Annotated in this window: 99 protein-coding genes, 1 tRNA gene, 2 pseudogenes and 1 riboswitch (1 of these 103 running past the window's edge); of the genes and pseudogenes, 47 read left to right on the forward strand and 55 right to left on the reverse strand. The window is 69.0% G+C overall.

The window, feature by feature from the left end; translation table 11 throughout:
* From ispH to murJ, 5 genes are all read right to left on the reverse strand, one after another.
* Positions 1–755, reverse strand: partial view of a 4-hydroxy-3-methylbut-2-enyl diphosphate reductase gene (gene ispH, locus ACE3TE_RS02155; RefSeq protein WP_374601752.1) — the 5' portion only. Its footprint begins 196 nt before the window's first position; only the first 755 of its 951 coding nucleotides appear in the window; the start codon lies at positions 753–755; the stop codon falls past the left edge of the window.
* A 7-nt stretch (positions 756–762) separates the two neighbouring features.
* Complete coding sequence (gene lspA, locus ACE3TE_RS02160; RefSeq protein WP_374601923.1) at positions 763–1,266, reverse strand: signal peptidase II; 504 nt, start codon at positions 1,264–1,266, stop codon at positions 763–765.
* Positions 1,263–4,028: an isoleucine--tRNA ligase gene (gene ileS, locus ACE3TE_RS02165; protein ID WP_374601925.1), complete on the reverse strand. Its 2,766-nt coding sequence runs from the start codon at positions 4,026–4,028 to the stop codon at positions 1,263–1,265. The genes lspA and ileS overlap by 4 nt, the downstream gene beginning before the upstream one ends.
* Positions 4,029–4,096: 68 nt before the next feature.
* Complete coding sequence (locus ACE3TE_RS02170) at positions 4,097–5,053, reverse strand: bifunctional riboflavin kinase/FAD synthetase (RefSeq protein WP_374601754.1); 957 nt, start codon at positions 5,051–5,053, stop codon at positions 4,097–4,099.
* A 23-nt stretch (positions 5,054–5,076) separates the two neighbouring features.
* Complete coding sequence (gene murJ / locus ACE3TE_RS02175; protein WP_374601756.1) at positions 5,077–6,657, reverse strand: murein biosynthesis integral membrane protein MurJ; 1,581 nt, start codon at positions 6,655–6,657, stop codon at positions 5,077–5,079.
* A 125-nt stretch (positions 6,658–6,782) separates the two neighbouring features.
* Between murJ and rpsT the strand changes: the two genes are divergently transcribed.
* Positions 6,783–7,052 (forward strand): 30S ribosomal protein S20, encoded by a 270-nt coding sequence (gene rpsT, locus ACE3TE_RS02180; protein ID WP_034225985.1) that lies wholly within the window; start codon positions 6,783–6,785, stop codon positions 7,050–7,052.
* Between the two features lie 124 nt (positions 7,053–7,176).
* Here rpsT and cgtA read toward each other — a convergent pair whose 3' ends face one another.
* The 3 genes from cgtA to rplU all read right to left on the reverse strand — a co-directional run bounded on the left by cgtA (position 7,177) and on the right by rplU (position 9,011).
* On the reverse strand, positions 7,177–8,250 hold the full coding sequence (gene cgtA, locus ACE3TE_RS02185; RefSeq protein WP_374601758.1) for an Obg family GTPase CgtA: 1,074 nt from the start codon (positions 8,248–8,250) through the stop codon (positions 7,177–7,179).
* 170 nt (positions 8,251–8,420) lie between these two features.
* Complete coding sequence (gene rpmA / locus ACE3TE_RS02190) at positions 8,421–8,681, reverse strand: 50S ribosomal protein L27 (protein WP_034225980.1); 261 nt, start codon at positions 8,679–8,681, stop codon at positions 8,421–8,423.
* A gap of 18 nt (positions 8,682–8,699) precedes the next feature.
* Positions 8,700–9,011: a 50S ribosomal protein L21 gene (rplU, locus tag ACE3TE_RS02195; protein ID WP_188661280.1), complete on the reverse strand. Its 312-nt coding sequence runs from the start codon at positions 9,009–9,011 to the stop codon at positions 8,700–8,702.
* Positions 9,012–9,215: 204 nt separating this feature from the next.
* Between rplU and uvrA the strand changes: the two are divergent.
* Positions 9,216–12,047 (forward strand): annotated as a pseudogene (uvrA, locus tag ACE3TE_RS02200) (excinuclease ABC subunit UvrA); the annotation flags it as partial.
* A 26-nt stretch (positions 12,048–12,073) separates the two neighbouring features.
* Entirely contained in the window at positions 12,074–12,472 is a 399-nt protein-coding gene (locus tag ACE3TE_RS02205; RefSeq protein ID WP_374601761.1) for an acyl-CoA thioesterase, read from the forward strand.
* 8 nt (positions 12,473–12,480) lie between these two features.
* Here the strand turns inward: ACE3TE_RS02205 and ACE3TE_RS02210 are convergent, their stop codons facing one another.
* The gene (locus ACE3TE_RS02210) at positions 12,481–12,942 is read right to left on the reverse strand and encodes a copper chaperone PCu(A)C (protein ID WP_374601763.1); all 462 of its coding nucleotides are present in this window, start codon (positions 12,940–12,942) and stop codon (positions 12,481–12,483) included.
* 38 nt (positions 12,943–12,980) lie between these two features.
* Between ACE3TE_RS02210 and ACE3TE_RS02215 the strand changes: the two genes are divergently transcribed.
* Both ACE3TE_RS02215 and ACE3TE_RS02220 read left to right on the forward strand, forming a co-directional pair.
* Positions 12,981–14,450 (forward strand): DUF4139 domain-containing protein, encoded by a 1,470-nt coding sequence (locus ACE3TE_RS02215; protein WP_374601765.1) that lies wholly within the window; start codon positions 12,981–12,983, stop codon positions 14,448–14,450.
* Between the two features lie 8 nt (positions 14,451–14,458).
* Positions 14,459–15,208, forward strand: coding sequence for an enoyl-CoA hydratase/isomerase family protein (locus ACE3TE_RS02220; RefSeq protein WP_374601767.1), 750 nt, complete (start codon positions 14,459–14,461; stop codon positions 15,206–15,208).
* Between the two features lie 45 nt (positions 15,209–15,253).
* On the opposite strand, the gene ACE3TE_RS02225 is transcribed toward ACE3TE_RS02220, so the two are convergent.
* The 3 genes and pseudogenes from ACE3TE_RS02225 to ACE3TE_RS02235 all read right to left on the reverse strand — a co-directional run bounded on the left by ACE3TE_RS02225 (position 15,254) and on the right by ACE3TE_RS02235 (position 17,692).
* The gene (locus ACE3TE_RS02225) at positions 15,254–16,114 is read right to left on the reverse strand and encodes a sulfurtransferase (protein ID WP_374601768.1); all 861 of its coding nucleotides are present in this window, start codon (positions 16,112–16,114) and stop codon (positions 15,254–15,256) included.
* Positions 16,114–16,913, reverse strand: a pseudogene (locus ACE3TE_RS02230) (CoA pyrophosphatase). Before ACE3TE_RS02230 ends, ACE3TE_RS02225 begins: the two are co-directional and overlap by 1 nt.
* A 62-nt stretch (positions 16,914–16,975) precedes the next feature.
* Complete coding sequence (locus tag ACE3TE_RS02235) at positions 16,976–17,692, reverse strand: FKBP-type peptidyl-prolyl cis-trans isomerase N-terminal domain-containing protein (RefSeq protein ID WP_374601770.1); 717 nt, start codon at positions 17,690–17,692, stop codon at positions 16,976–16,978.
* Between the two features lie 156 nt (positions 17,693–17,848).
* On the opposite strand from ACE3TE_RS02235, the gene ACE3TE_RS02240 reads away from it, so the two are divergent.
* The 6 genes from ACE3TE_RS02240 to nth are packed head-to-tail and all read left to right on the forward strand — an operon-like array spanning position 17,849 to position 23,153.
* Entirely contained in the window at positions 17,849–18,631 is a 783-nt protein-coding gene (locus ACE3TE_RS02240; protein ID WP_374601771.1) for an enoyl-CoA hydratase/isomerase family protein, read from the forward strand.
* Positions 18,632–18,648: 17 nt separating this feature from the next.
* On the forward strand, positions 18,649–20,148 hold the full coding sequence (gene rsxC, locus ACE3TE_RS02245) for an electron transport complex subunit RsxC (protein ID WP_374601773.1): 1,500 nt from the start codon (positions 18,649–18,651) through the stop codon (positions 20,146–20,148).
* Positions 20,145–21,209 (forward strand): RnfABCDGE type electron transport complex subunit D, encoded by a 1,065-nt coding sequence (locus tag ACE3TE_RS02250; RefSeq protein ID WP_374601775.1) that lies wholly within the window; start codon positions 20,145–20,147, stop codon positions 21,207–21,209. Before rsxC ends, ACE3TE_RS02250 begins: the two co-directional genes overlap by 4 nt.
* On the forward strand, positions 21,206–21,880 hold the full coding sequence (gene rsxG / locus ACE3TE_RS02255; protein ID WP_374601777.1) for an electron transport complex subunit RsxG: 675 nt from the start codon (positions 21,206–21,208) through the stop codon (positions 21,878–21,880). The genes ACE3TE_RS02250 and rsxG overlap by 4 nt, the downstream gene beginning before the upstream one ends.
* The gene (rsxE, locus tag ACE3TE_RS02260; RefSeq protein WP_374601779.1) at positions 21,877–22,521 is read left to right on the forward strand and encodes an electron transport complex subunit RsxE; all 645 of its coding nucleotides are present in this window, start codon (positions 21,877–21,879) and stop codon (positions 22,519–22,521) included. Before rsxG ends, rsxE begins: the two co-directional genes overlap by 4 nt.
* Positions 22,518–23,153: an endonuclease III gene (gene nth / locus ACE3TE_RS02265; protein ID WP_374601780.1), complete on the forward strand. Its 636-nt coding sequence runs from the start codon at positions 22,518–22,520 to the stop codon at positions 23,151–23,153. The genes rsxE and nth overlap by 4 nt, the downstream gene beginning before the upstream one ends.
* On the opposite strand, the gene ACE3TE_RS02270 is transcribed toward nth, so the two are convergent.
* Entirely contained in the window at positions 23,150–24,001 is an 852-nt protein-coding gene (locus ACE3TE_RS02270; protein WP_374601782.1) for a 2OG-Fe(II) oxygenase, read from the reverse strand. The two genes, nth and ACE3TE_RS02270, sit on opposite strands and share 4 nt — an antisense overlap.
* Positions 24,002–24,145: 144 nt before the next feature.
* Positions 24,146–25,450, reverse strand: coding sequence for an OprO/OprP family phosphate-selective porin (locus tag ACE3TE_RS02275; protein ID WP_374601784.1), 1,305 nt, complete (start codon positions 25,448–25,450; stop codon positions 24,146–24,148).
* 296 nt (positions 25,451–25,746) lie between these two features.
* On the opposite strand from ACE3TE_RS02275, the gene pstS reads away from it, so the two are divergent.
* From pstS to gcvP, 7 genes are all read left to right on the forward strand, one after another.
* Positions 25,747–26,724, forward strand: coding sequence for a phosphate ABC transporter substrate-binding protein PstS (gene pstS, locus ACE3TE_RS02280; RefSeq protein WP_374601927.1), 978 nt, complete (start codon positions 25,747–25,749; stop codon positions 26,722–26,724).
* An 84-nt stretch (positions 26,725–26,808) separates the two neighbouring features.
* On the forward strand, positions 26,809–27,777 hold the full coding sequence (gene pstC / locus ACE3TE_RS02285) for a phosphate ABC transporter permease subunit PstC (RefSeq protein ID WP_374601785.1): 969 nt from the start codon (positions 26,809–26,811) through the stop codon (positions 27,775–27,777).
* Entirely contained in the window at positions 27,777–28,640 is an 864-nt protein-coding gene (gene pstA, locus ACE3TE_RS02290; RefSeq protein ID WP_374601787.1) for a phosphate ABC transporter permease PstA, read from the forward strand. The genes pstC and pstA overlap by 1 nt, the downstream gene beginning before the upstream one ends.
* Complete coding sequence (gene pstB, locus ACE3TE_RS02295; protein WP_374601789.1) at positions 28,633–29,451, forward strand: phosphate ABC transporter ATP-binding protein PstB; 819 nt, start codon at positions 28,633–28,635, stop codon at positions 29,449–29,451. The genes pstA and pstB overlap by 8 nt, the downstream gene beginning before the upstream one ends.
* A 10-nt stretch (positions 29,452–29,461) precedes the next feature.
* Complete coding sequence (phoU, locus tag ACE3TE_RS02300) at positions 29,462–30,172, forward strand: phosphate signaling complex protein PhoU (protein ID WP_374601791.1); 711 nt, start codon at positions 29,462–29,464, stop codon at positions 30,170–30,172.
* 112 nt (positions 30,173–30,284) lie between these two features.
* Positions 30,285–31,184 carry a YihY/virulence factor BrkB family protein gene (locus ACE3TE_RS02305; protein ID WP_374601793.1) on the forward strand — a complete coding sequence of 300 codons (900 nt, stop codon included), beginning with the start codon at positions 30,285–30,287 and terminating at the stop codon, positions 31,182–31,184.
* A 234-nt stretch (positions 31,185–31,418) separates the two neighbouring features.
* Positions 31,419–31,519: riboswitch (glycine riboswitch) on the forward strand.
* A 40-nt stretch (positions 31,520–31,559) separates the two neighbouring features.
* On the forward strand, positions 31,560–34,421 hold the full coding sequence (gene gcvP, locus ACE3TE_RS02310; protein WP_374601794.1) for an aminomethyl-transferring glycine dehydrogenase: 2,862 nt from the start codon (positions 31,560–31,562) through the stop codon (positions 34,419–34,421).
* 46 nt (positions 34,422–34,467) lie between these two features.
* On the opposite strand, the gene chrA is transcribed toward gcvP, so the two are convergent.
* The 3 genes from chrA to arsB form a co-directional block, all read right to left on the reverse strand.
* Complete coding sequence (chrA, locus tag ACE3TE_RS02315; RefSeq protein WP_374601796.1) at positions 34,468–35,652, reverse strand: chromate efflux transporter; 1,185 nt, start codon at positions 35,650–35,652, stop codon at positions 34,468–34,470.
* Between the two features lie 103 nt (positions 35,653–35,755).
* Positions 35,756–36,643, reverse strand: coding sequence for a cation diffusion facilitator family transporter (locus ACE3TE_RS02320; RefSeq protein ID WP_374601798.1), 888 nt, complete (start codon positions 36,641–36,643; stop codon positions 35,756–35,758).
* A 32-nt stretch (positions 36,644–36,675) separates the two neighbouring features.
* Positions 36,676–37,740, reverse strand: a complete 1,065-nt coding sequence (arsB, locus tag ACE3TE_RS02325; RefSeq protein WP_374601800.1) for an ACR3 family arsenite efflux transporter — start codon at positions 37,738–37,740, stop codon at positions 36,676–36,678.
* Positions 37,741–37,812: 72 nt separating this feature from the next.
* On the opposite strand from arsB, the gene ACE3TE_RS02330 reads away from it, so the two are divergent.
* The 12 genes from ACE3TE_RS02330 (at position 37,813) to cysK (ending at position 46,135) form a co-directional block, all read left to right on the forward strand.
* On the forward strand, positions 37,813–38,190 hold the full coding sequence (locus ACE3TE_RS02330; RefSeq protein WP_374601802.1) for a metalloregulator ArsR/SmtB family transcription factor: 378 nt from the start codon (positions 37,813–37,815) through the stop codon (positions 38,188–38,190).
* Complete coding sequence (locus tag ACE3TE_RS02335) at positions 38,187–38,672, forward strand: arsenate reductase ArsC (protein ID WP_374601804.1); 486 nt, start codon at positions 38,187–38,189, stop codon at positions 38,670–38,672. The genes ACE3TE_RS02330 and ACE3TE_RS02335 overlap by 4 nt, the downstream gene beginning before the upstream one ends.
* Positions 38,673–38,685: 13 nt before the next feature.
* The gene (locus ACE3TE_RS02340) at positions 38,686–39,105 is read left to right on the forward strand and encodes an OsmC family protein (protein WP_374601806.1); all 420 of its coding nucleotides are present in this window, start codon (positions 38,686–38,688) and stop codon (positions 39,103–39,105) included.
* 59 nt (positions 39,106–39,164) lie between these two features.
* Entirely contained in the window at positions 39,165–39,491 is a 327-nt protein-coding gene (locus tag ACE3TE_RS02345; RefSeq protein WP_374601808.1) for an ArsR/SmtB family transcription factor, read from the forward strand.
* On the forward strand, positions 39,488–40,492 hold the full coding sequence (locus tag ACE3TE_RS02350) for an ArsJ-associated glyceraldehyde-3-phosphate dehydrogenase (RefSeq protein WP_374601810.1): 1,005 nt from the start codon (positions 39,488–39,490) through the stop codon (positions 40,490–40,492). The genes ACE3TE_RS02345 and ACE3TE_RS02350 overlap by 4 nt, the downstream gene beginning before the upstream one ends.
* Positions 40,489–41,709 carry an organoarsenical effux MFS transporter ArsJ gene (gene arsJ, locus ACE3TE_RS02355; protein ID WP_374601812.1) on the forward strand — a complete coding sequence of 407 codons (1,221 nt, stop codon included), beginning with the start codon at positions 40,489–40,491 and terminating at the stop codon, positions 41,707–41,709. Before ACE3TE_RS02350 ends, arsJ begins: the two co-directional genes overlap by 4 nt.
* Positions 41,710–41,829: 120 nt before the next feature.
* The gene (locus ACE3TE_RS02360) at positions 41,830–42,237 is read left to right on the forward strand and encodes a hypothetical protein (RefSeq protein WP_374601814.1); all 408 of its coding nucleotides are present in this window, start codon (positions 41,830–41,832) and stop codon (positions 42,235–42,237) included.
* 10 nt (positions 42,238–42,247) lie between these two features.
* On the forward strand, positions 42,248–43,102 hold the full coding sequence (locus ACE3TE_RS02365) for a DUF692 domain-containing protein (protein WP_374601815.1): 855 nt from the start codon (positions 42,248–42,250) through the stop codon (positions 43,100–43,102).
* Positions 43,089–43,868, forward strand: coding sequence for a DUF2063 domain-containing protein (locus tag ACE3TE_RS02370; protein ID WP_374601817.1), 780 nt, complete (start codon positions 43,089–43,091; stop codon positions 43,866–43,868). Before ACE3TE_RS02365 ends, ACE3TE_RS02370 begins: the two co-directional genes overlap by 14 nt.
* Positions 43,868–44,521 carry a DoxX family protein gene (locus tag ACE3TE_RS02375; protein ID WP_374601818.1) on the forward strand — a complete coding sequence of 218 codons (654 nt, stop codon included), beginning with the start codon at positions 43,868–43,870 and terminating at the stop codon, positions 44,519–44,521. Before ACE3TE_RS02370 ends, ACE3TE_RS02375 begins: the two co-directional genes overlap by 1 nt.
* Before the next feature lie 31 nt (positions 44,522–44,552).
* Entirely contained in the window at positions 44,553–45,185 is a 633-nt protein-coding gene (gene rnt, locus ACE3TE_RS02380) for a ribonuclease T (RefSeq protein ID WP_374601820.1), read from the forward strand.
* Positions 45,182–46,135 (forward strand): cysteine synthase A, encoded by a 954-nt coding sequence (cysK, locus tag ACE3TE_RS02385; protein WP_374601821.1) that lies wholly within the window; start codon positions 45,182–45,184, stop codon positions 46,133–46,135. Before rnt ends, cysK begins: the two co-directional genes overlap by 4 nt.
* Here cysK and ACE3TE_RS02390 read toward each other — a convergent pair.
* Genes ACE3TE_RS02390 through rnr form a run of 3 tightly spaced genes read right to left on the reverse strand, consistent with a single transcriptional unit; the run spans position 46,132 to position 49,644 of the window.
* Positions 46,132–46,425 (reverse strand): hypothetical protein, encoded by a 294-nt coding sequence (locus ACE3TE_RS02390; protein WP_374601823.1) that lies wholly within the window; start codon positions 46,423–46,425, stop codon positions 46,132–46,134. The genes cysK and ACE3TE_RS02390 overlap by 4 nt on opposite strands.
* Positions 46,422–47,177, reverse strand: coding sequence for a 23S rRNA (guanosine(2251)-2'-O)-methyltransferase RlmB (rlmB, locus tag ACE3TE_RS02395; RefSeq protein ID WP_374601825.1), 756 nt, complete (start codon positions 47,175–47,177; stop codon positions 46,422–46,424). Before rlmB ends, ACE3TE_RS02390 begins: the two co-directional genes overlap by 4 nt.
* A gap of 22 nt (positions 47,178–47,199) precedes the next feature.
* Positions 47,200–49,644: a ribonuclease R gene (rnr, locus tag ACE3TE_RS02400; protein ID WP_374601929.1), complete on the reverse strand. Its 2,445-nt coding sequence runs from the start codon at positions 49,642–49,644 to the stop codon at positions 47,200–47,202.
* Between the two features lie 197 nt (positions 49,645–49,841).
* On the opposite strand from rnr, the gene ACE3TE_RS02405 reads away from it, so the two are divergent.
* From ACE3TE_RS02405 to ACE3TE_RS02420, 4 genes are all read left to right on the forward strand, one after another.
* Positions 49,842–49,926, forward strand: a tRNA-Leu gene (locus ACE3TE_RS02405).
* Between the two features lie 95 nt (positions 49,927–50,021).
* A complete protein-coding gene (locus tag ACE3TE_RS02410) occupies positions 50,022–50,516 on the forward strand; it encodes a hypothetical protein (RefSeq protein ID WP_374601827.1) in 495 nt (164 codons plus the stop codon).
* Between the two features lie 67 nt (positions 50,517–50,583).
* Positions 50,584–51,705: a hypothetical protein gene (locus tag ACE3TE_RS02415; RefSeq protein WP_374601829.1), complete on the forward strand. Its 1,122-nt coding sequence runs from the start codon at positions 50,584–50,586 to the stop codon at positions 51,703–51,705.
* Between the two features lie 32 nt (positions 51,706–51,737).
* On the forward strand, positions 51,738–53,726 hold the full coding sequence (locus ACE3TE_RS02420; RefSeq protein WP_374601830.1) for a BCCT family transporter: 1,989 nt from the start codon (positions 51,738–51,740) through the stop codon (positions 53,724–53,726).
* On the opposite strand, the gene ACE3TE_RS02425 is transcribed toward ACE3TE_RS02420, so the two are convergent.
* The 9 genes from ACE3TE_RS02425 to putP all read right to left on the reverse strand — a co-directional run bounded on the left by ACE3TE_RS02425 (position 53,727) and on the right by putP (position 62,393).
* Positions 53,727–54,584: a PA4780 family RIO1-like protein kinase gene (locus ACE3TE_RS02425; RefSeq protein ID WP_374601832.1), complete on the reverse strand. Its 858-nt coding sequence runs from the start codon at positions 54,582–54,584 to the stop codon at positions 53,727–53,729.
* 25 nt (positions 54,585–54,609) lie between these two features.
* A complete protein-coding gene (locus ACE3TE_RS02430; RefSeq protein WP_374601834.1) occupies positions 54,610–55,905 on the reverse strand; it encodes an adenylosuccinate synthase in 1,296 nt (431 codons plus the stop codon).
* Between the two features lie 162 nt (positions 55,906–56,067).
* A complete protein-coding gene (locus tag ACE3TE_RS02435; RefSeq protein WP_339828600.1) occupies positions 56,068–56,253 on the reverse strand; it encodes a DUF2065 family protein in 186 nt (61 codons plus the stop codon).
* 2 nt (positions 56,254–56,255) lie between these two features.
* A complete protein-coding gene (gene hflC, locus ACE3TE_RS02440) occupies positions 56,256–57,128 on the reverse strand; it encodes a protease modulator HflC (protein ID WP_374601836.1) in 873 nt (290 codons plus the stop codon).
* Position 57,129: 1 nt separating this feature from the next.
* Complete coding sequence (gene hflK, locus ACE3TE_RS02445) at positions 57,130–58,242, reverse strand: FtsH protease activity modulator HflK (protein WP_374601930.1); 1,113 nt, start codon at positions 58,240–58,242, stop codon at positions 57,130–57,132.
* A gap of 14 nt (positions 58,243–58,256) precedes the next feature.
* Complete coding sequence (hflX, locus tag ACE3TE_RS02450) at positions 58,257–59,573, reverse strand: ribosome rescue GTPase HflX (RefSeq protein WP_374601838.1); 1,317 nt, start codon at positions 59,571–59,573, stop codon at positions 58,257–58,259.
* 15 nt (positions 59,574–59,588) lie between these two features.
* Positions 59,589–59,864: an RNA chaperone Hfq gene (gene hfq, locus ACE3TE_RS02455; RefSeq protein WP_374601840.1), complete on the reverse strand. Its 276-nt coding sequence runs from the start codon at positions 59,862–59,864 to the stop codon at positions 59,589–59,591.
* A 91-nt stretch (positions 59,865–59,955) separates the two neighbouring features.
* Positions 59,956–60,903, reverse strand: a complete 948-nt coding sequence (gene miaA, locus ACE3TE_RS02460) for a tRNA (adenosine(37)-N6)-dimethylallyltransferase MiaA (RefSeq protein ID WP_374601842.1) — start codon at positions 60,901–60,903, stop codon at positions 59,956–59,958.
* Between the two features lie 2 nt (positions 60,904–60,905).
* Positions 60,906–62,393, reverse strand: coding sequence for a sodium/proline symporter PutP (gene putP, locus ACE3TE_RS02465; RefSeq protein WP_374601844.1), 1,488 nt, complete (start codon positions 62,391–62,393; stop codon positions 60,906–60,908).
* 102 nt (positions 62,394–62,495) lie between these two features.
* Here putP and ACE3TE_RS02470 point away from each other — a divergent pair, with 102 nt between their 5' ends.
* Positions 62,496–63,593 (forward strand): alkane 1-monooxygenase, encoded by a 1,098-nt coding sequence (locus tag ACE3TE_RS02470; RefSeq protein WP_374601846.1) that lies wholly within the window; start codon positions 62,496–62,498, stop codon positions 63,591–63,593.
* Between the two features lie 111 nt (positions 63,594–63,704).
* On the opposite strand, the gene folP is transcribed toward ACE3TE_RS02470, so the two are convergent.
* The 3 genes from folP to rlmE all read right to left on the reverse strand — a co-directional run bounded on the left by folP (position 63,705) and on the right by rlmE (position 67,252).
* Positions 63,705–64,604 carry a dihydropteroate synthase gene (gene folP / locus ACE3TE_RS02475; RefSeq protein ID WP_374601848.1) on the reverse strand — a complete coding sequence of 300 codons (900 nt, stop codon included), beginning with the start codon at positions 64,602–64,604 and terminating at the stop codon, positions 63,705–63,707.
* 111 nt (positions 64,605–64,715) lie between these two features.
* Positions 64,716–66,623: an ATP-dependent zinc metalloprotease FtsH gene (gene ftsH, locus ACE3TE_RS02480; protein ID WP_374601850.1), complete on the reverse strand. Its 1,908-nt coding sequence runs from the start codon at positions 66,621–66,623 to the stop codon at positions 64,716–64,718.
* On the reverse strand, positions 66,623–67,252 hold the full coding sequence (gene rlmE, locus ACE3TE_RS02485) for a 23S rRNA (uridine(2552)-2'-O)-methyltransferase RlmE (RefSeq protein WP_374601852.1): 630 nt from the start codon (positions 67,250–67,252) through the stop codon (positions 66,623–66,625). The genes ftsH and rlmE overlap by 1 nt, the downstream gene beginning before the upstream one ends.
* Positions 67,253–67,318: 66 nt before the next feature.
* Between rlmE and yhbY the strand changes: the two genes are divergently transcribed.
* Together yhbY and ACE3TE_RS02495 are read left to right on the forward strand one after the other, a co-directional pair.
* Positions 67,319–67,624 carry a ribosome assembly RNA-binding protein YhbY gene (yhbY, locus tag ACE3TE_RS02490; protein ID WP_374601853.1) on the forward strand — a complete coding sequence of 102 codons (306 nt, stop codon included), beginning with the start codon at positions 67,319–67,321 and terminating at the stop codon, positions 67,622–67,624.
* 16 nt (positions 67,625–67,640) lie between these two features.
* Positions 67,641–68,015 carry an Mth938-like domain-containing protein gene (locus ACE3TE_RS02495; protein WP_374601855.1) on the forward strand — a complete coding sequence of 125 codons (375 nt, stop codon included), beginning with the start codon at positions 67,641–67,643 and terminating at the stop codon, positions 68,013–68,015.
* A 94-nt stretch (positions 68,016–68,109) separates the two neighbouring features.
* Here the strand turns inward: ACE3TE_RS02495 and ACE3TE_RS02500 are convergent, their stop codons facing one another.
* Genes ACE3TE_RS02500 through surE form a run of 4 tightly spaced genes read right to left on the reverse strand, consistent with a single transcriptional unit; the run spans position 68,110 to position 71,002 of the window.
* A complete protein-coding gene (locus ACE3TE_RS02500) occupies positions 68,110–68,967 on the reverse strand; it encodes a peptidoglycan DD-metalloendopeptidase family protein (RefSeq protein ID WP_374601857.1) in 858 nt (285 codons plus the stop codon).
* On the reverse strand, positions 68,964–69,548 hold the full coding sequence (locus ACE3TE_RS02505; RefSeq protein WP_374601859.1) for a YqaA family protein: 585 nt from the start codon (positions 69,546–69,548) through the stop codon (positions 68,964–68,966). The genes ACE3TE_RS02500 and ACE3TE_RS02505 overlap by 4 nt, the downstream gene beginning before the upstream one ends.
* Positions 69,549–70,226: a protein-L-isoaspartate(D-aspartate) O-methyltransferase gene (locus ACE3TE_RS02510; protein ID WP_374601861.1), complete on the reverse strand. Its 678-nt coding sequence runs from the start codon at positions 70,224–70,226 to the stop codon at positions 69,549–69,551. It abuts the gene before it with no gap.
* On the reverse strand, positions 70,223–71,002 hold the full coding sequence (gene surE, locus ACE3TE_RS02515) for a 5'/3'-nucleotidase SurE (RefSeq protein WP_374601863.1): 780 nt from the start codon (positions 71,000–71,002) through the stop codon (positions 70,223–70,225). The genes ACE3TE_RS02510 and surE overlap by 4 nt, the downstream gene beginning before the upstream one ends.
* A gap of 85 nt (positions 71,003–71,087) precedes the next feature.
* On the opposite strand from surE, the gene ACE3TE_RS02520 reads away from it, so the two are divergent.
* Positions 71,088–71,669: a Smr/MutS family protein gene (locus ACE3TE_RS02520; RefSeq protein WP_374601865.1), complete on the forward strand. Its 582-nt coding sequence runs from the start codon at positions 71,088–71,090 to the stop codon at positions 71,667–71,669.
* Here the strand turns inward: ACE3TE_RS02520 and ACE3TE_RS02525 are convergent, their stop codons facing one another.
* The 9 genes from ACE3TE_RS02525 to ACE3TE_RS02565 all read right to left on the reverse strand — a co-directional run bounded on the left by ACE3TE_RS02525 (position 71,670) and on the right by ACE3TE_RS02565 (position 78,713).
* Complete coding sequence (locus tag ACE3TE_RS02525; RefSeq protein ID WP_374601866.1) at positions 71,670–71,882, reverse strand: lipoprotein; 213 nt, start codon at positions 71,880–71,882, stop codon at positions 71,670–71,672.
* A 72-nt stretch (positions 71,883–71,954) separates the two neighbouring features.
* Positions 71,955–72,983 (reverse strand): tRNA pseudouridine(13) synthase TruD, encoded by a 1,029-nt coding sequence (gene truD, locus ACE3TE_RS02530; protein WP_374601868.1) that lies wholly within the window; start codon positions 72,981–72,983, stop codon positions 71,955–71,957.
* Positions 72,980–73,462 carry a 2-C-methyl-D-erythritol 2,4-cyclodiphosphate synthase gene (gene ispF / locus ACE3TE_RS02535; protein ID WP_374601869.1) on the reverse strand — a complete coding sequence of 161 codons (483 nt, stop codon included), beginning with the start codon at positions 73,460–73,462 and terminating at the stop codon, positions 72,980–72,982. Before ispF ends, truD begins: the two co-directional genes overlap by 4 nt.
* Positions 73,459–74,148 (reverse strand): 2-C-methyl-D-erythritol 4-phosphate cytidylyltransferase, encoded by a 690-nt coding sequence (ispD, locus tag ACE3TE_RS02540; RefSeq protein WP_374601871.1) that lies wholly within the window; start codon positions 74,146–74,148, stop codon positions 73,459–73,461. Before ispD ends, ispF begins: the two co-directional genes overlap by 4 nt.
* Positions 74,145–74,468, reverse strand: a complete 324-nt coding sequence (gene ftsB, locus ACE3TE_RS02545; RefSeq protein WP_374601872.1) for a cell division protein FtsB — start codon at positions 74,466–74,468, stop codon at positions 74,145–74,147. The genes ispD and ftsB overlap by 4 nt, the downstream gene beginning before the upstream one ends.
* Before the next feature lie 9 nt (positions 74,469–74,477).
* Complete coding sequence (eno, locus tag ACE3TE_RS02550; protein ID WP_374601874.1) at positions 74,478–75,764, reverse strand: phosphopyruvate hydratase; 1,287 nt, start codon at positions 75,762–75,764, stop codon at positions 74,478–74,480.
* A 35-nt stretch (positions 75,765–75,799) separates the two neighbouring features.
* Positions 75,800–76,150, reverse strand: coding sequence for a hypothetical protein (locus ACE3TE_RS02555; RefSeq protein ID WP_374601876.1), 351 nt, complete (start codon positions 76,148–76,150; stop codon positions 75,800–75,802).
* Positions 76,147–76,980, reverse strand: coding sequence for a 3-deoxy-8-phosphooctulonate synthase (gene kdsA, locus ACE3TE_RS02560; protein ID WP_374601878.1), 834 nt, complete (start codon positions 76,978–76,980; stop codon positions 76,147–76,149). The genes ACE3TE_RS02555 and kdsA overlap by 4 nt, the downstream gene beginning before the upstream one ends.
* Positions 76,980–78,713 carry a CTP synthase gene (locus ACE3TE_RS02565; protein ID WP_374601880.1) on the reverse strand — a complete coding sequence of 578 codons (1,734 nt, stop codon included), beginning with the start codon at positions 78,711–78,713 and terminating at the stop codon, positions 76,980–76,982. Before ACE3TE_RS02565 ends, kdsA begins: the two co-directional genes overlap by 1 nt.
* A gap of 175 nt (positions 78,714–78,888) precedes the next feature.
* Between ACE3TE_RS02565 and parE the strand changes: the two genes are divergently transcribed.
* The 6 genes from parE (at position 78,889) to ACE3TE_RS02595 (ending at position 85,638) form a co-directional block, all read left to right on the forward strand.
* On the forward strand, positions 78,889–80,778 hold the full coding sequence (gene parE / locus ACE3TE_RS02570) for a DNA topoisomerase IV subunit B (RefSeq protein ID WP_374601882.1): 1,890 nt from the start codon (positions 78,889–78,891) through the stop codon (positions 80,776–80,778).
* A 350-nt stretch (positions 80,779–81,128) separates the two neighbouring features.
* On the forward strand, positions 81,129–81,683 hold the full coding sequence (locus ACE3TE_RS02575; protein WP_374601884.1) for a hypothetical protein: 555 nt from the start codon (positions 81,129–81,131) through the stop codon (positions 81,681–81,683).
* A gap of 61 nt (positions 81,684–81,744) precedes the next feature.
* Positions 81,745–82,413 (forward strand): hypothetical protein, encoded by a 669-nt coding sequence (locus tag ACE3TE_RS02580; RefSeq protein WP_374601886.1) that lies wholly within the window; start codon positions 81,745–81,747, stop codon positions 82,411–82,413.
* Positions 82,414–82,490: 77 nt separating this feature from the next.
* Positions 82,491–82,880 (forward strand): hypothetical protein, encoded by a 390-nt coding sequence (locus ACE3TE_RS02585; protein WP_374601887.1) that lies wholly within the window; start codon positions 82,491–82,493, stop codon positions 82,878–82,880.
* Positions 82,877–83,671, forward strand: coding sequence for a hypothetical protein (locus ACE3TE_RS02590; protein WP_374601889.1), 795 nt, complete (start codon positions 82,877–82,879; stop codon positions 83,669–83,671). Before ACE3TE_RS02585 ends, ACE3TE_RS02590 begins: the two co-directional genes overlap by 4 nt.
* A complete protein-coding gene (locus ACE3TE_RS02595; RefSeq protein ID WP_374601890.1) occupies positions 83,668–85,638 on the forward strand; it encodes a carboxypeptidase-like regulatory domain-containing protein in 1,971 nt (656 codons plus the stop codon). The genes ACE3TE_RS02590 and ACE3TE_RS02595 overlap by 4 nt, the downstream gene beginning before the upstream one ends.
* A gap of 211 nt (positions 85,639–85,849) precedes the next feature.
* On the opposite strand, the gene hutG is transcribed toward ACE3TE_RS02595, so the two are convergent.
* The 4 genes from hutG to ACE3TE_RS02615 are packed head-to-tail and all read right to left on the reverse strand — an operon-like array spanning position 85,850 to position 89,678.
* Entirely contained in the window at positions 85,850–86,629 is a 780-nt protein-coding gene (hutG, locus tag ACE3TE_RS02600; RefSeq protein ID WP_374601892.1) for an N-formylglutamate deformylase, read from the reverse strand.
* 10 nt (positions 86,630–86,639) lie between these two features.
* Positions 86,640–87,893 (reverse strand): NAD(P)/FAD-dependent oxidoreductase, encoded by a 1,254-nt coding sequence (locus ACE3TE_RS02605; RefSeq protein ID WP_374601894.1) that lies wholly within the window; start codon positions 87,891–87,893, stop codon positions 86,640–86,642.
* A 10-nt stretch (positions 87,894–87,903) separates the two neighbouring features.
* Entirely contained in the window at positions 87,904–89,157 is a 1,254-nt protein-coding gene (locus ACE3TE_RS02610; protein WP_374601896.1) for a DUF418 domain-containing protein, read from the reverse strand.
* A 41-nt stretch (positions 89,158–89,198) separates the two neighbouring features.
* Entirely contained in the window at positions 89,199–89,678 is a 480-nt protein-coding gene (locus ACE3TE_RS02615) for a peptidylprolyl isomerase (protein WP_374601898.1), read from the reverse strand.
* A 39-nt stretch (positions 89,679–89,717) separates the two neighbouring features.
* On the opposite strand from ACE3TE_RS02615, the gene ACE3TE_RS02620 reads away from it, so the two are divergent.
* Positions 89,718–90,290, forward strand: coding sequence for a C40 family peptidase (locus tag ACE3TE_RS02620; RefSeq protein WP_374601899.1), 573 nt, complete (start codon positions 89,718–89,720; stop codon positions 90,288–90,290).
* A gap of 10 nt (positions 90,291–90,300) precedes the next feature.
* Here the strand turns inward: ACE3TE_RS02620 and ACE3TE_RS02625 are convergent, their stop codons facing one another.
* Genes ACE3TE_RS02625 through ACE3TE_RS02635 form a run of 3 tightly spaced genes read right to left on the reverse strand, consistent with a single transcriptional unit; the run spans position 90,301 to position 91,750 of the window.
* Positions 90,301–90,705 carry a YbaN family protein gene (locus tag ACE3TE_RS02625; RefSeq protein ID WP_374601901.1) on the reverse strand — a complete coding sequence of 135 codons (405 nt, stop codon included), beginning with the start codon at positions 90,703–90,705 and terminating at the stop codon, positions 90,301–90,303.
* Positions 90,702–91,184, reverse strand: coding sequence for an acyl-CoA thioesterase (locus ACE3TE_RS02630; RefSeq protein WP_374601903.1), 483 nt, complete (start codon positions 91,182–91,184; stop codon positions 90,702–90,704). Before ACE3TE_RS02630 ends, ACE3TE_RS02625 begins: the two co-directional genes overlap by 4 nt.
* A complete protein-coding gene (locus ACE3TE_RS02635; protein ID WP_374601905.1) occupies positions 91,181–91,750 on the reverse strand; it encodes a YkvA family protein in 570 nt (189 codons plus the stop codon). The genes ACE3TE_RS02630 and ACE3TE_RS02635 overlap by 4 nt, the downstream gene beginning before the upstream one ends.
* A gap of 291 nt (positions 91,751–92,041) precedes the next feature.
* Between ACE3TE_RS02635 and ACE3TE_RS02640 the strand changes: the two genes are divergently transcribed.
* Complete coding sequence (locus ACE3TE_RS02640; RefSeq protein ID WP_374601906.1) at positions 92,042–93,376, forward strand: DEAD/DEAH box helicase; 1,335 nt, start codon at positions 92,042–92,044, stop codon at positions 93,374–93,376.
* 128 nt (positions 93,377–93,504) lie between these two features.
* On the opposite strand, the gene ACE3TE_RS02645 is transcribed toward ACE3TE_RS02640, so the two are convergent.
* The 3 genes from ACE3TE_RS02645 to ACE3TE_RS02655 all read right to left on the reverse strand — a co-directional run bounded on the left by ACE3TE_RS02645 (position 93,505) and on the right by ACE3TE_RS02655 (position 97,662).
* Positions 93,505–94,917: a M16 family metallopeptidase gene (locus tag ACE3TE_RS02645; protein ID WP_374601908.1), complete on the reverse strand. Its 1,413-nt coding sequence runs from the start codon at positions 94,915–94,917 to the stop codon at positions 93,505–93,507.
* Between the two features lie 4 nt (positions 94,918–94,921).
* Positions 94,922–96,304, reverse strand: a complete 1,383-nt coding sequence (locus ACE3TE_RS02650) for a M16 family metallopeptidase (protein WP_374601910.1) — start codon at positions 96,302–96,304, stop codon at positions 94,922–94,924.
* An 83-nt stretch (positions 96,305–96,387) separates the two neighbouring features.
* The gene (locus tag ACE3TE_RS02655; protein ID WP_374601911.1) at positions 96,388–97,662 is read right to left on the reverse strand and encodes a dicarboxylate/amino acid:cation symporter; all 1,275 of its coding nucleotides are present in this window, start codon (positions 97,660–97,662) and stop codon (positions 96,388–96,390) included.
* Between the two features lie 122 nt (positions 97,663–97,784).
* On the opposite strand from ACE3TE_RS02655, the gene ACE3TE_RS02660 reads away from it, so the two are divergent.
* Entirely contained in the window at positions 97,785–98,858 is a 1,074-nt protein-coding gene (locus ACE3TE_RS02660) for a calcium/sodium antiporter (RefSeq protein ID WP_374601912.1), read from the forward strand.
* Positions 98,859–98,932 lie beyond the last annotated feature (74 nt).

Raw genomic sequence — 98,932 nt, forward strand, 5'->3', positions numbered from 1 at the left:
TCGGAGGCGCCGTCGATCAGATAGGCGCGGGCGCCCTGCTTCTCGGCCAGCTCGCGCAGGCGGTTGGAGTTGGAGCTGTTGATCGAACCCACCACCAGCACCACCTCGGCCTGCCCGGCCAGCACGCGCACGGCGTCCTGGCGGTTCTGGGTGGCGTAGCAGATGTCGTCGTGCTTCGGGCCCTGGATGGCCGGGAAGCGCGCCTGCAGGGCCGCGATGATCTCGCGGGTGTCGTCCACCGACAGCGTGGTCTGGGTGGTGTAGGCCAGGTTGTCCGGCTGGGTGGGCTGCAGCGTGGCGACGCCGGCGACGTCCTCGACCAGGTGGATGTGGTTCTCGCCGTGTTCGCGGCGCCACTGGCCCATGGTGCCCTCGACCTCCGGGTGCCCGGCGTGGCCGATCAGCACCACGTCGCGGCCGGCGCGGCAGTGGCGGGCCACTTCGATATGCACCTTGGTCACCAGCGGGCAGGTGGCATCGAAGACCTTCAGGCCGCGGCGCTCGGCTTCGGCGCGCACCGCCTGGGAGACGCCGTGGGCGCTGAAGATCACGGTGGCGCCGGCCGGCACTTCGTCCAGTTCCTCGACGAACACCGCGCCGCGCTGGCGCAGGTCCTCGACCACGAAGCGGTTGTGCACCACTTCATGGCGTACGTAGATGGGCGCGCCGAGGGAATCGATGGCGCGCTTGACGATTTCGATGGCGCGGTCGACGCCGGCGCAGAAACCGCGGGGGTTGGCGAGAATGACGTCCATGGCGCGATTATCCGCCCTTTCCGGTCGTGTCCGGTGACTTGAAGCTCAACACCACCAGCAGCGCGGCGCCCACGACGATGGCCGAGTCGGCCACGTTGAAGGCCGGCCAGTGCCAGGTGCCGACGTACCAGTCCACGAAATCGACCACGTAGCCATAGCGGATGCGGTCGATCACGTTGCCGATGGCCCCCGCGATGATCAGCGCGAACGGCAGCGCCGAGCGCCAGTCGCTGCGCGGCGTGCGCGCCAGCCAGACCACCAGGCCGGTGCTGATGACGATCGCCAGCGCGGTGAAGAACCAGCGCTGCCAGCCGCCGGCGCTGGACAGGAAGCTGAAGGCGGCGCCGTAGTTGTGCACCAGGGTCCAGTTCCAGAAGCCGTCGATGAAAGGCACCGGATTGCCGTACTCCAGCCGGGAGACCGCCAGCCACTTGCTCCACTGGTCCACCGCCACCAGCACGGCCGACAGGCCGAGCCAGGACAGCGCGTTCGGGCGCGGGCCGGCCATCAGAACCACCGCCGGGATTCACCGGCGCCGTTGACGTTTTCGACGCAGCGGCCGCAGATCTGCGGGTCCGCGGCATCGGCGCCGACGTCGGCGCGGTAGTGCCAGCAGCGCACGCACTTGGCATGTTCGCTGGCCTTGGCGTCCACCGAAGTCGCGGCGGAGCCCGGTTTGAGATCAAGCCGCGAAGTGATGAAGAAAAAGCGCAGCTCGTCGGCCACGGGCGCCAGCTTCGACGCCAGGGCCGGATCCACCGACAGCTCCACCTCGGCTTCGAGCGACGCACCGATGGCGCCACCGGCGCGCATCGGCTCGAGCACCTTGCTCACTTCTTCGCGCAGTCCCAGCAGGCGGTCGAAGTCGGCGGCCGACAGCGCGGCCTCCGCCGGCATCGGGGCCAGGCCCTCGTACCACGTCGCGAACAGCACGTGCTCCTCGCGCTTCCCGGGCAGGTAGCCCCAGGCTTCGGCAGCGGTGAAGCTGAGCACCGGCGCGATCCAGCGCACGAAGGCTTCGGCGATATGGAACATGGCCGTCTGCGCCGAACGCCGGCCCAGGCTGTCCACCGGCATCGTGTAAAGCCGGTCCTTGGTGACGTCCAGGTACACCGCGCCCAGGTCGTTGGTGCAGAAATTCTGCACCTTGGCGACGACGGCCGCGAAGTCGTAGCGGGCGTAGGCGGCGGTGATCTCGGCCTGCAGCGCGTGGGCGCGGTGCACAGCCCACTGGTCGAGCAACAGCAGCTTGTCGTGGGCCACGGCGTTGGCCGCCGGGTCGAAGCCGTGCAGGTTGCCCAGCAGGAAGCGCAGCGTATTGCGGATGCGGCGGTAGCCGTCGGCGGTGCGCTTGAGGATGTCGTCGGACACCGACATTTCATTGCGGTAGTCGGCCGAGGCCACCCACAGGCGCAGCACGTCGGCGCCCAGCGCGTCGTTGACCTTCTGCGGCTCGACCACGTTGCCGACCGACTTGGACATCTTGCGACCCTGGGCATCGACGGTGAAGCCGTGGGTCAGCACTTCCCGGTAGGGCGCGGCGCCGTCCATCGCGATGCCGGTCAGCAGCGAGCTCTGGAACCATCCGCGATGCTGGTCGCTGCCTTCAAGGTACAGGTCGGCGGGCTTGCGCAGGCCGTCTTCCGGGCGCGCGGCCAGCACGGCCTCGTGGGTGACGCCGGAGTCGAACCAGACGTCGAGGATGTCGTTGACCTTCTCGTAGTCACCGGCCTCGTCGCCCAGCAGTTCGGCCGGGTCCAGCGAATACCAGGCGTCGGTGCCCTGCTCCGCGACGCGGTCGGCGACCGCACGCATAAGTTCCACCGAACGCGGATGCGGTTCGCCGCTGACCTTGTGGATGAACAGCGCGATCGGCACGCCCCAGGTGCGCTGGCGGCTGATGCACCAGTCCGGGCGGCCTTCGACCATGCCGGCGATGCGCGCCTGGCCCCAGTCCGGCACCCAGCCCACCTGGCCGATCGCCGCGAGGGCGTCACGGCGCAGGTTCGCCTGGCTCATCGAGATGAACCACTGCGGCGTGGCGCGGAAGGCCACCGGCGTCTTGTGCCGCCAGCAGTGCGGGTAGCTGTGTTCCATCTTTCCGGACGCCAGCAGCACGCCGCGCTCGGCCAGCAGCGCGGTGATCGTGTCGTTGGCCTTCCAGATGAACTGGCCCTCGAAGATCGGCGTGCCCGGCAGGTAAACGCCGTTGCCACCGATCGGGTTGAGCTGGGGCTGCTTGTACTTCTCAAGCAGGCCGTATTTCACGCCGACCTGGTAGTCCTCCTGGCCGTGGCCGGGCGCGGTGTGCACGGCGCCGGTACCGGCTTCGGTGGTGACGTGGTCGCCCAGGATCAGCGGGATGTCGCGCTCGTAGAACGGATGCGACAGCACCAGGCCTTCGAGGTCGGCGCCGACGGCGCGGCCAAGCACCTGCGGCGATTCGATGCCGTAACGCTTGAGCGCGGCCTCGTGCAGCGCTTCGGCCAGCACCAGCAGCACGCGCTTGCCATTGCGCGCCGGGCCTTCGACCAGCACGTAGTCGATTTCCGCGCCCAGGGTGACCGCCAGCGAGGCCGGCAGGGTCCAGGGCGTGGTGGTCCAGATCGGCACCGCGACGATGGCGTCGCCGCTGTCGGCGCCGAACTTCGCCGCCAGCGCGGCCGGTTCATGGGCGTCGTAAGCGACATCGACTTCCGGCGACACCTTGTCGGCGTACTCGATCTCGGCTTCGGCCAGCGCCGAACCGCAGTCGAAGCACCAGTGCACCGGCTTGACGCCGCGCGTCAGGTGCCCGCGCTCGACGATCTTCGCCAGCGAACGCAGCATGTCGGCCTCGAAGCGGAAGTCCATGCTGCGGTAGGGCTTGTCCCACTGGCCCAGCACGCCCAGGCGCTGGAAATCCTTCGACTGCCCTTCGATCTGCTCGGCGGCGTACTCGCGGCACTTGGCGCGGAAGTCGGCGGCGTCGAGCCTGGTGCCGACCTTGCCGTGCTTCTTTTCGACCACCAGCTCGATCGGCAGGCCGTGGCAGTCCCAGCCCGGCACGTAGGGCGCGTCGAAACCCGACAGCAGCTTCGACTTCACCACCAGATCCTTGAGGATCTTGTTCACCGCGTGGCCGATATGGATCGAGCCGTTGGCATACGGCGGGCCGTCGTGCAGCACGAACAGCGGCCGCCCCTTCGCGTTTTCGCGCACGCGCTGGTACAGGCCCATCTGCTGCCACGCCGCCAGCATGCCCGGCTCGCGCTTGGGCAGGTCGCCGCGCATCGGGAATGCGGTCTCGGGCAGGCTGATGGTGTGCTTGTAGTCCTTGCCGCCAGTGTCGGTCACTTCGCTCACGCACTCACTCCGGGTGTTTCCTTGTCGTGGCGCAGGGCGCGCCGGGCCTGCCGGGAATCCTCGTCCATCTGGCGGACCAGGGACGGCAGGTCGTCGAATTTTTCCTCGTCGCGCAGCTTGGCGACGAACTCCACTTCGAGGCGGCTTCCGTAGAGGTCGCCGTCGAAGTCGAACACATGCGCCTCGAGCAGGGGCTCGACACCCTGCACCGTCGGCCGCGTGCCCAGGCTGGCCACGCCGGCGCGCGGTTCGGGGCCGATGCCGTGAACCCAGACCGCAAAGATGCCGCCCAGCGGCGCCCGCTTGCCGGCCAGGCGGATGTTGGCCGTAGGGTAGCCGAGCTGGCGGCCCAGCTGCTTGCCGCGCACCACCGTGCCGGCGATGGCGTAGCGCCGGCCCAGGGCGCGGGCGGCCGCGTCCAGGTCGCCGTCGGCGAGCTGGGCACGGATGGCGCTGGCCGACACGCGTTCGCCGTCTTCGGCGACCACCGGCACCTCGAATGCCTCGAAGCCATGTTCCCGGCCCAGCGCCTGCAGGGTCGCCAGGTCACCGGCGCGCCGGTGCCCGAAGCGAAAGCCCGGCCCGACCCAGACTTCGCGCGCGGCCAGGCGCTGCACCAGCACCCTTTCCACGAAGGCTTCCGGCGACATCGCCGCCATCGCCGCGTTGAAGCGCAGCAGGCCGACCGCGTCGATGCCCAGCGCGCACAGGCCCTCGAACCGGGCCCGCGGCAGCAGCAGGCGCGCCGGCGGGTCGTCGGGGGAAAAATATTCGCGCGGCAGGGGCTCGAAGCTCAGCGCCACGGCCTTCAGGCCCAGGGCGCGCGCACGCGCCCGCACGTGGCCGACCAGGGCCTGGTGCCCCCGGTGGAGGCCGTCGAAGGCGCCGATGCAAACCACGCTGCCCTGCGGGGCGATGCAGTCGCCCTCGACGTCCCGGAACAGCTTGTCCATCGGCGAATTATAGCCGGGCCAGGTCACGGCCCGCGCAGTTCGCGCGGCCGCCAGCCCGTGGCCAGCAGGCCCAGGCCGTAGGCACCGGCGCCGGCGCCGACCACGGCCAGCAGCAGGCCCCAGCGGGCGATGCCGGCCCAGGCGCGCCAGTCGCCGATGAAATGCATGCAGGCCAGCACCGCCACCGCCAGCGCCGCGCTGCCCACGCCCACGCGCAGCAGGTGCCGGCCCCAGCCTGGCGAAAGCACGAACGTGCCCTCGCGGCGAAGCGCCCGCCACAGCAGCCAGGCATTCGCCAGCCCGGCCAGGCCGGTGGCCAGGGCGATGCCGGCATGGGCGCCGGGCACGTCGAGCAACCACAGCGGCGTGGTGATCGCCGCCGTCAGCGCCACGTTGATGAACACCGTGCGCACCGCGGCACGCATCGGGGTGCGGGTGTCCTGGCGCGAATAGAAGGCCGACAGCAGCACCTTGGTCGCCATGAAACCCGGGATGCCGATGCACATCGCCATCAGGCTCAGCGAGGTCATGCGGGCGTCGCCGGCGCTGAAGGCGCCGCGCTCGAAGATGGTCAGCACCAGCGGTTCGGCCAGCAGCACCAGGCCCAGCGCCGCCGGTACCGCCAGCAGCAGCACGCTGCGCAGGCCCCAGTCCAGGGCGCTGGCGTAGCCGGCGGTGTCGGTGTCGGCGTGGCGGCGCGCCAGGTGCGGCAGGATCACCGTGCCCAGGGCGACGCCGAACATCCCCAGCGGGAATTCGACCAGGCGGTCGGAGTAGTACAGCCAGCTCTGGCTGCCGTCCATCAGCAGCGAGGCGAACACGGTGCCGACGATCAGGTTCAGCTGCGCCACCGACGAGGAAAACAGCGTCGGCAGCATCAGCGCCCCGACCCGGCGCACGCCGGGATGCCTGAAATTCAGCCGCAGCCGGGGCCGCAGGCCCAGCCGCCCCATCGCCGGCCACAGCAGCACCAGCTGCAGGAAGCCGGCCGCCAGTACGCCCCAGGCCAGGGCGTGGATCGGCACGGCCAGCATCGGCGCCAGCAGCAGCATGGCGGCGATCACCGACAGGTTGTGCAGCACCGGGGTGACCGCCGGCAGCGCGAATCGCTGGAAGCTGTTGAGCACCGCACCCGCCAGGGCCGTCATCGACACCAGCGCCAGGTAGGGAAAAACGATGCGCAGCAGGTCGGAAGTGAGCGCGAACTTGGCCGGGTCGTCGAGCTGGCCCGGGGCGATCGCCGCCACCACCAGCGGTGCCGCCAGCAGGCCCAGGCCGCTGACCACCAGCACCACCGCGCACAGGGCGCCGGCGACGTGGTCCAGGAAATCCTTCAGCGCGGCCTGGTCGCCGCGCTGGCGCAGCTCCGACAGCACCGGCACGAAGGCCGAGGCGAACGAGCCCTCCGCGAAGATCCGGCGCAGGTAGTTGGGAATCCGGTAGGCCACCGCGAAGGCATCGACGATGCCGCCGGCGCCGAACACCTGCGCCTGCACCACGTCCCGGGCGAAGCCGGCGATGCGCGAAAGCAGGGTCATGGCGCTGAAAACCGCGGTGGAACGCAGCAGCCCGCCCCGGCCCCGGGCCGTCTCCGGGGCGCTCATGGCCGGCCCCCGGGGGGTATTTGACTCAAGCTACTGATTACCCCATAATTTCGGGTCTTTCGACCCCCAATTCCCGGCCGGGAACCCAACGCCCGGCCATTTTCCAACGTTTTCAGGAGCCCTCCGTGGCCAACATCAAGTCCGCCAAGAAGCGCGCCAAGCAGACCGTCGTCCGCAACGCCCGCAATGCCAGCCAGCGTTCCATGCTGCGCACCGCCGTGAAGAAGGTCCTCAAGGCCCTCGAAGCCAAGGACGCCCCGGCCGCCGAGGCCGCGTTCGCGACCGCCCAGCCGATCCTGGACCGCTACTCGGCCCGTGGCCTGATCCACAAGAACAAGGCCGCCCGCCACAAGAGCCGCATCTCCGCCCACATCAAGGCGCTGAAGCAGGCCTGAGCCCGCGGCGCCCCTGGTCTTCCAGGAAGGCGCCCTGGCCAGCGCACGAAGGCCGGCGAAAGCCGGCCTTTTTGCTGCCTGCGATTTGCCGGCGTCAGACGCGCCGCGGCCTGCCGCCACCGGCTCAGCCATTGCGCGCCATCTCCGCCCGGGCAGCCACGTCCTCGGCGGCTTCCAGCGCCGCGGCCTTCTGGTCGTCGAAGAACTGCTGCACCTTCAGCACGATCGGCCAGGTGCCTTCGCGGCCGATGGCCGAGGAAATGAACCAGGGCTCCTTCCAGTCCAGCGACTTCACCAACGCCTCGGCGCGCGCCTGGCGCTCGTCCTCGGGCAGCAGGTCGGCCTTGTTCAGCACCAGCCAGCGGGGTTTTTCCAGCATCGCCGGGTCGTGCTTGCGCAGCTCGTCCTCGATCGCGCGCACCTGGTAAACCGGATCGGTGCCTTCGTCGAACGGCGCCATGTCCACGAGATGCAGCAGCAGGCGGGTGCGCTGCACGTGGCGCAGGAACTGCGCGCCCAGGCCGGCGCCGTCGGCCGCGCCTTCGATCAGGCCCGGGATGTCGGCGATCACGAAGCTGCGGTCGACCTCGACGCTGACCACGCCCAGGTTCGGGTACAGGGTGGTGAACGGGTAGTCGGCGACCTTCGGCGTGGCCGAAGACACGGCGCGGATGAAGGTGGACTTGCCGGCGTTGGGGAAACCCAGCAGGCCGACGTCGGCCAGCAGCTTCAGCTCCAGCCGGATCTCGCGCTCCTCGCCCGGGGTGCCGGTGCCGGCCTTGCGCGGGGCCCGGTTCACCGAACTCTTGAAGTGCACGTTGCCCTTGCCGCCCAGGCCACCCTGGGCCACCAGCAGGCGGTCGCCGTGGTCGGTCAGGTCGCCGATGATCTCGTCGGTGCCGACGTTGATGACTTCGGTGCCGACCGGCACGCGAATGACCACGTCGTCGCCTGCCTTGCCGAACATCTGCCGGCCCATGCCGTTCTGGCCGCGCTGGGCGCGGTACTGGCGCTGGTGGCGGAAGTCGATGAGCGTGTTGAGGTTTTCGTCGGCCTGCAGCCAGACGCTGCCGCCGTTGCCGCCGTCGCCGCCGTCCGGGCCGCCCAGCGGGATGAACTTCTCCCGCCGGAAACTGATGCAGCCGTTGCCGCCGTTGCCGGCGGTGACGGTGATGGTGGCTTCGTCAACGAATTTCACGAGGTGTTTCCCTGGCGGGGCCCGGGGCCGTCCGCGCTGATTGTGGGCCGTCCGCGCCGCGCCGTGAAGGGCGCGGGCCGGATTGGCCGGGGTTTTGCCCGCACCTGGCCATCATGCGGAAACGAAAAGCCCCGCCGAAGCGGGGCCCTTCAGGCGGAACCGGGCGGGTTTCAGGCCGCCGGGACCACGCTCACGGTGCGGCGCTTCTTGGGGCCCTTGACCGAGAAATCCACCACGCCGTTCACCAGGGCGAACAGGGTGTGGTCACGGCCGAGGCCGACGCCGGGGCCCGGATGGAACTCGGTGCCACGCTGGCGCACGATGATGTTGCCGGCTTCGATGGCCTGGCCGCCATACATCTTGACGCCCAGGTACTTCGGGTTGGAATCGCGGCCGTTGCGGGACGAGCCTACGCCTTTTTTCTGTGCCATGACGCTGTCTCCTCTGGCTTAGCCGGCGATGCCGGTGATTTCGATTTCGGTGTAGTACTGCCGGTGGCCCATCTGCTTGCGATGGTGCTTGCGGCGACGGAACTTGACGATGCGGACCTTGTCCAGGCGGCCGTGCGACTTGATGGTCGCGGTGACCTTGGCACCATCAACGAGGGGCGCGCCAACGGTGACCTTGTCGCCGTCGCCGAGCATCAGCACCTTTTCGATGTCGAAGCTCTTGCCTTCCTCGAGGTCGATCTTCTCGACCTTCAGGGTCTCGCCCTGCATTACGCGGTACTGCTTGCCGCCGGTAACGATGACTGCGTACATGACCGGAATTCCTCTAGTAGTTATTTTGAAGACACCTGCCCGCGGTCAGACGGGACAGAAGCGGAATTATAGGCGACTTCCCCAGCCCGCCGCAAGCCCTTGTCCCGCAAGCGTATTCACCCCGCGTAGGCAGTCGGGCCGGGGCGGACTGCTAGACTGCCGGGTTCCCGTTCCCGCCTGCCGTCAAGGAGCCCTCCCCGGCGCATGGATACGATCCGCATCCGCGGTGCACGCACCCACAATCTCAAGAACATCGACCTTGACCTGCCCCGGAACCGGCTGATCGTCATCACCGGCCTGTCGGGCTCGGGCAAGTCGTCCCTGGCCTTCGACACCATCTATGCCGAGGGCCAGCGCCGCTACGTCGAATCGCTGTCGGCCTATGCCCGGCAGTTCCTGAGCGTGATGGAGAAGCCGGACGTGGACCATATCGAGGGCCTGTCCCCGGCCATCTCGATCGAGCAGAAGTCCACCTCGCACAACCCCCGGTCCACGGTCGGCACCATCACCGAGATCTACGACTACCTGCGCCTGCTGTTCGCGCGGGTCGGCACCCCGCGCTGCCCGGACCACCAGTACCCGCTGGAGGCCCAGACCGTCGGCCAGATGGTCGACCAGGTCCTGGCCCTGCCGGACGACCGGCGCTACATGCTGCTGGCCCCGGTGGTGCGCGAGCGCAAGGGTGAACACGCCCAGGTCTTCGACCAGCTGCGGGCCCAGGGCTTCGTGCGGGTCCGGGTGAACAGCGAACTGTACGAACTCGACGCCGTGCCCACCCTGGCCCTGCGCCAGAAGCACACGATCGAAGTGGTCGTGGACCGCTTCAAGCCGCGCGAGGACCTAAAGCAGCGCCTGGCCGAAAGCTTCGAGACTGCACTGAAGCTGGGCGACGGCCTGGCCCAGGTGCAGGACCTGGACGATGCAGGCGTCGCACCGCTGCTGTTCTCGTCCAAGTTCAGCTGCCCGGTCTGCGACTACGCCCTGCCCGAACTCGAGCCGCGGCTGTTTTCCTTCAACTCCCCGGTCGGCGCCTGCCCGTCCTGCGACGGCCTGGGCATCAGCCAGTTCTTCGACCCCTCGCGCGTGGTCGTGCACCCGGAGCTGAGCCTGGCCGCCGGCGCCGTGCGCGGCTGGGACCGCCGCAACGCCTACTATTTCCAGCTGATCGCCTCGCTGGCCAAACACTACGGATTCGACCCGGACGCGGCCTGGCAGGAGCTGTCCGAACCGGTGCGCCAGGCGGTGCTCTACGGCAGCGGCGACGAGGTGATCACCTTCACCTACCTCACCGAATCCGGCGGCCGCACCCAGCGCAAGCACAAGTTCGAGGGCATCGTGCCCAACCTCGAGCGCCGCTACCGCGAGACCGAATCGCAGGTGGTGAAAGAGGAGCTGGCCAAGTTCATTTCCGACCGGCCCTGCCCCGACTGCGGCGGCGCCCGCCTCAACCGCGCCTCCCGCAATGTCTTCGTCGCCGAGCGCAACCTGCCGGAAATCACCAAGCTGCCGGTGGACGAGTCGCTGGAGTTCTTCTCGCACCTGTCGCTGGCGGGCTGGCGCGGCGAGATCGCCACCAAGATCGTCAAGGAAATCCACGACCGCCTGCGCTTCCTGGTGGACGTGGGCCTTGATTACCTCACGCTCGAACGCAAGGCCGACAGCCTGTCCGGCGGCGAAGCCCAGCGCATCCGCCTGGCCAGCCAGATCGGCGCCGGCCTGGTCGGCGTGATGTACGTGCTCGACGAACCCTCGATCGGCCTGCACCAGCGCGACAACGAACGCCTGCTCGGCACCCTCACCCGCCTGCGCGACCTCGGCAACACCGTCATCGTGGTCGAACACGACGAGGACGCGATCCGCCTGGCCGACCACATCGTCGACATCGGCCCGGGCGCCGGCGTGCACGGCGGCGAAGTGGTCGCGCAGGGCAGCTACGCCGACGTGCTGAAGGCGCCGCGCTCGATCACCGGCGACTACCTGTCCGGCCGCCGCCGCATCGAGATCCCGAAGCAGCGGCACAAGCCCAACCCCAAGATGATCCTGCAGCTCCGGGGCGCCAGCGGGAACAACCTCAAGGACGTCGACCTGTCGATCCCGGCGGGCCTGTTCACCTGCATCACCGGCGTCTCGGGGTCGGGCAAGTCCACGCTGATCAACGACACGCTCTACCACCTGGCCGCGAACGAGCTCAACGGCGCTTCGCATACCGCTGCGCCGCATCGCGAAGTGGTCGGCATGGACCTGTTCGACAAGGTCGTGGACATCGACCAGAGCCCGATCGGGCGCACGCCGCGCTCGAACCCGGCCACCTATACCGGCCTGTTCACGCCGCTGCGCGAGCTGTTCGCGCAGGTGCCGGAAGCACGCGCCCGCGGCTACGCGCCCGGCCGCTTCAGCTTCAACGTGCGCGGCGGCCGCTGCGAGGCCTGCCAGGGCGACGGCCTGCTCAAGGTCGAGATGCACTTCCTGCCCGACGTCTACGTGCCCTGCGACGTCTGCCACGGCAAGCGCTACAACCGCGAAACCCTGGAGATCCTCTACAAGGGTTATTCGATCCACGACGTGCTGGAAATGACGGTCGAGGACGCGCTGACCCTGTTCGAACCGGTGCCGGCGCTGGCTCGCAAGCTCGAAACCCTGGTGGACGTTGGCCTGAGCTACATCAAGCTCGGCCAGTCCGCGACCACGCTGTCGGGCGGCGAAGCCCAGCGCGTGAAGCTGTCTAAGGAGCTGAGCCGCCGCGACACCGGGCGCACGCTCTACATCCTCGACGAGCCCACCACCGGCCTGCACTTCCACGACATCGAACACCTGCTGGCCGTGCTGCACAAGCTGCGCGACGACGGCAACACCATCGTGGTCATCGAACACAACCTGGACGTGATCAAGACCGCCGACTGGGTGATCGACCTGGGCCCCGAAGGCGGCCACCGCGGCGGCATGATCATCGCCGAGGGCACGCCCGAACAGCTGGCGGCCAACAAACATTCGCACACCGGCCAGTTCCTGGCCAAGCTGCTCGCCGGTTCGCCGGCGCCGGCCCCGCGCAAGAGGAAAAAGGCATGAACCGCGTCGTCTTCGGCGTCGACCTGGAAGTGCGCTGGCGCGACCTCGACGCCTTCAACCACGTCAACAACGCCAGCTACCTCGGTTACATCGAAGAGGCGCGCGTGCGCTGGTTCAAGTCGCTCAGCAGCGACTGGGCCGGGGAAACGGCCGCGCCAATCATGGCCGCCGTGCAGCTCAACTACCGGCGGCCGGTGAACTGGCCGGAAACCGTGCGCGTCGAACTGTTCGCGGAACGCATCGGCACCAAGAGCCTCACCCTCGGCCACCGCATCACGTCGGCGGGCGACGCGGACGTGCTGTATTGCGACGGCCACACCGTGCTGGTGTGGGTGGACCGCAGTGGCCAGTCGGTGCCGCTACCGGACGCCGTCATCGCCGCCTGTTCGGCCTGAGCCGCGACTCAGGGCGCCGCGCGGCGCACCGGGAATTCCGCGAACAGGCGCCGGCCATCGGCCAGCACCAGCCGCACGCGGGCGACGTCGCCCTCGGCCAGGGGCCGCAGCGGGCGCATCAGCATCAGGTGCAGGCCGCCGGGTTCGAAGCGCAGCGATTCGCCGGGTGCAAGCACCAGCTTGCCGGCGGGGCGCATGCGGCTCATGCCGCCTTCTTCGACCGTGCGGTGGATCATCGGCATGCCGAAGTCCAGGCTCTCCACGTCCACCACTTCCACCGGCGCGTCGCAGGGGTTGCGCAGCACCAGGTAGGCAGCCAGCGAGGCCGCGCCGGGCGGCGCCGCGCGCACCCAGGGTGACTCGATGACGGGCCGGCAGCCCGCGTCGGTTTCGCCCTGCGCGGCCAGGGCCGGCAAGGCTGAAGCCAGCATCAACAGGGACAACCCCATCCGGAAGCGTCGTGCGTTCATCGGCCTATAGTAATCCCACGCCCGCACCGGAGCCCTGAATGAAATACCACCTGCTCGCCCTCGCCACCGCGGCCGCCATCTCCTCGCCCGGCGTCGCCGCCGACGACACCCGCCTGACCATCTACAGCGGCGACTTCGACGCCGTCGCGCGCTCCGGCGGCTACCCGGCCAACGCCGGCCATGCGCTGGTGGACGCCACGCTGGCCTGGGACCTGAAGTCCGGCGACAACACCGTGCGTTACTCCCGGCTGCCCCAGGCCCTGGACGCCAGTTCGGTGCGCCTCGAGCCGCAGGGCCAGGCCCGCGTGCGCGGCCAGCGCTACGACTTCGCGCTGGCCGACCAGGACGCCCTGCTGCGCCGGGCGATCGGCCAGACGGTCACCGTCGAACAGAGTGTCGGCAATGGCCTCGAGCGCCACACCGGCACCCTGCTCGCGGCCGGCAATGGCCTCACGCTGCAGCTTCCGGACGGGCGGGTGAAAGTGCTGTCGAACTACGCCAGCTTCGAACTGCCGGTCCTGCCCGAAGGCCTGGCCGCCGAGCCGGGCCTGGCCTGGACGATCAACGCGCCGCGCGCCGGCCGCGAGAGCTTCGCGCTTAGCTACGCCACCGGCGGCCTGGCCTGGCGCGCCGAATACCAGGCCACGCTGCGCGGCCAGGGCAAGGCCTGCCGGATGGACTTCGATGGCGCCGCGATGGTGGCCAATACCTCGGGCATGGACTTCAGCGACGTCGGCCTGAGCCTGGTCGCCGGCCAGCCCAACCGCGTGTCCGACGGCGGCTACGCCGCGCCGATGGCCGGCAAGGCCGAGCGAATGATGGTGGTGGCCGATGCCGCGCCGGCCCCCGAAGCCTCGGGCGAATACCACGCCTACCGCCTGCCCGGCACCGGCGACCTGCCCACCGGCAGCGTGCAGCGCCTGCCGCTGGTGGACGCAGCCAGCGGCGTCGCCTGCGAGCGCCGCTTCGAAACCCGTTCGCCGATGGGCGAGTGGCAGCCGCCGCAGCCGATGATCGACCCGAACTACAACCGCCAGGAAGGCGAACAGCCGGTCATCGCGAACCTTCATTTCGAGAACGCGAAGTCCGCCGGCCTCGGCCTGCCGCTGCCCGCCGGCCGCGTGCGCGTGTTCGACGGCAAGGATTTCCTCGGCGAGGCCACGCTGGGCCACACCCCCGCGCAGGCGAAGGTGTCGCTGGCGCTGGGCACGGTGTTCGACATCACCGCCGAACGCGAGCGCGCCGATTTCCAGATCGACCGCAGCGGCCGCACGATGACCGAAACCGTCGTACTGACGCTGCGTAACGCGAAGGACGAGGCGGCGACGGTGCACGTGCGGGAAGTGTTGTCGCGCTGGACCGACTGGGAAATCACCGACAGCAGCGTGCCGGCGAAGAAGCTCGACGCCCAGGCCGCCGGCTTCGAAATCGCGGTGCCCGCCGGCGGCGAGACGCAGCTGCGCTACACGGTGCGCTATCGTTGGGCTCCCGACGTCCGCCTGCCCTGAGGTCTCCCATGCTCCAGATCCATCGCCACGGATCCATCCATGAAATCCAGCTGGCGCGTCCGCCGGTCAATGCGCTGACGCCGGAGCTGCTGGCGGCCCTGCGCACCGCGGTGGAGACGGCGCCGGCGGAAGGCGCCCGCGCGATCATCCTGTCCGGCGGCACGAAGGTGTTTTCGGCCGGCATGGACGTGCCGCACTTGATGTCGCTCGATGCCGCCGGGCTGAAGGCGGGCTGGGCGTCGCTGTTCGCAGCGGCGCGCGCCATCGCCGCGTCGCCGGTGCCGGTCGCCGCCGCCCTTGGCGGCCACAGCCCCGCCGGCGGCTGCGTGCTGGCGCTGTGCTGCGACTACCGGATCATGGCGCGCGGCCCCTTCCGGATCGGTCTCAACGAAGTGCAGGTGGGCCTGGTGGCGCCCGACGCCATCCAGCACCTGCTGCGCCGGGTGGTCGGCACCTACCGCGCCGAACGCCTGCTGGTGGCCGGCGAACTGGTCGAGTCCGAACACGCGCTGGCGATCGGCCTGGTCGACGAACTGACCGACGCCGAGCATGTCACCCAGCGCGCCCTGGTCTGGCTGGAGGAGCTGCTGAAGCTGCCGTCCCAGGCCATGCTGGCCACCCGCCGGCTGGCGCGCGCGGACCTGGTCTCGGCGCTGTCGGATTTCCACGACGACGATCTCGACGGATTCCTGGCCGAATGGAATTCGCCGCACACGCAGGCGGCGCTGCAGGCGCTGGTGGCCCGGCTCGGTAAATAGGCGCGCACCGCCGACCGGCGTCGAACACCCCGTCGGCGACGGCCCTCAGCCCTCGCCGCCGGCCCCGGTCTCCACCGGCCGCGACCGGTCGGCCACCCAGCCGCTCCACGACGCCGGATAGATCCGCGCCCCGTGCAGGCCGGCGTGTTCCATCGCCAGCAGGTTGTGGCAGGCGGTGACGCCGGAGCCGCAGGACAGCACCACGTCTTCCGGCTTGCGTCCCCGCAGCAGCTTGTGGAACTGGCGCAGAAGTTCGTCGGGCGGCTGGAAGCGCCCTTCGGACAGGTTGGCCGGGAACGGCCGGTTCACCGCGCCGGGAATATGCCCCGCGACGGGATCCAGGGGTTCCACTTCGCCGCGGAAGCGCTCCGGCGGACGCGCATCGAGCAACCAGCCGGGCGGTTCAGCCAGGCGGGCCTGCACCTGGTCGCTGGACAGGAAGGCATCGCGGTCGAAGTCGCCCGGGTACGGCGGCGCGGGAACCGGCGCACTGGTGTCCAGCGGCAGGCCCAGCGCCCGCCAGCGCGCGATGCCACCATCCAGGACCGCCACGCGGTCATGGCCGAACAGCCGGAGCAGCCACCAGAAACGGGCCGCCGCCATCGCCCCGGTCTCTTCGTCATAGGCCACGACCTGGTCGCCGGGCCGGACGCCCAGCCGGCCCAGCAGGGCCGAGAACTGCGCCGCGGTGGGCATCGGATGCCGCCCTTCGTGGGTCGGGCCGCCGGGCAGGGACAGGTCACGCTCGAGGTCGGCGTGGCCGGCACCCGGCAGGTGTGCGCTGGCCCACGCCGCCGCGCCCGCCTCCGGGTCGGACAGCGCGTGCCGGCAATCGACCACGACCAGCCCGGGCTGGCCCAGTCGCGCGGCCAGGTCTTCGGCGGAAACCAAGGTGGTCCAGTGCATCATCCCTGCTCCAGTCGGTGGCGGAAATTGACCAGCATCGCCGCGGTGGCACCCCAGATGCGGTGCCCGCCGTAGCGGAACTCAAGTATGCGCCGCCGCCTGCCCTGGAAGTCCACGTCCAGAACGTTAACGTTGCCCGGGTCGAGCAGGAAATGCAGCGGCACCTCGAAGGCCTCGGCCACCTCGGACGGATCGGGCACGGCCCGGAAGCCGTCGCGCACGCTGGCCACGACCGGGAACACGTGGAAACCGGTGATGGTGACGAAGGGATCGAGATAACCATGCGGCGTCGACAGCGCGCCGGCGAGACCGACTTCCTCGTGGGCTTCGCGCAGGGCCGCTTCGACAGGATCGGCGTCGCTGTTCTCGATGCGGCCGCCGGGGAAGGCGATCTGGCCCGCGTGGTGGCGAAGCGCTTCGGTCCGGCGGGTCAGCAGCACCTGCGGGCCGCCGGGGCGTTCAACCAGGGCGACCAACACGGCGGCCTTGCGCAGCGGCAAGCCGGCGGGCAGCAGGTCGGCCAGTTCGGCATGGTTCCAGCCGGGGCCGGGTGGTGGCCGGTCCAGCGGATGCAGGGCTTGCGGAAGGCGTTCGAGCGGGTCGAACGGCGGGCTCACACCCGCAGCGCCTCGCGGGCGGGCAGCACGGTTTCCATGAGGTGCAGGCGCTCGTCGTCGCCCATCTGGGCCCAGCGCGCGATCTCGGCGACGCTGCGGTGGCAGCCTTCGCAAAAACCGCCGGCGTCGAGCGAGCAGATGCCGATGCAGGGACTGAGCACGGCGCGGAAACCGGAGGTCATGGCTTTCGTGGTCCGGAAAACGCAGGGGCCGCGCCGTCGCCGGCGCGGCCCCGCGCAGGTGGTTACTTGACGCTTTCGAGCTTGATGTCGAAGACCAGCGCCTGGCCCGGGCCGACCGGCGAGCGCGGGTCGTTGCCGAAGGCCTTGTCGGACGGCAGGAACACTTCCCAGCGCGAACCGGCCGGCATCAGCGCCAGCACTTCCTGGACGCCGCGGATCGGGAACTCGCTGACCTTGAACGAGGCCGGGGTCGGGTTCTGCTGGGCGTAGGTGTTGGCGAACTCCTGGCCGGTCGAGACCGAACCACGGTAGTGCATGCTCACCGTGCTGTTCGGGGTCGGCTTGGCGCCGGTGCCCGTTTCGATGATGCGGTACTGGATGCCGCTCGGCAGCACCGTGATGCCCGGCTTGCCGCGATTGGCGGCCAGGAAGGCGTCGGACTTGGACTTGTTCTCGTTGGCGACGCGCTCGAACTCGGCGCGGGCCTGGGCGACCATGCGGGCCTGAAGGCCGGCCAGCTGACCGTCCATCTGCTCCTTGGGGTGGGCCGGCGCGCGCTTGGCGAAGCCGTCCTGCAGGGCCTTGATGACCTGGTTGATGTCGACGTCAACCTTCTGGTCGGCCAGGTCCTTGCCCAGGTCGTAGCCAATGGCATAGCTCAGCACCGGCTTGTTGGCCGGGGGGGGCGTCGGCGCATTGGCCGGGGCGGACTGGGCCAGCGCGACGCCGGCACTCAGACCAAAAGCCGCCAGGCAGGCAGCCATCAGACGCAACTTCATCAGGGAATCTCCGTTGGTTGGAAGGGGCGGTGTGGTGCCCCGAATGCCGCGCTAGGATAGCCCCCGCACGGCTGAACCGCCACTGACATCACGCCACCGGCCCCGCTGGGACCGCTGCGCACGCCCTGAGTTCCCCGCTTAACGGAGTTTTACGAAATGGCCTTCAATACCCTGCTGGTCGAGGACAAGGACGGGATCCGCCGGATCACCCTCAACCGCCCCGACAAGCTCAACGCGCTCAACCGCGAAACCCTGACCGAACTGCATTCCGCATTCTCCGACGCAGCCACCGAACCTTCGGTGCGCGTGGTCGTGCTGACCGGCTCGGGCCCCAAGGCCTTCGTCGCCGGCGCCGACATCGCCGAAATGAACGGGCTCAGCCCGGCCCAGGCGCGTGACTTCTCCGCCCATGGCCAGGCCCTGATGACCCGCATCGAACGCCTCGGCAAGCCGGTCATCGCCCGCGTGAACGGCTTCGCCCTCGGCGGCGGCCTGGAGCTGGCCATGGCCTGCCACCTGCGCATCGCGGCCGATAGCGCCAGGGTCGGCCAGCCCGAGATCAACCTGGGCCTGGTGCCTGGTTTCGGCGGCACCCAGCGCCTGCTGCGGCTGGCCGGGCGCGGCGTGGCGCTGGAGCTGTGCCTGCTGGGCGCACCGATCACGGCCGCGCGCGCGGCGGAGCTGGGCATCCTTACGAAAGTGGTTCCCGCGGACCAGCTGGACGCCGAAGTGGACGCGCTGGCCACCCAGCTCGCCCATGCCGCCCCGCTGGCCCTGCGCGGCATCCTCGACGCGATCGTGCTGGGCGGCGAGGCGCCGCTCGATACGGGCCTGGACCACGAGACGCAGGTGTTCGCGGTGACCTTCTCCACCGACGACATGAAGGAAGGCACCGACGCCTTCCTGGCCCGCCGCAAGCCCAGCTTCAGCGGTCGCTGAGCGGACCCCCGGCGGCCGTGCGCCTGTTCCGCTTCCACGGCGGCCTGGACCTGCCCGGCCACAAAGCCGCGTCCACCGCCGGCGGGCTGCACCGGCTGCCGCCGCCGGCGCGGCTGTACCTGCCGCTGCTTCAACATGCCGGCCTGCCGGCCGAGGCCACGGTCGCGGTGGGTGAGGTCGTGGCGCTCGGCCAGCGGATCGCCAGCGCCGGCGCCGGCGCCGGTGCCGACCTGCATTCGCCGGTGGCCGGGCGGGTGATCGCGATTGAACCCCGTGCGCTGCCGGGCAGCCCGGGCATCGACGTGGCCCACGTCGTGATCGAGCCCATGCCGGACGGACCGGTGCAGGCCCTGCCCGCGCTGCCGGAGGATGCGGGCGCCGACGCCATCCGTGCGCGCATCCGCGAGGCCGGCATCGTCGGACTGGGCGGCGCCGGTTTCCCGACCGCGGGCAAACTGGCGGCCGCACGCGCGACGCTGGTGATCAACGGCGCCGAATGCGAACCCTGGATCGCCTGCGATGACGCCCTGCTGCGCGAACACGCCGACGAGGTGGTGCGCGGCGCCCGCCTGCTGGCCCGCGCCAGCGGCGCGACGCGCGTGCTGCTGGCGGTCGAGGACAGCATGGACGAGGCAGCGGCGGCCTGCGCCGAGGCGGTGCAGGCGTTTGGCGAGGGCCAGGTCGAGCTGGTGGTGGTGCCCACGCGCTACCCGGAAGGCGGCGAACGCCAGCTGATCCAGGTGCTGACCGGCCTGGAGGTGCCGCGCGGCGGCCTGCCCCGCGACATCGGCGTGATCGTGCTCAACGTCGGCACCGTACGCGCCGCCTGGCGCGCGGTCGCGCTGGGCGAGCCCCTGGTCGAACGAGTGGTCACCGTCACCGGTCCCGGCGTCGCGCAGCCGGGCAACTTCATCGTGCCGCTGGGCACGCGTATCTGCGACCTGGTCGCGCACGCCGGCGGCTACACGCCGGCCGCACGGCGGCTGATGCTCGGCGGCCCGATGATGGGCACCGCCCTGCCCCACGATGAGTTCGCGATCGGCAAGACCCACAACTGCGTGCTGGTGCTGGGCGAGGCGGAGCTGCGCCGGGGTGACGATCAAATGCCCTGCATCCGCTGCGGCGACTGCGCCAGCGCCTGCCCGTCGCGACTGCTGCCGCAGCAGCTGCTGTGGCAGGCCCGCGCCGGCCGTCTCGACGACGCCCGCGGCCAGGGCCTGTTCGACTGCATCGAATGCGGCTGCTGCGACCTGGTCTGCCCCAGCCACATCCCGCTGACCCAGCAGTTCCGGCTTGCGAAGGGTGAACTGCTGGCCCGCGACGCCGACGCCGCTACCGCCGAAGCCGCTCGCCTGCGTTACGAAAGCCGGCGCGAACGACTCGAGCGCGAATCGCGCGAACGCGAAGCGCGCCTGGCCGCGCGCAAGGCCGCCGCCAGCCCGGACGCGGTGGCGGCGGCGCTGGAACGGGCCCGCGCCAAACGCGCCGCCGCCGACGACGCCGGCGACCGCCCGTGAGGACCTTCGACACCGCGCCGGCCCCGCACCTGCCGCCGCGCCGCAGCGTGCGCGGCACCATGGGCCTGGTGCTGCTGGCCCTGGTGCCGGGCGTGCTTGCGCACGGCTGGTTCTTCGGACCCGGCATCTTCGTGCAGATCCTGCTGGCGGTCGCGTTCGCGATGGGCTTTGAAGCCGCGATGCTGAAGCTTCGCGGCAAGCCGCTGCGGCCGTTCCTCACCGATCTCAGCGCCCCGCTTACCGCGGTGCTGTTCGCGCTGTGCCTGCCGCCGCTGGCGCCTTGGTGGCTGGCGGCGATCGGCATGCTCGCCGCGATCGTTTTCGCCAAGCACCTGTTCGGCGGCCTGGGCCACAACCTGTTCAATCCGGCGATGGCCGGCGTCGCGGTCGTGCTGCTGGCCTTCCCGCGCGTGTTCACGCAGTGGCTCGCGCCTGCGGGCCTGGACGAGGCGATGGGTGCGCCCGGCATCGGCGACAGCCTGGTGGCGATCTTCACCGGCCAGCTGCCCGCGCCCTGGGGCTGGGACACGCTGGCGCAGGCGACGCCGCTCGACACCGTGCGCACGCTCGGCAGCCAGGGCGCGACGCTGGCGGAAATCCGCGGCGCGCCGGTGTTCGGCGATTTTGGCGGCCGCGGCTGGGAGTGGGTGGCCAACTTCTTCGCGCTGGGCGGATTGTTCCTGCTGTTCAAGCGGGTGATCCCCTGGCAGGTGCCGGTGGCGACCCTGGGCACGGTGGTGCTGCTGGCGCTGCCGTTCTGGCTCGCCGACACGGACCTGCATCCCTTCCCGCTGCAGCACGTTTTTTCCGGCGGCCTGGTGCTGGCGGCGTTTTTCATCGCCACCGATCCGGTCAGCGGCTGCACGACGCCGCGCGGGCGGCTGGTGTTCGGCGCCGGCGTCGCGCTGCTGACCCTGGCGATCCGGCGCTGGGGCGGTTTCCCGGACGGCGTCGCCTTCGCCGTGCTGTTGATGAACTGCGCGGCGCCGTGGATCGACGCGCACACGCGCCCGCGCATCCTCGGTGAAAACCGCGCACCGGGCGGGGACGCCGCGCCATGAAAACAAGCCTGCGCGAATCGCTGCGCGCCGGCGCCCAGCTGGCCCTGGCCGGCCTGGCCGCGGCGGTGCTCCTGGCCGGCACCTGGGTGCTGACGCGGGACCGGATCGCCGACAGCGAACGCAGGGCACGGCTGCAGGCGCTGGAAATCGTGCTGCCCGCCGACCGCTACGACAACGACCCGATCGCCGACAGCGTGACCGTGCAGGCACCTGCCTGGCTCGGCCAGCCGACCGCCACCGTGTACCGGGCGCGGCTGGCGGACGAGGCGTCGGCGCTGGTGCTCGAAGCCACGGCGCCGGACGGTTATTCGGGCCCGATCCGGCTGCTGGTGGCGCTGGACCCTGCCGGCACGGTCCTGGGCGTGCGCATCACCGCCCACCAGGAAACCCCGGGCCTGGGCGACGACATCGAAGCCGGGCGCAGCGACTGGATCCGGGGCTTCGAGGGGCGATCGCTGGCCGACCCGGCGCGCGAACGCTGGCGCGTGCAGCGCGACGGCGGCCATTTCCCGCAGTTCGCCGGCGCGACGCTGACGCCGCGCGCGGTGGTGTCCGCGGTGCGCCGCGCGCTCGACTTCGCCGCCGCGCATGGCGACGCGGTCCGCGCCGCCGAGGCCGGCGCTACACTTTCCTTCGACGACGCCCCGATCGACCCCCCGCCCGCCCGATGAGCCCCGCCTCGCCCCGCGCCATCCTCGAATACGGCCTGTCCAGCGGCAACGTCGGACTGGTGCAGCTGCTGGGCCTGTGCCCGCTGCTGGCGGTCAGCAACAACGCGGTCAATGCGCTGGGCCTGGGCTTGGCCACGGTGCTGGCGCTGCTGGTCACCAATACCGCGGTCGCGACGATCCGCAGGCTGACGCGCCGCGACGTGCGTATCCCCGCCTTCATCATGGTCATCGCCGCGGTGGTGACCTCGATCGAGCTGGCCATGCGCGCCTACCTGCCGCAGCTGCATGCGGTGCTGGGCCTGTTCATCCCGCTGATCGTCACCAACTGCGCGCTGATGGGCCGGGCGGAGGCCTTCGCCTCGCGCAACGACCCCGGCCGGGCCGCGCTCGACGGGCTGGCGATCGGCCTGGGTTTCCTGTGGGTGCTGCTGCTTATCGGTGCGCTGCGCGAGCTGATCGGCGAAGGCAGCCTGTTTGCCGGCGCCGGTGCCCTGCTCGGTCTGCCCGGCCTGGAACTGGCGGCGGACGGCTACCCGGGCTTCGTGCTGGCGATCCTGCCGGTCGGCGCCTTCGTCGTGCTGGCCGGGCTGGTGGCAACCCGGCAGGCCTGGCGACAGCGACGCGCTCGGGGCGCGGCATGAAGGCAGCCGACCGCCAGGAGCTGTTCGCGCGCCTGGCCGAACTCAATCCCAAACCGACCACCGAGCTCGAGTACAGCACGCCCTTCGAGCTGCTGGTGGCGGTGACACTGTCCGCACAGGCCACCGACGTCGGCGTCAACAAGGCGACGCGGCGGCTGTTCCCGGTGGCCAATACGCCAGAAGCGATCCTGGCGCTGGGCGAGGACGGCCTGAAGAAATACATCTCGACCATCGGGCTCTACAACGCCAAGGCCACGAACGTGGTCGCCGCCTGTCGGATCCTCGTGGAAAAACACGGCGGCGAAGTCCCGCGCGACCGTGAGTCGCTCGAAGCCCTGCCCGGCGTCGGCCGAAAGACGGCCAACGTGGTGCTCAACACCGCCTTCGGTGAACCGACGATCGCCGTGGACACGCATATCTACCGGGTGTCCAACCGCACCGGCCTGGCACCGGGAAAGACCGTACGCGCGGTCGAAGACAAATTGATGAAGGCGGTGCCGGCGCAATACCGGCTCGACGCCCACCACTGGCTGATCCTGCACGGCCGCTACGTGTGCAAGGCACGCAAGCCCGACTGTCCCAATTGTGTCATCCGGGACCTGTGCCGTTATCGGGACAAGACCCTCGGCTAGCGGAATTCACCCAGCCTGAGCCACTTGGTGGCGACCCACTTTTCGCCCGCCAGCACAGGCGCGCCGCCGTGGCGGGTGCCCGTCATCGGGTGGGGGCGGTCGTAGCTGAAGAACACGGCGTTGCCCCTTATCGGCGCGACGTTGAAACCGGCATCGGGAAAGGTCGTCTCGCCGCCCGCTTCGGGATTGTTGAGATACATGACGATCGAGGCCACGCGCTGGCCGCCATTGGCAAGGATGCCTGCGGTCCCGGACTTTTCGGGATCGAAGTAGTCGAAGTGCGGTTTGTATTCCGCGCCGGGCCCGTAGCGAAGGACCTGCAGTCCCTCGCCGAACTCGACCGGCCAGGCGCACAACCTGGCAAGGCGCGCTTCGATGCGCTGGCAGAGCGCGTTCTCCCCACGCGTGAAAAACATGCCCTCGCTGGTGCGGGCCTCGTGCACCTGGCTGACGCCCTCGTCGAGCAGGAAGGTTTCCGAACGCTGGAGGCGCTGGCGGGCGAGCCCGATAAGTCCATCGCACTCCTCGTCCGACAGCAGGCCGCCCATCACGACCACGCGGGGGTGCCTGAGGTTGGCGAGCACCGCCACCCGGCGGTCGCCGCCGTCGAGCAGGTGCGGACCGGCGCGGTCCATCGGTTCGGGCACGGGCGTTGGCTCCGGCAGGCCGTTGGCCCGGGCGTGTTCCACCATCAGTCCGTGGACGACGTCCTGGACCGCAGCCAGGGCCTGCTCCTGCGACCATCCTTCCCCCTGCAAGTCGTGCACCAGCTCGAAGGGTTCGCGCCCGGCGCGGACCTGGTCGATGATCCATTGGCGGGAAGAAGCGGGAAGCTCAAGCGTGGTCATCGGGGCTCCGGGCTCGTCGGGTCGTGTCCCGGCCGATGTTACCGCCCAATGGCCGTGTGGTCGCCCTGCCCCGTGCATGCCCCGAAAAGCACGAGGCCGCGACCCGGAAGAACCGGATCGCGGCCTCGCCGACACCGACAGGACTCAGAAGTTGAACTGGGTGCGCAGCGCGTACTGCCCCGTCTCGTCACCGCTGAAGTCGTTGTCACCCTGGGTATAGTTGAACATCAGTCGCAGGTTCGGATTGATGTAGTAATTCATGCCCAGGGCCCAGGTAGTGGCCTCGAGGCCGGCGATGTCCTGGTTCTCGATATGGTCGAAGCGCGCGGTCAACTCCCAGAGTCCGCGGTCGGCCACCTTGGGCGAACCGAAGACGCCGCTGCCCGCCTTGTAGACCTTGCGGCCGCCGTTGAGCATCACGCTGCCCTGGGCGTAGAACGTCTGCACGTCCTGGTCAGCGCCCAGCGGCTGGCCGAAGCTGGCATTGGCGTACTCGGACTGGAAGAAAACCGGGCCGAACATGCCCGCGACCTCCACGCCCAGTGCGTCGACCTGTTCACCGCCAGCCCCGGGCGAACTCGCGATTCCGAGGCTGGGGCCGCGGCGGCCGGCGTAATTGGCGCTCGCCGAAAGACTGCTCGAGCCCTGGTTGATGTTCTCGTGGCTGTACCAGGCGCCCAGGTGCAGCACCTGCTCGGATCCCATCACCGGTGCCCAGGTGGTGCGGCCGGAGAAGCCCATGCCCTCGTTGCGCGGGCCCGAGGCGCCGCGGAGATTGAACACCGTACCCCCCGCGGTCCAGTTGTCGCCGGCGACCAGATAGCCCACGCCCTGCTGGAACTGGCGGCCGCTGAACAGGCCGGTCGCCGAAGCGAAGGGGCGCTCCAACATCAGGATCTCGTTGGAGCTGGTGAGCTCCTCCATCGAACGATAGGGCTTGAAGTGGCCGATCGTCAGCTTGCCGGGGCCCAGATTGCGGGCGATGTACAGATCGCGAAGGCCGTCGAGGTTGCTGCCGGCGGCGAAGTCCTGCTCCATCTTGTATTCCCAGCCGGCGACCGTGCCGCCCAGGGTCAGGCGGGCGCGGCGGAACTCGGTGGTGCCGGTGGTGGCGGCGAGATCGCGGTTCCAGGCGTAACCGTCGAAATGAAGGCGGCCGCCCACGCTGAAGGACGCCTTCCCGTCGGCCGAGGTCACTTTCAGACCGCCCTTGGTCTCGACCTTGGGTTGGTTCGCCTGCACGGTCTTGATCGCCTCGGCGGTATCGACATTGACGGCCGACTGGGCGTCGTCGCGGGCTTCGAGTTCCTCGATGCGGTTCATCAGGACGGCCAACTGGGCCTTGAGCTCGGCGATCTCGGGATCGCTGGCCTGCTGGGCGAAGGCGGCACCGGGCGCGAGGCCGGTGAGGGCGGCCGCGAGCGAAGCGGCCAGGAGAGTCAAACGCATGTCATGCACTCCATGGAGAGTTGTGGGCCGGGCGACCGGCGAGGACCTGTTAAGGAAGCGTACACAGGCTGATCCCACCGCATGACAATTGCTTGAGCGTTCCATGACAGCGAGGTGACAGCCCGCTGGCGGCGGCTGGCCGGCACTGTCATACGCCTGTAACCAACAAGCAACAGTCTTGTCACCGGACCGGCCTGTAATGGCCCGGCATCGGGGCAGTGCCCCGAAGTCGTCCCCATCCTTCGAGGAGTTGTTCCGTGCTCAAGACCCTGACGCTCTGCCTGGCCACCGCGGCCATGGCTGCCAGCTTCACCCCCGCCGCGCAGGCCGCCGAAATCACCGGCGCCGGCGCCTCGTTCGTGTTCCCCACCATGTCCCGCTGGTCGGCCGACTACAACGAAGCCACCGGCCACCGCGTCAACTACCAGTCGATCGGCTCGGGCGGCGGCATCGCCCAGATCAAGGCCAACACCGTCGACTTCGGTTCGTCCGACGCCCCGCTCAAGCCCGACGACCTGGCCGCCTCGAACCTGGCCCAGTTCCCGTCGGTGATGGGCGGCATCGTGCCGGCCTTCAACGTGCCGGGCATCGCCGCCAACGGCCTCAAGCTCGACGGCGCCACCCTGGCCAACATCTACCTGGGCAAGATCAGCAAGTGGAACGACCCGGCGATCGCCGCGCTGAACCCGGGCGTGACCCTGCCGAACCTGCGCATCACCGTCGTGCACCGCTCGGACGGCTCGGGCACCACCTTCAACTTCGTCAACTACCTGTCCAAGGTCTCGCCGGAATGGCAGTCCAAGGTCGGTGAAGGCACCTCCGTGCGCTGGCCGACCGGCGTGGGCGGCAAGGGCAACGAAGGCGTGACCGCCTACGTCAAGCAGATCAAGGGCGCCATCGGCTACATCGAGCTGTCCTACGCGCTGACCAACAAGGTGGCCTACGCCACCATGAAGAACGCCAACGGCAAGTTCGTCGAAGCCTCCAACGCCTCGATCCAGGCCGCCGCGGCCAGCGCCGAGTGGGGCAAGGCCAAGGACTTCTACCTGGTGGTGACCAACGCCCCGGGCGACGAGGCCTGGCCCATCGCCGCGACCAACTTCATCCTGATGTCCAAGAAGCCGAAGAACGCCGAAGGCAACAAGGCCGCCCGCGACTTCTTCGACTGGATCTACGAGAACGGCGACGAGTCGGCCACCCAGCTCGGCTACGTGCCGCTGCCGGACGCCCTGGTCGGGCAGATCGAAGCCTACTGGGCCGCCAGCTTCAAGTAACCGGCAATCCGCTGAACCGGCCCGCGCGCCACACGGCGCGCGGGCCTGCTTACGACCGCAGGCACCAACACAAGAGCGCCGCGCATGCACACCGCTTCCGCCCCGAGTCCCGTCGACCGCCCGCATCGTTCCGATGCGTTCCGTGACTGGGCGTTCCGAAACATCGTCACGCTGGCCGGCTGGTTCGTGCTGGTCGCGCTGGGCCTTGCCGCGCTCTCGATGCTCTGGGGCGGCCGCGAGGCCTTCATGGAGTTCGGTCCCGGCTTCCTGACCTCGACGGCCTGGAACCCGGTCACCGAAGAATACGGCGCGCTGGTCGCGATCTACGGCACCGTGGTCAGCACGGTCATCGCGATGATCATCGCCGTGCCGGTGAGCTTCGGCATCGCACTGTTCCTGACTGAAGTGGCGCCGGCCTGGATCCGGCAGCCGCTGGGCACCGCCATCGAACTGCTGGCCGGCATCCCGTCGATCATCTACGGCATGTGGGGCCTGTTCGTGCTGGCGCCCTTCCTGGCCGACAACGTCTATCCCTGGGTCGATGAAAACCTGGGCGCCCTGCCCTTCGTCGGCATGCTCTTTTCCGGCCCGCCGCTGGGCATCGGCATGCTGACCGCCGGCATCGTGCTGGCGATCATGGTCATCCCCTTCATTTCCTCGGTGATGCGCGACGTCTTCATGACCGTGCCCAACCGCCTGAAGGAATCGGCCTACGCGCTGGGCTCGACCACCTTCGAAGTAGTCTGGGACATCGTGTTGCCCTACACCCGCTCGGCGGTGATCGGCGGCATCTTCCTGGGCATGGGCCGCGCGCTGGGCGAGACGATGGCCGTCACCTTCGTGCTCGGCAACTCGCACAACATCCACGCCTCGCTGCTGATGCCCGGCAACTCGATCGCCGCGTCCATCGCCAACGAGTTCGCCGAGGCGACCACGCCGATGTACCAGTCGGCGCTGCTGGCGCTGGGCTTCGTGCTGTTCATCGTCACCTTCGTGGTACTGGCGATCGCCAAGCTGATGCTGATGCGCCTGGCCAAGCGGGAGGGCAACTGATGAACGCCGTCGCCCGCAACCTGTACATCCGCCGCCGGCTGGTCAATGGCCTGGCCATGGTTTTCTCCGCGGCCGCCACCCTGTTCGGGCTGTTCTGGCTGGTCTGGATCCTGTGGGTCACGATCAGCAAGGGCATCGACGCGATGAGCCTGCAGCTGTTCACCGAGATGACCCCGCCGCCCGGGCAGGAAACCGGCGGCCTGAAGAACGCCATCGTCGGCTCGCTGATGCTGAGCTCGCTGGCCGTGCTGATGGGCGCGCCGGTGGGCATTGCCGCCGGCACCTACCTGTCGGAATACGCCCGCTCGCGAAAGATCGGCGAGGTCATCCGTTTCGTCAACGACATCCTGCTGTCGGCGCCCTCGATCGTGCTGGGCCTGTTCATCTACACCCTGGTGGTGCGTACCACGGGCAGCTTCTCGGGCTGGGCCGGCGCGATTGCCCTGGCCTTCATCGTGCTGCCGGTGGTGGTGCGCACCACCGACGAGATGCTGCGCCTGGTCCCTTCGCAGATGCGCGAAGCCGCGCTGTCGCTGGGCATCCCGCAGTGGAAGGTGACCACGCAGATCCTCTACCGCGCCGCCCTGCCGGGCATCATCACCGGCGTGCTGCTGGCGCTGGCGCGCATCTCCGGCGAGACTGCGCCCCTGCTGTTCACGGCCTTCAACAACCAGTACTGGAACACCGACCTGGGCACGGCGATGCCCAACCTGCCGGTGACGATCTTCCAGTTCGCGATGAGTCCGTTTGAATACTGGAACCAGCTGGCCTGGGCCGGCGCCTTCCTGATCACCCTGTTCGTGCTGACGGTGTCCCTGCTCGCACGTTTCCTTCTCCTGCGAAACAAGACCCAACATGACTAACGCCCCGATCACCTTCGCCACCGCCGTGCCGAACGCGGCCACCGACGCCACGCCGTCGGAGGTCAAGCTGGCCGCGCGCGACCTGGCCTTCCACTACGGCGACTTCACCGCGCTCAAGGACATCAACCTCGAGGTCCCGAAGAACAAGGTGACCGCGCTGATTGGTCCCTCGGGCTGCGGCAAGTCGACGCTGCTGCGGGTGTTCAACCGCATCTACTCGATCTACCCGGGCCAGCGCGCCAGCGGCCAGGTGATCCTGGACGGCGAGGACGTGCTGGATCCGAAGTACCCGCTGAACAAGCTGCGCAGCAAGATCGGCATGGTCTTCCAGAAGCCGGTGCCGTTCCCGATGTCGATCCATGACAACATCGCCTACGGCATCGGCCACTACGAAAAGCTGTCCAAGGCCGACATGGCCAACCGCGTCGAGGAAGCCCTGCGCCAGGCGGCGCTGTGGGACGAGGTCAAGGACAAGCTCAAGCAGACCGCGCTGGGCCTGTCCGGCGGCCAGCAGCAGCGCCTGTGCATCGCGCGCGCGGTGGCCCTGAAGCCGCAGGTCATCCTGTTCGACGAGCCGACCTCGGCGCTCGACCCGATCGCCACCGGCAAGATCGAGCAGCTCTTCGCCGAGCTCAAGCAGCAGTTCACGATCCTGATCGTCACCCACAACATGCAGCAGGCGGCGCGCTGTTCGGACTTCACCGCCTTCATGTACTTGGGCGAGCTGGTCGAACATGGCCCAACCACCACCATCTTCACCAAGCCCAACAAGCAGCAGACCGAAGACTACATCACCGGCCGATTCGGCTGAGGAACCCAGCATGCCCCACTCCAACGACCACATCGTCAAGAGCTACGACGACGAGCTCAAGCGGCTCGACGGCGAAATCATCCGCATGGGCCAGATCGCGGTCGCTCAGCTCGACGCGGCCATCGACGTGCTGCAGCGGCGCGACAGCCAGGCGGCCATGCGCGTGGTGGCCAACGACGAGGCCATCGATGCACTCGAGCACGAGGTCAGCCACGACGTGCTGCGCCTGCTCGCCCTGCGCCAGCCGATGGCGCGCGACCTGCGCGAGGTTTACGCCGCGCTGCGCATTTCCTCCGACATCGAACGCATCGGCGACTACGCGGCCAACGTCGCCAAGCGCTCGATGGTGCTCAACCAGACCGCGCCGGTTTCCGCCGCCCGCGGCCTGCCGGCCCTGGCCAAGCTGGCCAGCGCCCTGGTGAACGAGGCGCTGGAGGCGTATCGCGAGCGCGACGCCGACCGCGCGATCGCCGTGCGTGGCCGCGACGTCGAGATCGACGCCGAGTACACCGGCCTGTTCCGGGAACTGCTGACCTACATGGCCGAGGACCCGCGCCAGATCACCGCCTGCACCCACCTTCTGTTCATCGCCAAGAACATCGAGCGCATCGGCGACCACGCCACCAACATCGCCGAGAACACCTGGTTCCTGGTCCACGGCGAACTGCCGGAAGGCGACCGCGAGAAGGGCGACCTGACCAGCCAGGTCGGCAGCGCCTGATCCCGGCACCCCTGTGGGAGGGACTTCAGTCCCAATCTGCTGCAATCGGGACTGAAGTCCCTCCCACGGGCCCGCTTCAGGCAACCGCGCCTGAGGCCGCCATAATGGGGCCATGACGGCCAGGCAAATTCCAGCGCGGCACGACGCTCCCGCAGCTCCCGGACGCGGGCTTCGCGCCCGCCTCGCCCGTCGCCTCGCCGCGCTGCGCGACAGCCTGCCGGCGGAAGCCCTGCGGCGTTTCATCGAAATCGACCTGCTGACGCACGCCGCGTCCCTGTCCTTCTACACGATGCTGTCACTGGCTCCCTTGCTGGTGCTGGTGCTCTGGCTCACCGCCTCGCTGTACCCGCCGGCCCAGGGCGCCCTGATGGAGCAGATCGGCGTGGTCGCCGGCGACAATGCCCGTGAAGTGGCGCGCACCGTGATCGAAAACGCCGAGGACCGGCCCGACATCGGCTCGCTGGCGGGCTGGTGGAGCACGCTGCTGCTGTTCGTCGCCGCGACGGCGGTCTTTGCCCGGCTGCAGTCCACCCTCAACCGCATCTTCAGCACCGACCCCACGGACCTTCCTGCCGGCCTGCTGCCCTGGCTGCGCAAGCGGGTGTTTTCCTTCGGCGTGGTGTTTGCGCTGGGCTTCCTGCTTCTGGTGTCCACGATGCTGGCCACCGCGCTGCAGGTGCTGCTGGCCCATGCCCCGTCCCTGCTGCCCCTGCTGGGCAACCTCGTCACGCTGCTGATGTACGTGCTGGTCTTCGCCCTGCTCTACCGCTTCCTGCCCGACCGGCCAGTGCCCTGGCGGCGCGCCTTCATCGGCGGCGCGATCACGGCGGGCCTGTTCGTGCTGGGTCGCTGGGCCATCGGCCTGTACCTGGCCGAGGCGGCGCCCGGCAGCGCCTACGGCTCGTTCGGGACCCTGGTGCTGCTGCTGGTCTGGATCTATTACGCCGCCCTGGTGTTCTTCTCGGGCGCCCTGGTCACGGCGGTGATGGACGAGCGCCTGCGCCGGGCCTGAAAACCCGGGTCAGAGTCGAATTTTGAAAAATGGGGTCAGAGTCGATTTTCCCGCCGGGCGGGCACGGGGTCGGGTGGCATCGAAGGGGAAAATCGACTCTGACCCCGGTTTTCCCCACCGTCACGGCCATCGGGTAGAATGGCGGGGCTCGATGCGCGGAGCGGGAGAGGCTGGCCACGGCCAGCGCCGAAGGCGTAACGCCCGTAATCGCTCAGGACCCGGAACCGCAACCGCGCGAGCGACTCTGGAGAGACCGGAACCAGCCGGCGCCGAAGGGGCATGGACCGCAGGGACCGCGGCCCAAAACTCTCAGGCAAAAGGACAGAGGGGCGCCCCGTGCGGCATGCACGGACCCTTCCCTTGTCCGGATCGACCATGAATCGCGACAGCCTGCGCCAGCTCGAGCACCACGACGCCTTCCTCGAACGCCACATCGGCCCCAACGACGCCGAAATCGCGCACATGCTGCGCACCGTCGGCCACGAGTCCCTTGAATCGCTGACCGACGCCATCGTGCCCGGCAGCATCAAGTCGGCCACGCCGCTGGCCCTGCCCGAGGCGATTTCCGAAGTCGAGGCAATCGCCAAGATCCGCGCCGTCGCCAGCCGCAACCAGGTCTTCCGCAGCTTCATCGGCCAGGGTTATTACGGCACCCACACGCCGAACGTGATCCTGCGCAACATCCTGGAAAACCCCGCCTGGTACACCGCCTACACGCCCTACCAGGCCGAGATTTCCCAGGGCCGCATGGAAGCGCTGATCAACTTCCAGACCATGTGCGCCGACCTCACCGGCATGGAGATCGCCAACGCCTCCCTGCTCGACGAAGCCACCGCGGCCGCCGAGGCGATGACCCTGGCCAAGCGCTCGGGCAAGTCGAAGTCGAACGTGTTCGCGGTGTCCGCCGGCGTGCACCCGCAGACCCTGGAAGTGCTGCGCACCCGCGCCGAACCCATGGGCATCGAACTGGCGGTCGCCGCCGACGCCGACCTGGCCGGCATCGAAGCCTTCGGCGTGCTGCTGCAGTACCCCGACACCTTCGGCCACGCCAATGACTACCGCGCCCTGGCCGAAGCCGTGCACGCGCGCGGCGGCCTGGTCTGCGTGGCCACCGACCTGCTGGCGCTGGCCCTGCTCACCCCGCCGGGCGAATGGGGCGCCGACATCGTGGTCGGCAACACCCAGCGCTTCGGCGTGCCCTTCGGCTTCGGCGGTCCGCACGCGGCCTTCATGGCCTGCCGCGACGCCTTCAAGCGCTCGATGCCGGGCCGCCTGATCGGCGTCTCCATCGACGCCGAAGGCAAGGCCGCCTACCGCCTCACCCTGCAGACCCGCGAACAGCACATCCGCCGCGAGAAGGCCACGTCCAACATCTGCACCGCCCAGGTGCTGCTGGCCGTGATGGCCTCGATGTACGCGGTCTACCACGGCCCCGAGGGCATCCGCCGCATCGCCACCCGCACGCATCGCCTCGCCGCGCTGCTGGCGACGGCGCTGCGCAAGGCCGACGTCGAGGTCGGCACCGGCTTCTTCGACACCCTGCACGTCACCGGCGTGGACGCCGACGCCGTGCACGCCCGCGCCGCCGCCGCCCGCATCAACCTGCGCCGCATCGACGGTCGCAGCCTGGCGATCAGCCTGGACGAAACCAGCACGCGCGAGGACGTGCTGGCGCTGGCCAAGCTCTTCGGTGCCCGCATCGAGAACATCGACGAGCTCGATGCCGCCACTGCCGACGCGCTGCCGGCCGGACTGCGCCGCGAATCCGACTTCATGCAGCACCCGGTGTTCAACACCCACCACAGCGAGCACGAGCTGCTGCGCTACATGCGTTCGCTGGCCGACAAGGACCTGGCGATGGATCGGACCATGATCCCGCTGGGCAGCTGCACGATGAAGCTCAACGGCACCGCCGAGATGATCCCGGTGACCTGGCCCGAGTTCGCCAACATCCATCCGCTGGCGCCGGCCGACCAGGCCGCGGGTTATCGCGAACTGGTCGACACGCTCGAAGCGATGCTGGTCGAGTGCACCGGCTACGATGCCGTCAGCCTGCAGCCCAATTCGGGCGCCCAGGGTGAATACGCCGGCCTGCTGGCGATTCGCGCCTACCACCGCGCCAACGGCCAGCCCGAGCGCGACATCTGCCTCATTCCCGAGTCGGCGCACGGCACCAACCCGGCCTCGGCGCAGATGTGCGGCATGACCGTCGTCGTCACCAAGTGCGACGCCAACGGCAATGTCGATCTCGCCGACATCCGCCGCAACGCCGAGAAATACTCCGACCGCCTGGCGGCGCTGATGATCACCTACCCGTCCACGCACGGCGTGTTTGAGGAAGACGTGGTCGAAATCTGTGAAGTGATCCACCAGCACGGCGGCCAGGTCTACACCGACGGCGCCAACATGAACGCCCTGGTCGGCCTGGCCAAGCCCGGCAAGTGGGGCTCGGACGTCAGCCACCTGAACCTGCACAAGACCTTCTGCATCCCGCACGGCGGCGGCGGCCCCGGCGTCGGCCCCTGCGCGGTGAAGGCGCACCTGGCGCCCTTCCTGCCCAAGGCCCTGGGCGGCCGCGGCGACGTCGGCATGGTCAGCGCGGCCACCTTCGGCAGCGCCTCGATCCTGCCGATCAGCTGGATGTACATCACGCTGATGGGCGCCCACGGCCTGCGCAAGGCCACCCAGGTCGCGCTGCTCAACGCCAACTACATCGCGCGTCGCCTGGCGCCGCACTACAAGACGCTCTACACCGGCCGCAACGGCCTGGTCGCGCACGAGTGCATCCTGGACCTGCGCCCGCTCAAGGACAGCACCGGCATCAGCGCCGAGGACGTGGCCAAGCGCCTGATCGACTTCGGCTTCCACGCGCCGACGCTCAGCTTCCCGGTCGCGGGCACGCTGATGGTCGAGCCGACCGAAAGCGAATCCCTGCACGAACTCGACCGCTTCATCGACGCGATGATCCAGATCCGCGACGAGATCCGCGCCGTCGAGGAAGGCAAGCTCGACCGCGAGGACAACCCGCTGCGCAACGCCCCGCACACCGCCACCGCGGTGACCGCCAGCGAGTGGACCCACGCCTACCCGCGTGAACTGGCCGCCTTCCCGCTGGCCAGCCTGCGCCAGCAGAAATACTGGCCGCCGGTGGCGCGCGTGGACAACGTCTACGGCGACAAGAACGTGATGTGCGCCTGCATCCCGGTCGACGCCTACAAGGAAGCCGAAGAGGCCTGAGGCATGGGGCGGGCCCCGGCCATCGCGCCGGCGCGTCCGCCCCCCGTCACGACAACCCGGCCACCTGGTCCGCGGCCACGGCCGCGACGACGATCAGCAGCACCACCCACAGAAGGTTCAGGCGCTTCCAGGCGAGCAAACCCAGCGCCGCCACCGCGATCACGACGTCGGCCGGCCCCTGGAGGCCAGCCGGTGCGACCGTGCCGACAAGCGCCGCGGCCAGCAGCCCGACCACCACCGCATTGATGCCGGCGATGGCCGCTGGCGCACCGCGCCGGCGCGCCAGCCCGTCCCACAGCGGCAGCACCGCCGCCACCAGCAGCAGGCCCGGCAGGAACATCGCCAGCAAGGCGAGCAATGCCCCCAGCGCCGGCGCCTCCCCGGTGGGCACGACCGCACCGAGGTAGGCCGACAGCGAAAACATCGGGCCCGGCATGACCTGCGCCGCGCCGTAACCCGCCAGGAAGTCATCCTGCGCCAGCCAGCCGGTGGCCACGGTGGACTGCTCCAGCAGCGGCAGCACGACGTGGCCGCCGCCGAAGACCAGCGCACCCGCTTCGTAGAAAGCCGCCCCCAGCGCCAGCAGGCTGGCCTCGTCGCCCGCGAACGACAGGGACAGCACCAGGCCGGCAAGGACCAGCACCAACAGGACGCCACCCGCACCCTTGCCGTAAGCGACCGGAAGCGTCCCCTTCGGCAGCGCCGCCACCTGCCGGCACAGCACCAGGCCCAGCAGCGCACCGGCGCCGATCAGCGCCAGCTGCAGCCAGGCCGCACCGAAGAAAAGCATCGCGCCGAGGGCCAGCACGGCCAGCAGCGCCCGCGACCCGTCCGGCACGAGGCTGCGCGCCATGCCCCAGAGCCCGTGCGTCACCACCACCACCGCCACCAGCTTCAGCCCGCCCAGCACTGACAGGGCCAGCCCGCCGTCCAGGCGCGGCGCCAGCACGGCCAGCCCAAACATCAGCAGCGCCGAGGGCAGCGTGAAGCCGAGGAATGCGAGCAAGCCACCGGTCCAGCCACCGCGCAGCAGGCCGATCGCGAAGCCCAGCTGGCTGCTGGCGGGCCCCGGCAGCGCCTGGCAGATGGCCAGCAGCTGCGCGAAGGCGCTTTCGGTCAGCCAGCCCCGGCGCACCACGAACTCGTCGCGGAAATAACCCAGGTGCGCGATCGGCCCGCCGAAGGAACTCAGGCCCAGGCGCAGGAAGCTGGTGAATATGCCGGAGGACATGCGCGTGAGTGTAGCGGTCGGGACAAGGCGCGCGCAGCCACTCGATTGCACCAGGACCCGTGCCTTCGGGATGCCACCGGTTCAAGCAGATGGCACGCGCCGGCTAGCCGAGCTCCTCCCGTGCCGCACAAGCGTCGGCATACGTCGCGGACTCAAGCTGCAAGGTTGCGTGCCTGATGCGGTGTCCGTGCGCGAGTTCGTGGTGCGCTTGCGCAAGTACGGCGTCCGCGTCGGCACCCGGGATCAGAACCAGGTGCGCCGTCAGTGCGTTCTCTGACGTGCCCAGTGCCCAGACGTGCACATGGTGCACCGCGGCCACGCCTTCGACCGCTTCCAGCGACGCCCGGATCGCGGGAAGGCTGAGTCCTTCGGGTACGCCGTCGAAAAGCAGATGCAGCGATTTTCGGAACAGCGACCAGGTGCCGCCCACCACGATGGCGGCGATGCCCAGGCTGACCACCGGATCCAGCCAGTCCCAGCCCAGCCACAGCATCAGCGCGCCAGAGACCACGACGCCGACCGACACCAGCCCGTCGGCGAGCATATGCAGGAAGGCTCCCTGGATATTGAGGTCGTCACGGCCACGCAGGAACAGCCAGGCAGTGGCGAAATTGATCACCACGCCCACCGCCGCGACAACGATAACGGTGCCGCCATGCACCGGCGTGCTTTCACCCAGGCGGCCGATGGCCTCCCAGGCCAGCGAGCCCATGGCGACCAGCAGGATCACCGCGTTGGCGAAACTGGCAAGGATGGTGGCGCGCCGCCAGCCATAGGTGTGGCGCTCGTCGGGCTTCAACCCCGCCGCGACCATCCCGCCCCAGGCCAGCAGCAGGCCTCCGACGTCACTGAGGTTGTGCGCGGCATCGGCGAGCAGGGCCAGCGAGCCCGACTTCCAGCCATACCAGGCCTCGATGGCGACGAAAGCCAGGTTGAGCCCGATGCCGATCGCGAAGGCGCGTCCCGGCCGGGCCAGGACGTCCGGGGACACATGTGGATGGGCATGGTCGTGGCCGGCGCCCATCAGGAACCTGCCACCGCGCTCGCCGGACGCTCGTACCAGGCGCGGGACGAATTGACCGCACGCACCAGCCACAGCATCACCGGCACCTCGATCAGCACGCCTACCACCGTGGCAAGCGCGGCGCCGGACTCGAACCCGTAGAGCACGATTGCCACGGCAACGGCCAGTTCGAAGAAGTTGGACGCGCCGATCATCGTCGACGGCCCGGCGATGTCGTGACGCACCCGCAGACGGCGGTTGAGGCCATAGCCCAGCGCGGCGATGAACAGCGTCTGCAGCAGGATCGGCACGGCCAGCATGCCGATCACCAGCGGCTGTTCAACGAGGGCCTTGCCCTGGAAGGAGAACAGCAGCACCAGCATCGCCAGCAGCGCAACGATGGAAACGGGACTGAACCGGCGCAGCGCCGCTTCCAGCGCGGCAGGGCCATGCCGCAGCAGCCGGGCCCTGAGGAACTGGGCGATCGCCAGCGGGATCACGATGTACATCACCACCGAGAGCACCAGCGTGTCCCAGGGCACCGGGATCGAAGACACACCCAGCAGCAGCGCCACGATCGGGGCGAAGGCGAACACCATCACCAGGTCGTTCACCGCCACCTGCGTCAGGGTGAAGTTGGCGTTGCCCCGGCACAGGTTGCTCCAAACGAACACCATCGCCGTGCAGGGCGCCGCGCCAAGCAGGATCAGCCCGGCCATGTAGCTGTCGAGTTGGTCCGCCGGCAGCCAGCCGGCGAACACGTGCTTGACGAAGATCCAGCCAAACAACGCCATCGAGAAGGGTTTGACCGCCCAGTTCACGAACAGCGTGACCGCCATGCCGGCCCGGTGCTGGTAGATCTCGCCGAGTGCGCCGAAATCGATCTTCATCAGCATCGGGATGATCATCACCCAGATCAGCACGCCGACCGGGATGTTCACCTGCGCGACCTCCATGCCCCCGACCGCTTGGGCGAAAGCCGGCGCGTTCAGGCCGACCAGGGTGCCCGCACCGATGCAGAGGAACACCCACAGCGTCAGGTAACGTTCGAAAAATCCGATGCTGGGCGGTTCCGGAATGGACATGATGGTTTCGCGGGTCAGGGGGTGCGGTGCAAGATACTACCACTCATATGGAAATAGCTATATAGTGCCGCAATGGATACCGTCTTCCCACCTTCCGTCGTCTTCAAATGCCTGGCCGATGAAACCCGGGCCCGGCTCGCCGTTCTGCTCGCACGCAGCGGCGAGCTGTGCGTCTGCGAACTGACGGCTTCGCTCGGCGAGTCCCAGCCGAAGATATCCAGACACCTCGCCACTTTGCGTTCCGCGGGCCTGCTTTCTGATCGTCGCGATGGCTCATGGGTGCACTACCGGATCAATTCCGCCGCCCCGGCCTGGGTGTTCAAGGTGCTCGAAAGCACCTACGCAGGGAATGTCCCGTGGATGGCCGAAGCCGAACGCCGCCTTCCGCCGCCCGGCCAACGACGGAGCGAGCTCAACTGCGGAGCCCGGCAAATGGAGCATGGCCGATGAAGGTCCTTTTCCTGTGCACGGCCAACAGCTGCCGCAGCATCATTTCCGAGGCCGTCTTCAATCACCTTGCCCCCGTCGGTGTTCGCGCCTACAGCGCAGGCAGCCACCCTTCCGGGGAGGTGAATCCGATGGCGACCAAGCTGCTGAGCACGCACGGCATCGACACCCGAGGCCTGCACAGCAAACCCATCGAGGCCCATGCGGAGCTTTCGCCTGACGTCGTCGTCACGGTATGCGACCAGGCAGCCGGTGAAGCCTGCCCGGTATATTTCGGCAACACCCTGCGCGCACACTGGGGCCTCACGGACCCGTCGCGGGCTTCCGGGTCGGCGCGGGACATCCAGCGCGCGTTCGAGGAAACGCTGGGGCTGGTCCAGGCACGCACCCGGGAATTCCTCGCAGCCCGGCCGTGGGCAGATGGCCGGGAGAACCTGGCCACTCTGGTGGCCGCGATTGGCAAGACGAAAACGGGCACCGCCTGAACCGGTGAAACCAATGAGCGAAATCCGTCCCAAGCTCAGCTTCAAGGTCCTGGCGCGCCGCCAGGATGCCCATGGCTCGACCGCGGACTGCAAGGACGCCAGCATCGCGCTGGACACCGACCTAGCGGGCCGGCGCGACGCCTTCAATCCAGCCGAGCTGCTGCTTGCCGCGCTCTCGGCCTGCATGATCAAGGGCATCGAGCGTGTCGTTCCGATCCTGAAGTTCCAGTTGCGCAGCGTGGAAGTGACGGTGGAAGGCGTGCGCCAGGACGTGCCCCCCAAGCTCGAATCCATTCGCTACCAGATCGTGGTCGATACCGACGAATCCGACCATCGCCTGGACCTGCTGCACGAGAATGTTCGCAAGTACGGCACCGTTTTCAACACCGTGGCCCCTGGCACCGACCTGGCCGGCGAACTGCGCCGAAAATAGTGATCCGCAGGAGGCCAGGCGGTCTTAAATTCGTCGCACATTTCGATTATTCTAGAAGCATGGATACGAATTCGGCACTCGAAGCCCTCGCCGCCCTGGCCCAGCCACACCGGCTGGCGATCCACCGCTGGCTGGTCGAACGCGCACCCGATGGCGCCTTCGCCGGCGAAATCGCCGAGCACTTGGACATGCCCGCCACCACGCTTTCCTTTCACCTGAAGGCATTGCAGCAGGGCGGCCTGATCGTGCCGGAGCCGCAGGGTCGCTTCATCCGCTACCGGGCCGACCTCGACGCCGTGCAGGGCCTGGTCGCCTACCTCACCGAAAACTGCTGCGGCGGCGATGCCAGCCGCTGCGCCCCCGCCCCCAGGAAAAACTGCGCATGACCCTGAAAATCGGCATCAACGGCTTCGGCCGCATCGGCCGCCTTGCCCTTCGCGCCGCCTTCGGCTGGAAGGACGTGCAGTTCGTGCAGGTCAACGACCCGGCCGGCGACGCCGCCACCCTCGCGCACCTGCTCAACTTCGACTCCGTGCACGGCCGCTGGTCGCACGAGGCCACGGTCGATGGCGACGCCATGCTCATCGACGGCCACCGCATCGCCGTCACCCGCAACAAGACCATCGCCGACACCGACTGGTCCGGCTGCGACGTGGTGATCGAAGCCAGCGGCAAGATGAAGACCACCGCCGCCCTGCAGGCCTACCTCGACCAGGGCGTCAAGCGCGTGGTGGTCACCGCGCCGGTGAAGGAAGCCGGCGTGCTGAACGTGGTGATGGGCGTCAACGACCATCTCTACGACCCAGCGGCGCATCGCATCGTCACCGCCGCCAGCTGCACCACCAACTGCCTGGCACCCATCGTCAAGGTCATCCACGAAGGCCTGGGCATCCGCCACGGCAGCATCACCACCGTGCACGACCTCACCAACACCCAGTCCATCCTCGACCAGCCGCACAAGGACCTGCGCCGCGCCCGCGCCTGCGGCATGAGCCTGATCCCCACCACCACCGGATCGGCCACGGCGATCACCGAAATCTTCCCGGAGCTCAAGGGGCGCCTCAACGGCCACGCCGTGCGCGTGCCGCTGGCCAATGCCTCGCTCACCGACGCGGTGTTCGAGGTGCAGCGCGAGACCACGGTCGAAGAAGTGAACGCACTGCTCAAGGCCGCCGCCGAGGGCCCGCTCAAGGGCATCCTGGGCTTCGAGACGCGCCCGCTGGTGTCGATTGATTACCGCACCGACCCGCGCAGCAGCATCGTCGATGGCCCGTTCACGATGGTCGTCGCCGGCACCCAGGTGAAGGTCTTCGCCTGGTACGACAACGAATGGGGCTACGCCAACCGCACCGTCGAACTGGCCCGCAAGGTCGGCGCCGCCGGATGAACCCGCAGCTGCGCCAGTACCTGCTGGTGACGGCCAACTACTGGGCCTTCACCCTCACCGACGGCGCGCTGCGCATGCTGGTGGTGCTGCATTTCCACCAGCTGGGGTATTCGCCGCTGCAGGTGGCGATGCTGTTCGTGTTCTACGAAATCTTCGGCGTGGTCACCAACCTGGTCGGCGGCTGGCTGGGCGCGCGCCTGGGCCTGAACCGCACGATGAACCTGGGCCTGGTGCTGCAGGTCGGTGCGCTGGCGATGCTGGCCGTTCCGGCGGCGATGCTGACAGTGCCCTGGGTGATGGCGGCGCAGGCCTTCAGCGGCATCGCCAAGGACCTCAACAAGATGAGCGCCAAGGGCAGCATCAAGCTGCTGGTGCCGGGCGACCAGCAGGCGCGGCTGTATCGCTGGGTGGCGCTGCTCACCGGCTCGAAGAATGCGCTCAAGGGCGTGGGCTTTTTCCTGGGCGCGCTGCTGCTGGCCTCGCTCGGCTTCGCCGGCGCGGTGCTGGCGATGGCGGGCGCGCTGGCGCTGGTGTGGATCGGCAGCCTGATCTTCCTGCAGGCCGACCTCGGGCGGGCCAAAGCGAAGCCGAAGTTCCGCGAGCTGCTGTCGAAAAGCCCGGCCATCAATCGCCTGTCGGCGGCGCGGCTGTTCCTGTTCGGTGCGCGCGACGTGTGGTTCGTGGTCGCGCTGCCGGTATTCCTGGCCGAAGTCCTGGCCTGGCCGCACGCCCAGGTCGGCGGCTTCATGGCGCTGTGGATCATTGGCTACGGCGGCGTGCAGGCCCTGGCGCCGGCCATCACCGGCCTGCGCCGGGGCCCGGTGCCCGACGGCCGCGCCGCGTTCGGCTGGGCCCTGCCCCTGGCCACCCTCGCCGCAGGCATGGCGGCGGCGCTGTGGGCCGGCTGGCCGGCACAGACGGTGCTGGTGGGCGGCCTGCTGGCCTTCGGCGTGCTGTTCGCGCTGAACTCGGCGCTGCACAGCTACCTGATCGTCAGCTACGCCCGCGAAGACGGCGTGTCGCTGGACGTGGGCTTTTATTACATGGCCAACGCCGGCGGCCGGCTGCTGGGCACGGTGCTGTCGGGCGCGGTGTACCAGGCCTGGGGCCTGGCCGCCTGCCTGGCCATCTCGGCGGCCTTCGTGCTGCTGGCGGCGGCCGTGTCGCTGGGCCTGCCGCGGCATCCGGAGGCCCATCCGGACGCGGGCGGGGCTTAACGGGCCCCGACCGCGAGCGCTTTCCAGCGCACCGATACGTGCGCCGCCGCGCGAATCCCGGCACGATTGGGCCGCGGATCCACCCGCACCACTGCAAGCAAACCAAGAGGGAGCCACACCATGTCCAAGAACACCCTGAAACCCGTCGTCCTCGCCGCCAGCGCCGCGCTGCTCGGCTCGATGGCCCTGTCCACCTCCGCATTCGCCATGGACTCGCTGGCGCAGGGGTACCTGCTGTCCGCCGGCGACCACAAGGGCGAGGAAGGCAAGTGTGGCGAAGGCAAGTGCGGCTCCGACAAGGCCGAGGAAGGCAAGTGCGGCGAAGGCAAGTGCGGTTCCGACAAGGCCGAGGAAGGCAAGTGCGGCGAAGGCAAGTGCGGTTCCGACAAGGCCGAAGAAGGCAAGTGCGGCGAAGGCAAGTGTGGCGAGGGCAAGTGCGGTTCCGACAAGGCCGAAGAGGGCAAGTGCGGCGAAGGCAAGTGCGGGTCCGACAAGGCCGAAGAAGGCAAATGCGGCGGCCAGGCCTGATCGCACCGTGATGTCCGCGCGCACGCTCCCTCCGAATGCGGCGGGCCTCGGCCTGCGGCGGACCCTGCTGGGTCCGCTGCAGGCGGCGGCGCCCGGTGATTTCGATTTCCTGGAATGTGCGCCGGACAACTGGATCGGCGTGGGCGGGCGCTTCGGCGCCGCCCTGAGCGAGCTCAGTTCCAGGCACCCGCTGGTCTGCCATGGCCTGTCGCTGTCGCTGGGTTCGGTCGATCCTTTCGACGACACCTACCTGCTCAAGCTACGGCGCTTCCTGGACGAACACCGGGTCCCGATATTCAGCGAACACCTGAGCTACTGCAGCGACGACGGCCAGCTCTATGACCTGCTGCCGATTCCCTTCACCGAAGAAGCCGTGCACCACGTGGCCGGACGCATCCGCCAGGTACAGGACACGCTTGGCCGGCGCATCGCGGTGGAAAACATTTCCTACTACGCCGCGCCCTACCAGGCGATGCCGGAAATCGATTTCATCAACGCGGTGCTGGCCGAGGCCGACTGCGACCTGCTGCTGGACGTGAACAACATCTACGTCAACGCCATCAACCATGGTTATGACGCCGCGGATTTCCTTGCCCGGATTCCGGGTGAACGCATCGCCTATTTCCACATCGCCGGCCACTACGACGAGGCCGACGACCTGAAGGTCGACACCCATGGCGCGCCGGTGAAGCCCGACGTGTTCGCGCTGCTCGACGACGCCTGCGCACGCTTCGGCCCGCGCCCGACCCTGCTCGAGCGCGACTTCAACATCCCGCCCTACGCCGAGCTGGTAGCCGAGCTGGGCCAGGTGCGTGCGGTACTCGACCAATACACTGCTTCCGCGGACCGCCATGCCCGCGCCTGAGCGCCTGCGCCAGCAGCAGGCACGTCTCGCCGCGCACATGCGCGACCCGGACCACGAAGCGCCGCCGCCCGGCATCGAGGACCGGCGCCTGAAGGTGTATCGCGAACTTTTCTACAACAGCCTGCAGGGCCTGCTGGCCGCCAATTTCCCGGTGATCCGCAAGCTGCTCGATGACGGGCGCTGGCATGCACTGGTGCGCGATTTCTACCGCGAGCACCGCTGCAGCACGCCGCTGTTCCCGGAGCTGCCGCGCGAGTTCATCCAGCACCTGCAGGAACGCGAGGCCCCGGACGCCAACGACCCGCCCTGGCTGGTGGAGCTGGCGCACTACGAATGGGTGGAGCTGGCGCTGGACCTGAGCGAGGCCAGCGACCAGGACACGCCTCACCTGCCCGAAGGCGACCTGCTCGAGGGCGTGCCGGTGCCCTCGCCCCTGGCCTGGCCCCTGGCCTATGCCTGGCCCGTGCACCGGCTGGCGCCGGATTACCAGCCCGCCGAACCGCCGGACGCTCCGACCCTGCTGCTGGTGCGCCGCGGCGCCGACCAGCGCGTACATTTCCATTCGCTCAGCCCGCTCACGTTCCGGCTGCTGCAGCGCCTGTCCGAACAGCCCGGCCAAACCGGACGCGCCCAGCTCGAAGCCCTGGCCGCCGAAGCCCAGGCGCCCGACGTCGAAGCTTTCGTCGCCCAAGGCCAGCGCATGCTCGACCAGCTCCGTCGCGACGGCGTCCTGCTCGGCACCCATCCCGCCCCGGAGACGACCTGATGGCCCACGATTCCACCACGCGCTGGCTGGCATTGAGCGAACGCCTGGAAGGCACCGGCCGCTGGCTGGCGCCGCTGGGCCTGCGCCTGCTGCTGGCCTGGGAATTCTGGGAGGCGGGCATGCAGAAGCTGCGTGGCGAGAACTGGTTCGCCGGCATCCAGGACAAGTTCCCGCCGCCGTTCAACCTGGCGCCGGTCGACCTCAGCTGGACGCTGGCGACCTGGGCCGAACTGCTGGGCGCGGTGGCGCTGCTGCTGGGCCTGGGCACGCGCTTGTTCGCCTTCGCGCTGCTGGTGCTGACCGCGGTGGCGACGGTGTCGGTGCACTGGCCCGCCGACTGGGGCAGCGTGTCCGAACTCTGGCGCGGCTACGCAATCACCGACAAGGGCTTTGGCAACTTCAAGCTGCCGCTGCTGTTCATGGCGATGCTGCTGCCGCTGGTTTTCCACGGTGCCGGCCGCTTCAGCCTCGACGCGCTGCTGGCCGCGGGCACGGGCACCACGCCGCGCCAGCCGCTGGCCGACCCGAAGGCCTGGGCGCTGGCGCTCGCAGTACTGGCCCTGCCGGCGCTGATGCTGCTGCCGGCGGCGGGACTGGTGCTCGCGAGCCTGGCGGTGCTGCTGCTGGCGGCCGGGTGGCTCTGGCCGGCCTGAGGCGCGGGCGGTCCCTGTTATCCTGCGCGGCATGGAAAACACCCCCCTGCCGCGCATGCCCGAGCGTTTCCGCGGCTTCCTTCCCGTGGTCGTCGATGTCGAGACCGGTGGTTTCGACTGCACCCGCCACGCCCTGCTGGAAATCGCCGCGATCCCGATCGAACTCGACGACGAGGGCTACTACGTGCCCGGCGAAGTCGCCACCAGCCACGTCGAGCCGTACGAAGGCAGCGAGATCGACCCCAAGTCGCTTGAGATCACCGGCATCCGCCTCGACAGCGTGCTGCGCGGCGCCCTGCCCGAGCGCGAAGCCCTCGACCACGTATTTGCGAAGGTGCGTGCGGCGGTGAAGCGCAACGGCTGCCAGCGAGCGATCCTGGTCGGCCACAACGCCCATTTCGACCTTGGTTTCCTGAACGCTGCGGTGTCGCGGGTGGGTCATAAACGCAATCCTTTCCACCCCTTTTCCACCTTCGATACGGTTACGCTGGCCGGCATGGCCTATGGCCAGACCGTGCTCAGCCGGGCGGTGCAGGCCGCCGGCCTGGACTGGGACGGCGACCAGGCGCATTCGGCCGTGTACGACACCGAACGCACGGCGCGGCTGTTCTGCGCGGTGCTCAACCAGTGGCGGCGGTTTTCCGTGAAGGAGTCAGGGTCATGATCCACGACAGCATCCTCGGCACCGTCGGCGACACGCCGATCGTGCGCATCAACCGGCTCGCGCCCGAAGGCGTGACGATGTACGCCAAGCTGGAGTTCTTCAACCCGATGTCGTCGGTCAAGGACCGGCTGGCCACGGCCATCATCCTCGATGCCGAAGCCTCGGGTGCGCTGCAGCCGGGCCAGATGGTGGTCGAGGCGACCTCGGGCAACACCGGCATCGCGCTGGCGGCGGTGTGCGCGGCGCGCGGTTATCCCTTCGTCGCCTTCATGTCGGAAACCTTCTCGGTCGAGCGGCGCAAGCTGATGCGCGCGCTGGGCGCGAAGGTCATCCTGACGCCGGCCGCCGAACGCGGCAGCGGCATGGTGAAGCGGGCGAAGGAGTTCGCGGAAAAACACGGCGCCTTCCTGGCCCGCCAGTTCGAGAACCCGGCCAACCCGGCCTGGCACCGCGCCACCACCGGGCCCGAGATCCTGCGCGATTTCGCCGGCAAGCGGCTGGACTGGTTCGTCACCGGCTACGGCACCGGCGGCACGCTCACCGGCGCCGGCGAGGCGCTGAAACTGGCCCGCCCGGAGCTGAAGATCGCGGCGACCGAACCCGAAGGTGCCGCGCTGCTCTCGGGCAAGGACTGGCAGCCGCACAAGATCCAGGGCTGGACGCCGGACTTCATTCCGGACGTGCTGAACCGCGACATCTACGACCTGATCGTGCCGGTCAACGACGTGCTGGCCCGCGACACCGCCCGCGACCTGGCCACGCGCGAAGGCATCTTCTGCGGCATCTCCGGCGGCGGCACCTTCGCCGCGGCGCTGGAAGTCGCCCGCACCCTCGACCCGGGCAGCGTGGTGCTGGCCATGATCCCCGACACCGGCGAGCGTTACCTCAGCACCTTCCTGTTCGAAGGCATCAACGAAGGCAGCGACGACGACTGGCTGGCGACGCTCTAGGCGTCGCCCGACTTACCCCGGAATCGGCTGGCGCGCGACTTGAGTCCGCGCCACAGGCCGTAGACGCTGATCACGATCCAGGCCAGCTGCATGATCGTGGTCGAGATCACCTCGCGGAAATCCGGCCCCGGGCCGAAGATCGACACCAGGATGAACACCGCGCCGAACAGGTTCGCCAGCTGGTAACCCAGCGAATCACCCTTCAGCCGCCCCGCCTGCAGCAGGAAAAACGCGCCCAGCACGAAGGCGACGCCGGCCAGGCCCACGAAGTCGTACCACTGCAGGCTCACTGCCCGCCTCCCCGCTGGCGGACGACCTCGAACAGCGCCACGCCGGTGGCGACCGAGACGTTCAGGCTTTCCATTTCACCCGGCATCGGGATGCGCACCAGCCCGTCGCAGGTTTCGCGGGTGAGCCGGCGCATGCCCTCGCCTTCGCCGCCCATCACCAGGCCGACGTTGCCGGTGAAGTCGGTGGCGTGGATGCTGGCCTTGGCTTCGCCATCAAGGCCGTAGAGCCAGACGCCCATTTCCTGAAGCGCCCGCATCGTGCGCGCCAGGTTGGTGACGCTGACCACCGGGATGCGGTCGGCGGCGCCGGCCGAGGTCTTGCGCACGGTGGCGTTCACCGGCGCGGCCTTGTCCTTGGGGATCACCACGGCGGTGACGCCGGCAGCCGCGGCGCTGCGCAGGCAGGCGCCGAGGTTGTGCGGGTCCTGCACGCCGTCGAGGATCAGCACCAGCGCCTTGCCGGCCGCGGCTTCGACCAGGCCGGGCAGTTCCTTTTCGTCGGTGGCCTTGGCCGCCTCGTAGCGCGCGACGGCGCCCTGGTGGCGCAGGCCGCCGGCGATGCCCTCGAGCGACTGCAGCGGCACCCGGCGCACGGAGACATCGCGGCGGCGGGCGGTTTCCTCGATCTCGGTGATGCGCGGGTTCTTGCTGCCGGCCTCGAGCAGCACTTCGCGTACGTGTTCGAGGTCGTGTTCAAGCGCGGAGGCCACGGCGTTGATGCCGGCGACCCAGTTGTCCTTCTTGCTGCTCATGTTTGCGTCGTCCTTGCCGGGCTCAGTGCGCCGCGGCCTTCTTTTTCTTCTTCGGCGCGCCTTCCGGCACCACCAGCCTGAAATCAATGCGCTTGTCCTCGACGCTGGCCTTGAGCACCAGCACCCGCACCGGATCGCCCAGGCGGAAGCGCAGGCCGGTGCGTTCACCGGCCAGGCTGCGGCGCAGCGGATCGAAGTGGTAGTAGTCGTGCGGCAGCTGGGTCACGTGCACCAGGCCATTGACCTTGGAGCCGGCCAGCTCGACGAACAGGCCGAAGTTGGTGACGCCGCTGACCACGCCGTCGAACTCGTCGCCGACGTGCTTTTCCATCCAGGCGCTGCGGTAGCGCTCGTCCACCTCACGCTCGACCTCGTCGGCCTTGCGCTCCTTTTCCGAACACTGCAGCGACAGCGCGGCCATGTCCTTGGCGCTGTAGCGGAAGCCGTCGGCGTTGCCATTGTCCAGCGCGTGCTTGATCGAACGGTGCAGCAGCAGGTCGGGATAGCGGCGGATCGGCGAGGTGAAGTGCGCATAGGCCTCCAGCGCCAAGCCGAAGTGGCCCAGGTTGTCGGTCTGGTACACGGCCAGGCTCTGCGAGCGCAGCAGCACGGTTTCAAGCAGCGCGGCATCGGGGCGCACGCGCACCTTGCGCAGCAGCTGGGTGAAGTCGCGCGGCTGCACCTTGCCCCAGGGCGGCAGGCTGAGGCCGAACTCGGACAGGTATTCGAGCAGGTCGCCGTACTTGGCTTCCGGCGGCCGCGGATGCACGCGGAACGGCGCCGGCATCTGCTTGCCGGTGACGAACTTCGCCGCCTCGACGTTGGCGGCGATCATGCATTCCTCGATCAGCTTGTGCGCGTCGTTGCGCTCGAGCATGCCGGCCTGGACCACTTCGCCGCTGTTGTCGAGCACGAAGCGCACTTCCGAGGATTCGAACTCGATCGCGCCGCGGCGCGTGCGCGCCTTGGCCAGCACCTTGTAGAGCTGGTGCAGGCGCTGGACCTGCGGCATCAGCGAACCGACCTGGGCCACGGCTTCCTGGCCAGCCTCGGTGTCGGCCTCGCCCACCGCCTTCCAGACCTGGGTGTAGGTCAGGCGCGCGTGCGAACGCATGATCGCCTCGTAGAACTTCGAGCGCAGCACGTTGCCGTCGAAGTCCACCTGCATGTCGCAGGCGAAGCACAGGCGCTCGACCTTGGGCATCAGCGAGCAGATGCCGTTGGACAGGGTCTCCGGCAGCATCGGCACCACGAAGCCCGGGAAATACACCGAGGTCGCGCGTTTGATCGCCTCGTCGTCGAGCGCCGTGCCCGGCCGCACGTAGTGCGACACGTCGGCGATGGCGACGATCAGGCGGAAGCCCTCGGCATTGGGTTCGCACCAGACCGCGTCATCGAAGTCCTTGGCGTCCTCGCCGTCGATGGTGACCAGCGGCAGCTTGCGCAGGTCGACGCGGCGTTTTGCTTCGGCGGCCGGCACTTCCAGCGGCACCTCGGCGGCTTCGGCCAGGGCCTCGCGCGGGAACTCGTGCGGCAGGTCGTGGCCGTGGATGGCGGCCTGCACCACCAGCGAGGGCGTCAGGCGGTCGCCCAGGACCAGCAGGATTCGGCCCATCGGCGGGCGGCCCTTCTCCGGCGGCTGGGTGACTTCCACCACCACCAGCTGGCCTTCGCGGGCGCCGTTGGTGTCTTCCTGCGGAATCAGCACTTCGGTCAGCACGCGCCGGTCGTCGGGCACCACGAGGCCGATCTTCGCGCGTTCGCTGTAGCGGCCGGTCAGTCGCGTCAGGCGGTGTTCGAGCACTTCGACGATGGCGCCTTCGCGGCGGCCCCGGCGGTCGACGCCGGTGATGCTGGCCAGGACGCGGTCGCCGTGCAGGGCCTTGCGCAGTTCGCCCGGCGGCAGGAACAGGTCTTCGCCGCCGTCGTCGCATTTCAGGAAGCCGAAGCCGTCGGGATTGGCGATGACGGTGCCGGCGACCAGGTCGAGCTTCTGGGCCACGGCGTAGCCGCCGCGGCGGTTGCGCAGCAGCTGGCCGTCGCGGACCATCGCGCCGAGCCGGCGCGAGAGCGCGTCGAAGCGGTCTTCGGCCAGCAGGTCCAGGGCTTCGCCGAGTTCTTCGGCCGTGAGCGGGCCCGGGCTGTCCTGCAGCAGGTTGGCGATGGCCTCGCGGCTGGCGATCGGGTTTTCGTAGCGGGCGGCTTCGCGGGCCGCCATCGGGTCAGCCTGGCCCGGCCGGCCAGCGCCGGCGGTCGTGCCGGATGAGCCGGGTTTGCCGCGGCGGGGCTTGCCGCCGGCGGTGGCCGGTGCCGACCGTGCGGGTTTGCCGCCACCGGCGGCCTTGCCCGGCCCCGTGGCCTTGCCGGACCGGGGCGGCTTGCCCGCGGCGGCGGGGGCGTCGGCGCGGGGCTTGCGGCTGCGTTTGGCGGGTTCGGACTTGCCCTTGGCCGGCGCCTGTTCGCGCATCGAGTCGGGCATCCAGGGCGGGAGCGTGGCGCCGGGCGTCTTTTTCTTGCTCTTGGGGGCTTTTGTCATTCCGCCATGGTACACCGCGGGTCCTGACTGCCGGCGTCACGACGCTCGCAGGCGGCCCGGACACCGTTGACAAAGCCCCGGCCTGGCCTTAAATTACGCGGCTCTTGTCGCCCTGCGCCAAGACACCTGCCCAGGTGGCGGAATTGGTAGACGCACTAGTTTCAGGTACTAGCGGGTAAAACCGTGGAGGTTCGAGTCCTCTCCTGGGCACCAGATCAGAAACACCACGAAAGGCCCGCCTCGGCGGGCCTTTCGTTTTCCCGGCGTCGGTGGCTAGTATCGGGGTTTGACGCCAGGAAGCTCCCCAAGTGCCCCCTCTTTCCCGCATCGCCCTCCTGCTTGCCTGTTTCCTGTCCGCGCCGGCCCTTGCCAGCGAGGCCGACGAGCCACGTCTCCACCTGCAGGCCGACACCAGCCAGGCCGACCTGGCCGGGCAACGCGCCCGCATTGAAGCCGTCGTCAGCACGGACGCCTACGTGGAGCTTCGCCGCACCGGACGCAACGAGCTTCGTGCCAGCCTGGACGCCATCGAGTCCGGGATTCCCGCGGAAGGCACGCTCGGGCAGGCAGCGCCCGCCGAACAGGCCAGGCTGATCGCGCTCGGCGAAGACGTGAACAAGCTGCTCGACCGCGGCTACGCCGACAGCCGCGTCACCTGCTCGCGCCAGCAGCAGATCGGCAGCTCCTTCTCGCGCAAGGTCTGCACCACGGCCGCGCAGCGACGCCGTGCCCAGGCAGGCATCGACGAACACGCGCGGGGTGGCCGTTCCGCACCGGTCGTGGAGTCGACGCCGGCGAACTGAGTCCGCCGGCGAATTCGCGGCCCCCGCGCGGCTGGGCTTCGCAGGACACGCCCCGTAAGGTCCGGGCATGGCGACCCGGCCCTTCCTCCAAGGCGCCCTGCTCGCCCTGGGCCTCGCGACGGGTTCCGGGGGCAGTCCTGTCTTCGCCGCTGAAGCCGACGCCCCTCCTGAAGAGCCCGCCCTCGACCTCGGCGGCGCCGTGCGCTTCAACGTCGGCTGGCGCGATTATGGCGACCCGGCCGGCAACGGGGACCTCGAACTTGAACTGCTTCGCGTCGATGCGAAAGGCCATCGCGGCCCGCTGTTCTTTTCCCTGCAGTACCGCTGGTACGACGGCTTCGACGCCGTGCACCATGCCTGGGCCGGCTGGCGCTTCGACGACGACCGGGACCTGAAGCTGGGCGTCCAGCAGGTGCCCTTCGGACTGCTGCCCTACGCCTCGCACAGTTTCTGGTTCGGATCGGGCTACTACCTGGGCGTGGAGGACGACTACGACCCGGGCCTGGTCTATCGCCACGCCGCCGGCGCCGACAGCTTCCACGCCGGGCTGTTCCTGGGCGATGAATACGGCGACGGCGCGCGCTTCGACCGCTATTCCTTCGACCTCGCCGACGACGGCAACCTGCGCTACCGCGAACGCGGGCGCCTCAACCTGCGCTGGGCACGCCGCTTCGGAAGCGAACAGGCAAACACCGAGATCGGCGCCTCGGCGTTCACGGGACGCGTGCAGGACCAGGCCAGTGGCCGCCGCCACGGCCACCACGGCGCCGCGCTGCACCTGCAGCACCAGCGCGGCGGCTGGACCTGGCAGGGCCAGTGGGCCTGGTACCGCTACGATGTCCCCGGCGACCGCGTGGCGCTTTCCGCCTTCCTGTTCCCCTTCGAAGTCGCCGCCGAAGCGCACGTTCTGAGCGCGAACGCGGCATGGGCGCTGCCGCGCAGCGGCTGGTTCGACGGCATCACCTGTTACGACAACCTCAGCGCAACGCAAGGGCGCGGCGCCACCAGCGGCGATTCCTGGCAGAACGTGCTGGGCTGCAGCTTCGCCAAGGGCAAGTCCTTCACCTACGTGGACCTGATCAGCGGCCGGAACATGTGGTTCATCGGTGGCCCCGGCATCGCACTCGATGCCCCCGGCGAGCCCGGCTGGAACACGCGCCTGAACATCAACATCGGCTTCTATTTCTGAGCCGGCGCACCATCACCCGAGGAGACAACCGGATGCAGAAGGACCCGACGGATCCCGCACCGCGCCGCGGCATCGTGATGAACCCGCCGGTGTTCATCACCTCCGGGGTCATCGTGGTGCTGTTCGTCGCCCTGGCGGCGCTGTGGCCGGAGGCTGCGGAAGAACGCTTCGCGGCCATCCAGGCCTGGGTGATCGGCCAGGCTGGCTGGTTCTACGTGCTGGCGGTGGCCGGCTTCCTGGTGTTCGTGGTGGGCGTGGCGATGTCGGGCTACGGCCGCATCCGGCTCGGACCCGACCACAGCCGGCCCGACTACAGCTACCGGTCCTGGTTCGCGATGCTGTTTTCGGCCGGCATGGGAATCGGCCTGATGTTCTTCGGCGTCGCCGAGCCGGTGATGCACTTTTCCAGCCCGCCGGTAGGCGACCCGTCCACCGCCGAAGCCGCCCGCCAGGCGATGCGCATCACCCTGTTCCACTGGGGCGTGCACGCCTGGGCCATCTACGCCGTGGTGGGCCTGTCGCTGGCCTATTTCGCCTTCCGCCACGGCCTGCCGCTGACCATCCGCTCGGCGCTCTACCCGCTGATCGGCGACCGCATCCACGGCATCGCCGGCCACACCGTCGATACCTTCGCCGTGTTCGGCACCATCTTCGGTGTCGCCACCTCGCTGGGCTTCGGCGTCATGCAGGTCAATGCCGGCCTCAACCACCTGTTCGACGTGCCCGTCAGCATCGTCGTGCAGATGCTGCTGATAGCCGTGATCACCGGCCTGGCCACCATCTCGGTGGGCCTGGGCCTGGACGGCGGCATCCGGAGGGTGTCGGAGCTGAACATGGCGCTGGCGGTGATCCTGCTGGTGTTCGTGCTGGTCGCCGGGCCCACGGTGTTCCTGCTGCAGACGCTGGTGCAGAACACCGGCATGTACATCTCGAACCTGTTCTCGATGACCTTCAACCTCTACGCCTACGAACCCAGCGGCTGGATCGGCGGCTGGACGCTGTTCTACTGGGGCTGGTGGATCGCCTGGTCGCCCTTCGTCGGCATGTTCATCGCGCGCGTCTCGCGCGGGCGTACGATCCGCGAGTTCGTCGTCGGCGTGCTGCTGGTGCCGCTAGGCTTCACCTTCATGTGGATGACCTTCTTCGGCGACACCGCCATCCACATGATCATGATGCAGGGCATCACCAGCCTGGCCGACGCGGTGGCGGCGGACACGACGGTCGCGCTGTTCGAGTTCTTCAGCCACCTGCCGCTGTCGTCGATCACGTCCCTGCTGGCGACGCTGCTGGTGATCACCTTCTTCGTCACCTCCTCCGATTCGGGCGCGCTGGTCGTGGACATGCTGACCACCGGCGGCAACGAAGAATCGCCGACCTGGCAGCGCATCTTCTGGTCGGTGCTGATGGGCGTGGTTGCGGCCGTGCTGCTGCTGGCCGGCGGCCTGAGCGCGCTGCAGACCGCCTCGATCGCCAGCGCCCTGCCCTTCACCGCCGTGATGATCCTGGTCTGCTGGGGCCTGCTGCGCGCGCTGCGCACCGACGCCGCCAAGCGCAGCAGCCTGCAGTTTGCCCGAACCACCCAGGCCGTCGGCGACGGGCGGGGCTGGCAGCAGCGACTGCGCACGCTGGTGCACCAGCCCAATCGCGACGAGGTCGGCGTATTCCTGGAACAGGTGGCGCGCCCTGCCCTCGGCGAAGTGGCGAGCGAACTGCGCGGCCGCGGCGTCGATGCCGGCGTGGTCGACGGCGAGGACGGCCGGATCACGCTCGAGGTACGCCACGGCAAGGAGCAGGATTTCCACTACGTGGTGCGGCCGCGCCCCTACGAGCCGCCCAGCTTCGTGCTGGGCGACACCCGGGCCAAACGCGCCGCGACCCTGCGCTACTACCGCGCCGAGGTGCACCTGAGCGAAGGCGGCCAGGACTACGACGTGATGGGCTGGTCAGGCGGCGCGCTGATCAACGACGTGCTCGACCAGTACGAGCGCCACCTGCACTTCCTGAGCGGCCAGCGCGCCTAGTCAGTCGTCCTGCGCCGCCGCTTCCCTGCCCTGCTGCCGGATCACGGCTTCCTGCCGGGCGTCCTCGATGGACATCAGCACGGCGTCGATGTCGGCGTCGTGCTCGCTGAAGGTGAACGCCCCGGTGAGTTCGGTCTCCGGGCCCAGCTCGCCCTTTTCGAACAGCGCCCACATCTCTTCGCCGTAGTGCAGGTTCACGAGGTCGGGGGCGAACCGGGCCAGGGCGGTGCGCAGGCGGTTCACGTCGCGCAGCAGCATGGTCCGCGCATTGTTGTTGCCGGCGGCGCTGACCGCCTGGGGCAGGTCGATGATGACCGGACCCTCGGGATCCACCAGCACGTTGTATTCGGAAAGGTCGCCATGGATGACGCCGACGCAGAGCATGCGCACGACCTGGCGCACCAGGAACCGGAAGAATTCGCGTGCCTGTTCGGAATCAAGCTCGACCTCGCCCAGGCGCGGGGCGCTATGGCCCTCGCTGTCGGCGATCAGCTCCATGATCAGCACGCCGTTGAAATAGCCCAGGGGCCGCGGCACGCGCACGTTCGCCGCCGACAGCTGGTAGAGCGCATCGACTTCGGTGTTCTTCCAGGCGGACTCCAGTTCCTTCTTGCCGAACTTGCTGCCCTTGCCCATGGCACGCGCCTGGCGGCTGCCGCGGACCTTGCGGCCTTCCTGGTACAACGAACGTGCCTGGAAGCTTCGCTGCCCCAGGTCCTTGTAGACCTTTGCGCACAGGATCTCGTCGCCCCTGCGGACGACGAACACGGAGGCCTCCTTGCCACTCTTGAGCTGGCGCAGCACGTCGTGAACCACGCCGTCGTCAACCAGGGCCTGCAGCCCGGCGGGAGTCTTCATTGGACAGCTCCGCCGGTCGGCCGGATCAGGAGGCGTAGGGGTCCTGCAGCACGATCGTGGACTCGCGGCCCGGACCGGTGCTGACGATGGCCAGCGGGCAGCCAGCCAGTTCCTCGAGCGCACGCAGGTAGGCGCGGGCCGCGGGCGGCAGCTTGTCCCATTCGGTGATACCCGCCGTGGACTCTTCCCAACCCGGGAACTCGAGGTACACCGGCGTGCACTCGTCCCAGCCGGCGGCGTCGAGCGGCGCGTATTCGGTGCGCTTGCCGCGGTATTCGTAGGCGATGCAGATCTTGAGCTTCTCCATCCCGTCCAGGATGTCGAGCTTGGTGATGCACAGGCCGGTGATGCCGTTGATGGCGACCGCGCGCTTGAGCGCGACGATGTCCATCCAGCCGCAGCGGCGCGGGCGGCCGGTGGTGGCGCCGTATTCCTGGCCGCGGTCGCGAATGCCCTGGCCGACGTCGTCGTGCAGCTCGGTCGGGAACGGACCGCCGCCGACGCGGGTGGCGTAGGCCTTGGCGATGCCCAGCACGTAGTCGATGGCGTCGGCGCCGACGCCGGTGCCGGCCATGGCGCCGCCGACGGTGGTGTTGGACGAGGTGACGTAGGGATAGGTGCCGTGGTCGATGTCGAGCAGCGAACCCTGCGCGCCTTCGAACATCACCCGCTTACCCTGCTTGCGCAGCTCGTGCAGGATGCCGGCGACGTCGGCCTTCATCGGGTCGACGTACTTGCCGAATTCCAGGGCTTCGTCGAGGGTCTTCTGGAAGTCCACCGCCTCGACGCCCAGGTATTTGGTGAGCACGAAGTTGTGGTAATCCATGGTCTCGCGCAGCTTGTCGGCGAGCTCCTTCGGGTAGTTCAGGTCGGCGACGCGGATGCCGCGGCGGGCCACCTTGTCTTCGTAGGCCGGGCCGATGCCACGGCCGGTGGTGCCGATGGCCTTGCCGCCGGCGGCCTTCTCGCGCGCCTGGTCCAGGGCGATGTGGTACGGCATGATCAGCGGCGTCGCCGGGCTGATCTTCAGGCGCGAGCGAACCTCGACGCCGTTTTCCTCGAGCTGGCCGATTTCCTTCTGCAGGGCGGCCGGGCTGAGCACCACGCCGTTGCCGATCAGGCACAGCGCGCCTTCGCGGAGGATGCCGGAGGGGATCAGGTGCAGGACGGTCTTCTTGCCCTTGATCACCAGGGTGTGGCCGGCGTTATGGCCACCCTGGAAGCGCACGACCGCGCCGATTTCCTCGGTGAGCAGGTCGACGATCTTGCCCTTGCCCTCGTCGCCCCACTGGGCACCCAACACCACGACCGACTGACCCATGACCTGCACTCCGAAAAAGGATTGGCGACGGGGCGACGGCGTCGGGCCGCTGACCGGGGCCCAGACACGGAAAAAGCCGGAGGTCGCCCCGGCTTTGCGAAATTATCCGCGTTTTGTCCGGCCGGGGCTAGCCCGGCGGGACCAGGCCCAAAGAGGCCGGGGTCAGGCCCGGACCCACTGCAGGGCCAGCAGGCCCAGGCCGATCATCACGGCCCCGGCGATGCGCAGGGGCCGGTCGCCCATTTCCATGAGCTGGGCCACGGCCCGCTTCCAGGCGCCGGGGGCCGCGAACAGCAGCAGCCCCTCGAGCACCAGCACCAGGCACAGCGCGGCCCAGAGGTCGGGCACGGTCAGCGACCGCTGTTTTCCATGTAGCGCAGGAACTCCGAGTCCGGGTCCAGCACCAGCACGGTCTGGCCGTCGGCCATCGCGTTCCGGTAGAGCTCCAGGCTGCGGTAGAAGGCGTAGAACTCCGGATCGCCGCCATAGGCCGCGGCGGCGATCTCGGCGGCGCGGGCGTCGCCTTCACCGCGCAGCTTCTGGGCGTCGCGCTCGGCTTCGGCCAGGGTGACCACGCGCTGGCGGTCGGCCTCGGAGCGGATGGTTTCGCTCAGCTCCACGCCTTCGGCGCGCAGCTGGTTGGCCACCTGGGTGCGCTCGGTACGCATGCGGCTGTAGACGGTGGTCAGGATGTTGCTGTCGTCGGGCAGGTTGATACGCTTGATGCGCACGTCCACCACCTCGACGCCCAGCGACTGGGCGCTTTCGTTGACCTTCTCGAGGAAGGCGCCGGAAAGTTCCGCGCGGCCGGCGGAAACCACTTCCTGCAGCGTGCGCTGGTTGATCTCGTTTCGCAGTGCGTTCTTGACGATCGGGGTCAGGCGCTGGCGCGCGGCTTCCTCGCTGCCGCCGCTGGCGGCGCGGTAGTAGGTGGCCACGTCCTTGATGCGCCACTTGACGAAGAAGTCGACGCTGACGTCCTTCTTCTCCGAGGTCAGGTAGCGCTCCGGCTGGTCGTCGAGCGAGAGGATGCGCTGGTCGAACTTGCGCACCTCTTCCACCAGCGGCCACTTGAAGTGCAGGCCGGGCTGGATGTCGGCGCGCACGACGCGGCCGAGGTTGAGCACGATGGCGGTCTGGCTTTCGTTGACGATGTAAACCGAACCCATGGCCGCCAGCAGTGCGGCGATGGCGGCGAAAACGATCACGGTGAAACGGTTCATGTCAGCGGCCTCCCTGGCGGCGGGTGTCGCGGGGGTCACGCGCATCGGGTTCCGGCTCGGACGCCGCCTGGGTCGCCGGCAGGCGCAGCACCGGGGCCTCGGTCGGGATGCGGGTGCGGTTGGTTTCGCCCCCCAGCGGCAGGTAAAGGATGTTGTCCTCGCCGGCGATCACCTTCGGATTGGCCGACAGCACGTCCTGCATGGTTTCCAGGTACAGGCGCTTGCGGGTGACTTCCGGCGCCTGGCGGTACTCGTCCACCAGCAGCGTGAAGCGTTCGGCGTCACCCTCGGCGCGGGCGATGGCCTGGGCGCGATAGCCTTCGGCCTCGGTGCGCATGCGCGCGGCGACACCGCGGGCTTCCGGCACGACCTTGCTGGCGTAGGCGCGGGCCTCGTTCTGGATGCGGTCCTTGTCCTCGCGGGCGGCGATGGCGTCGTCGAAGGCTTCCTTCACCTCTTCCGGCGGACGCGCGTCCTGCAGGTTGAAATTGATGACGGTCAGGCCGGTCTGGTAGAAGTCCAGCGACTCCTGCAGGCGCTGCTGCGCCTCGATCACCAGCTGGGCGCGGTCGAACAGCACCGTGTCCATGGTGTTGCGGCCGACCACTTCGCGCACGGCGCTTTCGGCCGAGTCGGTGAGCGTCTGCTCCGGCTGGACCGAGCCGAACAGGAAGGTGCGCGGGTCGGTACGGCTGAACTGCACGTTGAACTTGATGTCGATCAGGTTCTCGTCCTGCGTGAGCACGCGCACCTGGTCGGTCATCTCCACCACCTCGGTGGCGGGCACGACGTAGACGGCTTCGATCGGCCACGGCCACTTGAAGTTCGGGCCCGGCATCATGATCCGGTTGAATTCGCCGAAGCGCAGCACGACGCCGCGCTCGCGTTCGTCCATCAGCTTGAAACTGTTGAACACCAGCCAGATGCCGAACAGGCCGACGATCCAGGGCACCGGATTGAAGCCGCCGGACGAATTCGAGCCGCGGCCGCGATTGCCACCGCCGCCACCACCGAACATGCCCTTGAGGCGGTTCACGAAGGCTTCGACCTCATTGCCGGGGTCCTTGCCTTTCCAGGGATCTTGGTTGCCTTTTCCAGGCTGGTTCCAGGCCATTGCTTGCTCACGCATCAGGTGGTCTCGGGATTGTAGGTAGGGGCGACGGGGGCCACAAGCAAGAGGCCGGACAGGGCATCGCCGCCCGGCTCGTCGGCCAGGCGTTCGGCAACGGCGCGCGGCAGGTCGATGTGAAGGCGCCAGCCGGTTTCGTCGCTTGACTCGGTCTTCACGGCGCCGACCTCGTGCAGGCGCGCGCGCAGACGGCCCTGGGCCGGGCCCAGCGCCAGTTCACCGGCGACGCGACGGTCCAGGAAACGGTCGGTCAGCAGCTCGCGCAGGCCATCCAGGCCGTCGCCGGTCTTCGCGGAAAGCCAGACCCGCTCACGGCCCTCGACCTCCGGATCGCGCCGGGGCACGGCGCCTTCGATGCGGTCGATCTTGTTGAACACCAGCACCTGCGGGATGTCGCCGGCACCGATTTCGGCCAGCACCGTGTCGACCTGGCCGATGCGCTCGTCGCGAAGCTCGTCGGCGGCGTCCACCACGTGCAGCAGCAGGTCGGCGTCGCGCGCCTCCGACAGCGTCGAGCGGAAGGCGGCGACCAGTTCATGCGGCAGGTCGCGCACGAAACCGACCGTGTCCGACAGCACCAGCGGCGCCACGCCGTCGATGCGCCGCGTGGTCGGGTCGAGCGTGGCGAACAGGCGGTCGTCGGCGTAGACGCCCGAGTTGGTCAGGATGTTGAAGAGCGTGGACTTGCCGGCATTGGTGTAGCCGACCAGGGCGACGCGCGGGATGTCGTTGCGCATGCGCGCCCGGCGCATCTGGGTGCGCTGCACCTCGACCTTGTCCAGGCGCGCGCGCACCGATTCGAGCTTCTTCTGCAGCATGCGCTTGTCGAGCTCGAGCTGGGTTTCGCCCGGGCCGCGCAGGCCGATCGCACCGCCGCGCTGGCGTTCGAGGTGGGTCCAGCCGCGCACCAGGCGCGTGGCCCAGTGCTTGAGCTGGGCCAGTTCGACCTGCAGCTTGCCTTCGTGGCTGGCCGCACGCTGCGCGAAGATGTCGAGGATCAGGCCGGTGCGATCCACCACGCGGCGCTTGAGCACGCGCTCGAGATTGCGTTCCTGCGCCGGCGTCAGCAGCTCGTTCACCAGCACCAGGTCGGCTTCGGTCGCCTCGCAGGCAGACTTCACTTCCTCGAGCTTGCCGGTGCCGATGTAGTACGCCGGGTTCGGCCGTTCGACGCGCGCCGGCACGGTGCCGACCACGGTGGCACCGGCCGAGTGGGCCAGTTCGGTGAATTCCTCGAGGCGGGACGGATCCTGCAGGCCCGGCGGGTGCGGCTGCACCAGCAGGGCACGTTCGCCCTTGCGGGCGCGCTCAAACATCAGTCGTCACGCGGATCAATCTTCCTGGCCCGCTTCTTCGTCGTCGCCGTTGGCCGAAGCCGCCTGGGCGCCACCCGGACCGATGCGCACGTTGCGCGCCGGGACGACGGTGGAGATGGCGTGCTTGTAGACCATCTGGCTGACCGTATTGCGCAGCAGCACCACGAACTGGTCGAAACTCTCGATCGTGCCCTGCAGCTTGATGCCGTTGACCAGGTAGATCGAAACAGGGATGCGCTCGCGGCGCAGGGCGTTCAGGAAGGGATCCTGGAGGGATTGGCCTTTGGACATCTTTGGACTCCGTCTTCTTATTGTGGCGCGCCAGCTGGGCGCGATTTGCGGCCAAAGGGTCCGGGGCCGCGAATGCCCGGAAGTCTAGCAGCTAGAACCCGGCCGGGCGGGCCAGGAAGGCCGCCAGGCGCTGCTCCGCGAGGGCCCGTTCAGCCTGTGGGTCCAGCCACAGGGCCTCGGTGCGCGCGCGCAGCCAGGTGATCTGTCGCTTGGCCAGCTGCCGCGTCGCGGCGATGGCCTGCTCCCGGAACGTGGGGGCGTCGGTCTGGCCTTCAAGGTGCGCCCAGGCCTGGCGGTAGCCGACCGCCCGCATCGAAGGCAGGTCCGGGTGCAGGCGCGGGTCGGCGCGCAGGCGGCGCACCTCGTCCAGGAAACCCTGCCCGAGCATCTGGTCGAAGCGTTTTTCGATACGTGCGTGCAGCACGGCCCGGTCGGCCGGAGCCAGGACCAGGCGCAGCACGCGGAACGGGAACGGCCGGCGGACACCCGCCTGCTGCCAGTCGCTGATCGCGCGTCCCGTGAGCCGCCAGACCTCCAGCGCGCGGGTGATCCGCTGGCTGTCGCCGGGTTTTATTCTCACGCCGGCCGCCGGGTCGGCGGCGGCCATTTCCGCGTGCAGTGCCGGCCAGCCGCGTTCGGCCGCCTCGGCGAGGATGCCGGCGCGGACCGCGGGGTCGGCCTCCGGAAGTTCCGAAAGACCGTCGAACAAGGCACTGAAGTACAGGCCGGTGCCGCCGACCAGCAGCGGCACCCTGCCCCGCTCGGCCAGAGCCAGCATCGGCGGCAGCGCCTCGCGGGCGAAATCGGCGGCCGAAAACACCTGGTGCGGGTCGCGCACGTCCACCAGGTGGTGCGGCGCCAGCGCCAGCGTGGCGGCATCGGGTTTGGCCGAGCCGATGTCCAGCCCGCGGTAGACCAGCGCCGAATCGACGCTGATGACTTCGGTGTCCAGCTGCTGGCACCAGTCCACCGCCAGCGCCGTCTTGCCCGAGGCCGTGGGCCCCATCAGGGCAACGGCCAGCGGGCGGGTGTCGCGCATGCTCAGCCCTCGCTGCGCCGCAGTTCGGCGTGCACGGCATCGAACTGGCCCAGCATCGCCGGCGACGGCGCACGGCCGAAGCGGCTTACCAGCACGATCGCCAGCGTCGCCAGCGCCACGCCGGGCACCATTTCATACAGGCCGGTGTCGAGTTGCTTCCAGCCGATAACCACCAGCGCACCGACGATCATGCCGGCCAGGGCGCCGTTGCGCGTGGTGCCCTTCCAGAACAGCGACAGCACCACCACCGGACCGAAGGCCGCGCCAAAACCGGCCCAGGCGTAGCTGACCAGGCCCAGCACGCGGCTGTCGGGATCGGCGGCCAGCCAGATCGCCAGCAGCGCCACGACCAGCACCGCGAAGCGGCCGACCCAGACCAGTTCCTTGTGGCCGGCCTTGGGACGCAGGAAGCCCTTGTAGAAATCTTCGGTGATCGCGCTCGAGCAGACCAGCAGCTGGCAGCTGAGCGTGCTCATCACCGCCGCCAGGATCGCGGACAGCAGGATGCCCGCGATCCAGGGATTGAAGAGCAGCGTCGAGAGCTCGATGAACACGCGCTCGGGGTTTTCCGCCACGGCGCCGGCGCGGGCCGGGTTGGCCTCGAACCAGGCGATGCCGAAGAAGCCCACGCCCATCGCGCCGGCCAGGCACAGGATCATCCAGGTCATCGCGATGCGGCGGGCCGCCGGGATGGTGCGCACCGATTCGGCGGCCATGAAGCGCGCCAGGATGTGCGGCTGGCCGACATAGCCCAGGCCCCAGGCCAGCAGCGACACCACGCCCAGCACGGTCGCGCCCTTGAAGAACTGCAGGTTGGCCGGGTCCACCTGCTCGACCAGCGTGATGGCGGTTTCGGGGCCGCCGAGCTTGAGCACCACGAAGACCGGGGTCAGGATCAGCGCGAAGAACATCAGCGTCGCCTGCACCGTGTCGGTCCAGCTGACCGCCAGGAAGCCGCCGACGAAGGTGTAGAGGATGGTCGCCGCGGCGCCGTACCAGATCGCCTGCGCATACGGCACTTCGAACACCGACTCGAACAGGCGCGCGCCGGCGACGATGCCCGCCGCGCAATACACCGCGAAGAACACCAGGATGATCGCCGCCGACACCGAGCGCAGCAGCTTGTTGCGGTCCTCGAAGCGGTGCGTGAAATAGTCCGGCAGGGTCAGCGCGTTCTGGCTGCGCTCGGTGTACAGGCGCAGCGGCGCCGCCACGTAGCGCCAGTTCGCCCACGCGCCGATCACCAGGCCGATCGCGATCCAGGCTTCGGAGAAGCCGCCGACGTAGAAGGCGCCCGGCAGGCCGAGCAGCAGCCAGCCGCTCATGTCCGAGGCGCCGGCCGACAGCGCCGTGACGAAACTTCCCAGCGAGCGGCCGCCGAGGATGTAGTCGTCGAAATTCTTGGTGGAATACCAGGCCACGAAGCCGATGCCGACCATGCCAAGGATGTAGATGGCGAAGGTGATGTGCAGCGGGGACGTCCAGTCCATGGGGGCTCCTGGGGATTCGGGCGGCCACCTAGCTTAACGGCTTCGCCGCCGCCCTGCCCCTTGAACGGCGCGGCGTCCGGGGTATGCTGGGGCCCGGTTACCGTGGGTCCGACCGCCGTGCCGAACGCCAAGCGCTTCGCCTTCCTGCTGGTCTTCGTGGTGCCCGCGCTGATGCCACTGGCGGCGTGGCTGGGTCTGCTCACCGGCCATCCGGACCTGATGGCCTGGTTCCCGCTGTTTTTCCTGTTCGTACTGATTCCGCTGGCCGATTACGCGCTGGGCCATGACCCGGTGAACGTGCCGCCCGGACGCGAGCGCGAGCTTTCCCACAGCCCCTGGTTCCGCGGCCTCACGCTGGCCTGCCTGCCGGTGCATCTTTCCGTGCTGGCCTGGTCGGCGCAGTGGTTCGTGGAAGGCGGATTCGGCCTGGCCGGCTCCGCGGGCTGGCTGCTTTCGCAGGGCATCGTCGGCGGCATCCTGGCGATCAACACCGCGCACGAACTGATCCACAAGGACGGCCGGCTCGAACCCTTCGTCGGTGGCCTGCTGCTGGCCAGCGTCGGCTACCACGGCTTCAAGATCGAACACCTGCGTGGCCACCACGTGCATGTGTCCACGCCCGAAGACGCCTCCAGCGCGCGCCTCGGGCAGTCGCTGTGGCATTTCCTGCCGCGGGCGATGTGGCGCAACACGCTCAATGCCTGGCGACTGGAAGCCCGCCGCCTCCAGGGCCTTGGTTTGCCCTGGCTGCACCGGCGCAACGAGATGATCGGCTGGACGCTGGCCTGGCTGGGCTTGGCGGCGGTGTTCCTGGCCTGGCTCGGTCCCGTCGGGCTGGGGTTTTTCCTGCTGCAGGGACTGTTCGCGGCGGGTTCGCTGGAAATCATCAACTACATCGAACACTACGGGCTCGAGCGGAGGCGCGGCGACGACGGCCGCTACGAGCGCACCACCCACCTGCACAGCTGGAACTCGGACTACGCGCTGTCGAACCTGCTGCTGTTCCAGCTGCAGCGCCATTCCGACCACCACGCCTTTCCCAAGCGCCGCTACGCGATCCTGCGCCACCATCCCGACAGCCCGCAGCTGCCGGGCGGCTATGCGTCCATGTTCGTGCTGGCCCTGGTGCCACCGCTGTGGCACCGCGTGGTCGACCCGCGGGTCGAGGGCTTCCGGGCAAGCCGGATCGGCAGTGCCTGAAATCCACAGGGCCTGTGGACAAGCCTGGGAGAACGCCTGTGGATGAAACGCCACGAGCCAGTCCCCGCGCGGTCGCCAGACCCTTTGGTCAAGGAGTGTCCAGGGCGTGGATCAGTCGTCGTCGGGCCAGCGAATCGTCTGCTTCGCGGCCTCCATGGCACGCGGCGCCGGCTGGGCCGCCACCGCGGCCCAGACCTTGAGTGCATCCACGGTCGCCGCGACGTCGTGCACGCGCAGGATGCGCGCCCCGTACTCAGCGGCCAGCACGGCGGCGGCGACCGAGGCATGCACGCGTTCGCCCACGTCCCTGCCGGTGATCTCGCCCAGGCTGCGCTTGCGCGACAGCCCGGCCAGCAGCGGCAGGCCCAGGTCGAGCAGGCGCGACTGCTGGCGCAGCAGCAGCAGGTTGTGCGCCGTGGTCTTGCCGAAGCCGTAGCCGGGGTCGAGCACGATCGATTTCTTCGGGATGCCGGCCATCTCGCAGGCGAAGATGCGTTCGGCCAGGAAGCGGTGCACCTCGCCGACCAGGTCGTCGTATTCCGGCGCGTCCTGCATCGACCGCGGCTCGCCCTGCATGTGCATCAGCACCACCGGCACGCCGGCGGCCGTGGCGGCTTCCAGCGCGCCTTCGCGACGCAGCGCGAACACGTCGTTGACCAGGCCGGCGCCGGCGGCGACCGCGGCGCGAATGACTTCGGGCTTGGACGTGTCCACCGAGATGGGCAGCGAGGTTTCGGCGGCCAGGCGTTCGATCACCGGGATCACCCGGCGCAGTTCTTCATCAACCGGCACCTCGCCGGCGCCGGGCCGGGTGGACTCGCCGCCGACGTCGAGCAGGTCCGCACCCTCCGCGGCCAGCCGCAGGCCGTGGGCCACGGCGGCTTCGGTGGAGTCGTGGCTACCGCCGTCGGAAAACGAGTCCGGCGTGACGTTGACGATGCCCATCACGCGCGGCACGTCGAACTTGAGTACGCGGCCGGCGCAGTCGAGTTGCGGGGTCAGGTCGAACATAGGGAATCCCCGAAAAAATGTAGGAGCGCCTTCAGGCGCGAATCTTTTGACTTCGCCTTTGGCAAAGAAGAGATTCGCGCCTGAAGGCGCTCCTACATTACAGCGACGCGGTCAGGTCTGCGGCATCGGCCCGCCCAGCGGGCCGGCGGCCGGGCCGGTGCCCGGATCGTCCTTGGAGATGCGGCCGGACTTGGCCCAGTCCGACGGCGGACCCGGGCGACGACCTTCCATGATGGCGTCGATCTGCTGCGCGTCGATGGTTTCGTAGGTCAGCAGGGCCTCGGCCATCACGTGCAGCTTGTCCATGTTGTCCGTGAGGATCTCCCTCGTGCGCTGGTAGGCGCGGTCGAGGATGCCGCGCACGACCTCGTCGATCTTGCGGGCGGTGTCGTCCGAAACCGACTTGTGCTGCGTGACCGAGCGGCCCAGGAACACCTCGTCTTCCTCGTCGCTGTAGGCGATCGGGCCGAGTTCGTCCGACAGGCCCCACTTGGTGGCCATGTTGCGGGCCATCTTGGTGGCGCGCTCGATGTCGTTGCTGGCGCCGGTGGTGACCTTGTCGGCGCCGAAGATCAGCTCCTCGGCGACGCGGCCGCCGTACAGCGAGCACAGCATCGACTCGATGTGGGTGCGGTTGTACGAGTACTTGTCGCCCTCGGGCAGGTACATCGTGACGCCCAGCGCGCGGCCGCGCGGGATGATCGTCACCTTGTAGACCGGGTCGTGCTCGGGCACGACGCGGCCGACGATGGCGTGGCCGGCCTCGTGGTAGGCGGTGAGCTTCTTCTCGTCATCGCTCATCGCCATCGAGCGGCGCTCGGCGCCCATCAGGATCTTGTCGCGGGCGCGGTCGAAGTGCTCCATGCGCACCGACTTGGCGTTTTCGCGGGCCGCGAACAGCGCCGCCTCGTTGACCAGGTTGGCCAGGTCGGCGCCGCTGAAGCCGGGGGTACCGCGCGCGATGGTCATCGCCTCGACGTCGTCGTCGATCGGCACCTTGCGCATGTGCACCTTGAGGATCATCTCGCGGCCGCGCACGTCGGGCAGGCCGACGGTGACCTGGCGGTCGAAGCGGCCCGGGCGCAGCAGCGCCGGGTCCAGCACGTCCGGACGGTTGGTGGCGGCGATGACGATCACGCCCTCCCCGCCCTCGAAGCCGTCCATCTCCACCAGCAGCTGGTTCAGGGTCTGCTCGCGCTCGTCGTGGCCACCGCCCAGGCCGGCGCCGCGATGGCGGCCGACGGCGTCGATTTCATCGATGAAGATGATGCAGGGCGCGTGCTTCTTGGCGGTTTCGAACATGTCGCGCACGCGGCTGGCGCCGACGCCGACGAACATCTCGACGAAGTCCGAACCGGAGATCGAGAAGAACGGCACCTTGGCCTCACCCGCGATGGCGCGCGCCAGCAGGGTCTTGCCGGTGCCCGGCGGGCCGACCATCAGCACGCCGCGCGGGATCTTGCCGCCCAGCTTCTGGAAGCGGCCCGGGTCGCGCAGGAACTCGACCAGCTCGCCCACTTCTTCCTTGGCCTCGTCGCAGCCGGCGACGTCGGCCAGGGTGACCTTGACGTCGTTTTCGCCCTGCAGCTTGGCCCGCGACTTGCCGAAGCTCATCGCGCCCTTGCCGCCGCCCTGCTGCATGTTGCGCATCATCCAGAACCAGAAGCCGATGATCAGCGCCACCGGCAGCAGGTTGAACAGGATGCTCAGCAGCAGCGAACGCGGCTTGGGCTTTTCCTGGGTGATCTCGACGTCGTTCTCGAACAGGGTGTCGAGCAGGCGCGAGTCGTCCGGCGCCGCGGTGGTGAACACCGAGTTGTCGGTGCGCTTGCCGGTGACCGAGATCTTGTCCTCGGCGATGTTCACCTGCGAAACGCGCCCGTTCTTCACCTCTTCGATGAACTGGTTGTAGCTGAGCTCCGAAGTGGCGGCCCCCGGCGTCGAAAAGCTGTTGAACACCGCCATCAGCACGACGGCGATGACCAGCCAGAGCAGGAGGTTTTTTGCCAGGTCGTTCATCACTTGCTTCCTCGTCGCTTGCCGGTGGCCAGCGCATAGACTTCGTTTGAGCGGCGCCGGGACGCCGCGGGCTTGCGGATCACCAGCTTGTCGTAGCGCGTCCTGAGCTCCTTGACGTAGGCGTCGAAGCCTTCGCCCTGGAAGAGCTTGATCAGGAACGCGCCTCCGACCTTGAGGTGCTTGTCCGCGAAATCGCGGGCCAGTTCGGACAGGTACATCGCCCGGGCCTGGTCCACGGTATCCACGCCAGTCATATTGGGGGCCATGTCGGAAAGCACAAGGTCCACCGGCGCACCGTCGAGAAGGGTCTCCAGTTCGGACAATGGGCCGTCCTCTCTGAAATCGCCGTGAATAAACTCGACCCCGGCGATCGGGGGCATGTCCAGGATGTCCAGCGCCAGCACCCGGCCGCGCTCGCCCAGGTCCCGGCGCACCACCTGCGACCAGCCGCCCGGGGCCGCGCCCAGGTCCACCACCACCATGCCCGGCTTGAGCAGGCGGTCGCGCTCCAGCAGCTCCTCGAGCTTGTAGGCCGCGCGCGAGCGCATGCCCTCGGACTGGGCCTTCTTCACGAAGGGGTCGTCGAAGTGCTCCTTGAGCCAACGCTGGCTGCTGCGGCTGCGGGCCATGGCCTTTACTGGGGGGGGCGGGCCGCCATGATACCCTAGCGACCCTTCCGAGCCGCCCGCGAGACCATGGCCACCGCCCTGAGCAACACCCAGAAACGTTACCTGCGCGGCCTGGCGCATGACCTCAAGGCCGTGCTGATCGTGGGCGCCAAGGGCATCACCGACGCCCTGGTCGCCGAGGCCACCCTGGCCCTGGAGCACCACGAGCTGCTGAAGGTGAAGATCCACGCCGGCGACCGCGAACTGCGCGACGAGTGGATCGCCGAGCTGGCAAACCGCACCGACGCGGCGCTGGTCACCCGCATCGGCAACGTGGCCGTGTTCTACCGCCGCCGCGACGAAAAGCCGCTGATCGTCCTGCCCCGGAACTGACAGCGCAGGGGCAAGCGTGCAGCTTTCGCAGGAAAACCCGGATTTCACCTATGTGCTGCGCGGCACGACCGCCAGCACCGTCCTGGTGAACCAGCAGTCGCTGGACGCCAGCTTCGTGCTTGCCCCGAACCAGCTGCTGGAAGCCTGGGGCCCGGCCTCGGTGGACGATCTCGAGCCTTCGCACATGGAAGCCCTGCTGGACCTGAAGCCCTCCGTGGCGATCCTGGGCACCGGTCCGCGCCAGCGTTTCCCCTCGCCCGCGGTCATGGCTGCCATGCTCACGCGCGGCGTCGGCCTGGAAGTGATGGACAACGCCGCCGCGGCGCGCACCTTCAACGTTCTGGCCACCGAGGGCCGCAAGGTCGTCGCCGCCTTCCTGCTGCCCGGCTGATAAAGCCCCCGTAGGAGCGCCTTCAGGCGCGAATCTTTTGACTTGGCCTTTGGCCAAGAAGAACTTCGCGCCTGAAGGCGCTCCTACAAGGCGGCTATTGGCGCGGCAGCACCTGCATCGGATCCACCGGTTTGCCGTTGCGGCGCACCTCGAAGTGCAGCATGTCGCGGCTGGTGCCGCTGCGGCCGAGTTCGGCGATCTGCTGGCCGGCCTTCACCTGGGCGCCCTCGCCCAGCAGCCGGCGGCGGTTGTGGGCGTAGGCCGACAGCCATTCGTCGCTGTGCTTGACGATGATCAGCTCGCCGTAACCCACCAGCCCCGAGCCCGAATAGACGATCACGCCGTCGGCGGCGGCCACGACCGGCTGGCCGGCGTTGCCGGCGATGTCCAGGCCCTGGCGCTTGGGATCGCCGGCGACGAAGCGACCGATCACCTGGCCCTGGGTGGGCCAGCGCCAGGCGCCGCTGGCCGGGGCCGCATCCGGCACGGCAGGCACTGCCGGCGCCGACGTCGGGCGCGCGGGCGTTGCCACCGGGGCCACCGGGGTCACCGGCCGGGTCACCGTCGGCGCCGTTGAACGCTCCGGCGAGGCCAGGCGCGACCCTGCCGCCGGTTCGCTGCTGCGGCGGGCGGGCGTGGCGGTCACGCGCGCTGCGGCCGGCTTGGCCGCCTGGGTCCGCAGGCGAAGCGTCTGTCCCGGGTAGATCGTGTACGGCGGGCCGATGCGATTGAGGCTGGCGACTTCCCGGTAGTCCAGGCCGTGCCGGAAGGCGATGCCGTACAGGGTGTCGCCGCGCCGGACCGTGTAGTCGCCGCTTCGCGGCACCGACTGGGCGGCGCGGGCGGGCTCGGCGCGCGAACCCTCGCGCTTGACCACGCGCGAATGTCCGCAGCCGGCGAGCAGCGCGATCACGAGCAGGCAGGCCACGGCGCGGGCGAAGGAAATGCTCATCCGCGCATATTCAACCAGACAATGGCGCCCAGGATCACCACCGCGATGACCCAGCCGATGGTTTCGATGTAGCGGCGGAACAGCGGCTCCACCTTCGGGCCGCCCTTGGCGACGACCCAGGCGACCAGGAAAAACCGCAGGCCGCGGCCGACCAGCGACGCCAGCACGAAGGGCAGCAGCGGCATCGCCGCGGCGCCGCCCGCGACGGTGAACACCTTGAACGGGATCGGCGTGAAGGCGGCGACGAACATGATCCAGACGCCGTATTCGCGGAACAGGTCCTGCACCTTCGCATAGGTGTCGTCGTAGCCGACCCGCTCGATCAGCGGCATCACCGCGTCGATGGCGAAATAGCCCAGGCCATAGCCGATGACGCCGCCCAGCACGGACGTCACCGTGGTCAGCAGGCCCAGGCGCCACCAGTGGTCCGGCTTGGCCAGCGCCATCGGCGCCAGCATCACGTCGGTGGGCACCGGGAAGAAGATCGATTCGATGGTGGAAATGACGCCGAGGTACCAGGGCGCATGACGATGCGCGGCGAGTTTGCGGCAGTAGTCGTAAAGCGGTCCGAACAGCTTCATTCAGAGCGTTCCGGGCAGGAGGGGCACGAACACCACGCCACCCAGGTCTTCCTGGAGCAGCTGGCCGTCCACGCGGCGGATGCGCAGCAGGCGCTGGCCGTTGGGGCCGCCGACGGGGGCCACCAGCGTGCCGCCCTCGGCAAGCTGTTCCAGCAGCGCCGGCTCGATCGCCGCGGCGCCCGCAGTGACCAGGATGCCTTCGAAGGGCGCGTATTCGGGCCAGCCGGCGCGGCCGTCGTCGTGGCGGGTGCGCACGTTCAGTCCCTGGTGGCGGAAGCGGCGGCGCGCGACGCGCAGCAGTTCCTCGATGCGCTCGACGCTGTAGGTTTCCAGGCCCAGCGTCGCCAGCACCGAAGCCTGGTAGCCCGATCCGGTGCCGACTTCCAGCACGCGCGCGGGCAGGCCGTGTTCGACCAGGGCCTCGGTCATGCGCGCCACCACCCAGGGCTGGCTGATGGTCTGGCCATTGCCGATCGGCAGCGCGGTGTCGTCGTAGGCGCGGCTGGCCAGCGCCTCGTCCAGGAACAGGTGCCGCGGCACGGTGCGCATGGCGGTCAGCACGCGTTCGTCGGCGATGCCGCCTTCGCTGCGCAGGCGCTCGACCATGCGGTCGCGGGCGCGCTGCGAGGTCATGCCCAGGCCCTTGGCTTCCGGACGGATTTGGTAGCGCGGCATCATGCCTTGAGGTTCATCCCTTCACCCAGGGCGCCGACCCAGCTGGCGACCTTGTCCAGCGCCTGGTAGCGCGTCAGGTCGACGTGGATCGGCGTGATGGAAATGTAACCCGTGCGGACCGCGTGGAAATCGGTGCCGGGACCCGAGTCCTGTTCGGGGCCGGCGGGGCCGATCCACCACATCGGGCGACCGCGCGGATCGACCTGCTGCACGCAGGGTTCGGCACGATGGCGGTGGCCGAGACGCGTGACCTCGTAGCCGCGCAGTTCTTCCCAGGGCAGGTCCGGCACGTTGACGTTGAGGATGGTGTCGGCCGGCAGCGGGTCGACCAGCAGCCGGGCGGTGATCTCCAGCGCCGCACGCGCCGCGGTTTCGTAGTGGCGCGCGGAGGTCTCGTCGGTGACCAGCGACAGCGCGATGGCCGGATGACCGAGGAAACGGCCCTCCATCGCGGCGGCGACGGTGCCGGAATAAATGACGTCGTCACCCAGGTTGGCCGCGGTGTTGATGCCCGAAAGCACGATGTCCGGGTCGGCGAGCAGCAGGCCGGTCAGGGCCAGGTGCACGCAGTCGGTGGGCGTGCCGGCGACCCGCCAGGTGCGCTCGTCGAGCTGGCGCACGCGGATCGGGCGGTCGAGCGTGAGCGAATTGCTGGCGCCGGAACGGTCGCGGTCGGGCGCCACCACCGTCACTTCGTGGCCGGCGGCACGCAGGCCCTCGGCCAGGACGCGGATGCCCGGGGCTTCCACGCCATCGTCATTGCTTACCAGTACGCGCATCAGGGGTCCCGCGGGAAGAAGCCCAATGATAGCGGATGCACCGCCCGCGGCATCACCCTCACCTGCGCTGGGTTAACCTGCATGCATGGCCAAGCGCAAGCCGCCCGCACCCGTCACCGAGGACGATGCCGCCCTTTTCCGGGAGGCGATCGGTGAAGTGCGCCGGTTCGAGGCGCCGCCGCCTGAGCCGGCGCGGCCGCGCCCGGCCCCGCGCCCGCGCATGCGCGAGATCGACGAGGCACTGGCGCTGCAGCAATCCCGGCAGGCCGGCTGGTTCGAAGCGACGATCGACGCGGCCGAGGCCCTGGCCTACCGTCGCGACGAGGTGCCCGAGAAGGTCCTCAAGGCGCTCAAGCGCGGGCAGTACAGCATCGGCGGCGAACTCGACCTGCACCAGATGCGCGCCCCGGAAGCCGAACGCTGGCTGCGCGAGTTCCTGGCCCAGTCCCGCGCCGGTGGGCATGCCTGCGTTCGCATCATCCACGGCAAGGGGCTGCGCGCCGCCGCCGGCGGCTCGGTGCTCAAGGCGCTGGTCGACCGGATGCTTCGCCAGCGCGCGGACGTGCTGGCATTCGCCTCCGCACCGGAAGCGATGGGCGGGACCGGCGCGGTGCTGGTGCTGTTGGCGCGCAAACGCCCCGGCGAACAGACACCTTCCGCGGGCTGATCAGTCGTCCCGGCGTTCCATCGGCGGATTCACCCAGACCACGCCGACACCGGCCTCTTTCGCGGCCTTTTCGACGGCCTGGATGTAGGCCACGTCGGCGTGGACTGTGGCTTTGCCGGTCCGGCCGGACAGGCTGGCCGTGTCGGTGGTGGCGCAGCCGGCCAGCAGCAGCGCGGCGAAGGCAAGGAACAGGGGCTTGCGGGCGGTGTTCATGGCGACCTCCTGGGATCTGGAAAACCGCGGCCCCAGACTACGCCTGCCGGCGGCCGGCGCAAGTGCCGGCGATCAGGCCCTGGAATGGGCGTCGCGGACCTCGCCGAGTTCGGCCAGCAGCCCGGTCGCGTAGGCGCCCGGCGGCAGCCCGAAGCGCAGGACCAGCTGGTCCGTTTCGGACCAGGTCCAGTCCAGGTCCGCGACGCGCACGCGCAGCGCCCGCCGCTCCTGCTTCAGGCCCGCGGCCTCCAGGCCTTGGCGCAAGTCGGCGAAGCCATCGACTGCCGCCATTTCGAGCTCCCGGCAGCTGCCGGCACAGCGCAGCTCGCCGCGTCCCCACAGCGGACCGGTGGGATGGATGTCCAGACTCCGGGCGCGGTCGGCCAGCTCCCCGCTGGCCGGCTCCGGGCCGAACACCGACTGGCTGCCTTCCAGCATCCAGACCTCGCCCTCGCGCCCCGTCGCCCAGTCGCCGGCCGACACCCGCGCCGACAGCACGGCGTTGAACAGGGCCGAACGCGCCGCCGACAGGTAGATCGAGCGCTGCTCGCGGCGCACCCGCTGGCCCGCGAACATGCGCCGCGCGGACTCGACGTTGTCGCCGTCGCGGCCAAAACGCTGTTCGCCGAAATAATTGGGCAGGCCGCCCAGCGCGATAGCCTGCAGGCGCTGGTCGATGGCATCGCGTTCGCCCTGCACCTGCCGCAGCACCAGCTCGAAGCGATTGCCGCGCAGGGCGCCACGTGGCAGCTTGCGGTTGTGCCAGGCATGGTCCAGCACCCGCAGCGAATCGTCCTGCAGGCTCGCCAGGTCCGGTGCCACGCGCTTGGGCAGGTGCACCGAGAACCGCTGCCGGGTGACCGCGTGGCGGTCCTTGAGGCCGGCGTAACCGATGCCGACGTCCGCGATGCCGGCCCACTGGGCAAGCCGGCGGGCGGCGTGCACGGTCGTGAGCCCACGCTTTTCGATGGTCAGCAGCAGGTGCTCGCCCTGCCCCGCCGCTTCGAAGCCGGGCAGTTCCTCGACCAGGAAATCCTCGGGCCGGCTGCGGAAATCAGCGACCAGCACCGCCCCGCCGTAGCCGCCGGGAAGCCCGCTCACCGGCGCACCAGCAGCGCCACCGCCATCGCTGCCAGGCCTTCGCCGCGGCCGGTGAATCCGAGCTTCTCGGAGGTGGTGGCCTTGACGCTGATCGCGTCCGCGTCCACGCCCAGGTCGGCGGCGAGGTTGGCGCGCATCGCCGGTGCATGCGCCGCCACCCGGGGCCGCTCGCAGACCACGGTCACGTCGGCATTGCCAAGCCGCCAGCCGCGTTCCGCAATCAGGGCGGCGCAGTGGCGCAGGAACACGCGGCTGTCGCAGTCCTTCCAGCGATCGTCCGACGGCGGGAAATGCACGCCGATGTCGCCAAGCGCCAGCGCGCCCAGCAGCGCATCGCACAGCGCATGGATGACCACGTCGCCGTCGGAGTGCGCCAGCACGCCGCGCTCGTGCGGAATGCGCACGCCGCCCAGGACAACATGGTCGCCGTCGCCAAAAGCATGTACGTCGTAACCCTGGCCAATGCGGATGTCGGTCATTTGCCTGCTTTCGAAAGGATGAACTCGGCCAGCGCGAGGTCGGCCGGGGTGGTGATCTTGAGGTTGTCGTCGCGGCCTTCGACCAGGCGAGGCTTGAGGCCCAGGCGTTCGACGGCCATCGCCTCGTCGGTCACGCGGACACCGCTGCGCAGGGCCGCCGCCAGTGCACGGGTGAGGCCGCCGCGGCGGAAAAGCTGCGGGGTCAGCGCGCGCCAGAGCGCTTCGCGCGGTTCGGTGCCCAGGCAGCGGCGCTGGTCGTCGGCCCGCTTCAGCGTGTCGCGCATCGGTGCGGCCAGCAGCGCGCCCACCGGGTCTTCGCGGCCTTCCGAAAGCAGCCGGGCGAGGTCGTCGCGGTGCAGGCAGGGGCGCGCGGCGTCGTGCACGAGCACCCACTGGTCCTCGCTGACGGTGGCCGGCAGCGCGTGCAGCGCCGCGAGCACGGAGTCGGCGCGCTCGCCGCCGCCCACGCAGGTGAGCACGGGCTTGCCGCCGATTTCCCGCCAGCCCGGCCAGCGGCTGTCGTCCTGCGAGAGCGCGACCACCGCGCCGTCCACGTCGGGATGGTCGAGCACGGCGCGCAGGCTGTGTTCGATCACCCGGCGACCGGCCAGGGACAGGTATTGCTTGGGCGTATCGCCGCCGAAGCGGCTGCCGCGCCCTGCGGCGGGCACGATTGCCCAGCTCACTGGCCAGGCCCCGCACCGTCGTCCGCTCCGGCCTCCGCCGGGGCGGGTTCGACCACCCGGTAGAAGACCTCGCCCGGCTTGACCATGCCGAGTTCGCTGCGGGCCCGGTCCTCGACCGCGGCTTCGCCCGACTTGAGGTCCTCGACCTCGGCCGACAGCGCGTCGTTGCGCTGCTGCAGCCGGGCGTTCTCGCGCTGCTGGACCTCGACGCGCGCCTCCAGCGCCCGCGCCTGGCGAAGCCCGCCGTCACCCCACCAGAACTTGGCCTGCAGGCCCACCAGGGCGAGCAGCAGCAGTGCGATGGGCCACCAGCGGCGCAAGGGCGGGGCTCAGCGCTTGAGGCTGACGAAAGCGTCGTGGCCGGCGTAACGCGCCTGGTCGCCCAGCGCCTCCTCGATGCGCAGCAGCTGGTTGTATTTGGCCACGCGGTCGCTGCGGCACAGCGAGCCGGTCTTGATCTGGGTGGCCGTGGTGGCCACCGAGATGTCGGCGATCGTGGTGTCCTCGGTTTCGCCCGAGCGGTGCGAGACGACGGCGGCGTAGTTCGCGGCGTCGGCCATCGCGATGGCGTCGAGCGTTTCGGTGAGCGTGCCGATCTGGTTGACCTTGATCAGGATGGCGTTGGCCACGCCCTGGTCGATGCCCTCGCGGAAGATCTTCGGATTGGTGACGAACAGGTCGTCGCCGACCAGCTGCACCTTGCCCGACAGGCGCTGGGTGAGCAGCTTCCAGCCGTCCCAGTCGTTCTCGGCCATGCCGTCCTCGATCGTGATGATCGGGTACTGCGCGCTCCAGCCGGCCAGGAAATCAACGAACTGCTCCGGCGACAGGCGCTTGCCCTCGCCGACCAGGTTGTACTTGCCGTTGTCGAAGAACTCCGAGCTGGCCACGTCCAGGCCCAGCAGGATGTCTTCGCCGGCGCGGTGGCCGGCCTTGCCGATCGCCTCGAGGATGACCTCGATCGCTTCTTCGTTCGAACGCAGGTCGGGCGCGAAACCGCCCTCGTCGCCGACCGCGGTGCCCAGGCCCTTGCCCTTGAGCACCGACTTGAGGGCGTGGAAGACCTCGGTGCCGGCGCGCAGCGCCTCGGAGAAGCTGTCGAAGCCCACCGGCAGCACCATGAATTCCTGCATGTCGACGTTGTTGTCGGCATGGGCGCCGCCGTTGATGATGTTCATCATCGGCACCGGCAGCACCGGCGCGCGGTCACCGGCCAGGTGCTTCCACAGCGGCAAGCCACGCGCCGCGGCGATGGCGTGGGCATTGGCCATCGACACGCCGAGCAGCGCGTTCGCGCCGAGGCGGCCCTTGTTCTCGGTGCCGTCGAGGTTGATCAGCTTGCGGTCCAGGCCTTCCTGGTCGGCGCCGTCGAAGCCGGCCAGCGCATCAGCAATCGTGGTGTTGACGTTGGCCACCGCCTTGCGCACGCCCTTGCCCAGGTAACGGCTCTTGTCGCCGTCGCGCAGCTCCACGGCTTCCTTGGTGCCGGTGGACGCGCCCGACGGCACGGCGGCGCGGCCGACGTGGCCGCTGGCCAGGGTGACTTCGGCTTCGAGCGTGGGATTGCCGCGACTGTCGAGGATTTCGCGGGCGTGGACTTTGCTGATGGTGGTCATGGTTTTGGACTTTTGACTTTTTTGATTTACGGGACTCAGGCGGCCATCGCCAGGCCGAGGATGACGAGGGCGATGCCGCCAAGCAGCGGCAGCAGGTTCAGCACCAGGCCGAGCCAGGCGAACAGCCGCTTGCGGGTGCCGGCGAAGAGACCGAGGACGCCGAGGATGGCGCCCAGCACCAGCAGCGCCATCGCCGCCAGCATGCCGACGCCGATCATCATGGCGCGCGGGTCGGTTTCGGAAAGCTCGCCGCCCGGCGCGTTCATGCCGAGGTAGCCGGCGTAACCGAACACGCCCAGCAGGGCCAGGCCCGCGACGACCGCGATGATGGTGGCCGCGATACCGAGGCCGGAGTGCTTCAGGGGTTCAACGACAACCGTGTTCATGCGTCCTGCTCCAGGAATCCGTTTTTCTTGGTGATGCGGTCGAGCTCGACCAGGGTTTCCAGCAGCGCCGCCATCTTCGGCAGCGGCCAGGCGTTGGGGCCGTCGGACAGGGCTTTTTCCGGATCCGGATGGGTTTCCATGAACAGGCCGCTGACGCCCACCGCCACCGCCGCGCGCGACAGCACCGGCACGAACTCGCGCTGGCCGCCGGACTTGCCGCCGGCACCGCCGGGCAGCTGCACCGAATGCGTGGCGTCGAACACCACCGGGCAGCCGGTGTCGCGCATCACGCTGAGCGAGCGCATGTCGGACACCAGGTTGTTGTAACCGAAGCTGACGCCGCGCTCGCAGGCCATGATCTGCTGGTTGCCGGTGGCGCGCGCCTTGTCGGTGACGTGCTTCATTTCCCAGGGCGAAAGAAACTGGCCCTTCTTGATGTTCACCGGCTTGCCGGCACTCGCGACCTTCTGGATGAAGTCGGTCTGGCGGCACAGGAAGGCCGGCGTCTGCAGCACGTCCACCACCGAGGCCACTTCGTCCATCGGCGTGTATTCGTGCACGTCGGTCAGCACCGGCACCCCGAGCTGGCGCTTCACTTCCGCCAGCACCTTCAGGCCGGCCTCGAGGCCGGGGCCGCGGAAGCTGGTGCCGGAAGTGCGGTTGGCCTTGTCGAAGCTGGACTTGAAGATGAAGGGGATGCCGAGCTTGCCGGTGATTTCCTTGAGCCGGCCGGCCGTTTCCATCTGCAGCTCCAGCGACTCGATGACGCAGGGGCCGGCGATCAGGAAGAAGGGCTGGTCGAGGCCGACCTTGAAGCCGCAAAGGTCCATCAGGCGTTTCCTCCGGAGGTCGCAGAAGCCACTGTAGGAGCGGCTTCAGCCGCGAAGCTTTCCCCAGGAGCATTCGCGCCTGAAGGCGCTCCTACAGGCGAAGCAGCGGCCTTGTGCTCGCGCGCGGCGCGGATGAAGCCGATGAACAGCGGGTGGCCGTCACGCGGAGTTGAGAGGAACTCCGGGTGCGCCTGGCAGGCGATGAACCACGGATGCCCCGGCAGTTCCACCATTTCCACCAGCAGGTCGTCCATGGACTTGGCGCTGATCACCAGGCCAGCGTCCTCGAGCTGGGTGCGGTAGCGGTTGTTGAACTCGTAGCGGTGGCGATGGCGCTCGCCGACCACGTCCTTGCCATACAGTTCGCGCGAATGCGTGCCGGGCTTGAGGCGCTGTTCCTGCAGGCCCAGGCGCATGGTGCCGCCGAGGTCGGAGGTTTCGTCGCGACGCTCGATCTCGCCGCTGGCGGTGCGCCATTCGGTGATCAGGCCGATCACCGGGTGCGCGCAGTGGCGGTCGTTCTCGGTGCTGTTGGCGCCTTCCAGGCCGGCCACGTGGCGGGCGAAGTCCACCACCGCGGCCTGCATGCCGTAGCAGATGCCGAAATACGGCACGCCATGCTCGCGGGCGTATTTCGCGGTGAGCACCTTGCCTTCGAAGCCGCGGTCGCCGAAGCCGCCCGGCACCAGGATGGCGTCGACGTCGGACAGCACCGCGTCGCCGTCCTTTTCGACCTGCTCGGACTCGAGCCACTTGAGCCGGACCCGCGTGCGCTGGCGCAGGCCGCCGTGCTTGAGCGCCTCGGACAGCGACTTGTAGGCGTCCTGGTGGTCGACGTACTTGCCGACCACGGCCACGGTGACTTCGTCGTCCGGGTTTTCCACCGCATCCACCACCGCCTCCCACTCGGACAGGTCGGCAACCGCCGCCTTGTCCTCGAGCCGCAGGCGTTCGACCACGATCTGGTCGAGCTGCTGCTGGTGCAGCCACAGCGGCAGCTGGTAGATGTTGGCGACGTCCACGCAGCTGATGACGGCCTTCTCGGGCACGTTGGTGAACAGCGCGATCTTGCGGCGCTCGCTGTCGGGCAGCGGTTTTTCGCTGCGACAGACCAGGATGTCGGGCTGGATGCCGATCGAGCGCAGTTCCTTCACCGAGTGCTGGGTGGGCTTGGTCTTGAGCTCGCCGGCGGCGGCGATCCAGGGCACCAGGGTCAGGTGCATGAAGATGGCCTGGTCGGGGCCGCGCTCGGTGCGGATCTGGCGGATGGCCTCGAGGAAGGGCAGCGACTCGATGTCGCCGACGGTGCCGCCGATCTCCACCAGGCCCACGTCGAAGCCGTCGGTGGCCTCGAAGATGCAGCGCTTGATCTCGTCGGTGATGTGCGGGATCACCTGCACGGTGCCGCCCAGGTAGTCGCCGCGGCGCTCCTTGCGGATCACGTTCTCGTAGATGCGGCCGGTGGTGACCGAGTTCTTGCGACTCAGGCGCACGCGCAGGAAACGTTCGTAGTGGCCCAGGTCGAGGTCGGTTTCGGCACCGTCGTCGGTGACGTAGACCTCGCCGTGCTGGAACGGGCTCATGGTGCCCGGGTCCACGTTGATGTAGGGATCGAGCTTCATCATGGTGACCCGCAGGCCGCGGGCTTCCAGGATGGCTGCCAGCGAGGCCGCGGCGATGCCCTTGCCAAGCGAGGACACCACGCCACCAGTTACGAAGATCAGACGGGTCATGGGATAAGGGGGCGCTGGAAAACCGTATTCTACCGGCTCGCGCCGGTTCGGGCGAGAAACATTTTCTTATCAAGGGTTTGCGCCCGGACCGGGCTTTGCGCGGCTTGACCGGCCCCGGGCCGCCGCGCATCCTGCCCGCCACCGCAAGACCCCGCCAGGAAGGCCTTTCCCCCGCATGAACACCCGCTACAACGCCGCCGACATCGAAGTCCTGTCGGGCCTGGACCCGGTCAAGCGCCGCCCCGGCATGTACACCGACACCACCCGGCCCAACCACCTGGCCCAGGAGGTCATCGACAACTCGGTGGACGAGGCCCTGGGCGGGCACGCGAAGCTGATCGAGGTCGTGCTGCACGCCGACGGCAGCGTCGAAGTCTCCGACGACGGCCGCGGCATGCCGGTCGACGTGCACCCCGAGGAAGGCATTCCCGGCGTGGAGCTGATCCTCACGCGCCTGCACGCGGGCGGCAAGTTCAGCGGCAAGAACTACACCTTCTCCGGCGGCCTGCACGGCGTCGGCGTCAGCGTGGTCAATGCGCTGTCGAAGAAGGTCGAGGTCTTCATCAAGCGCGAGGGCCAGGAACACCGCATGGAGTTCCGCGACGGCGACCGCAGTTCGGCCCTGGACGTGGTCGGCACGGTCGGCAAGCGCAACACCGGCACCCGGCTGCGCTTCTGGCCGGACCCGAAGTATTTCGATTCACCGAAGATTTCCGTGCGCGCCCTGCGCCACCTGCTGCGCGCCAAGGCCGTGCTGTGCCCGGGCCTGACGGTGAAGCTGCACGACGTCGCCAGCGGCGACAAGGACGAGTGGTACTACGAGGACGGCCTGCGCGACTACCTGCGCGGTGCGCTTTCCGACCGCGAGCTGCTGCCGGCCGAGCTGTTCGTGGGCCACCTGGCCAAGGACACCGAGATCGCCGACTGGGCCGTGGCCTGGGTGCCCGAGGGCGAGCTGGTGCAGGAGAGTTACGTCAACCTGATCCCGACCGCGCAGCACGGCACCCACGTCAACGGCCTGCGCAGCGGCTTCACCGACGCGCTGCGCGAGTTCTGCGACTTCCGCAGCCTGCTGCCGCGCGGCGTGAAGCTGGCGCCCGAGGATGTCTGGGACCGCATTAGCTTCGTGCTCAGCCTGAAGATGACCGACCCGCAGTTCAGCGGCCAGACCAAGGAGCGCCTGAGTTCGCGCCAGGCCGCGGCCTTCGTCGAGGGCGCCGCGCACGATGCGTTTTCGCTGTGGCTGAACCAGCATGTCGAGCTGGGCACCCAGATCGCCCAGCTGGCGATCGACCGCGCCGCCGCCCGCCTGAAGTCCGAGAAACAGGTGGTTCGCAAGAAGATCACCCAGGGCCCGGCCCTGCCCGGCAAGCTGGCCGACTGCATCAGCCAGGACCTGGGCCGCACCGAGCTGTTCCTGGTCGAGGGCGACTCGGCCGGCGGCAGCGCCAAGCAGGCCCGCGACAAGGAGTTCCAGGCCATCCTGCCGCTGCGCGGCAAGATCCTGAACACCTGGGAGGTCGAGTCCGGCGGCGTGCTGGCCTCGAACGAGGTGCACGACCTGGCCGTGGCCATCGGCTGCGACCCGGGCGTGGAGAACATCGACGGGCTTCGCTACGGAAAGGTGATCATCCTGGCCGACGCCGATTCCGACGGGCTGCACATCGCCACCCTGCTGGCGGCGCTGTTCCTGCGCCACTTCCCGGCCCTGGTGCGGGCCGGCAACATCTTCGTGGCGATGCCGCCGCTGTTCCGCGTAGACGTGGGCAAACAGGTGTTCTATGCCCTGGACGAGGAAGAAAAGCGCCTGCTGCTGGACCGGATCGAGCGCGAGAAGATCCGCGGCCAGGTCAGCGTCACCCGCTTCAAGGGCCTGGGCGAGATGAACCCCTCGCAGCTGCGCGAGTCCACCATCCACCCCGACACCCGCCGGCTGGTGCAGCTGACCGTGGACGACGCCGAGCAGACCCGGTCCCTGATGGACCTGCTGCTGGCCAAGAAGCGCGCCAGCGACCGCAAGGCCTGGCTCGAAGCCAAGGGCGACCTGGCCTCGCTGGAAGTCTGAAGCGGCCTTTGTGGGAGGGACTCCGGTCCCGAAACCGTGACCCACCTCCCGGAAATGTGACGCAGCGCGTCACATTTTCACCCCGCTTGCCCCCCTCGACCTGCCGTTCGTCGGCGGGACGGCCGGCCGTCGCCCCGATTTGCGTCTGGCCCGCCCCTCGCATACCGCGACGCAGCGCACATTTTCGCGGACCGGGGTAAGCCGGGCAGGCGGCCGGCCCTGGTTGGCACGCTTCCTGCTTCTACTTCCTCGCCCGCAGTTTGCGTGCCCCCGGTCGGTGTTCCGGCCCGGAATGTCCTCCCAACAATCCAGCCGTTCCACCTAGGCAAACAACTCAGGAAACCCTGCACATGAAGAACGTCCGTAGCATCCGAGGCCTCGCCCTCACCGGCGTGGCGGCCCTCGGCCTGATCGCGATGACCCCGGCCCTGGCCGATTCCGATTTCGCCACCAACTCCACCACGGGTGCCTCGGCGGACCTGAATTTCGAGGTCGTGATTCCCGAGTTCATCAGCTTCCAGGTCGGTTCCAGCGGCACCACCGTGGACCTGGTCCAATTCAATGTGCCCGCCGCGGACGTCGGCGACCAGAATCCCGTGAGCCGGAGCAACGCCGGTGGCGCCGCCATCCCGGTCACCCTGCTCAGCAACGTCGGCAACCTGGCGATTAACGCGGTTGGCAGCACCGGCGGCACGAACGATATCGACTGGGACCAGATCACGGCCAGCAGCTCGGACGTTGCCGCGCTTCCGGCTCCCCAGGTCAATGGCTCCACGGGTGTTACGGCAGACGCAGACGGTGTTATCGACGCCAGCGCCGACTGGACCTTCGTCTATGACAACACCAACGTGGTTGGCGCCGGTACGTACACCGGCACCGTCACCTACACCGCTGCAACGCCTTAATTCCAAGTGATGGCCCGGATGGCCGCTCCTTGGTGGGCGGCCATCCCCATTCGAGCGAATGATGACCCGAGTCCTCGCCAGCCTTGCGATGCTTGTCACCTGCAGCTTTTTCCCGCAGATGGCCAAAGGCTATGAAGTGGCCTTGGAGCTCGGGTTCGTGGATAGCCGGGCGATCCACCTCCGGGTGGGCGAGCGCGCTCGTCAGGACGAAAACACGAACTACACCGACGGTTACGGGATCCCGTGTGTATTTTTTGTCCGCTGCTCCGGAGGAAGCCCTACGGCAGGCCGGGGCGGAGCGGTCAACACCGTATCCGTCACTGTCCCCGCCAGCCAGGCCGGCAACGGCACGGCCCTGGCCATGTCCGGCGACAGCACGGCCTCCGGGCGACGCAGTAGCTACGACGGCCGCAGCTTCTGTGGAGCCGGCGAGATTTATATCGGCGGCTTCGTCCGCAAGCCGGGCAATGCTTCGCCCGCGGCACTCACCGTGCAAGCGGTCGACGACCTGAGGAATGGCGCCCGGACGATCCCCGCTTCACAAATAAGCTGGTCCACGGGAGATGCACACATCAGCGGCGGCACACTGGGCACCACGCCGGTGCAGATCGCGAGCTTTCCCGCGAACCACTGGGTCGAGGCCTGCATGAGCTTCACCTACGCAAATTCAGACGTCCATCCCGCAGGAACGTACGTGACCCGGGCAACCTACACGCTGGCACAGCCTTGAACGCGGCATCCTTTCGCGCGCTGGCAGCCGTTTGGCTACTTCTCCTGCCCCTGCTGGCATCGGCGCAGGCGATAAGCGTGGATGACACCGGGACACGGGTGCTCGAGAGCTCGCTCAGGCTGCGCTGGGTGGATCCCGTACCGCAGCCCGGAAGCACCCAGCTGATGTCCGGTGACGTCACCGTAGACGTACGCCTGGACGTACGGCGCTGGAAGGGCCAGCAGGTCCGGATCTACAAGCGCCTGGCCAGCCGCGGGAACACGAGGGTGGCGGTGCGCTGGCAATCCCAGGGGCGCCTGATGCCCGGCCAGTTGCTCCAGGGTGAACGCACGCTCGTTTTCGCAGGTCTCGTGACCAGCGATGAAATCCGCGACGTGCTTCGCCTCGCGGTAGTCGCCGACGGCTCGCAGCTCGAGGGCAGGCAGGTACTGGACTTTGATTTCGAACTCGAGGTGGGAAGCCCATGAACCTTCGCCGCGACCTGCCTGCCATCCTGCTGTTGGTGGCGCTGGTGCTGCCGCAACTGGCCGCGGCCCAGGGCTTCTCCGCTTACGTGCTTCCGCCCCGCTTCGAGGACAGCGCAGCCGCGGGTCAAACCTACCGTAATGTCATCGAGATCCAGAACACATCGCCGCAGGCCGTGCGCTTCGGCGTGCGTACCGCGGACTGGGATCTTGACGAGAGCGGCGAGATCGGCTTCGACGAGGCACTCGCCCCGGACAGCTGTCGCCCCTGGGTAGGGCTGGAAGCCCTGGAGATCAAACTGGAGGGCAACGGCCGCAAGCGCTTCCGCTTCGAAGTAGCGGTGCCCGAAGGAACCCCGGCCCGGCAATGCCGCTTCGCCATCATGATCGAGGGCGACCCGCAGGAAACCACCCAGGGCATGTCGGTTTCCGGACGAATCGGCGTGGTCGTCTATCTCGACATTGGCGACGTCTCCGCACGCCTGCGGGTGCTGGAGTCCCGGATTGAGGTGGCAGGGGATCGGCAGCTGCCTGCCCTGCTGGTGGCCAACGAGGGCACAGCCCACGGACGACTTCAGGGCTTCGTTGATGGCCGGGATGCACAGGGCCGGCGCTGGACCTTCGCCCCCGCGAGCCACCCCATCCTGCCGGGCAGGGAACGAATCATCGTGCTTTCCCCGATCGGCGAGCCTGAAGGGTCCGAGGTTCCCCCCGTTGGATTTCCGGTGGTGATCAGCGGCAGCTTCGACTGGCGAAACGAGCGCATTCCGGTGGACATGACGGTGGGCCAATGAGGGCTCAGCCTGCGGGAACGCTGGCCCGGTCCGCCCTTATCGTTTCAGCCCTCCTCTCCGGATCGGTTCACGGCCAGGACGAAATCCACCCCGAAATCTTCCAGGACCGGGTAATCAGCCCCGACCAGCTCGCGCCCTTGCCGGAAGACAAGGAAGAGGACTTCAACTCGGACGGGGTGCCAAGGAGCATTCGGATCGAAGCCGTCCTGAGCGCCGTCGAACGCGCCGATGAGGACTATGCCGAGTTCGGCCTGAATTTCGGCGGCCATCGCGAGACCGAGCGCTGGGGCAGCTTCTCGCTCGACGGCACCGTGTTTCGGCGTGATGGCCTGCAAGGCGAGCCTGCCGACTGGATCGGAACCGTCACGCTCTGGCAGCGCGGGCTGTATGTGGGTAGCCACTGGCAGGTCGAGAATGGACTTGGCGTCTTGAACACACCGACCTTGCCGGTCCAGCGGGAACAGTTTCGGTTTTTCCTGCCCAGCGTGCCTTTTGTTGGCGGCAGTACGCACTGGCATGACCGAGAAGGCGGCATGCACTTGCAGGCGGCCATGGGCAGGGCCGGCCTGTTTTCGGGCTCGCGAATCGTTGCGTTCGACAGCGCCGACGGCAATGTTGCGAGCTTCGGATCGCAATGGCGGTGGTCCGACAGGTGGACCGGCGCCGTCAGCGCCCTTGCCACCGACGGGCTTATAGTTCCCGATCCGTTAAATGGCAGCCAGTTCCAGGACGGCCGGACCGAAGCCTTCCTCGCCAGTACGGCCTGGTCGGGCGACAGGCACCGGGTCCAGTTCAACTTGCAGGGCAGCTCGGCCGAGCGTGGCGACGCCACCGGAGCCTGGCTGGACGGCGTGTCGCGGCTGGGTCGCTTCACCTGGAACTACGGCCTGTTCCATCTCGGCGAGGATCTCGCCTGGGGCGCACTGCCCATCAACAGCAATGCCGCCGGCGGGTATCTGCGGGTCCGGTACGAAAGCGCACGCTGGAACTGGAACGGCGGCGTGGACAAGATCGACTCGGTCAGCGGGAGCGGCTTCAGCGGCAACTACGCCACGGTGTATGGCCGCTACCAGGTACGCCACAACCTCGGAATCGGCGGCAACATCAACGTACGGGACTCGGCGATCGCGACCGACTTCAGCACACGCTGGTTCGTGGACCGTGCCGGCCCGTGGGGGCGCTCGCGTCTCCAGCTCGACCAGGCGCGGACAGATTCCGGACGCCGCGAAGACCTGCAGCTGACGCTCGACCAGGACCTGCCGATGAAGCAGGGTTCGCGACTGGCGATCTCGACGACCCTCGGGAGCGTCGACGTCGATGGCGAAGGACGCACCGAAACCATCACGATGGCCGCGCTGGGCGGCATCGACATCGGTGACCGCACCCGTCTGGACGGCAACGTGCGCTGGACGCGCGGCAGCGGTCCCGCCGCCTATCGTGGCGCCGACATCAACCTGAGCCTCAACTGGCGGCTGGCGTCGCGATGGTCGCTTCAGGCCAGCGTCTACCGAAGCGCGGGTGAGCAACGCTCGCCATTCCAGATCGACCCGCTGGCTCCACCCGATCAGTTCTTCCCGTTGCCGAGCGAAAGCTCCGTGTTTCTGAGCATTCGCTACGAAAAACAAGCGGGCACACCAGTGGCGGTACTCGGCGGCGGTCCGGGCAGCGCCATAGGAACGGTCACCGGGTCGGTGTTCCTCGACGAAAACGACGATGGACTGCGCTCTGCGTCTGAACTGCCCGCAACCAACGTCACCGTCATCCTCGACGGCCGCTACGCCGTACGCACCGACAGCCAGGGCGAGTTCGAATTCCCGCGCGTGGCGATCGGTGCGCACACCATCGAGGTCGTGCCGGACAACCTGCCGCTGCCCTGGTTCCTCGCCGAGGACGGCGACAGCCGGGCCGTGGAGGTGCGGGTGCGCGACACCACCCGCGTGGACATCGGCGCGAGGAGGCAGCGATGAACCGCCACGCACCCCCGTTGCCGCGCAAGCGCGGATTGATGCTGCGGCTGCTGGTGCTGTTCGTGGCGGTCGCGCTAGCCGTCACCCTGCAGGCCGGCGAAGGCAAGGCCGCGGGGCACCGGGCGGTCGAGGCCGAACCGGCTCCGCAGCAGCGGCAGGCTGCCTGCGCGCCCCGGGTGGCCCTCAGGCACCCGGCTCTTCCGGCTGCGGCTCAGCCCAACGATGCCCGCAGCAGCGAGGCCAGCAGCGGCTGCAGCCGTTCGGCCCGGTCCGGGTTGTAGCGCCCGGCGTCCTCGTCCATGTAGCAGGGCTGGGCGATTTCCAGCTGGATCGCTTCCACGCCCTGCGCGGGATCGCCGTAGTGGCGCGTGATGTAGCCGCCCTTGAAGCGGCCGTTGGCCACCCAGGTGTAGTCACCCTGCCCCGCCAGCACCGCTTCGAGCCGCACCTGCGTCGCCGGCGCGCAGCTTTCGCCGCCGGCGGTACCGAGGTTGAGGTCGGGCAGCCGGCCTTCGAACAGGAAAGGCAGCACGCTGCGGATCGAATGGCCCTCCCACAGGACCACGCGGCCATGGGCCGAGCGCAGGCGCTGCAGCTCGCCGGCCAGCGCCTCGTGGTACGGCCGCCAGTAGCGTTCGACGCGTTCGCGCACTTCATCGGGGCCCGGCTCGTGTCCGGGCAGGTAGACCGGATCGCCGGTGAACCGTCGCGCCGGGCACAGGCCGGTGGTGTTCTGGCCGGGATAAAGCGAGACGTCGTCCGGCGGCCGGTTCAGATCGACCACGTAGCGCGAATAGTTCGGCACCAGCACCGATGCACCCAGCGCCCGGGCGAAATCGTAGAGCCGGCTGACGTACCAGTCGGTGTCGGGCACGCCGCGCGCGGCATCGGTGACCCGCGCCGCGATGTCCTCGGGCAAGGCGATGCCGTCGTGCGGCAGGCTGACCAGCAGCGGCAGTTCGCCGCGATGGAGGCTGAAAACGTCGCTCATGCGAGCCAGTTTAGCCGGCGAAGCGCATGGGGGCGTAGGGCGCCGGGTCGATCGCCGGCGTGCGGCCGGTCATCAGGTCCGCCATCAGGCGCCCGGTGCCGGCGCTCATGCCCATGCCCATCATGCCGTGCCCGGTGGCCAGGAACAGGTTGTTGTGTCCCGGTGCGCGGCCCAGGATCGGCAGGTCGTCCCAGGTCATCGGCCGCCAGCCGTGCCACTCCTCGCGGCGCGCCGGACCCGTGGGTTCGACCAGGTATTCGGCGGCGCCGCGCTCGAGCGCGTCCAGGCGGCGCGGGTTGGCCGAGTCGTCGAAACCGCTGAACTCCATCGTGCTGCCCAGCCGGTAGCCGTCGTCCCAGGTGGTGACGCAGACGCTGCGCTCCTTGAGCACCAGCGGCCGGCGCGGCGCCAGCGACGGCCGCTCGTAGGTGATCGAGTAGCCCTTGCCGGGCTGGATGGGGATCGGCAGGCCCAGGTTGGCGGCGAAGCCCGCCGACCAGGCGCCCATCGCGATCAGCACGCGCGCGCCGCTGCGCCGGCCCTCGCTGGTCTGCACGGCCTCGATGCCGTTGCGTCCGCGTTCGAAACCATTCACGCGCACGCCTTCCTCGATCACGCCGCCGGCCTCGCGCACGATCCGCGCCAGTTCGGCGGTGAACCGGTCGGGGCGGAGCTGGGCGTCGCCGGGGAAATGGACGGCGCCGGCCAGGCCGGGCTTGAGCGCGGGTTCGTCGGCCGCCAGCGCGGCCCCGTCCAGCACGCGGGCCGCGATGCCAAGCTCGGTCAGGATCGGCAGGTCACGCTGGTGGTGCGCCAGCGCCCTCGGCGTGCGGAAGACGTAAAGCAGGCCGCCGGCCTCGAAGCCGCAATCGAGGTCCTGGCCATAGACCAGGTCCTCGACCAGGACCCGCGAGTATTTCAGCAAGGCGCCCTTGGCCAGGGCACTCTCGCGCCAGTGGCGGGTATTGCAGCGGCCCGCCACCTTGCCCAGCCAACGGGCAAGCGCCGGGTCCCAGCGCGGGCGGATGTACAGCGGCGCGTCCGGCCGCAGCATCCAGCGCAGGGCCTGGCCGACCATGCCCGGCGCCGCCAGAGGCGCGGCGTGGCTGGGCGTAAGCGTGCCGCAGTTGCCCCATGAGGTGGCGGCGCCGACCTTGCCGGCGTCAAGCACGCGCACCGAGCGTCCCTCGCACAGCAGGTAGTGGGCGCAGGCCAGGCCCACCACGCCCGCACCCAGCACCAGCACATCGGCATCGTGGCTCATGCCGCGCAGTTTACCCGCGCCGCATCGCCGGCAGGTGCAGGTAGGTGGCTGCGCGCCAGGCCCACTCGCCCGGGCCGAAGCGGAAACGCGCCATCCACCAGTGGCTCAGCGCCACCTGCAGCACGAAGAAGGCGAACACCGCCACTGGCTGCCAGGCCCGCGGCAGCTGTTCGAAATAGCCCAGGCCGTAGCCATAGAACACCAGCGTGGCCACGATCGACTGCAGAAGGTAGTTGGTCAGCGCCATGCGCCCGGCCGGGCCGAGCAGGCCGAACAGGCGCGCGGTGGCCGGTGCCTGCAGCGCATGCACCACCCAGGCCAGGTAGGACAGCGCCATGACGGCGCCGCCAAGCATCTGCAGCGCCTGCGCCGTGGACGCGCGGATGTCGAGGCGACCGAAATCCATCGTCGGCTCCAGCCAGTACGACACCAGCACCATCGCCAGGCCCGCCGGCAGCGCGACCCAGCGCAGGCGGGCAAACAGGCGGGCATGCTCCTGCGGCCGCGCGATCGCGCCGCTGCGCGCGAACCAGGCGCCGATGAGGAACAGGCCCAGGATGAAAAGGCCATAAACGACCACGTACCCGATCATGCTCAGGAAGTCATCGATGCGCTGGCCCGTTGCCTCGGCAAAGCTGCCGCTGCCATAGGCCAGGCGCTGCGCCTCGATCTGCGCGCCCATTTCCTGGCTCTGCTCGACCAGTGCCTTGTTGAATTCCACGCTGGCCTCGCCGGGCATGGCCTGCATGGCGCTGCCCATCAGGCCAAAGGCCAGGGTCACCAGCGCAGGCACCAGCATCAGCCCGATGCCCCACTTGGGCAGGCGCGACTGCGGCGTGCCGCGGAAGAACAGCAGCATCACCAGGCCCATCAGCGCATAGGTGACCAGGATGTCGCCCGACCACACCAGCAGCGCATGCACCAGGCCGATCGCCAGCAGGGCCAGCACCCGCCGCAGGTAAACAGCGACGAAGGGCCGGCCGGCGGCCTGGGCGCGCGCCAGCATGATCGCGAAACCCATGCCGAACAGCATCGAGAACAACGGGAAGAACTTGCCCTGCACCAGCAGGTAGATGGCCGTGTCGACCCAGCGATCGGCGCCGGCGAGCTGCGGGTCGACGCCGGTCATCGAGTTCATCAGCGGGCCGACCATGCCCTCGATGTTCATCAGCAGGATGCCCAGCAGCGCGAACCCGCGGATGGCGTCGAGCGCCTGGATGCGGTCGGCGCTGGTGACGGGCGCGAGTGGAATCGTCTGGGTCATGGCATGGGGCCTCCCCGCCCCGTCGCCACCTTAAACCAGTTTCAGTGCTGGACGCCGCCGTCGCCGTGCACGTGGCCGTGCTCGATCTCGACCGCTTCGGCTTCACGCACGCCGACGATCTCGACCTGGAACTGCAGGGTCTTGCCGGCCATCGGGTGGTTGAGGTCGACGTCGACCACGGTGGCGCCGACCTTGACGACGGTGACCGCACGCGGCCCCATCGAGGTTTCCAGCACGATCTGGTCGCCCGGGCGCACGCGCGAATTGCGCAAGTGCTTCTTGGGCAGGCGCTGCACGTAGTTCTCGCGGCGCTCGCCGTAGGCTTCTTCCGGGCCCACGGTGACTTCGAACGAATCACCCTCGGCCTTGTCCATCATCGCGGCCTCAAGGCCCGGGATGATGTTGCCGTGGCCGACCAGGATGGCCATCGGGTCGCGGTCACGCGAGGTCTCGACGGGCTCCTGGCCCGGCTCGGAAACGGTGTAATGGAAACGGACGACGCGGTTCTTCTCGATCTTCATGGCAAGCCTGGTAAAGGGCCGGTGACGCGACCGGCGGGGATGGGGCAAACTGCGCCCGTGAAAGCGAGCGCGCATTATCCCGGCCCCGCCTGCCCGGCGCCAGTTCCCCGCCTGGCCATCGTGCTGGTGCTGCTGTTGGCAGCCCTGCTGGCCGCCTGCGGCTCCTCGCCTCGACGCGCCCAGGCGCCCGCGGCCCCTGCCCTGCAGGTGGTCGACGTCGCCGCCGCCGACCCGCTGCTGGCCAACGAGGTGCTGATGCGCGCCCTCGGCCTGGTCGGCACGCCCTACCGCTGGGGCGGCAACACCCCGGACGGCGGCTTCGACTGCAGCGGCCTGGTGGGCTACGTGTTCCTGGATGCCGCGCGCATCTACCTGCCGCGCACCACCCGCGACATCGCCCGGTTCGACGCCAGCGAACCGCCGCGCGATCGCCTGGCGCCCGGCGACCTGGTGCTGTTCGGCGACAAGGGCGCGATATTCCATGTCGGCATCTACGTCGGCGAAGGCCGCTTCGTGCATGCGCCCAGCACCGGCGGCACGGTGCGGCTCGATCGGCTCGACGGGCCCTACTGGGGCCGGCACTACACCGGCGCGCGGCGCATCCTCGACTGAGGCCGCGGCATCACGCCGCCGGTGGCGGCTCCGGTTCCGGCCGCAGCCACAGCCACAGCCCGACCACCGCCATGATCGCCGTGCCGATGCCGGCCATCCACCACTTCGGCGCCGTGGCAAACATGATCAGGCTGCTCAGCGCCATCGTGCCGATCGCCCAGTATTTCGCCCGCCGGTTCACGGCGCCGCTGGCCTGCCATTCGCGGATCATCGGCCCGAAGGTGCGGTGCGCCAGCAGCCTGGCGTGCAGGCGCTTGGAACCGCGCGCCGCGGCAAACGCGGCCAGCAGTACGAAGGGCGTGGTCGGCAGGCCGGGCAGGAAGATGCCGATGATCCCCAGCCCCAGCGCCACGTAGGCCAGCAACAGCCACAGCCAGCGCCGGGCATGGTGGAGCGGGCGCATCGGCCGGTTCACGCGTTGATCTTGGCGACGGCCTGCTCGATGTCCTTGCTCAGCGACATCACGTTGAGCGCGTACTCGGCGAGCTCCTGGTCGGACGCGTCCGAAGGCGTCCACGGCGGCACCGGCACCGGCTTGCCCTCGGGGCCGTCGAGCGCGACGAAGACGATCATGCAGTGCGTGCACAGGCGTCCTTCGCCGTCGGTCATCGGGTCGCGCGCGAACACGTCCACGTAGAAATGCATGCTGCTGGTGCCGGTGTAGACCAGCTTGGCGCTGACGGTGACCATGTCCGAAGTGCGGATGGGCGCGACGAAGCGGATGCCGCCCACCGCCACCGTGACGCTGTAGCGGCCGGACCAGCCCACCGCCGCGGCGTAACCCACCTGGTCGATCCACTTCATCACCACGCCGCCGTGCACCTTGCCGCCGTAGTTGACGTCGGTGGGTTCGGCCAGGAACCGGAAGGTCAGCTCGCGCTGTTCACCGCTCATCGGACTTGCTCCCTGGTTCCTGGCGCCGACGCCGTTCCCGCAGAAGCCACGGCCTCGCGCACCCGGCGTCGGCGCATGCGCGCCTGCAGCTGGTCGCGGCGACGGGCGAGCTCGCGGGCCCGGCTGATGCGGCCCGCTTCGTCGGCGGCCGCGCCAAGCGCTTCGCGCGCCCGGCGAAAATCATCGTAGGCCGCCACGACGTGGCGGATCTGGCGCAGCAGCAGTTCGAGCATGATCGCGTCATCGAGCAGGCCGATCACTGCGACGTCGTCGGGGATCAGGTCCTCGGGGTCGCTGAAATACGCCAGCAGCTTCAGCACCTCGGCGCGTTCGGGGCGCGGCAGCGACCAGGCGTCGTCCTCGAGCATGTCCACCAGCTCCACCACCTGCAGCAGCCGGCGGCGGATGTAGCCCGGCGCGCATTCGATCGGCAGGGTCTGCAGGCTGTGCCGGGCCGCGGCGACGATGTCGCATTCGTCCGCGCAGGACACCCGCCGTTCGGCCCGTTCCAGGGCCTCGTGGAAACGCTCGATGTCCCCGGGCTCGAGTTCGAAGCTGATTTTCATGCCGCCATCCTACGCCAGCCTGAACACCGCGTTCACCTGCCGAAAGGCCCGGGGATGGCCTGCGGCCCCCGTATAGCGTAGAGTGCGCGACGTTTGCTGCACCGGCTGACCGTTTTCCCCCGGTATGCCCCGCCGCCAGGCCCCAGCCCCGCTGGACCTGCGCCAGGCCCCACTCCGCACGCCTTTCGTTGCGCAAACACGCCCGGCCGCCCTGGCCTTGCGACAAATCAGAAGCAAGACTCGCAGCGCGGTTTCAGGGAACGCTCCGGGTTACACCACGGAGCAAAATCGATGAATTTCCAGTCCCTTGGGCTTGCGCCCGAGCTTGTCCGCGCGCTGTCGGACGTTGGCTACACCACCCCCACCCCGATCCAGGCGCAGGCGATTCCGCTGGCGCTGGCCGGCCACGACCTGATGGGCGGCGCCCAGACCGGCACCGGCAAGACGGCCGCGTTCGCGCTGCCGCTGCTGCACCGCCTGGCCGAAGCCGGCCCGATGCGCGGCCCGCGCAAGCCGCGCGCGCTCGTGCTTACCCCCACCCGTGAGCTGGCCGTGCAGGTCAACGACAGCCTGCGCACCTATGGCAAGCACCTGCGCATGAACACCGCCACCGTCTACGGCGGCGCCGGCATGCAGCCGCAGATCGAAGCCCTGCGCCGCGGCGTCGACGTGCTGGTGGCCTGCCCGGGCCGCCTGCTCGACCACCTCCAGCAGCGCACCGTCGACCTGTCGCAGGTCGAGATCCTGGTGCTCGACGAAGCCGACCGCATGCTCGACATGGGCTTCCTGCCGGCGATCAAGCGCGTGCTTTCGGCGCTGCCGCGCAAGCGCCAGACCATGCTGTTCTCGGCGACCTTCGAAGAGTCGATCAAGAAGCTGGCGCTCGAGTTCCTCACCAACCCGCAGCAGGTCCAGGTCACGCCGCTCAATGCCACCGCCGCCAGCGTCAGCCACGTCGTGCACCCGGTGGATACGCCCCGCAAGCGCGAGCTGCTGATCGAGATCCTCAGCAAGCGCCACCAGGACCAGATCCTGGTGTTCGGCCGCACCAAGCACGGCTGCAACCGCCTGGCCGAGCAGATCGAAAAGGCCGGCATCAGCGCCGTCGCCATCCACGGCAACAAGAGCCAGGGACAGCGCCTGAAGGCCCTGCGCGACTTCAAGTCGGGCCAGGCCCGGGTGATGGTCGCCACCGACGTGGCCGCGCGCGGCCTCGACATTCCGCTGCTGCCGCTGGTGATCAACTTCGACCTGCCGATGGTTGCCGAGGACTACGTGCACCGCATTGGCCGCACCGGCCGCGCCGGCGCCAGCGGCGAAGCGGTGTCGCTGGTCGCCCAGGACGAAAGCGGCCTGCTGCGCGCCATCCAGCGCGTGCTCAAGGCCGACATCGCGGTGGTCGAAGTCGAGGGTTACACCCCGACCAGGACCCTGCGCATGGGCAACGACAATCCGGTGCGCGGCCGCCCTGCCGGCAACCGCCCGCCGCCGCGCCGCGAAGGCGCCCCGCGCGGTCGTCGTCCGCACGGCGGCGGTGGTGAGCGCCACGCGCACGCCGGCCCCAAGGGCCATGGCCCGCGCGGTGGCGGCGAGCGTCGCCAGGGCACCACCGACAGCGCGCGCTGAGTGCGGGAAAGGGGACGGGTGCAATTGGCCCGCTCCATTTCCGCAGCGGAGAGATGACGGGGCCAATTGCACCCGTCCCCAACAAAAAAGGCCGCCCAGTGGGCGGCCTTCGCGTGCCGGGCCGGAAGTTATTCGGCGACGCTGAACCCGCCGTACTGGCCCAGCTGCTCCAGCACCGCCTTGTCGCCGACAACCACGATCGACTGCTGCGCCGGCTGGAAATACTTGCGGCCCATCGCCTGCACCTGCTCCGCGGTGACCTCGCGGATGCGCGGCACGTAGTCGCCGATGTATTCCGGCGGCAGGCCGAGCAGCCAGTTGCCGGCGAGCAGGCCGGCCACCGAACGCTGCAGCTGGTTGGAGATCAGGTAGCTGCCGGCGACGTAGCGCTTGTTCATCTCCAGCTCCTGCGCCGGCACCGGCTCGCTGGCGAGACGGTCGAACTCGGCGAAGAACTCGCCCACCGCCGCGCCCGTCACCTCGTTGCGCACGTCGGCACTGGACACCAGGGCACCACCGGCCGCCAGGCTGCGCTGGCCGAGGCGGGCACCGTAGGTGTAGCCCTTGTCTTCGCGCAGGTTCTGCATCAGCCGGCTCGAGAAGCTGCCGCCAAGCACGGTTCCGGCCAGGTCCAGCGCAATGCTGTCCGGATGGGTCGCGCGGATCGCCGGGCGACCGATGCGCACGGTGGACTGCACGCTGCCTTCGCGCTCGAGCAGCACGCGCGTCGGCATCGCGCCGGTGCGCGCGGCCGGGGTGGCCGCCGGCGGTTCACCCTGCGCCTGCCAGTCGCCGAAATGCGCCTTGGCCAGCGCCAGGGCTTCGTCCTCGCCGATGCGGCCGGTGATCACCAGCAGGGCGTTGTCCGGGCGCAGCCGGCGCGCGTGTTCGGCCACCAGCTGTTCCCGGTCCATCGCGGTGATGCCGGCTTCGGTGGCCTGCGTGCGGGCGTAGGGATGGTCGCCGTACAGGGCCTTGAGCATGGCGCGTTCGGCGCGGAAACCCGGCTGGGCCTCGGCGGCCTTCAGGCCCTGCAGCGCGTTGGCTTTCGCCAGGTCGATCTCCGCCTGCGGGAAGCTCGGAGTGCGCGCCACTTCGCCGAGCAGGGCGGCCATCTCGGCCGCCTTGGACGGCAGCGCATTGGCGTTGATGGCCAGGCCGTCGGTGCTGGCATAACCACCGATGCCGCCGCCCAGGCCCTGGGCGAGCTCGGCGATTTCGCGCGAATCGCGCTCGGCCGTGCCTTCGGTCAGCAGGCCGGCCAGCATCGACGCGAAGGCCGGGGTTTCGGGGCCATCCGCCGCGAGGCCGGCATGCTTGAACACCAGCACGTAGTCCACGCGCGGCACGCCGTCGCGCGGTACCACCCAGACCTGCAGGCCGTTGTCGAGCGTGTGGCGCGCGACCTCGGGCACCGGCAGCGGGCGGTCGGGGGCGAAACCGGGCAGGCCCGCAGGCATCGCCACCATGTCGGCGGCGAACGCGGCGGGGGCCAGGGCCACGGAAACCAGCAGGGCGATCGCAGTCTTTCGAAGGTTCATGGGTTCACTCCTGGCCGGCTTTGGCGGCGGCCGCTTCGAGCATCGCGGCGGGCTTGCGGTCGATCACGGTGCGGTTCTGCGCCGTGAGGTAGGTGCGCGCGACGCGCTGCAGGTCTTCCGAATCGACCTCGTCGACCCAGACGGGGATCTGGTTCACCACGCTGGCGTCGCCCCAGATCGCCTGCAGGCGGGCCAGGGTGTCGGCGCGGCCGAGGAAACTTTCGAGGCCGTTGTTCCAGTCAGCCAGCATCTGCGTCTTGACGCGTCCGAGCTCCTCGTCGCCGACGCCTTCCTCGGCGATACGCGCGATCTCCTCGTCCACCGCCGCCAGCACCTGGTCGGCGCTGTACTGCGGCTTGTAGAGCGCGAACAGCGTGAGCAGGGTCGGGCCGTCGAACTCCCAGGGGCTGGTCAGGCCGAACAGGACCTGGCCGTTGATGGCCATCTCCCGGCCCTTGATGATGCCCTGGTAGAAACGCGAGGCATCGCCGCCGGCCAGCACCTCGGCCAGCACCGCGGTGGCGGCGTGGTCGTCGCTGCCGCGTTCGGTGATCTTCCAGCCGACCGCGAGCGCCGGCACCTGGGCCAGTGCATCGGATTGGGTGAGGCGCTTCTCGCCGGTGTTGATGGGTTCGGAGACATCCGGACGCGCCGGCGTCGGACGCGATTCGATGCCGCCGAAGTATTTTTCGGCCAGCGCGAAGCCCTCTTCCGCCGTCACGTCGCCGGCGATCGACAGCACCGCGTTGTTGGGGCCGTAGTAGTCGCGATGGAAGGCGGCCACGTCCTCGACGGTGGCGCCTTCGAGGTCCTCGAAGCTGCCGTAGCCGTCGTGGTTGTTTTCCCACTTCTGGAAGGCCTGCTGGTTGATGTCCAGCCACATGAAGCCGCCGTAGGGCTGGTTCTTCACGTTGACGCGGATTTCTTCCTTCACCACGTCCTGCTGGTTCTTCAGCGTCCGCTCGTTGAAGTCGAGGGTGGTCATGCGGTCGGCTTCAAGCCAAAGGATCGGCTCGAGCGCCGAGGCCGGCGCGACTTCGATGTAGTTGGTGAAGTCCGGGCGGGTCGAACCGTTGTTGCGACCGCCACCCGAGGTGATCACCTTGTCGAACACGCCCTCGCCCGCCACCGGCGTGCCCTCGAACATCAGGTGTTCGAACAGGTGCGCGAAGCCGGTGCGGTTGCGCGGTTCCTGGCGCATGCCGACCTTGTAGACCACGCTCACGCCGACGACCGGCGCGCTGTCGTCGGGCGAGACGACGACCGTGAGGCCGTTGTCGAGGGTGCGGGTCTGGACCGGGATTTCCCAGCGGTCGGAGGCCTGGGCGGAAGCGGACAGGGAAATCAGCAGGCCTAGCGCCAGCAGGCGTCGCGGTTGCGGTTTCATCGGGGGGCCACTCGTGGTCGGGAAAGTCCCGAGCCTAACCGCCCCGGCGCACCCGGCGCACCGTGACGAAGGTCATGGGCGCCTCAACGCCCGGTTTCGCCCGCTTCCATGCCGACATTGCTGCCGGCGTTGCGATAGGTGTCGAGGTCGAGCAGGCCACGTTCGCGGGCAACCAGGACCGGCACCAGCACCTGGCCGGTGACGTTGGTCATCGTGCGCATCATGTCCAGGATGCGATCGATGGCGATCAGGTAGCCGATGCCCTCCAGCGGCAGCCCGGCCGAACTGAGCACCACCGTGGCCATCACCACCGCCGTGCCCGGCACCCCGGCGGTGCCGAAGCTGCCCAGCACCGAAGCCAGCAGGATGATGAAGTACTGGGTGGCGCTGAGCTCGATGCCGAAGTACTGGGCGATGAACACCGACGTCAGCGCCGGGAAGATCGCGCCGCAGCCGTCCATCTTGATGCTGGCGCCCAGCGGCACCGCGAAGGCCGCGTATTCCTGCTTCACGCCGAGGTTGTGCACCGCCGAACGCAGCGCCGCCGGCAGCGCCGCGAAGCTCGACGACGTGGCGAACGCCACCTGCATCGCCGGCGCCGCGCCGCGGAAGAACTTCAGCGGGCTGAGGCCGTGCGCCGCCAGCAGGCCGCCGTAGACCACCACGATGTGCACCGCGCAGGCCAGGTACAGCGCCACGACGAAGCCACCCAGCGGCAGCAGGCGTTCGAAGCCGTAGGTGCCCACCAGGGCGGCGATCAGGCCGAAGGTGCCGATCGGCGTGAACTCGAGCACGAAGCGCGTCACCTGGATCATCGTCTCGCTGGCCTCGCCGGCCAGGGCGCGCAGCCGGGCGGTCTTCTCGCCCAGCTTCACCAGCGCAAAGCCCAGCAGGCCCGCGAAGAAGATGACCTGCAGGATCTTGCCGTCCGCGAGCGCCCTGAACGGGTTGGCCGGCACCACGTCCAGCAGCACCTGCACCGGGCCCGGCACCTCGCGCACCTGGTAGTCGGGCGCCATCGCCAGCTCGCCCAGGCCCAGGCCGGGCTTGAGCAGCCAGCCGGCCCCCAGACCCACCATCACCGCCAGCGCGGCCGTGATCGCAAACCAAAGGAAGGTGCGAGTGCCCAGCGCGGCGATCGACTCCTGCCCCGCCAGGCTGGACACCGCATTGATGACCGCGAAGAACACCAGCGGCGTGGCGATCATCTTGATCAGCGTGACATAGAGCGTGCCCAGCGGCTGCAGCCAGGTTTCGGCCGCCTCGCCCATCAGCCAGCCGGCCAGGGCGCCCAGCACGAAGCCGGCCAGCACGCGCTGCCAGAAGGGAATGCGGAACCAGGCGGAAACCAGGGCCATGCGGGCGACCTGCGGGTGAACGAATGCTGACGATAGCGGCACCGGCACCCCCGGTCATCCACTTCGTCACCAGCGGGAACACATCGTTGCGTGATAATGGCCGCCTGACCCCCGGAGACCCCATGACCATCCTGCTCTTCCTGGCCGGCCTGGCCCTGCTGATCCTCGGCGCCGAACTGCTGGTGCGCGGCGCTTCCCGACTGTCGCTGTCGCTGGGCATCGCCCCGCTGGTGGTCGGCCTGACGGTGGTGTCCTTCGGCACCAGCGCGCCGGAACTGGCGATCTCGATCAAGGCGGCCATGGACGGACAGACCGACCTGGCGCTTGGCAACGTGGTCGGAAGCAACATCTTCAACATCCTCTTCATCCTCGGACTGTCGGCCCTGGTGGCGCCGCTGGTCGTGGACCGGCAACTGATCCGGCAGGAGGTGCCGATCCTGCTGGGTCTGTGCCTTCTGGTGGGATGGATGGCGCTGGACCGGAGTGTTTCCTTCGGCGACGGGCTGGTCCTGGTCGCGCTGTTGTTTGCCTACGTCGGACTGCTTTATTACATCGGCCGTTCCTCGCCAGCGTCCGACATGGACGATGCGATGGTGACGGGCACTGCCTCGCCCTGGCTCTCCAAACTCTGGGTCCAGTTGCTCCTGATCGTGGTGGGCCTCGCGATGCTGGTGGTCGGTTCCCGCTGGCTGGTGCAGTCGGCGACGGTGTTCGCGACGATGCTCGGCGTCAGCCAGCTGGTGATCGGGCTGACGATCGTTGCCGCCGGCACCTCGCTGCCGGAGGTGGCAACCTCGGTGATCGCGGCGGCACGCGGGGAGCGCGAGATCGCGGTCGGCAACGTGATGGGCAGCTGCATCTTCAACCTGGTCTGCGTGCTGGGCATCAGCGCGCTGGTGGCGCCGGGGGGCCTGCAGGTGCCGGCAGCGCTGCTGGCCTTCGACCTGCCGGTCATGTTCGCGGTGTCGCTGGCCTGCCTGCCGGTGCTGTTCACGGGGCACCTGATCGCGCGCTGGGAAGGCGCGCTGTTCCTGGCCTACTACGTGTTCTACACGGTCTACCTGGTGCTCTGGGCGCAGGACCACGACAGCCTGGACGAATACAGCTGGGTGATGCGCACCGTCGTCATCCCGCTGACCGCCATCACCCTGGGCGTGGTCACCTGGCGCGAACTCCACAAACGCCGCCGCGCCTGACGCCCACCTCCTGTAGGAGCGCCTTCAGGCGCGAACTCCTTGACCCTCGACCAAGGGCAGGAGATTCGCGCCTG

The organism is Arenimonas sp. (assembly GCF_041919775.1).
Lineage (GTDB): Bacteria > Pseudomonadota > Gammaproteobacteria > Xanthomonadales > Xanthomonadaceae > Arenimonas.

Excerpts from the sequence above, each read along its gene's own strand:
- ileS (WP_374601925.1), bottom strand. The coding sequence starts at position 4,028 with ATGCGCGGCGACCTGCCCAAGCGCGAGCCGGGCATGCTGGCGGCGTGG.
- ACE3TE_RS02170 (WP_374601754.1), bottom strand. The coding sequence starts at position 5,053 with ATGGACAAGCTGTTCCGGGACGTCGAGGGCGACTGCATCGCCCCGCAG.
- murJ (WP_374601756.1), bottom strand. The coding sequence starts at position 6,657 with ATGAGCGCCCCGGAGACGGCCCGGGGCCGGGGCGGGCTGCTGCGTTCC.
- rpmA (WP_034225980.1), bottom strand. The coding sequence starts at position 8,681 with ATGGCACAGAAAAAAGGCGTAGGCTCGTCCCGCAACGGCCGCGATTCC.
- rplU (WP_188661280.1), bottom strand. The coding sequence starts at position 9,011 with ATGTACGCAGTCATCGTTACCGGCGGCAAGCAGTACCGCGTAATGCAG.
- ACE3TE_RS02205 (WP_374601761.1), top strand. The coding sequence starts at position 12,074 with ATGAACCGCGTCGTCTTCGGCGTCGACCTGGAAGTGCGCTGGCGCGAC.
- ACE3TE_RS02210 (WP_374601763.1), bottom strand. The coding sequence starts at position 12,942 with ATGAACGCACGACGCTTCCGGATGGGGTTGTCCCTGTTGATGCTGGCT.
- ACE3TE_RS02215 (WP_374601765.1), top strand. The coding sequence starts at position 12,981 with ATGAAATACCACCTGCTCGCCCTCGCCACCGCGGCCGCCATCTCCTCG.
- ACE3TE_RS02220 (WP_374601767.1), top strand. The coding sequence starts at position 14,459 with ATGCTCCAGATCCATCGCCACGGATCCATCCATGAAATCCAGCTGGCG.
- ACE3TE_RS02225 (WP_374601768.1), bottom strand. The coding sequence starts at position 16,114 with ATGCACTGGACCACCTTGGTTTCCGCCGAAGACCTGGCCGCGCGACTG.
- ACE3TE_RS02235 (WP_374601770.1), bottom strand. The coding sequence starts at position 17,692 with ATGAAGTTGCGTCTGATGGCTGCCTGCCTGGCGGCTTTTGGTCTGAGT.
- ACE3TE_RS02240 (WP_374601771.1), top strand. The coding sequence starts at position 17,849 with ATGGCCTTCAATACCCTGCTGGTCGAGGACAAGGACGGGATCCGCCGG.
- rsxG (WP_374601777.1), top strand. The coding sequence starts at position 21,206 with ATGAAAACAAGCCTGCGCGAATCGCTGCGCGCCGGCGCCCAGCTGGCC.
- rsxE (WP_374601779.1), top strand. The coding sequence starts at position 21,877 with ATGAGCCCCGCCTCGCCCCGCGCCATCCTCGAATACGGCCTGTCCAGC.
- nth (WP_374601780.1), top strand. The coding sequence starts at position 22,518 with ATGAAGGCAGCCGACCGCCAGGAGCTGTTCGCGCGCCTGGCCGAACTC.
- ACE3TE_RS02270 (WP_374601782.1), bottom strand. The coding sequence starts at position 24,001 with ATGACCACGCTTGAGCTTCCCGCTTCTTCCCGCCAATGGATCATCGAC.
- ACE3TE_RS02275 (WP_374601784.1), bottom strand. The coding sequence starts at position 25,450 with ATGCGTTTGACTCTCCTGGCCGCTTCGCTCGCGGCCGCCCTCACCGGC.
- pstS (WP_374601927.1), top strand. The coding sequence starts at position 25,747 with ATGGCTGCCAGCTTCACCCCCGCCGCGCAGGCCGCCGAAATCACCGGC.
- pstC (WP_374601785.1), top strand. The coding sequence starts at position 26,809 with ATGCACACCGCTTCCGCCCCGAGTCCCGTCGACCGCCCGCATCGTTCC.
- pstA (WP_374601787.1), top strand. The coding sequence starts at position 27,777 with ATGAACGCCGTCGCCCGCAACCTGTACATCCGCCGCCGGCTGGTCAAT.
- pstB (WP_374601789.1), top strand. The coding sequence starts at position 28,633 with ATGACTAACGCCCCGATCACCTTCGCCACCGCCGTGCCGAACGCGGCC.
- phoU (WP_374601791.1), top strand. The coding sequence starts at position 29,462 with ATGCCCCACTCCAACGACCACATCGTCAAGAGCTACGACGACGAGCTC.
- ACE3TE_RS02305 (WP_374601793.1), top strand. The coding sequence starts at position 30,285 with ATGACGGCCAGGCAAATTCCAGCGCGGCACGACGCTCCCGCAGCTCCC.
- gcvP (WP_374601794.1), top strand. The coding sequence starts at position 31,560 with ATGAATCGCGACAGCCTGCGCCAGCTCGAGCACCACGACGCCTTCCTC.
- chrA (WP_374601796.1), bottom strand. The coding sequence starts at position 35,652 with ATGTCCTCCGGCATATTCACCAGCTTCCTGCGCCTGGGCCTGAGTTCC.
- arsB (WP_374601800.1), bottom strand. The coding sequence starts at position 37,740 with ATGTCCATTCCGGAACCGCCCAGCATCGGATTTTTCGAACGTTACCTG.
- ACE3TE_RS02330 (WP_374601802.1), top strand. The coding sequence starts at position 37,813 with ATGGATACCGTCTTCCCACCTTCCGTCGTCTTCAAATGCCTGGCCGAT.
- ACE3TE_RS02335 (WP_374601804.1), top strand. The coding sequence starts at position 38,187 with ATGAAGGTCCTTTTCCTGTGCACGGCCAACAGCTGCCGCAGCATCATT.
- ACE3TE_RS02340 (WP_374601806.1), top strand. The coding sequence starts at position 38,686 with ATGAGCGAAATCCGTCCCAAGCTCAGCTTCAAGGTCCTGGCGCGCCGC.
- ACE3TE_RS02345 (WP_374601808.1), top strand. The coding sequence starts at position 39,165 with ATGGATACGAATTCGGCACTCGAAGCCCTCGCCGCCCTGGCCCAGCCA.
- ACE3TE_RS02350 (WP_374601810.1), top strand. The coding sequence starts at position 39,488 with ATGACCCTGAAAATCGGCATCAACGGCTTCGGCCGCATCGGCCGCCTT.
- arsJ (WP_374601812.1), top strand. The coding sequence starts at position 40,489 with ATGAACCCGCAGCTGCGCCAGTACCTGCTGGTGACGGCCAACTACTGG.
- ACE3TE_RS02360 (WP_374601814.1), top strand. The coding sequence starts at position 41,830 with ATGTCCAAGAACACCCTGAAACCCGTCGTCCTCGCCGCCAGCGCCGCG.
- ACE3TE_RS02365 (WP_374601815.1), top strand. The coding sequence starts at position 42,248 with ATGTCCGCGCGCACGCTCCCTCCGAATGCGGCGGGCCTCGGCCTGCGG.
- ACE3TE_RS02370 (WP_374601817.1), top strand. The coding sequence starts at position 43,089 with ATGCCCGCGCCTGAGCGCCTGCGCCAGCAGCAGGCACGTCTCGCCGCG.
- ACE3TE_RS02375 (WP_374601818.1), top strand. The coding sequence starts at position 43,868 with ATGGCCCACGATTCCACCACGCGCTGGCTGGCATTGAGCGAACGCCTG.
- rnt (WP_374601820.1), top strand. The coding sequence starts at position 44,553 with ATGGAAAACACCCCCCTGCCGCGCATGCCCGAGCGTTTCCGCGGCTTC.
- cysK (WP_374601821.1), top strand. The coding sequence starts at position 45,182 with ATGATCCACGACAGCATCCTCGGCACCGTCGGCGACACGCCGATCGTG.
- rlmB (WP_374601825.1), bottom strand. The coding sequence starts at position 47,177 with ATGAGCAGCAAGAAGGACAACTGGGTCGCCGGCATCAACGCCGTGGCC.
- rnr (WP_374601929.1), bottom strand. The coding sequence starts at position 49,644 with ATGCGCGAACAGGCGCCGGCCAAGGGCAAGTCCGAACCCGCCAAACGC.
- ACE3TE_RS02415 (WP_374601829.1), top strand. The coding sequence starts at position 50,584 with ATGGCGACCCGGCCCTTCCTCCAAGGCGCCCTGCTCGCCCTGGGCCTC.
- ACE3TE_RS02420 (WP_374601830.1), top strand. The coding sequence starts at position 51,738 with ATGCAGAAGGACCCGACGGATCCCGCACCGCGCCGCGGCATCGTGATG.
- ACE3TE_RS02425 (WP_374601832.1), bottom strand. The coding sequence starts at position 54,584 with ATGAAGACTCCCGCCGGGCTGCAGGCCCTGGTTGACGACGGCGTGGTT.
- ACE3TE_RS02430 (WP_374601834.1), bottom strand. The coding sequence starts at position 55,905 with ATGGGTCAGTCGGTCGTGGTGTTGGGTGCCCAGTGGGGCGACGAGGGC.
- hflC (WP_374601836.1), bottom strand. The coding sequence starts at position 57,128 with ATGAACCGTTTCACCGTGATCGTTTTCGCCGCCATCGCCGCACTGCTG.
- hflK (WP_374601930.1), bottom strand. The coding sequence starts at position 58,242 with ATGGCCTGGAACCAGCCTGGAAAAGGCAACCAAGATCCCTGGAAAGGC.
- hflX (WP_374601838.1), bottom strand. The coding sequence starts at position 59,573 with ATGTTTGAGCGCGCCCGCAAGGGCGAACGTGCCCTGCTGGTGCAGCCG.
- hfq (WP_374601840.1), bottom strand. The coding sequence starts at position 59,864 with ATGTCCAAAGGCCAATCCCTCCAGGATCCCTTCCTGAACGCCCTGCGC.
- miaA (WP_374601842.1), bottom strand. The coding sequence starts at position 60,903 with ATGCGCGACACCCGCCCGCTGGCCGTTGCCCTGATGGGGCCCACGGCC.
- putP (WP_374601844.1), bottom strand. The coding sequence starts at position 62,393 with ATGGACTGGACGTCCCCGCTGCACATCACCTTCGCCATCTACATCCTT.
- folP (WP_374601848.1), bottom strand. The coding sequence starts at position 64,604 with ATGTTCGACCTGACCCCGCAACTCGACTGCGCCGGCCGCGTACTCAAG.
- ftsH (WP_374601850.1), bottom strand. The coding sequence starts at position 66,623 with ATGAACGACCTGGCAAAAAACCTCCTGCTCTGGCTGGTCATCGCCGTC.
- rlmE (WP_374601852.1), bottom strand. The coding sequence starts at position 67,252 with ATGGCCCGCAGCCGCAGCAGCCAGCGTTGGCTCAAGGAGCACTTCGAC.
- yhbY (WP_374601853.1), top strand. The coding sequence starts at position 67,319 with ATGGCCACCGCCCTGAGCAACACCCAGAAACGTTACCTGCGCGGCCTG.
- ACE3TE_RS02500 (WP_374601857.1), bottom strand. The coding sequence starts at position 68,967 with ATGAGCATTTCCTTCGCCCGCGCCGTGGCCTGCCTGCTCGTGATCGCG.
- ACE3TE_RS02505 (WP_374601859.1), bottom strand. The coding sequence starts at position 69,548 with ATGAAGCTGTTCGGACCGCTTTACGACTACTGCCGCAAACTCGCCGCG.
- ACE3TE_RS02510 (WP_374601861.1), bottom strand. The coding sequence starts at position 70,226 with ATGATGCCGCGCTACCAAATCCGTCCGGAAGCCAAGGGCCTGGGCATG.
- surE (WP_374601863.1), bottom strand. The coding sequence starts at position 71,002 with ATGCGCGTACTGGTAAGCAATGACGATGGCGTGGAAGCCCCGGGCATC.
- ACE3TE_RS02520 (WP_374601865.1), top strand. The coding sequence starts at position 71,088 with ATGGCCAAGCGCAAGCCGCCCGCACCCGTCACCGAGGACGATGCCGCC.
- ACE3TE_RS02525 (WP_374601866.1), bottom strand. The coding sequence starts at position 71,882 with ATGAACACCGCCCGCAAGCCCCTGTTCCTTGCCTTCGCCGCGCTGCTG.
- ispF (WP_374601869.1), bottom strand. The coding sequence starts at position 73,462 with ATGACCGACATCCGCATTGGCCAGGGTTACGACGTACATGCTTTTGGC.
- eno (WP_374601874.1), bottom strand. The coding sequence starts at position 75,764 with ATGACCACCATCAGCAAAGTCCACGCCCGCGAAATCCTCGACAGTCGC.
- ACE3TE_RS02555 (WP_374601876.1), bottom strand. The coding sequence starts at position 76,150 with ATGAACACGGTTGTCGTTGAACCCCTGAAGCACTCCGGCCTCGGTATC.
- kdsA (WP_374601878.1), bottom strand. The coding sequence starts at position 76,980 with ATGGACCTTTGCGGCTTCAAGGTCGGCCTCGACCAGCCCTTCTTCCTG.
- ACE3TE_RS02565 (WP_374601880.1), bottom strand. The coding sequence starts at position 78,713 with ATGACCCGTCTGATCTTCGTAACTGGTGGCGTGGTGTCCTCGCTTGGC.
- parE (WP_374601882.1), top strand. The coding sequence starts at position 78,889 with ATGAACACCCGCTACAACGCCGCCGACATCGAAGTCCTGTCGGGCCTG.
- ACE3TE_RS02575 (WP_374601884.1), top strand. The coding sequence starts at position 81,129 with ATGAAGAACGTCCGTAGCATCCGAGGCCTCGCCCTCACCGGCGTGGCG.
- ACE3TE_RS02580 (WP_374601886.1), top strand. The coding sequence starts at position 81,745 with ATGACCCGAGTCCTCGCCAGCCTTGCGATGCTTGTCACCTGCAGCTTT.
- ACE3TE_RS02590 (WP_374601889.1), top strand. The coding sequence starts at position 82,877 with ATGAACCTTCGCCGCGACCTGCCTGCCATCCTGCTGTTGGTGGCGCTG.
- ACE3TE_RS02595 (WP_374601890.1), top strand. The coding sequence starts at position 83,668 with ATGAGGGCTCAGCCTGCGGGAACGCTGGCCCGGTCCGCCCTTATCGTT.
- hutG (WP_374601892.1), bottom strand. The coding sequence starts at position 86,629 with ATGAGCGACGTTTTCAGCCTCCATCGCGGCGAACTGCCGCTGCTGGTC.
- ACE3TE_RS02605 (WP_374601894.1), bottom strand. The coding sequence starts at position 87,893 with ATGAGCCACGATGCCGATGTGCTGGTGCTGGGTGCGGGCGTGGTGGGC.
- ACE3TE_RS02610 (WP_374601896.1), bottom strand. The coding sequence starts at position 89,157 with ATGACCCAGACGATTCCACTCGCGCCCGTCACCAGCGCCGACCGCATC.
- ACE3TE_RS02615 (WP_374601898.1), bottom strand. The coding sequence starts at position 89,678 with ATGAAGATCGAGAAGAACCGCGTCGTCCGTTTCCATTACACCGTTTCC.
- ACE3TE_RS02620 (WP_374601899.1), top strand. The coding sequence starts at position 89,718 with ATGGGGCAAACTGCGCCCGTGAAAGCGAGCGCGCATTATCCCGGCCCC.
- ACE3TE_RS02630 (WP_374601903.1), bottom strand. The coding sequence starts at position 91,184 with ATGAGCGGTGAACAGCGCGAGCTGACCTTCCGGTTCCTGGCCGAACCC.
- ACE3TE_RS02635 (WP_374601905.1), bottom strand. The coding sequence starts at position 91,750 with ATGAAAATCAGCTTCGAACTCGAGCCCGGGGACATCGAGCGTTTCCAC.
- ACE3TE_RS02640 (WP_374601906.1), top strand. The coding sequence starts at position 92,042 with ATGAATTTCCAGTCCCTTGGGCTTGCGCCCGAGCTTGTCCGCGCGCTG.
- ACE3TE_RS02645 (WP_374601908.1), bottom strand. The coding sequence starts at position 94,917 with ATGAACCTTCGAAAGACTGCGATCGCCCTGCTGGTTTCCGTGGCCCTG.
- ACE3TE_RS02650 (WP_374601910.1), bottom strand. The coding sequence starts at position 96,304 with ATGAAACCGCAACCGCGACGCCTGCTGGCGCTAGGCCTGCTGATTTCC.
- ACE3TE_RS02655 (WP_374601911.1), bottom strand. The coding sequence starts at position 97,662 with ATGGCCCTGGTTTCCGCCTGGTTCCGCATTCCCTTCTGGCAGCGCGTG.
- ACE3TE_RS02660 (WP_374601912.1), top strand. The coding sequence starts at position 97,785 with ATGACCATCCTGCTCTTCCTGGCCGGCCTGGCCCTGCTGATCCTCGGC.